Annotated in this window: 127 protein-coding genes, 5 pseudogenes and 1 other annotated feature (2 of these 133 cut by a window edge); of the genes and pseudogenes, 12 read left to right on the top strand and 120 right to left on the bottom strand. The window is 48.7% G+C overall.

Translation table 11 applies throughout. The features are described 5' to 3' along the window. From H8705_RS01775 to H8705_RS01755, 5 genes are all read right to left on the bottom strand, one after another. Positions 1-1,967: the 5' portion of a hydantoinase/oxoprolinase family protein gene (locus tag H8705_RS01775; protein WP_262394137.1), read on the bottom strand. It extends 160 nt beyond the left edge of the window; only the first 1,967 of its 2,127 coding nucleotides appear in the window; the start codon lies at positions 1,965-1,967; its stop codon lies off the left edge, out of view. A 35-nt stretch (positions 1,968-2,002) separates the two neighbouring features. Beyond that, positions 2,003-2,821 (bottom strand): BKACE family enzyme, encoded by an 819-nt coding sequence (locus H8705_RS01770; protein WP_262394136.1) that lies wholly within the window; start codon positions 2,819-2,821, stop codon positions 2,003-2,005. 83 nt (positions 2,822-2,904) lie between these two features. Then, positions 2,905-4,260, bottom strand: a complete 1,356-nt coding sequence (locus tag H8705_RS01765; RefSeq protein ID WP_262394135.1) for a citrate transporter — start codon at positions 4,258-4,260, stop codon at positions 2,905-2,907. Positions 4,261-4,327: 67 nt separating this feature from the next. Continuing rightward, positions 4,328-5,068, bottom strand: a complete 741-nt coding sequence (locus H8705_RS01760) for an N-acyl homoserine lactonase family protein (protein ID WP_262394134.1) — start codon at positions 5,066-5,068, stop codon at positions 4,328-4,330. 167 nt (positions 5,069-5,235) lie between these two features. Beyond that, a complete protein-coding gene (locus tag H8705_RS01755; RefSeq protein ID WP_262394133.1) occupies positions 5,236-5,895 on the bottom strand; it encodes a GntR family transcriptional regulator in 660 nt (219 codons plus the stop codon). 215 nt (positions 5,896-6,110) lie between these two features. Here H8705_RS01755 and H8705_RS01750 point away from each other — a divergent pair, with 215 nt between their 5' ends. Further along, on the top strand, positions 6,111-6,587 hold the full coding sequence (locus tag H8705_RS01750) for a YhcH/YjgK/YiaL family protein (protein ID WP_262394132.1): 477 nt from the start codon (positions 6,111-6,113) through the stop codon (positions 6,585-6,587). Between the two features lie 41 nt (positions 6,588-6,628). Here the strand turns inward: H8705_RS01750 and hisE are convergent, their stop codons facing one another. The 18 genes from hisE to pyrH form a co-directional block, all read right to left on the bottom strand. Next, positions 6,629-6,952 (bottom strand): phosphoribosyl-ATP diphosphatase, encoded by a 324-nt coding sequence (gene hisE / locus H8705_RS01745; RefSeq protein ID WP_262394131.1) that lies wholly within the window; start codon positions 6,950-6,952, stop codon positions 6,629-6,631. Continuing rightward, entirely contained in the window at positions 6,952-7,284 is a 333-nt protein-coding gene (hisI, locus tag H8705_RS01740; protein ID WP_392392056.1) for a phosphoribosyl-AMP cyclohydrolase, read from the bottom strand. Before hisI ends, hisE begins: the two co-directional genes overlap by 1 nt. Before the next feature lie 4 nt (positions 7,285-7,288). After that, complete coding sequence (hisF, locus tag H8705_RS01735) at positions 7,289-8,047, bottom strand: imidazole glycerol phosphate synthase subunit HisF (RefSeq protein WP_262394130.1); 759 nt, start codon at positions 8,045-8,047, stop codon at positions 7,289-7,291. Continuing rightward, on the bottom strand, positions 8,041-8,766 hold the full coding sequence (hisA, locus tag H8705_RS01730) for a 1-(5-phosphoribosyl)-5-[(5-phosphoribosylamino)methylideneamino]imidazole-4-carboxamide isomerase (protein WP_262394129.1): 726 nt from the start codon (positions 8,764-8,766) through the stop codon (positions 8,041-8,043). The genes hisF and hisA overlap by 7 nt, the downstream gene beginning before the upstream one ends. Beyond that, entirely contained in the window at positions 8,763-9,380 is a 618-nt protein-coding gene (gene hisH / locus H8705_RS01725; RefSeq protein WP_262394128.1) for an imidazole glycerol phosphate synthase subunit HisH, read from the bottom strand. The genes hisA and hisH overlap by 4 nt, the downstream gene beginning before the upstream one ends. 3 nt (positions 9,381-9,383) lie before the next feature. Beyond that, complete coding sequence (gene hisB, locus H8705_RS01720; RefSeq protein ID WP_262394127.1) at positions 9,384-9,962, bottom strand: imidazoleglycerol-phosphate dehydratase HisB; 579 nt, start codon at positions 9,960-9,962, stop codon at positions 9,384-9,386. 13 nt (positions 9,963-9,975) lie between these two features. Then, the gene (hisC, locus tag H8705_RS01715; RefSeq protein WP_262394126.1) at positions 9,976-11,034 is read right to left on the bottom strand and encodes a histidinol-phosphate transaminase; all 1,059 of its coding nucleotides are present in this window, start codon (positions 11,032-11,034) and stop codon (positions 9,976-9,978) included. 2 nt (positions 11,035-11,036) lie between these two features. Beyond that, positions 11,037-12,320: a histidinol dehydrogenase gene (gene hisD, locus H8705_RS01710; protein WP_262394125.1), complete on the bottom strand. Its 1,284-nt coding sequence runs from the start codon at positions 12,318-12,320 to the stop codon at positions 11,037-11,039. A gap of 2 nt (positions 12,321-12,322) precedes the next feature. Continuing rightward, complete coding sequence (gene hisG / locus H8705_RS01705; protein WP_262394124.1) at positions 12,323-12,961, bottom strand: ATP phosphoribosyltransferase; 639 nt, start codon at positions 12,959-12,961, stop codon at positions 12,323-12,325. Beyond that, a complete protein-coding gene (gene hisZ, locus H8705_RS01700) occupies positions 12,958-14,163 on the bottom strand; it encodes an ATP phosphoribosyltransferase regulatory subunit (protein ID WP_262394123.1) in 1,206 nt (401 codons plus the stop codon). The genes hisG and hisZ overlap by 4 nt, the downstream gene beginning before the upstream one ends. A 97-nt stretch (positions 14,164-14,260) precedes the next feature. Then, positions 14,261-18,592, bottom strand: a complete 4,332-nt coding sequence (locus H8705_RS01695; protein ID WP_262394122.1) for a PolC-type DNA polymerase III — start codon at positions 18,590-18,592, stop codon at positions 14,261-14,263. A gap of 18 nt (positions 18,593-18,610) precedes the next feature. After that, the gene (ispG, locus tag H8705_RS01690; RefSeq protein WP_262394121.1) at positions 18,611-19,648 is read right to left on the bottom strand and encodes a flavodoxin-dependent (E)-4-hydroxy-3-methylbut-2-enyl-diphosphate synthase; all 1,038 of its coding nucleotides are present in this window, start codon (positions 19,646-19,648) and stop codon (positions 18,611-18,613) included. A 15-nt stretch (positions 19,649-19,663) separates the two neighbouring features. After that, positions 19,664-20,689 (bottom strand): M50 family metallopeptidase, encoded by a 1,026-nt coding sequence (locus H8705_RS01685; RefSeq protein ID WP_262394120.1) that lies wholly within the window; start codon positions 20,687-20,689, stop codon positions 19,664-19,666. A 58-nt stretch (positions 20,690-20,747) separates the two neighbouring features. Beyond that, positions 20,748-21,914 carry a 1-deoxy-D-xylulose-5-phosphate reductoisomerase gene (locus tag H8705_RS01680; RefSeq protein WP_262394119.1) on the bottom strand — a complete coding sequence of 389 codons (1,167 nt, stop codon included), beginning with the start codon at positions 21,912-21,914 and terminating at the stop codon, positions 20,748-20,750. Positions 21,915-21,925: 11 nt separating this feature from the next. Further along, entirely contained in the window at positions 21,926-22,768 is an 843-nt protein-coding gene (locus tag H8705_RS01675) for a phosphatidate cytidylyltransferase (RefSeq protein ID WP_262394118.1), read from the bottom strand. Positions 22,769-22,848: 80 nt separating this feature from the next. Continuing rightward, complete coding sequence (locus H8705_RS01670) at positions 22,849-23,577, bottom strand: isoprenyl transferase (protein WP_262394117.1); 729 nt, start codon at positions 23,575-23,577, stop codon at positions 22,849-22,851. 25 nt (positions 23,578-23,602) lie between these two features. Further along, positions 23,603-24,157, bottom strand: a complete 555-nt coding sequence (frr, locus tag H8705_RS01665) for a ribosome recycling factor (protein ID WP_262394116.1) — start codon at positions 24,155-24,157, stop codon at positions 23,603-23,605. Between the two features lie 5 nt (positions 24,158-24,162). Continuing rightward, positions 24,163-24,873 carry a UMP kinase gene (pyrH, locus tag H8705_RS01660; RefSeq protein WP_262394115.1) on the bottom strand — a complete coding sequence of 237 codons (711 nt, stop codon included), beginning with the start codon at positions 24,871-24,873 and terminating at the stop codon, positions 24,163-24,165. A 242-nt stretch (positions 24,874-25,115) separates the two neighbouring features. Here pyrH and glpK point away from each other — a divergent pair, with 242 nt between their 5' ends. Next, a complete protein-coding gene (gene glpK, locus H8705_RS01655) occupies positions 25,116-26,606 on the top strand; it encodes a glycerol kinase GlpK (RefSeq protein ID WP_262394114.1) in 1,491 nt (496 codons plus the stop codon). Between the two features lie 110 nt (positions 26,607-26,716). Here glpK and tsf read toward each other — a convergent pair whose 3' ends face one another. From tsf to H8705_RS01640, 3 genes are all read right to left on the bottom strand, one after another. Next, positions 26,717-27,637, bottom strand: a complete 921-nt coding sequence (tsf, locus tag H8705_RS01650) for a translation elongation factor Ts (RefSeq protein WP_262394113.1) — start codon at positions 27,635-27,637, stop codon at positions 26,717-26,719. 104 nt (positions 27,638-27,741) lie between these two features. Beyond that, on the bottom strand, positions 27,742-28,503 hold the full coding sequence (gene rpsB, locus H8705_RS01645) for a 30S ribosomal protein S2 (protein WP_262394112.1): 762 nt from the start codon (positions 28,501-28,503) through the stop codon (positions 27,742-27,744). A gap of 207 nt (positions 28,504-28,710) precedes the next feature. Continuing rightward, positions 28,711-29,007 (bottom strand): YlmC/YmxH family sporulation protein, encoded by a 297-nt coding sequence (locus H8705_RS01640; RefSeq protein ID WP_262394111.1) that lies wholly within the window; start codon positions 29,005-29,007, stop codon positions 28,711-28,713. A 150-nt stretch (positions 29,008-29,157) separates the two neighbouring features. Here H8705_RS01640 and H8705_RS01635 point away from each other — a divergent pair, with 150 nt between their 5' ends. Beyond that, positions 29,158-30,537, top strand: a complete 1,380-nt coding sequence (locus H8705_RS01635; protein WP_262394110.1) for a sodium-dependent transporter — start codon at positions 29,158-29,160, stop codon at positions 30,535-30,537. A 36-nt stretch (positions 30,538-30,573) separates the two neighbouring features. Here H8705_RS01635 and H8705_RS01630 read toward each other — a convergent pair whose 3' ends face one another. The 6 genes from H8705_RS01630 to H8705_RS01605 form a co-directional block, all read right to left on the bottom strand. Then, positions 30,574-31,668: an ornithine cyclodeaminase family domain gene (locus H8705_RS01630; RefSeq protein WP_262394109.1), complete on the bottom strand. Its 1,095-nt coding sequence runs from the start codon at positions 31,666-31,668 to the stop codon at positions 30,574-30,576. A 402-nt stretch (positions 31,669-32,070) separates the two neighbouring features. Further along, positions 32,071-32,859 (bottom strand): protein-ADP-ribose hydrolase, encoded by a 789-nt coding sequence (locus tag H8705_RS01625; RefSeq protein WP_262394108.1) that lies wholly within the window; start codon positions 32,857-32,859, stop codon positions 32,071-32,073. 91 nt (positions 32,860-32,950) lie between these two features. Continuing rightward, positions 32,951-34,432: a recombinase family protein gene (locus H8705_RS01620; protein WP_262394107.1), complete on the bottom strand. Its 1,482-nt coding sequence runs from the start codon at positions 34,430-34,432 to the stop codon at positions 32,951-32,953. Between the two features lie 84 nt (positions 34,433-34,516). Then, a complete protein-coding gene (locus tag H8705_RS01615; protein WP_022200308.1) occupies positions 34,517-34,690 on the bottom strand; it encodes a hypothetical protein in 174 nt (57 codons plus the stop codon). A 109-nt stretch (positions 34,691-34,799) separates the two neighbouring features. After that, a complete protein-coding gene (locus H8705_RS01610; protein WP_449355182.1) occupies positions 34,800-35,063 on the bottom strand; it encodes a hypothetical protein in 264 nt (87 codons plus the stop codon). A 287-nt stretch (positions 35,064-35,350) separates the two neighbouring features. Continuing rightward, positions 35,351-35,761 carry a sigma-70 family RNA polymerase sigma factor gene (locus tag H8705_RS01605; protein WP_262394106.1) on the bottom strand — a complete coding sequence of 137 codons (411 nt, stop codon included), beginning with the start codon at positions 35,759-35,761 and terminating at the stop codon, positions 35,351-35,353. A gap of 253 nt (positions 35,762-36,014) precedes the next feature. On the opposite strand from H8705_RS01605, the gene H8705_RS01600 reads away from it, so the two are divergent. Then, positions 36,015-36,140: a hypothetical protein gene (locus H8705_RS01600; protein WP_262394105.1), complete on the top strand. Its 126-nt coding sequence runs from the start codon at positions 36,015-36,017 to the stop codon at positions 36,138-36,140. A 22-nt stretch (positions 36,141-36,162) separates the two neighbouring features. Here H8705_RS01600 and H8705_RS01595 read toward each other — a convergent pair whose 3' ends face one another. From H8705_RS01595 to H8705_RS13665, 41 genes and pseudogenes are all read right to left on the bottom strand, one after another. Next, entirely contained in the window at positions 36,163-36,360 is a 198-nt protein-coding gene (locus tag H8705_RS01595) for a cysteine-rich KTR domain-containing protein (RefSeq protein WP_015574137.1), read from the bottom strand. A gap of 1 nt (position 36,361) precedes the next feature. After that, positions 36,362-37,147, bottom strand: coding sequence for an ABC transporter permease subunit (locus H8705_RS01590; RefSeq protein WP_015574138.1), 786 nt, complete (start codon positions 37,145-37,147; stop codon positions 36,362-36,364). 12 nt (positions 37,148-37,159) lie between these two features. Further along, complete coding sequence (locus tag H8705_RS01585; RefSeq protein ID WP_015544018.1) at positions 37,160-37,951, bottom strand: ABC transporter permease subunit; 792 nt, start codon at positions 37,949-37,951, stop codon at positions 37,160-37,162. 9 nt (positions 37,952-37,960) lie between these two features. Beyond that, on the bottom strand, positions 37,961-38,848 hold the full coding sequence (locus H8705_RS01580) for an ABC transporter ATP-binding protein (RefSeq protein ID WP_015574139.1): 888 nt from the start codon (positions 38,846-38,848) through the stop codon (positions 37,961-37,963). Beyond that, entirely contained in the window at positions 38,845-39,450 is a 606-nt protein-coding gene (locus tag H8705_RS01575; protein ID WP_087384499.1) for a TetR/AcrR family transcriptional regulator, read from the bottom strand. Before H8705_RS01575 ends, H8705_RS01580 begins: the two co-directional genes overlap by 4 nt. A gap of 258 nt (positions 39,451-39,708) precedes the next feature. Next, complete coding sequence (locus H8705_RS01570) at positions 39,709-41,055, bottom strand: relaxase/mobilization nuclease domain-containing protein (protein ID WP_262394104.1); 1,347 nt, start codon at positions 41,053-41,055, stop codon at positions 39,709-39,711. A gap of 147 nt (positions 41,056-41,202) precedes the next feature. Next, positions 41,203-41,493 (bottom strand): CD1845 family protein, encoded by a 291-nt coding sequence (locus tag H8705_RS01565; RefSeq protein ID WP_195560228.1) that lies wholly within the window; start codon positions 41,491-41,493, stop codon positions 41,203-41,205. A 159-nt stretch (positions 41,494-41,652) separates the two neighbouring features. Next, complete coding sequence (locus H8705_RS01560) at positions 41,653-42,000, bottom strand: plasmid mobilization protein (RefSeq protein ID WP_262394103.1); 348 nt, start codon at positions 41,998-42,000, stop codon at positions 41,653-41,655. Then, positions 41,997-42,161 (bottom strand): hypothetical protein, encoded by a 165-nt coding sequence (locus H8705_RS01555; protein ID WP_262394102.1) that lies wholly within the window; start codon positions 42,159-42,161, stop codon positions 41,997-41,999. Before H8705_RS01555 ends, H8705_RS01560 begins: the two co-directional genes overlap by 4 nt. 10 nt (positions 42,162-42,171) lie before the next feature. Next, positions 42,172-42,984 (bottom strand): defense against restriction DarA-related protein, encoded by an 813-nt coding sequence (locus tag H8705_RS01550; protein ID WP_262394101.1) that lies wholly within the window; start codon positions 42,982-42,984, stop codon positions 42,172-42,174. 89 nt (positions 42,985-43,073) lie between these two features. Further along, positions 43,074-43,442 carry a cysteine-rich VLP domain-containing protein gene (locus H8705_RS01545; RefSeq protein ID WP_262394100.1) on the bottom strand — a complete coding sequence of 123 codons (369 nt, stop codon included), beginning with the start codon at positions 43,440-43,442 and terminating at the stop codon, positions 43,074-43,076. Between the two features lie 177 nt (positions 43,443-43,619). Further along, the gene (locus H8705_RS01540) at positions 43,620-44,405 is read right to left on the bottom strand and encodes a DUF4366 domain-containing protein (protein WP_262394241.1); all 786 of its coding nucleotides are present in this window, start codon (positions 44,403-44,405) and stop codon (positions 43,620-43,622) included. A 2-nt stretch (positions 44,406-44,407) separates the two neighbouring features. Further along, positions 44,408-44,659, bottom strand: coding sequence for a DUF4315 family protein (locus tag H8705_RS01535; protein WP_087232213.1), 252 nt, complete (start codon positions 44,657-44,659; stop codon positions 44,408-44,410). A gap of 13 nt (positions 44,660-44,672) precedes the next feature. Further along, positions 44,673-46,424: a C40 family peptidase gene (locus H8705_RS01530; RefSeq protein ID WP_262394099.1), complete on the bottom strand. Its 1,752-nt coding sequence runs from the start codon at positions 46,422-46,424 to the stop codon at positions 44,673-44,675. Further along, positions 46,405-48,774, bottom strand: a complete 2,370-nt coding sequence (locus H8705_RS01525) for a VirB4-like conjugal transfer ATPase, CD1110 family (RefSeq protein WP_392392055.1) — start codon at positions 48,772-48,774, stop codon at positions 46,405-46,407. The genes H8705_RS01530 and H8705_RS01525 overlap by 20 nt, the downstream gene beginning before the upstream one ends. Then, on the bottom strand, positions 48,722-49,117 hold the full coding sequence (locus H8705_RS01520; protein WP_262394098.1) for a PrgI family protein: 396 nt from the start codon (positions 49,115-49,117) through the stop codon (positions 48,722-48,724). Before H8705_RS01520 ends, H8705_RS01525 begins: the two co-directional genes overlap by 53 nt. A 3-nt stretch (positions 49,118-49,120) precedes the next feature. Next, positions 49,121-49,678 carry an MT-A70 family methyltransferase gene (locus H8705_RS01515; protein ID WP_262394097.1) on the bottom strand — a complete coding sequence of 186 codons (558 nt, stop codon included), beginning with the start codon at positions 49,676-49,678 and terminating at the stop codon, positions 49,121-49,123. Positions 49,679-49,695: 17 nt separating this feature from the next. After that, positions 49,696-50,490, bottom strand: coding sequence for a DNA-methyltransferase (locus H8705_RS01510; protein ID WP_262394096.1), 795 nt, complete (start codon positions 50,488-50,490; stop codon positions 49,696-49,698). Next, positions 50,480-50,731 carry a hypothetical protein gene (locus H8705_RS01505; RefSeq protein ID WP_021659237.1) on the bottom strand — a complete coding sequence of 84 codons (252 nt, stop codon included), beginning with the start codon at positions 50,729-50,731 and terminating at the stop codon, positions 50,480-50,482. Before H8705_RS01505 ends, H8705_RS01510 begins: the two co-directional genes overlap by 11 nt. 14 nt (positions 50,732-50,745) lie before the next feature. Then, positions 50,746-51,612 carry a VirB6/TrbL-like conjugal transfer protein, CD1112 family gene (locus tag H8705_RS01500; RefSeq protein ID WP_072852338.1) on the bottom strand — a complete coding sequence of 289 codons (867 nt, stop codon included), beginning with the start codon at positions 51,610-51,612 and terminating at the stop codon, positions 50,746-50,748. 11 nt (positions 51,613-51,623) lie between these two features. After that, positions 51,624-51,836: a Maff2 family protein gene (locus tag H8705_RS01495; RefSeq protein WP_002578752.1), complete on the bottom strand. Its 213-nt coding sequence runs from the start codon at positions 51,834-51,836 to the stop codon at positions 51,624-51,626. A gap of 96 nt (positions 51,837-51,932) precedes the next feature. Continuing rightward, positions 51,933-52,829: pseudogene (locus H8705_RS01490) on the bottom strand (VirD4-like conjugal transfer protein, CD1115 family); the annotation flags it as partial. 86 nt (positions 52,830-52,915) lie between these two features. Then, the gene (locus H8705_RS01485; RefSeq protein ID WP_006574342.1) at positions 52,916-53,281 is read right to left on the bottom strand and encodes a hypothetical protein; all 366 of its coding nucleotides are present in this window, start codon (positions 53,279-53,281) and stop codon (positions 52,916-52,918) included. A 78-nt stretch (positions 53,282-53,359) separates the two neighbouring features. Then, on the bottom strand, positions 53,360-53,530 hold the full coding sequence (locus tag H8705_RS01480; protein WP_430691907.1) for a transposon-encoded TnpW family protein: 171 nt from the start codon (positions 53,528-53,530) through the stop codon (positions 53,360-53,362). Between the two features lie 65 nt (positions 53,531-53,595). Further along, positions 53,596-54,459, bottom strand: a complete 864-nt coding sequence (locus H8705_RS01475; RefSeq protein ID WP_262394095.1) for an ATP-binding protein — start codon at positions 54,457-54,459, stop codon at positions 53,596-53,598. Continuing rightward, a complete protein-coding gene (locus tag H8705_RS01470) occupies positions 54,456-55,199 on the bottom strand; it encodes a phage replisome organizer N-terminal domain-containing protein (RefSeq protein WP_262394094.1) in 744 nt (247 codons plus the stop codon). The genes H8705_RS01475 and H8705_RS01470 overlap by 4 nt, the downstream gene beginning before the upstream one ends. Positions 55,200-55,314: 115 nt before the next feature. Next, entirely contained in the window at positions 55,315-55,713 is a 399-nt protein-coding gene (locus tag H8705_RS01465) for a cysteine-rich VLP domain-containing protein (protein WP_054324691.1), read from the bottom strand. Beyond that, entirely contained in the window at positions 55,694-55,870 is a 177-nt protein-coding gene (locus H8705_RS01460; protein ID WP_256186072.1) for a hypothetical protein, read from the bottom strand. Before H8705_RS01460 ends, H8705_RS01465 begins: the two co-directional genes overlap by 20 nt. 99 nt (positions 55,871-55,969) lie before the next feature. Further along, positions 55,970-57,562: a MobQ family relaxase gene (gene mobQ / locus H8705_RS01455; protein ID WP_262394239.1), complete on the bottom strand. Its 1,593-nt coding sequence runs from the start codon at positions 57,560-57,562 to the stop codon at positions 55,970-55,972. A gap of 39 nt (positions 57,563-57,601) precedes the next feature. Then, complete coding sequence (locus H8705_RS01450) at positions 57,602-57,898, bottom strand: DUF3847 domain-containing protein (RefSeq protein ID WP_262394093.1); 297 nt, start codon at positions 57,896-57,898, stop codon at positions 57,602-57,604. Then, on the bottom strand, positions 57,838-58,377 hold the full coding sequence (locus tag H8705_RS01445; protein WP_262394092.1) for an RNA polymerase sigma factor: 540 nt from the start codon (positions 58,375-58,377) through the stop codon (positions 57,838-57,840). The genes H8705_RS01450 and H8705_RS01445 overlap by 61 nt, the downstream gene beginning before the upstream one ends. Then, positions 58,374-58,835: an RNA polymerase sigma factor gene (locus H8705_RS01440; RefSeq protein ID WP_262394091.1), complete on the bottom strand. Its 462-nt coding sequence runs from the start codon at positions 58,833-58,835 to the stop codon at positions 58,374-58,376. The genes H8705_RS01445 and H8705_RS01440 overlap by 4 nt, the downstream gene beginning before the upstream one ends. Before the next feature lie 10 nt (positions 58,836-58,845). Continuing rightward, entirely contained in the window at positions 58,846-59,298 is a 453-nt protein-coding gene (locus H8705_RS01435; protein WP_262394090.1) for an RNA polymerase subunit sigma-24, read from the bottom strand. 103 nt (positions 59,299-59,401) lie between these two features. Next, the gene (locus H8705_RS01430) at positions 59,402-59,815 is read right to left on the bottom strand and encodes an RNA polymerase sigma factor (protein ID WP_262394089.1); all 414 of its coding nucleotides are present in this window, start codon (positions 59,813-59,815) and stop codon (positions 59,402-59,404) included. Positions 59,816-60,285: 470 nt separating this feature from the next. Continuing rightward, complete coding sequence (locus H8705_RS01425) at positions 60,286-62,316, bottom strand: FtsX-like permease family protein (RefSeq protein ID WP_262394088.1); 2,031 nt, start codon at positions 62,314-62,316, stop codon at positions 60,286-60,288. Next, the gene (locus H8705_RS01420) at positions 62,306-63,058 is read right to left on the bottom strand and encodes an ABC transporter ATP-binding protein (protein WP_262394087.1); all 753 of its coding nucleotides are present in this window, start codon (positions 63,056-63,058) and stop codon (positions 62,306-62,308) included. The genes H8705_RS01425 and H8705_RS01420 overlap by 11 nt, the downstream gene beginning before the upstream one ends. Positions 63,059-63,183: 125 nt before the next feature. After that, the gene (locus H8705_RS01415) at positions 63,184-64,353 is read right to left on the bottom strand and encodes a HAMP domain-containing sensor histidine kinase (protein ID WP_262394086.1); all 1,170 of its coding nucleotides are present in this window, start codon (positions 64,351-64,353) and stop codon (positions 63,184-63,186) included. Beyond that, positions 64,329-65,015: a response regulator transcription factor gene (locus H8705_RS01410; protein ID WP_262394085.1), complete on the bottom strand. Its 687-nt coding sequence runs from the start codon at positions 65,013-65,015 to the stop codon at positions 64,329-64,331. The genes H8705_RS01415 and H8705_RS01410 overlap by 25 nt, the downstream gene beginning before the upstream one ends. 22 nt (positions 65,016-65,037) lie before the next feature. Further along, positions 65,038-65,229, bottom strand: a complete 192-nt coding sequence (locus H8705_RS01405) for a DNA-binding protein (protein WP_087234091.1) — start codon at positions 65,227-65,229, stop codon at positions 65,038-65,040. A gap of 124 nt (positions 65,230-65,353) precedes the next feature. After that, positions 65,354-65,707, bottom strand: a complete 354-nt coding sequence (locus tag H8705_RS01400; protein WP_262394084.1) for a TnpV protein — start codon at positions 65,705-65,707, stop codon at positions 65,354-65,356. Between the two features lie 207 nt (positions 65,708-65,914). After that, positions 65,915-65,998, bottom strand: a pseudogene (locus tag H8705_RS13665) (helix-turn-helix domain-containing protein); the annotation flags it as partial. Between the two features lie 533 nt (positions 65,999-66,531). On the opposite strand from H8705_RS13665, the gene H8705_RS01390 reads away from it, so the two are divergent. From H8705_RS01390 to H8705_RS01365, 6 genes and pseudogenes are all read left to right on the top strand, one after another. Further along, complete coding sequence (locus tag H8705_RS01390) at positions 66,532-66,723, top strand: hypothetical protein (RefSeq protein WP_262394082.1); 192 nt, start codon at positions 66,532-66,534, stop codon at positions 66,721-66,723. Further along, positions 66,724-67,062 carry a DeoR family transcriptional regulator gene (locus H8705_RS01385; RefSeq protein ID WP_087418071.1) on the top strand — a complete coding sequence of 113 codons (339 nt, stop codon included), beginning with the start codon at positions 66,724-66,726 and terminating at the stop codon, positions 67,060-67,062. Next, the gene (locus H8705_RS01380; protein WP_087418070.1) at positions 67,059-67,358 is read left to right on the top strand and encodes a DUF3847 domain-containing protein; all 300 of its coding nucleotides are present in this window, start codon (positions 67,059-67,061) and stop codon (positions 67,356-67,358) included. The genes H8705_RS01385 and H8705_RS01380 overlap by 4 nt, the downstream gene beginning before the upstream one ends. After that, positions 67,355-67,675, top strand: coding sequence for a transposon-transfer assisting family protein (locus H8705_RS01375; protein ID WP_262394081.1), 321 nt, complete (start codon positions 67,355-67,357; stop codon positions 67,673-67,675). Before H8705_RS01380 ends, H8705_RS01375 begins: the two co-directional genes overlap by 4 nt. A gap of 334 nt (positions 67,676-68,009) precedes the next feature. Further along, on the top strand, positions 68,010-68,456 hold the full coding sequence (locus H8705_RS01370; RefSeq protein WP_262394080.1) for a GNAT family N-acetyltransferase: 447 nt from the start codon (positions 68,010-68,012) through the stop codon (positions 68,454-68,456). 140 nt (positions 68,457-68,596) lie between these two features. Beyond that, positions 68,597-68,764, top strand: a pseudogene (locus H8705_RS01365) (MobA/MobL family protein); the annotation flags it as partial. On the opposite strand, the pseudogene H8705_RS01360 reads toward H8705_RS01365, so the two are convergent. From H8705_RS01360 to acgA, 13 genes and pseudogenes are all read right to left on the bottom strand, one after another. Then, positions 68,755-68,904: pseudogene (locus tag H8705_RS01360) on the bottom strand (TnpV protein); the annotation flags it as partial. The pseudogenes H8705_RS01365 and H8705_RS01360 sit on opposite strands and share 10 nt — an antisense overlap. A 26-nt stretch (positions 68,905-68,930) precedes the next feature. Next, a complete protein-coding gene (locus H8705_RS01355; protein WP_204898913.1) occupies positions 68,931-70,811 on the bottom strand; it encodes a recombinase family protein in 1,881 nt (626 codons plus the stop codon). 92 nt (positions 70,812-70,903) lie between these two features. Next, positions 70,904-71,857 (bottom strand): annotated as a pseudogene (locus H8705_RS01350) (type IV secretory system conjugative DNA transfer family protein); the annotation flags it as partial. Further along, the gene (locus tag H8705_RS01345) at positions 71,844-72,350 is read right to left on the bottom strand and encodes a PcfB family protein (RefSeq protein WP_006573781.1); all 507 of its coding nucleotides are present in this window, start codon (positions 72,348-72,350) and stop codon (positions 71,844-71,846) included. The pseudogene H8705_RS01350 and the gene H8705_RS01345, both read right to left, overlap by 14 nt. A 27-nt stretch (positions 72,351-72,377) precedes the next feature. Next, on the bottom strand, positions 72,378-73,091 hold the full coding sequence (locus H8705_RS01340; RefSeq protein WP_215685450.1) for an antirestriction protein ArdA: 714 nt from the start codon (positions 73,089-73,091) through the stop codon (positions 72,378-72,380). A 1-nt stretch (position 73,092) separates the two neighbouring features. Further along, entirely contained in the window at positions 73,093-73,434 is a 342-nt protein-coding gene (locus tag H8705_RS01335) for a DUF7768 domain-containing protein (protein WP_262394079.1), read from the bottom strand. A gap of 295 nt (positions 73,435-73,729) precedes the next feature. Beyond that, the gene (locus H8705_RS01330; RefSeq protein ID WP_262394078.1) at positions 73,730-75,244 is read right to left on the bottom strand and encodes a ParB/RepB/Spo0J family partition protein; all 1,515 of its coding nucleotides are present in this window, start codon (positions 75,242-75,244) and stop codon (positions 73,730-73,732) included. A gap of 195 nt (positions 75,245-75,439) precedes the next feature. Then, positions 75,440-76,300 carry an SIR2 family NAD-dependent protein deacylase gene (locus H8705_RS01325; RefSeq protein WP_262394077.1) on the bottom strand — a complete coding sequence of 287 codons (861 nt, stop codon included), beginning with the start codon at positions 76,298-76,300 and terminating at the stop codon, positions 75,440-75,442. A gap of 13 nt (positions 76,301-76,313) precedes the next feature. Next, positions 76,314-76,754 (bottom strand): PPC domain-containing DNA-binding protein, encoded by a 441-nt coding sequence (locus tag H8705_RS01320; RefSeq protein WP_262394076.1) that lies wholly within the window; start codon positions 76,752-76,754, stop codon positions 76,314-76,316. Between the two features lie 7 nt (positions 76,755-76,761). Then, positions 76,762-77,376, bottom strand: a complete 615-nt coding sequence (locus H8705_RS01315) for a 4Fe-4S binding protein (RefSeq protein WP_262394075.1) — start codon at positions 77,374-77,376, stop codon at positions 76,762-76,764. Between the two features lie 10 nt (positions 77,377-77,386). After that, complete coding sequence (locus H8705_RS01310; protein WP_262394074.1) at positions 77,387-77,965, bottom strand: nitroreductase family protein; 579 nt, start codon at positions 77,963-77,965, stop codon at positions 77,387-77,389. A gap of 2 nt (positions 77,966-77,967) precedes the next feature. Further along, positions 77,968-78,999 (bottom strand): radical SAM/SPASM domain protein, ACGX system, encoded by a 1,032-nt coding sequence (acgM, locus tag H8705_RS01305; RefSeq protein WP_262394073.1) that lies wholly within the window; start codon positions 78,997-78,999, stop codon positions 77,968-77,970. A 120-nt stretch (positions 79,000-79,119) separates the two neighbouring features. Then, positions 79,120-79,296 carry an ACGX-repeat peptide gene (gene acgA, locus H8705_RS01300; RefSeq protein WP_262394072.1) on the bottom strand — a complete coding sequence of 59 codons (177 nt, stop codon included), beginning with the start codon at positions 79,294-79,296 and terminating at the stop codon, positions 79,120-79,122. A 196-nt stretch (positions 79,297-79,492) separates the two neighbouring features. On the opposite strand from acgA, the gene H8705_RS01295 reads away from it, so the two are divergent. After that, positions 79,493-79,825, top strand: a complete 333-nt coding sequence (locus H8705_RS01295) for a winged helix-turn-helix transcriptional regulator (RefSeq protein WP_262394071.1) — start codon at positions 79,493-79,495, stop codon at positions 79,823-79,825. 581 nt (positions 79,826-80,406) lie between these two features. Here H8705_RS01295 and sigG read toward each other — a convergent pair. The 29 genes from sigG to H8705_RS01150 all read right to left on the bottom strand — a co-directional run bounded on the left by sigG (position 80,407) and on the right by H8705_RS01150 (position 106,061). Further along, positions 80,407-81,177 (bottom strand): RNA polymerase sporulation sigma factor SigG, encoded by a 771-nt coding sequence (gene sigG, locus H8705_RS01290; protein WP_262394070.1) that lies wholly within the window; start codon positions 81,175-81,177, stop codon positions 80,407-80,409. Positions 81,178-81,326: 149 nt separating this feature from the next. Continuing rightward, positions 81,327-82,025: an RNA polymerase sporulation sigma factor SigE gene (sigE, locus tag H8705_RS01285; RefSeq protein WP_262394238.1), complete on the bottom strand. Its 699-nt coding sequence runs from the start codon at positions 82,023-82,025 to the stop codon at positions 81,327-81,329. A gap of 59 nt (positions 82,026-82,084) precedes the next feature. Continuing rightward, a complete protein-coding gene (locus H8705_RS01280; protein WP_262394069.1) occupies positions 82,085-82,906 on the bottom strand; it encodes a sigma-E processing peptidase SpoIIGA in 822 nt (273 codons plus the stop codon). A gap of 575 nt (positions 82,907-83,481) precedes the next feature. Then, entirely contained in the window at positions 83,482-83,970 is a 489-nt protein-coding gene (gene leuD / locus H8705_RS01275; protein ID WP_262394068.1) for a 3-isopropylmalate dehydratase small subunit, read from the bottom strand. A gap of 1 nt (position 83,971) precedes the next feature. After that, complete coding sequence (gene leuC, locus H8705_RS01270; protein ID WP_262394067.1) at positions 83,972-85,243, bottom strand: 3-isopropylmalate dehydratase large subunit; 1,272 nt, start codon at positions 85,241-85,243, stop codon at positions 83,972-83,974. Between the two features lie 82 nt (positions 85,244-85,325). After that, positions 85,326-86,834 carry a 2-isopropylmalate synthase gene (locus tag H8705_RS01265; protein ID WP_262394066.1) on the bottom strand — a complete coding sequence of 503 codons (1,509 nt, stop codon included), beginning with the start codon at positions 86,832-86,834 and terminating at the stop codon, positions 85,326-85,328. A 63-nt stretch (positions 86,835-86,897) separates the two neighbouring features. Next, positions 86,898-87,143: a binding site (T-box leader), on the bottom strand. Positions 87,144-87,210: 67 nt separating this feature from the next. Further along, on the bottom strand, positions 87,211-87,837 hold the full coding sequence (locus tag H8705_RS01260; RefSeq protein ID WP_262394065.1) for an ECF transporter S component: 627 nt from the start codon (positions 87,835-87,837) through the stop codon (positions 87,211-87,213). 34 nt (positions 87,838-87,871) lie between these two features. Continuing rightward, entirely contained in the window at positions 87,872-89,104 is a 1,233-nt protein-coding gene (gene tyrS, locus H8705_RS01255) for a tyrosine--tRNA ligase (RefSeq protein WP_262394237.1), read from the bottom strand. A gap of 104 nt (positions 89,105-89,208) precedes the next feature. Then, positions 89,209-90,876 (bottom strand): DNA repair protein RecN, encoded by a 1,668-nt coding sequence (recN, locus tag H8705_RS01250; protein WP_262394064.1) that lies wholly within the window; start codon positions 90,874-90,876, stop codon positions 89,209-89,211. 35 nt (positions 90,877-90,911) lie between these two features. Beyond that, positions 90,912-91,367 (bottom strand): arginine repressor, encoded by a 456-nt coding sequence (gene argR, locus H8705_RS01245; protein ID WP_262394063.1) that lies wholly within the window; start codon positions 91,365-91,367, stop codon positions 90,912-90,914. A gap of 5 nt (positions 91,368-91,372) precedes the next feature. After that, entirely contained in the window at positions 91,373-92,224 is an 852-nt protein-coding gene (locus H8705_RS01240; protein WP_262394062.1) for an NAD(+)/NADH kinase, read from the bottom strand. Between the two features lie 5 nt (positions 92,225-92,229). Further along, complete coding sequence (locus H8705_RS01235) at positions 92,230-93,036, bottom strand: TlyA family RNA methyltransferase (RefSeq protein WP_262394061.1); 807 nt, start codon at positions 93,034-93,036, stop codon at positions 92,230-92,232. Positions 93,037-93,051: 15 nt separating this feature from the next. Then, positions 93,052-94,908 carry a 1-deoxy-D-xylulose-5-phosphate synthase gene (dxs, locus tag H8705_RS01230; RefSeq protein WP_262394060.1) on the bottom strand — a complete coding sequence of 619 codons (1,857 nt, stop codon included), beginning with the start codon at positions 94,906-94,908 and terminating at the stop codon, positions 93,052-93,054. Positions 94,909-94,935: 27 nt separating this feature from the next. Beyond that, positions 94,936-95,457 carry a divergent PAP2 family protein gene (locus H8705_RS01225; RefSeq protein ID WP_262394059.1) on the bottom strand — a complete coding sequence of 174 codons (522 nt, stop codon included), beginning with the start codon at positions 95,455-95,457 and terminating at the stop codon, positions 94,936-94,938. 52 nt (positions 95,458-95,509) lie between these two features. Next, on the bottom strand, positions 95,510-96,397 hold the full coding sequence (locus tag H8705_RS01220; protein ID WP_262394058.1) for a polyprenyl synthetase family protein: 888 nt from the start codon (positions 96,395-96,397) through the stop codon (positions 95,510-95,512). Continuing rightward, a complete protein-coding gene (xseB, locus tag H8705_RS01215) occupies positions 96,387-96,587 on the bottom strand; it encodes an exodeoxyribonuclease VII small subunit (protein ID WP_262394057.1) in 201 nt (66 codons plus the stop codon). Before xseB ends, H8705_RS01220 begins: the two co-directional genes overlap by 11 nt. Beyond that, entirely contained in the window at positions 96,584-97,807 is a 1,224-nt protein-coding gene (xseA, locus tag H8705_RS01210) for an exodeoxyribonuclease VII large subunit (RefSeq protein ID WP_262394056.1), read from the bottom strand. Before xseA ends, xseB begins: the two co-directional genes overlap by 4 nt. Beyond that, positions 97,804-98,751, bottom strand: a complete 948-nt coding sequence (locus tag H8705_RS01205) for a Kae1-like domain-containing protein (protein ID WP_262394055.1) — start codon at positions 98,749-98,751, stop codon at positions 97,804-97,806. Before H8705_RS01205 ends, xseA begins: the two co-directional genes overlap by 4 nt. 3 nt (positions 98,752-98,754) lie before the next feature. After that, entirely contained in the window at positions 98,755-99,228 is a 474-nt protein-coding gene (nusB, locus tag H8705_RS01200; RefSeq protein ID WP_262394054.1) for a transcription antitermination factor NusB, read from the bottom strand. 63 nt (positions 99,229-99,291) lie between these two features. After that, positions 99,292-99,669 carry an Asp23/Gls24 family envelope stress response protein gene (locus H8705_RS01195; protein WP_262394053.1) on the bottom strand — a complete coding sequence of 126 codons (378 nt, stop codon included), beginning with the start codon at positions 99,667-99,669 and terminating at the stop codon, positions 99,292-99,294. Between the two features lie 190 nt (positions 99,670-99,859). After that, the gene (locus tag H8705_RS01190; protein ID WP_262394052.1) at positions 99,860-100,411 is read right to left on the bottom strand and encodes a SpoIIIAH-like family protein; all 552 of its coding nucleotides are present in this window, start codon (positions 100,409-100,411) and stop codon (positions 99,860-99,862) included. 40 nt (positions 100,412-100,451) lie between these two features. Next, the gene (locus H8705_RS01185; RefSeq protein WP_262394051.1) at positions 100,452-101,036 is read right to left on the bottom strand and encodes a hypothetical protein; all 585 of its coding nucleotides are present in this window, start codon (positions 101,034-101,036) and stop codon (positions 100,452-100,454) included. A gap of 4 nt (positions 101,037-101,040) precedes the next feature. Then, positions 101,041-101,526: a hypothetical protein gene (locus H8705_RS01180; protein WP_262394050.1), complete on the bottom strand. Its 486-nt coding sequence runs from the start codon at positions 101,524-101,526 to the stop codon at positions 101,041-101,043. 2 nt (positions 101,527-101,528) lie between these two features. Further along, positions 101,529-102,734, bottom strand: coding sequence for a stage III sporulation protein AE (locus H8705_RS01175; RefSeq protein ID WP_262394049.1), 1,206 nt, complete (start codon positions 102,732-102,734; stop codon positions 101,529-101,531). 26 nt (positions 102,735-102,760) lie between these two features. Further along, the gene (locus H8705_RS01170) at positions 102,761-103,147 is read right to left on the bottom strand and encodes a SpoIIIAC/SpoIIIAD family protein (protein ID WP_262394048.1); all 387 of its coding nucleotides are present in this window, start codon (positions 103,145-103,147) and stop codon (positions 102,761-102,763) included. Between the two features lies 1 nt (position 103,148). Beyond that, positions 103,149-103,346 (bottom strand): stage III sporulation protein AC, encoded by a 198-nt coding sequence (spoIIIAC, locus tag H8705_RS01165; protein ID WP_262394047.1) that lies wholly within the window; start codon positions 103,344-103,346, stop codon positions 103,149-103,151. Between the two features lie 14 nt (positions 103,347-103,360). Further along, positions 103,361-103,876, bottom strand: a complete 516-nt coding sequence (locus H8705_RS01160; protein ID WP_262394046.1) for a stage III sporulation protein AB — start codon at positions 103,874-103,876, stop codon at positions 103,361-103,363. Next, the gene (locus H8705_RS01155; RefSeq protein ID WP_262394045.1) at positions 103,873-104,817 is read right to left on the bottom strand and encodes an ATPase, T2SS/T4P/T4SS family; all 945 of its coding nucleotides are present in this window, start codon (positions 104,815-104,817) and stop codon (positions 103,873-103,875) included. Before H8705_RS01155 ends, H8705_RS01160 begins: the two co-directional genes overlap by 4 nt. A 119-nt stretch (positions 104,818-104,936) precedes the next feature. Next, positions 104,937-106,061 (bottom strand): THUMP domain-containing class I SAM-dependent RNA methyltransferase, encoded by a 1,125-nt coding sequence (locus H8705_RS01150; protein ID WP_262394044.1) that lies wholly within the window; start codon positions 106,059-106,061, stop codon positions 104,937-104,939. 120 nt (positions 106,062-106,181) lie between these two features. On the opposite strand from H8705_RS01150, the gene H8705_RS01145 reads away from it, so the two are divergent. Beyond that, positions 106,182-107,306, top strand: coding sequence for an aldo/keto reductase (locus H8705_RS01145; RefSeq protein ID WP_262394043.1), 1,125 nt, complete (start codon positions 106,182-106,184; stop codon positions 107,304-107,306). Positions 107,307-107,362: 56 nt separating this feature from the next. Here the strand turns inward: H8705_RS01145 and H8705_RS01140 are convergent, their stop codons facing one another. The 5 genes from H8705_RS01140 to H8705_RS01120 form a co-directional block, all read right to left on the bottom strand. Beyond that, a complete protein-coding gene (locus H8705_RS01140; protein WP_262394042.1) occupies positions 107,363-108,148 on the bottom strand; it encodes an HpcH/HpaI aldolase family protein in 786 nt (261 codons plus the stop codon). A 30-nt stretch (positions 108,149-108,178) separates the two neighbouring features. Next, the gene (locus H8705_RS01135; RefSeq protein ID WP_262394041.1) at positions 108,179-109,075 is read right to left on the bottom strand and encodes an NAD-dependent epimerase/dehydratase family protein; all 897 of its coding nucleotides are present in this window, start codon (positions 109,073-109,075) and stop codon (positions 108,179-108,181) included. 74 nt (positions 109,076-109,149) lie between these two features. Beyond that, positions 109,150-110,211 carry a BMP family ABC transporter substrate-binding protein gene (locus H8705_RS01130; protein ID WP_262394040.1) on the bottom strand — a complete coding sequence of 354 codons (1,062 nt, stop codon included), beginning with the start codon at positions 110,209-110,211 and terminating at the stop codon, positions 109,150-109,152. Positions 110,212-110,271: 60 nt separating this feature from the next. Then, a complete protein-coding gene (locus H8705_RS01125; protein WP_262394039.1) occupies positions 110,272-111,192 on the bottom strand; it encodes an ABC transporter permease in 921 nt (306 codons plus the stop codon). A 3-nt stretch (positions 111,193-111,195) separates the two neighbouring features. Next, positions 111,196-111,831, bottom strand: partial view of an ABC transporter permease gene (locus H8705_RS01120; protein WP_262394038.1) — the 3' portion only. Its footprint extends 474 nt past the window's final position; the window shows 636 of its 1,110 coding nt (coding positions 475-1,110); the start codon falls outside the window, past its right edge; it ends in the stop codon at positions 111,196-111,198.

The raw sequence follows: 111,831 nt of genomic DNA, 5'->3' as shown, positions 1-111,831 counted from the left end.
CTGTCCGCAAGATATACCGCCAGATCCTCATACAGCTTTTTTACTACCTGTTCATACTGTGCCACTTTACATTTCACAGCTACACCGTCATTGCGCTGGACCTTGATAAAACCTTTTCGGTCAAGAATACGAATTGCCTGCCTATCTTTCTTTTGACAGCCATACACGTAAAAATATTTGCTATCAGTAAGCAAGTTGACCTGAGAAGCATCCTCCATCAGGTCCTTGCTGGCGATTTCTAAGGCTTCTTGTTGCGTACATTCTTTCAGCAAGTCGGTTGTTTTTACTTCCGTGGATCCCAGAGCGATCGCAGTAACTTTCGAGCTTTGATTGTCAATTTCAATATGCACTTCGATGGTTTCCGGGGACGCGCCACTTTCTATGGCTTTATCAATGACTTCTTTTTTAATATTCTTAATATCCTGAGGCGTCGGATTGGGAATAACTCTTTCCACTACGTCTCTTACCATAGCAAGCGCTACGCCGATGGAAGAGATTACTTCCGCGTTTTCTGGAATATTATATTTAATATCCATTTTATCGGCGCAAAATCCGATTAACGCCGCAGCGCCGCCACCAACGCCCACTAAGGAAATTTGATCATGTTCCAGCCGGTATTTTTCCGCCAGTTCTGTAATCACCGGCTCGATCTTCCCGTAAGCTTTCGTCAGTATCTGCGTGGCCACTTCTTCTACGGTAGTGCCTATGTAGTCAGCGATAGGCTGCATGGCTTTCCTGGCGGAAGCTGCGTTGCCATAAGAGAAATACTGGGGATCAACCAGCCCCAGCACATTGGCGGCACAGGTATTGGTGATTGCTATACGCTTGCCGCTTGCCAGCTTTATACAGCAGTAGTCGGAGGGATCGTCCTTTTTCGGGGAGAACAATTCTATCTGTGGATCTATGATTTCTTCCTCCGGAGTAAAGACCGCATAATCCATCCCTGCAATATGCGCGCTTCTTGGCCCTACATCCACTACACCGCTTTTGCTTACGCGCACCATACTTCCCCCTGCAACGCCCAGCACCCGTACGTCCAGGGAATTGATATAGGTTTTATGCCCTCCTACAATTGTATAATCAATGGCAGGACGGCCATTTTTAATCACGCCAATATTAGTAGTGGTTCCCCCTACTTCAAAATATACTCCATTGGAGGCCCTCAGGTACATTAAAGACCCCATAACTGACGCAGCCGGACCGGAAAGCATCGTGAGCACCGGACGTTTTTTCATTTCCCCGATTTCCATAACACCGCCGTCGCCGCGCATAATCATCAGCGGAACGTTAACCCCTGCACTGCGCACGCTTTGCTCGGTACTGTTGGCGGTATCAAGCATTTTAGGAAGAATGCTGGCATTGATCGCTGCCGTTCTCGTACGGCGGGTCAGCCCATACAGTTTGGTGATATCGGAAGCTACTGTGGCCGGAAGATTTTTGGCTTCTGCCAAAGTTTGTATCTGTTTTTCTTCTGTGATGCTGTCCACACCAAACGCCATTGACGCCACAATTACCTGAGCTCCCTGGCTTTGCAGGCTATCCAGTTCCCGATTGATGGTCCCTTCATTTAACTCTTTTTTACGAAGATAACTGTTAAAAATATGAATGATTTTTCCTGAACCCAAATCGATATCAGTCAGCCGTACCTGTTTTTTGGCCAAAAAGCCTTCCAGTCCACCGCCGGAAACCCCTAAAATTCCTACCTGCGCTACATCTCCTTCCACCAAGGCGTTGGTAGCTTGCGTGGTGGAGTGAGCTACAAATATAACATCCTGCGGAGAAATATTATTTTCTCTCAAACAGTTTTCAAAAGCCTGTACTACGCCGGCAGCAACGCCCGAGGGATGGTCATGGGTAGTTTTTACTGAGGATTTTCCTATAATCTCATGGGTCGCGTTATCAATCGCTACCGCTTTTGTGTGGGTTCCACCTACGTCGATTCCCATACGCACCGCTCTGTCAGCCATATTATATCATCCTCTCAAAATAGTTTCTATGTTCATCAGCGGGTGACCGCCACACATTTTTCAATATTAAGTTTCTGCCTGATTTCTGCCGGAGACGCTGGTTGTGTTCCCATTGCCTGTAAAATTTTTGCTATTCGCTCTACAATAGGGGCATTGTTTTCCACCTGGGTAGTTGGATCCAGATAATTACTGTCCTCCAACCCTACTCGAATACCATCGGCGCCCATACCGATTGCGGCTGTTATCATTTTAAAGTCTCTTCTTCCAATCTCCGTATAATTCCATACCGCATCCTCTGGCATAAACTGCAAAAATGCGGCCAGTGCCTTTGGAGTTGCAGGAAGACGCCCTTCATGTCCCAATCCGATATTAAATAAGTGTTTAAAAGGGAATTTATAAATTTCATCGATCATTTTAAAGGTATAAAAATCCCCTAAATCGAATAGTTCCACTTCTGGAATGGTGTTGGTCTCTATAATTTCTTTGGAAAGATAATCAATATCTTCCGGATTTACAATACGCACTTGTCGGCCAAAATTCATTGACGTCATATTCATCGAGGTCATTTCCACATCAGGATATCGCAACGGTACACATTTCTGTTCCATCGTCAGTTGGGAAGAGGCCCCTGGAGATACCTGCACTACAATATCTACCTGGCTTTTTACCCTGTCTACAATTTCCCGAAAAGTTTCCAGGTTGTCTGTCAACCTTCCAAATCTGTCCCGAGGATGAAGATGTAGTTCCCCTGCTCCCGCCTTTGCGCACTGGATAATATCCTGTGCCACCTTTTTTGGATCCAGTTGAGTCACCTTTCCATAGACAGGAGCCACAGAAATTGCAACTTTCTTCATAGTAAAATACCTTTCTTTACTTAAATTTCCCAGGAAGGGGTAGATTTCCTACCCCTTCCCCAAAGAGTTTTCCGAGCTTTTAGTTACACATTTCCAAACATTACAAAGGTGAGGGCCGCCAAAATTGCACAGATAATCCAACCAGTGGGGATCGTACGTTTGAGGAAGTCACGGCCGTCCACGTTGGTATAGGTCAATCCCCAGACGATCCAGGACTGAGTAATACAACAAGAAATGTTCATGGTTACTGTAGGCGCGTACATCAGCGGGAACAGGAAGGTATTGCTAAATCCCAGGCTCTTAAGGATACCCAGGGTAGCGGCGCCTGCGCCTGCCAAAGTTAACGGTCCGCGGAACAATCCCAAAGGAGCGATTACCATAAATACAATGCAGATAATCAGAGTGGAGCTTGGCACTACATTACCAAGCAGCGCCTGGAAATATGGTACGCAAAGAGCGGATGCCGCGTTGAACATTGGAATTAACGCACTGATACCAACTAGCGGAGCAGTATCTACAACACCGTCAAAGAAGGTTTTGCTGAACATCCGCACGGTATCTTTATAAGTTTTCATCTCCCCACATACTGCCATTGCAAAAAATGCGGCCATCAAGAATCCCAGAATAATCGGCCAGTTAAAAGCAATCGTAAGAATAACCGGTACAAATGGGGTGATTAATGCAATCCCGGGCACATGCTTGGTTTCTTCTGGCATAGTTGCCTGGGCCGCCCAAGCGTGAACCGCTTTCTTGCCTCTGAGCTGAACACAGGTAAAAAGGACTGCCACAACCAATTGGATTCCCAGCGCGATAAATCCCCATTTCAAATAGGTCATATCATAAAATACCGTATTATTGCCCGCCGCATCCAGATAATAGACCTGGTACTGGGCAAATCCCACCGGATTGATATAAAATCCTGCGCCGATTGCCAACATGTAGGAAATTAGCGCCAGAATTTTTGGGATACCCAACGAAAGCAAAATGGGAAGTACGATAATACCAATGGCTACTACCGCTCCAGCGCCGAACATACTGGTAAAGATGGCGGCGGTAACTATATACAGAAGAGCTGCTGTAATTCCAGGCCGGTCTCCGCCCAGTTCCACTGTTTTACGAATGATGGCAGATGCAATTCCCGTATCCAGCATGACACGGCCAAACCAAGCGCCGAAAATAAAGGTTACCAATACTTTTCCCCAGTTTTCCGGAGACGATTGGAAAACTTTGGTGATGGTATCTTTAAAACCGACATTGATTACATCTGCGTTAGCCGCAATGAACGCAGGATCTGTTACCAATTGGTTTCCAATTAGTGGTATTGCGGTCCATAAAACCGCCATAATTAGGATACCGAACATCAGGTTTCCGCCTTTCAAGGCGTACACAATCAAACCAAAGAAACAGATTAACAAAAGTACTCCAACTACATATTGCATTCAATTTCCCTCCATTATTTTTTATTCGTTGTCTCCTTTGCCTCAAATTGTTTTCACGTAGATATTATCAGCCGTAGCAGGACTGGTCAAAAATTTTAATTTCATGGGAAGGAATTAATTTCGCACCAGTCGCTTTAATACGGGCATGGGTCTTATACCAATCTTCCAGGTTATGATGTATTCCCGGAGGAACCATCTGCTCGAAATTTTCAAAGCAGGGACAGGTATCTCCGGTAAAAATGTATTTGCCATCTGCCGTATCTACCAATACACACTGACTTCCCGGAGTATGGCCTGGGGTAAACAGCACTTCAACTCCTGGAGCAATCTGAGCGTCCCCATCCAGTACCTGAATATTAAACAGACCGTTGAGCCATCCCGGCATACCGCACTCCCGCAGTCTGCCATACAAGCGAAGGGCAAATTTCAGCGGTGCAATGGCAAATTCCATCTCTTTACGCTGGACGTATACCGGAACTTCCGGTCCAAACAGATCCAAATTCCAACTGTGATCCCAATGAAGATGAGTGATGATGATCTTGGTAACATCGGAAATTTTCACTCCTACTTTGGCCAGCCCTTCTTCAAAAGTCGGGGCGTTATCCATCTGCATAAAGGGTTTCTTCTCTTTGCGTATCGTTTCCTGGCTGGGAAGCCCTGCATCCACCAGGATAACCTCATCTCCCCCCTTAATTACATGGCAGGTATAGGGCAGCTCAAAGGTTTCTCCAGCGGGATAAAGATACATATCTTCCCCCGACGGCTTCATAGCCGATCCCAAAAATACCGGATAAATTTTGTAATTCATAGCCTTTCCTCCTTTTATTTGTTAATAAGGCGTGCGCCCTATTAAATCTACATGAATAATATTGGCAGTTCATCTTGCATCCAACATGTATACATGTTGGATGCAAGATGAAGCAGACATATAACCTTTTATACCCGCTGGTTATATGCGTTCTTTGCCTTGCTTATTTATCCCTGCTGATACCGAAGCAGATGGGCGATCATTGCATCCCTGTTATGAATGACATGATTCTTGATTACTTGGCTGGCTTGCTCATATTTTTCTTCCAAAATAAGATCGATAATTTGCAGATGTTCATCGAAGGCATTATAAATATTCAACTCCCGATGATGGCTGAAGATCATTAGCTGAGTATTGCGGTCAAAAATCTTGTGCATAAACTCTTTAAGAAATGTGTTATGGCAATTATCAATGATATATAAATGCAGCCGGGTATCTAACGGTGGATTTTTGTCCGCGGTCATCCACATAGTGGTATGCTCGTTATTTTCATAACGTTTTCGAAACTCCCTCATCTTCTCTTTATCCAAATAAGGGCCCGCCAAACGTACGACAATCGGTTCTACCTCTTCCCTTGCCTGAAACAGCTGTCCTACGTCTCCCACGGTAATCTCCTTCACCATCACACCTTTTTTCGGCATGATCCGAATGAATCCTTCCTGCTCAATACGATTAAGGGCCTCTCGTACAGGCGTGCGGCTCACTTTAAGTTCCGCTGTTAAGCTTTGTTCAAAAATCATACTACCTGGTTCATAAGTACAGTTAATAATCCGGTCTCTTATGATTTGATAGACATAATTTTTTAAATCGCCTTTTTTGTTGGGCATGATTTCCCTTCCTTCTATGAGTACATCATGTATACATCATGTATTTATTTTAAGATTACATTATTTTTCATTCTATTACAAGAGAAAATTTTACCAAACTTTTTTCTAATTTCTTAAACAGATTGCTCGGTTGTTTTTTTTCAAATTCTGTGCTAGGATGAAGCTGTTTTTTCATTAATTTATCTAAATTTGTAATTTGAAAGGAGCTGTTTTTTATGATCTATGGCAATATTAACGCAAAAGAAGACCTTTCCATTTATCCGAAGGCTATCCAGAATGCTATTCTATTTTTTAAAAATTCTACCGATCTTCTCACCCGGAAACCCGGTTATTTTGACCTGGATGGAAACCGGCTGAAACTTCAGGTCCTGGATGTAAAAACTCTTCCCCGCCAGCAAAAACGTCCGGAGGTACACCGGCAATATGTGGATGTTCAGCTCCTGGTAAAAGGAAAGGAGCATATGATTTATTACCCCGACCTTGGGAATAACCAAGTGGAAGAAGACCGGTTGGTGGAGGCGGATACCCTTTTTTACAAAACCAATCCCCTTATCCAAGAAAATTTTATCGAAATGCAGGAGGGGGATTATGCTATCCTTTTCCCCACCGATGTACACATTCCTGCCGTAGCCTCCGAAAATAGCATGGTAATACGTAAAATCGTACTTAAAGTTCACGTGGATACCCTGTAAAAAAAGGCGGGAAACCCATTGGGTTTCCCGCCTTTTTTCTTTTATGTGTTATGATCCGTCTGATGAAACTCTTTTAAATTGCCAATCTTTTGACGGCGTTTTTCCAAAATTTCTTCTATTTCCTCTACCGAAATCCCCTGCTGCGCCATCATCACCAAAAGATGATACAGCAGATCGCAGATTTCTTCTCGGGTATCTTCTTTGTTCCCGTTTTTAGCGGCAATAATTACTTCGCTGCATTCTTCCCCGCATTTTTTTAAAATCTTATCCAGCCCTTTTTCGAATAAATAACAGGTATAGGATCCTTCCTGGGGAGAATTTTTTCGCTTTAATACCACATCGTAAAGGCCCTTTATAGTCTCCATTATCCTTTTCTTCCCTTCCATATTTCTTTGAAAAAGCAGCTGTGCGCTCCAGTATGGCAGGCATTTCCCTTCTGTTCCACTGTTACCAGCAGCGTATCGTCATCACAGTCCGCCCTCAAATCTATCACCTTCTGCAGGTGTCCGGAGGTTGCCCCTTTGTTCCAAAGTTCCTGCCGGGAGCGGCTGTAAAACCAAGTATACCCTGTTTCAAACGTTTTTTGTAAACTTTCCCGATTCATATAGGCCAGCATCAAAACCTCTCCCGATCCTACTTCCTGTACAATGGCGGGAATTAGCTCGCTTTTCTGAAAATAAATATCCAAATCTATCATTCATTCATCTCCTTACAGGAATATGATTTTCCTTAAGATGCTCTTTAACCTGGTTTACAGTCAGTTCCTTATAGTGAAACAAAGAAGCCGCCAACGCCGCATCCGCTTTGCTTTCTTTAAAAAGTTGGGAGAAATGCTCCAGTTTGCCGCAGCCCCCGGAGGCGATTACCGGGATACCTACTACTTCAGTCACCGCGTTAAGCAGTTCAATATCAAATCCCGCCTTTGTACCATCCGCATCCATCGAGGTCAGCAGGATCTCTCCCGCCCCTAACTTATAAACCGTTCTAGCCCACTCGACTACGTCTAAATGCGTATCAATCCGTCCGCCATTAACTACTACGGTAAAACCGCCATCTTTTTTTCTCCGGGCATCAATAGCCACCACAACGCACTGGCTCCCGAATTTGTCCGCGGCCTGACGTACAAGTTCTGGGTTTCGCACAGCGGAAGAATTTACAGAAATTTTGTCTGCGCCCGCGCGTAAAATCTCCCTGTAATCGTCCACCGTACGGATTCCCCCTCCTACTGTCAGAGGAACAAACACATTTTTTGCGGTATTGCGCACCACATCAATCATCGTACTTCTGCCTTCATGGGTGGCTGTAATATCAAGAAAAGTGATCTCATCGGCACCTTGTCGATCATACTCGATAGCACATTCCACTGGATCCCCTACTTCTTTAATACCTATAAAGTTAATTCCCTTTACAACCTTCCCATCCCGCACATCCAAGCAGGGAATAATACGTTTTGCTAGCACCTTTGGTCACCTGCCGTTTCAACAGCTTCCTTTAAGGATAAGCTGCCGCTGTAAATAGATTTCCCACAAATCACTCCATATAGTCCCATCCTCCGACAGGCCTGGATATCCAGAATACTTTTAACACCGCCGCTAGCGATAATATTACAGGAAACCGCTTGGTTCATCGCAGCAAGCTGCTGTAAATTAACCCCTTCCAGGGTACCGTCTTTGGAGATATCTGTAAAGATAATATACTTTACTCCAATTTGCTCCATTTCCTTCGCAAGAGTGAGGTAATGAACGCTGCTTTCCGCCAGCCAGCCTTCGGTGGCAACCATCTCATTTTTGGCGTCAATTCCTACCGCAATCTTTTCCCCGAATTGTTTTACCGCTTCTTTCACAAGCTGTGGATTTTTTACCGCCACAGAACCTAATATAATCCGAGAAATCCCATTTTCAAGATAATACTCGATCGTTTTCATATCACGGATGCCGCCGCCTAGTTCTACTTTTAATCCAGAGGTTTTGGCTACTTCCAAAAATAGAGAACTATTTACCGCCCGGGCGTCTTTCGCTCCGTCCAAATCCACCATATGTATCCAGACGGCGCCATCCTTTTTGAACTGAGCCGCGGTAGAAAAAGGACTTTTTGCAACCTGATGTACAGTAGAAAAATCTCCTTTATAAAGACGGACACAGTTTCCGTCTTTAATATCAATTGCAGGTAAAACAATCATTGCTTTGCCTTCCCTTCTGTTAGACTGGCGAAGTTTCTAAGCATTTTCAGCCCTACATCACTGCTCTTTTCCGGATGGAACTGAGCTCCGTATACATTTCCCTTGTGGACCAGCGCCGGAATTTGTTCGTGATATACCGTATAACAGGAGATGTTTTCCGGCGGGGTATCTGCCCGGTAAGAGTGAACAAAGTACACAAAATCCCCTTTTTCTACATCCTTAGTCATTGCGCAGGGATTTAATAGAGTGAGGTCATTCCAACCCATATGCGGGATTTTTTGGCCGCCTGCGTCAATCAACTTAACACAGCCTTCAATCAGCCCCAAACCATCAGTTTCTTCAAATTCATACCCTTTTTCAAAGAGAAGCTGCATTCCAAGACAAATTCCTAACAAGGGTTTTTCTTCCGCCAACTCTTTAATAACCCGATCCAGCCCGGAAGAAACCAGCATCTTCATAGCATCCGGGAACGCCCCTACTCCCGGCAAAATTAATTCATCCGCCGCCTGCAGGTCGCTTATCTTTGAGGTGAGCTTATTTTCAATTCCAAGAAAGTCCAAGGCGTTTTTTACACTAAATAAATTCCCGGCGCCGTAATCAATTATTGCAATCATCCCTTATAAAACACCTTTCGAGGAAAGTATTCCTCCATCATTGGGGGCCACAGCGATCTTCAAAGCGTGAGCAACCGCCTTAAATATCCCCTCGATTTTATGATGATCATTGTCCCCAGCCAGCAGTTTAATGTGCAGAGTAATTCCCGCGTTATATGCAAACGCCTGGAAAAACTCTTTTGTCATACAGCAGTCAAACTCTCCGACCGAAGGGTTGGTAAAGGTACAGTCAAATGCGAGAAAAGAGCGCCCGCTAATATCCAGAGCGCAGAAGGCCAGGGATTCATCCATAGGAACATAAAAGCTGCCAAACCGGGCAATAGCAGATTTATCCTCCAATATCTTAGCAAACGCCTGCCCTAATACAATTCCTACATCCTCAACCGAATGGTGACAGTCTACCTGTAAATCTCCGGTCATTTTTAAATCTAAATCAAAACCGCTATGCACAGAGAATGCAGACAGCATATGATCAAAAAATCCGATCCCTGTACTTCCGTTAAATTTGCCTTTGCCGTCTAAGTTCAGCGCCAGATCAATATACGTTTCCTTTGTTACCCGGTTAATACTGCATTCTCTCATAATTTTCACTACCTCACTTTAATATTTTAAAAAGCGCCTCCAAAAGCAGTCCGTTCTCTTGGGAATCCCCTGTGGTAATACGCAGATAATCCCCCATGAAACGAATTGCTATCCCCTTTTCCTTTAACTGCTCAAATACATCCTGCGCTTTGTACACTTTTACATATACAAAATTAGCCGTAGTGTTTATCACTTCTTCTATCTGGGTTTTCTTTTCTTTTAAGAGCAGCAGCTTTTCATAAAGATCATCCCTGGATTTTTTTATAATATAAATACACTCTTTTAGATAATCCGGATGTCCCAACAATACACATCCCGCTACCTGGGTCATGGTGTTTACGTTATAGGGAGATTTCACCGCTTTTAGGGCGTTAACGACAGTAAGATTGGAAATGGCAAATCCCAAACGGATCGCCGCCATGCCAAAGGCTTTCGAAAAGGTCTTAAGCACCACCAAATTATCGTACTTCTCTACCAAATCCATCACAGACCCTTTAGAAAAATCCATATAAGCTTCATCGATTACTACTAAGCAGTCGTTAAGCCGCTGCACAATAGCAATAATCTCTTCCCGAGAGACTGTAAGTGATGTTGGATTGCATGGGTTGGAAAGGATCACAAGCTTTGCGTTACTCTCCTTTGCCGCTTCTACCAAAGCGTCCCCGTTTAATACAAGACCATTCATTCTCTTATCCAAAGAAACTACCTTTAGCCCGCACATCTGAGCGTAAAAGCCATACATGGAAAAATCCGGCTCAACTACCAGCATAGCATCCCCATACTCTGTAAATGAGGACACCAAAAGCCCAATCAACTCATCTGAGCCGTTTCCCGCTACTACCAGATTGGAAGGTACTTGAAAAAACTCTCCGAATTTTTCGCACAGCTTCGTACAATTGGGATCGGGATAGCGGCGAAAATAAATACGTGCCAGTTCATCTCCCAGTTCTGCACGGATAGCCGGCGGAAGGCTGATAAAGCTTTCGTTAGCGTCCAGCCGTACTTTATATTCCCCGGACAAAGGTTCATAAGGAACCAAGTTTCTTAATTTTTCAGGCAATTGATAAGACAATTTCAGAACCTCACTTTAATCGAATTGGCATGGGCGGTTAGCTGTTCTTTTTCGGCAATCAAAACAATATCGTCATGGGCCTCCCGCAGTGCATCCTGTGTATAATAAATAAAGCTTGATTTTTTAATAAAGCTATCCACTCCTAAGGGAGAGAAAAATCTTGCAGTTCCGCCAGTAGGAAGAACATGGTTTGGTCCTGCGTAATAATCCCCCAGTGGTTCAGGAGAATATTGCCCTAAGAATACAGATCCAGCGTTATCCAGCTTTCCTATATATTCCATAGGATTGGCCGTCATTACTTCCAAATGTTCCGGAGCAAGTTCGTTTGCCAGATCAATCATTTCCTGATCATCTCGACAGACAATTACCGCTCCGTAATTGGCAAGAGACTTTTCAATGATTTGCTTGCGGGACAATCCCTCAATTTGTCGCTCAATTTCCTTTACCGTTTCCCGAGCGATATTTTCGTCGGTAGTCAGCAGGATAGAGGAAGCCAGCGCATCATGTTCCGCCTGGCTCATCATATCTGCCGCCAGATATTTGGGATTTGCCGTACTGTCCGCCATTACTAAAATTTCACTGGGCCCGGCGATCATATCGATGTCCACCACGCCGTACAGGAGTTTCTTTGCTGTAGCTACAAAGATATTTCCCGGTCCGACAATCTTATCTACCTTAGGAACACTCTCAGTCCCAAACGCCATCGCCGCTGCCGCCTGGGCGCCGCCCATTAAAAAAATCCGATCTACTCCCGCCAAAGCAGCGGCTACTAAAATATCCGGGTTCGCCGCACCGTTTTTCATCGGCGGGGTTACCATAATTATTTCTTTTACCCCGGCAATCTTCGCCGGGATAGCATTCATCAGCACAGAAGAAGGATAAGCCGCCGTACCGCCGGGAACATAAATTCCAACCCGGGCAAGACCGCGGATGCGCTGTCCCATAATAACGCCGTTCTCTTGGGTATCGAGGAAACTCTGCTGTTTCTGCCTGTTATGAAAGGCTGAAATATTTTCAATCGCGCTTAACATCGCGTCTACAAATGCTTGGTCCGCATTGGTCAAAGCATCATTAATCTCTTCCCGATCAATTTCAAACTTTTCAGGACAGCTTCCATCAAACTTTTCCGTATATTTACGCACAGCGCAATCCCCAGCGTCTTTTACCTCTTCAATTATCTGGGAAACTGTTGCGCTTACCTGTTTATCCACCTCTCCGCTTCTTTGACGAAGGGCGGCCAGCAGCTCTATTTCCGCTTTTCCATTGGCTTTGGTAATCTGTATCATCTTTACACTTCCGTTCCCAAATAATGTTCTATCTTAGAAATGAACGTATCAATTTCCTCTTTGCGAAGCTTTAAACTGGCGATATTTACAATCAGCCTAGCGCTGATTTCGCCGAGAAACTCCTGAATAATAAGTCCGTTTTCCTTTAAGGTGGTCCCCGTTTCCACAATATCCACAATAGCGTCCGAAAGCCCTAAAATGGGGGCCAATTCTACCGATCCCTCAATTTTGACAATCTCCACATCCATCTCCTTCTTTTCAAAAAAGGAACGAGAGACGTTGACATATTTAGAAGCAATCCGCCGGGTATGATACCCTTTATAAAAATCTACCCCCATCGGCACAGCCAAAGCGAACCGGCATTTTCCAAAACCTAAATCCGCCACCTCATAAAAGGTACCGCCCATCTCCATAATCGTATCTTTTCCCACTACGCCGATATCGCACACTCCGTTTTCCACATAGGTAACCACATCCGCCGCTTTCGCTAATACAATTTCCATATTGGCGTTTCCCACTGGAAAAATTAATTTTCGTCCCTTTTCCCGGAGAGCGGTACAGTCGTATCCCAGCTGCTGGAACATTTGAACGCTGTCCTGCTCCAGCCGCCCTTTGGTAAGGGCAATTCTAATCGGTTTCATCTTCCCTGCCCCTCTCCTAACTGAATAATTTCAATTTCTTCATCCATTACATGGATTTGGGAAATGCCCCGTTTCTTTGCATATGCGACCGCCTGATCATAGTCGTCCAATACACAGTTTTCTACGGTAAGTCCGTTTTGCGTTAAGGTTTTTATATAATTAATCGCTTCCGGCAGTCTTTCTTCCACAGAAAACACCAAAATATCCGGCGCCTGGCCTTCCAACGCCATTCCCCGGCTTTTCTCTGTGGCCAGATCCACATTGAATGCAAAACCGATGGCTGGTATGGGCAAACCAAAATCGCTGATTAAATTATCATACCGTCCCCCGGAAAGCACCGGTTCCCCAAGTCCAGAAAAATAGCCCCGGAAAATAATCCCTGTATAATATTCCGCCTGATTGACCAGCCCCAGATCAATAATCACCCGATCGGCAAGTCCCAGTTCCCGAAGGCTTTCGTAAATTGATCTAAGATAGTCCAAGCTGTCCGCGGCGCCGTTGCTTGAAAAAAGTTCATACGCTTTAGCAAACACTTCTTCCCCCCCGAACAGCCGAGGGAGATATTTCAGCGCTGTCGCTGCAGGGCTTTCATTAAACTGTTCCAATAGATCGTTAAGGGCTGCATAGTTTTTCTGTTCCACATTACAGCGGATCTCCTCTTTGGTATCGTCATCCGTATCCAAGCTGTCAATAAGCGACTTAAAATAACCGATATGACACAGTTCTATCCGATATTTATCCCCGCTGATTTCCGAAAGCCCAGAAGCCGCCAATTCTACAATTTCCAAATCGCTGTGCAGGGAGCTGCTTCCAATCAGCTCCACACCGGTCTGATAAATTTCATTGCTCTTCCCCCGCATATCATGGGACACACGGTAAACATTATGGCAATAATACAACCGCACAGGCATGGGGATATTTTTAAGCCGGGTAGCCATCAGACGCACGATTGGTATCGTACAGTCCGGACGCAGTACCATCAGGCGCCCGCTATTGTCCATCAGCTTATACATATTTTCCGGCGGGAAATAGGCCGATTTTCCAAATACGTCATAAAACTCAATCACCGGCGTAATCACCTGGCGGTAACCCCGAGAGCGGAACATCTCCGTCAGCGTTTGCGTCACCTTGGAGCGCAGCACGCACTCGTCAAACAAAAGGTCTTTTGTGCCGTCAGGAGTAATCTTGTCATAGTATTTCATAGCGGCCTCCAACGAATGTACTTTACTGTGCTACTATAGTAGCACAGTAAACACTTCTTTGTCAATGCGTCCCTTAATCTTTGTAGTTTCGCTGTGTTTAAAAGAAACTTACTTGGGATGTTTCAGGTAAATCGCCCAAAGCACCGGAAGTACGCAGCATCTCAATTACAGATTTAGACACCCCTGCCCGGTTGATAATATCATCCGCGGAAATAAATTCTTCCTTTTTTGCCTGCTCATATAAACTTTTCGCCGCCGCTTCTCCTACTCCTTTAAGCGCCATAAACGGAAGCCGGATTTTCCCATCCTCCACAAGGTAGGTTTTATAATGGGATTTATACAGATCCACCGGCAAAAACTCAATCCCTCTTGCCTGGCATTCGTTGATGATCTGGAGCATGGTAAGCACGTCGTTATCCTTGGCGGAACGCTCATTTCCCATTTGGATCAGGTTCTGCATCCGCTGTTTTGTGACTCGCTGCCCGCCTACCGCCGCTTCCGCGTCCAGATCGCTTCCCCGCACCGTGAAAATTACTGCGTAAAACTCCAGCGGACGATAAACTTTGAACCATCCGAGCCGGATAGACGCGATTACATACGCCGCCGCATGAGCCTTGGGAAACATGTATTTGATCTTCAGGCAGCTATCAATATACCACTGAGGCACATCACAGTCCCGCATGGCCTTTATATGCTCTTCGGTAAGCAGTACCGGCGCTTTTCCCTTACGGGTGATCTCCATAATTTTGAAAGCCATTTTAGGCTCTAATCCTTTGTAAATCAAATAGGTCATAATGCTGTCACGAGTACCGATTACCTCAGAAATAGTACATGTTTTGTTTCTAATCAGCTCCTGGGCGTTGCCTAACCACACATCGGTGCCATGAGAAAGTCCGGAAATTTGCAGCAAATCGGAAAATTTCTTTGGCTGGGATTCCAATAACATTCCCCGCACAAAGCTGGTCCCCATTTCCGGCAGAGCTAAGGTCCCGGTTTTACAGTCGATGTCCTCCGAGCTAACCCCTAGCGCTTCTGGAGAGGTAAATAGGCTCATTACCTTTGGATCGCTCATAGGAATGTCGTTGACGTTCTCTCCAGTCATATCCTCCAAATACTTATACATGGTAGGAACATCGTGTCCCAGCTCATCCAATTTCAGAATGGTATCATGAAGGGAATGAAAGTCAAAATGGGTGGTGGTAATATCAGAAGTGGCGTCATCCGCCGGACGCTGTACCGCGGTAAAATCGTACACTTCCATATTGGAGGGTACAACAACCATGCCTCCCGGATGCTGACCGGTAGTTCGTTTTACACCAGTACAGCCCAGCGCCAGCCGTTCTTCCTCCGCCTTGGTCAGCACCAAGCCCCTCTCCTGAGCGTATTTAATCACAAAGCCATAAGCGGTCTTTTCTGCAACTGTAGAGATCGTTCCCGCTTTAAATACATGGGAGGAACCGAAAAGTTCCTCTGTATATTTATGTATCTGCCCTTGCGCATCCCCGGAAAAGTTCAGGTCAATATCCGGCGCCTTGTCCCCATCAAATCCTAAGAAGGTTTCAAAGGGAATATCATGGCCATCCTGTCTATATAAAGTTTTACATATCGGACAATTTTTCGGCGGCAGGTCAAATCCCGACCCCACCGAACCATCTGTAATAAACTCGCTGTGTTTGCACTTAGGGCAAACATAATGAGGCGGCAGCGGATTTACTTCGGAAATCCCCGCCATAGTGGCCACAAAGGAGGAACCTACCGAGCCACGGGATCCTACATGGTAACCCATTTCCTCACTTTTCGCCACTAGCTTTTGAGCGATCATATAAAGTACGGCAAATCCATGCTTGATAATAGAGGAAAGTTCCCGATCCAGGCGCTTGGCCACAATTTCCGGCACATCTTCCCCATAGATTTCCCGGGCTTTTCCCCAGGTGATCTCCTGCAAGCTTTCCTCAGATCCCTCAATAGTGGGGGTAAAGGTACCATCAGGAATAGGCTTGATATCCTCGATGAGATCTGCAATCTTATTAGGATTGTCAATCACGATCTCATGAGCCTTTTCTTCTCCAAGATAGTCAAATTCCCGAAGCATTTCATCGGTGGTACGCAAATATAAAGGAGCCTGTTGATCCGCATCAGAAAAGCCCATTCCGGCCATCAGTACCGCTCGATATTTTGCATCGCTTTCATTCAGAAAGTGAACGTCACAGGTAGCGACCACTGGTATCCCTAATTTTTCTCCCAAACGCACGATCGTCTGGTTATACTCTTTGATAGTTTCGATACTTTCTACCTGATTGGAACGTACCATAAACTCATTATTGCCTAAAGGCTGAATTTCTAGATAATCGTAGAACTTAGCAATATCGCATAGATCTCCCCAGCTTTTTCCTTCGATCACAGCCCTATAAAGTTGTCCAGCTTCACACGCGCTTCCCACTAACAATCCATCCCGATGGGCCATCAGCTGGCTTTTAGGAATACGCGGCTTTTTGGCATAGTAGTCCAAATGAGCCATAGAAACCAATTTGTATAGATTTTTTAATCCTGTTAGATTTTTCACCAGGAGTATTTGATGGTACATCGGCGCTTTTTTTACATCCACCGCCGCCAAAGAGGAATTTATTTTCTCAATGCAATTACACGTGCGCTCAGATCGAAGCATCTCGATCATATGTAAAAAAATCTTCGCCAGCACTTCAGCGTCGTCACAGGCTCGATGGTGGTTAAATTCTTGGATTCCGACCTCTTTTGCTACTATATCCAGTTTATATTTTTTAAGATGCGGGAATAAAGATCTGGCCATTACCAGCGTGTCAATAGCTGTAAAATTGCAGGACATTTTGCATCGTTTGGCGGTCTGCTTTAAAAAACTCATATCGAAATTGGCATTATGAGCCACCAGGACAGCCGCCTCTCCGCCGCAAAACTCATAAAACATTTCCAGGGCTTCCTGCTGGGAAGGAGCATCCCGCACATCGTCGTCTGTGATCCCCGTGAGCTTGGTAATCTCGTAAGGGATCGCCCTTTCCGGATTGACAAAAGTATTAAACCGCTGCACAATTTCTCCCCCGGAAATTTTCACCGCGCCAATTTCCGTAATTCGCTCGGTAGCGGCCGAAAGGCCGGTAGTTTCCAGGTCAAATACAATAATTTCCCGGCTGAAGTCCCCGGTAGCCCTGCCGCTGACCGCATGGACAATATCGTCCACAAAATAGGATTCCACCCCGTAAATTACTTTAAATTCACCGCCTTTGGACTTAATCTTATTTACCGCATTCATGCAATCCGGAAATGCCTGAACCACTCCATGATCAGTGATGGCAATCGCCTTATGTCCAAAACGGTAGGCTTGTTCCACCAACTTGGCCGCCGGGGTGATCCCGTCCATGGCCGACATGTTGGAATGGCAGTGCAGTTCTACCCTCTTTTGCTCACAGTGATCCATTCGCGGGATTTTTTTCACTTTAGCGATGCTGTCCGGACGAAGCACCGCCTCTTTATCAAACCGATCGTATTCCACCAGGCCGGAAATGACCACAGTATCCCCAGTTTTTATCTCTTCCAGCGCTTTTATTTTTTTATCCATCCGCCCAATAATCTTGGCGGTAAAAGAACTGGTATAATCGGTGACAAAAAAGGTAAGGATCAATGTTTTTTCATCCCGGCTGGTACGCCGATCAATCTTAAAAATATCCCCCCAAACGGTTACCTTCCCGCTTTCAATGTTTACCTCGTTCATCGGATGGGGATGTCCTTTGGGCGCCGGCCCCATGATTGTCACCATAGAGTTGGGTTCAAAAGGCAGATCCCCCATCTCAAAACTGATCCGGGTAGGGACGGGAGCAGCAGATTTTTCCTCCTTGGTATTAGCGGCGGACGGCGCCGGAGGGGTATATTTTATCGGCTGAGATTTGACCTTTTTCATCACATCCTGATATTCCTTACTATCTTGGGCAATATCCAATACCCCGTCAAAGCGAACTTTTAGCTGCAAGTCAAATTCCTCTTGGATGATCTGGGAAATCTTGCGGGAACATCCCATTGTTTCCAGATGTTCTTGTCCCCCATGGGTGAGATAAATAGTTAAGACCTCTTCCTGCAGGTCGCATTTGCAGCCCTCAAAAAAACCGTTCACCGGTTCGCCGCGAAAGGCCAATAGAGCGATAATCTCCAAAAGATAATCGCTGGTAAACTGCTCTTTTTCATAAACGGGTAAAAGCCGAAGTTCCTGAAGCTGCAATTTTTCTCCCAATGTCCGCTGCAATTTCAGCAGATCTTCTCGAGGGAGCAGTACAGGGGATTTCAGCTTAATGTCCATCGTTCGTTTTTCCCGATTGGCCAAAACCGAACAAACCTCGCAGCAGGATATCCCATCCTGCTGCGAGGTCTCTATGTAAGAATCGAAAATATCTTTAAACAGCGCCAATCTTCAACACCTCAAAAATTACATTTCCTCAATCCGTTTGATTAAAACGTCAATAATTTCTTCTTCCCGGTACTTTCCAACAATTTCTCCTTTTTCAAACAGCAAAGCGCATCCATCGCCTCCCGCGATTCCGATGTCCGCTTCTCTGGCTTCCCCCGGCCCGTTAACCGCGCATCCCATCACCGCTACTCTCAGCGGCTTGGAACAGTTTTCCAACCGGTCCTCCACCTGTTTTGCCAAAGAGATCAAATCAATTTTTGTTCGACCGCAGGTAGGACAGGAGATAATCTCTATCCCTTCCCGGCGAAGGCCAAGAGATTTTAAGATATCCTTTGCGGCTTTGATCTCCTCCAGCGGGCTATCCGTAAGGGATACACGAATAGTATCCCCTATTCCATCCGCCAAAAGCGAACCGATTCCAATAGCAGATTTAATCAGTCCCATACGAGCGGTTCCCGCTTCCGTAACCCCCAAATGGAGAGGATAAGGAAGTTCTTGATCCGCCAACCGGTAAGCCTTAATCATCGTGGGCACGTGAGAGGATTTGATGGAAAGTACAATCTTATCAAAATCAAATTCTTCTAACAGTCGGACATGATATATCCCGCTTTCCACTAAAGCCTCCGGGGTCGGCGCACCGTATTTTTGCAGAATATTCTTTTCTACCGAACCAGAATTTACTCCGATTCGAATAGGAATCCCTTTTCTTTGGCAAATACGCGCTACCTGCCTGATTTTATCCTTTTCTCCGATATTTCCTGGATTAATACGGATTTTATCCGCCCCGGCAGCGGCGCACTCCAAAGCAATTTTATAATCAAAATGGATATCCGCCACCAGAGGGATAGAAACTTCATTTTTAATGGCGGGAATCAACTTTACAGCATTCAAGTCGGGCACCGCTACCCGCAGAATTTCACATCCCGCCTGCTGCAGCGCCTTTGCCTGGGAAATATTTCCCTCCAAATCTTCGGCGGATATTCCCAGCATAGATTGGATTGCAACCGGATTTCCCCCACCGATGTTTACCTTTCCAATCGCTACTTCATTTGACATACCGCACCGTCCCTGTTAAAACAATTTTACAATATCATTAAAAGTTACTACCAGCATCAATCCCATCAGCAGAAGAAAGCCCGTCGCATGGATAATCCCTTCATATTTGGGGTTGACCGGACGGCGAATTACAAGCTCGATTAATAAGAAAATCAACCGACCTCCATCCAGTGCAGGCAGCGGAAGCAGGTTAAACACGCCGATATTTACTGTAATAAACCCGACCAGCGTCAGCAAGGTGGTAAAATGATCCGCCGCCGCCTGACCTATAGCGCTGGAAACCCCTACCGGTCCGGAAAGTTCGCTTAAAGCAAAGTTTCCAGTAATCAGATTAATCAGCGACATCCATACCTGCCGTACAATGGAAAACATCCACATCACCGTGTATTGAACGCTGCCCCAAAAAGTTTTTGGGGTGGAATACACATAAAAATCTAAATTGATAAATTTCTGCCCGTTTTCATCGGTAGTCATACCGAATTCTATTCCTTCCAAGGAAAGTTTGTTCCCATCCCGAACCACCGTCATATCTACCGCTCCGTCCCGGTCGCTGATCAGGGAAAAGACGATATCATTTGAAGTAAATACCCTGCTTCCATTAATGCTTAAAATTTTATCGTTTACCTGAAGCTGAGAACTGCTGGTGGCTTCTTCTTTAAACTGGGCCACCACTGTAGTCGGCAGATTGGTACGCAGTCCTACAAGGATAGAAAGAATTAAAAATCCCAGCACCACGTTCATAAAAGCACCGGCGCATACAAATATAATCCTTTTCCATAACGCCACATTTCCAAACGCCCGAGGGTCTGTACTGCCTTCATCCTCCCCTTCTACCGCTACATAGCCGCCAATAGGAAGTGCTCGAAGAGAATATTTTGTTTCCCCTTTTTGCTTCGACCAAAGCGTCGGTCCCATCCCAATAGCGAATTCATTGACTTTCATGCCGGAAAGTTTTCCTACCGTAAAATGCCCCAGCTCATGGATAAAAATCAAAAGACCAAAAACCAGTACCGCTATAATAATTTGTACCATTGTGCTCATAAGTCACTCACCATTCATATAATCAAATAGGGGCGGCTGCCCCTATGTTATAGTATTCTTAAGGCGTAAGACAATATTCCTTTATCATCTCGCGCACCTGCTGATCCGTAAAAAGTACGTCTTCCAATGTATACCGATCCCGGCTGCAGGAATAATGATCCAATGCATACCGGACGCATTTTCCAATATCCGTATAAGAGATCTTCTGCTGTAAAAACAAAGCCACCGCCTGTTCATTGGCGCTGTTCACCACACATGGATACAGTCCTCCCCGGATAACTGCGTCAATACAGCTGGACAAACAGACAAAAGTATCCAAATCCGGTTTTAAAAAGGTTAAATTTCCATACTCTGTCAAAGAAAGCCGCTTTACCGGGGTAGGTTTTCGCCTGGGATAAGTCAGCGCATACTGTATGGGAATTTTCATATCCGGAACTCCCATCTGGGCAATGATAGAACCATCCACATATTCCACCGCGGAATGAACCACACTTTGCGGATGAACTACCACCTCAATTTGATCCGGACGTAGATGAAACAGCCACATGGCCTCGATAAACTCCAACCCTTTATTCATTAAAGTGGAGCTGTCTATCGTAATTTTTGCACCCATCTCCCAGTTGGGATGCTTGAGCGCCTGCTGCAGAGTAACCTTTTCCAAATCCGCCGCCGTCTTTCCCAAAAATGGACCGCCGGAAGCGGTAAGAATGATACTATGTACTTCTTTTGAGCTGCTGCCCTGCATACTTTGAAAAATCGCCGAATGCTCACTGTCCACGGGAAGAATATCCACTCCATTGGCGCGTGCAGTGTCCATCACCAATTTTCCGGCGGCAACCAGGGTTTCTTTGTTCGCAAGGGCCAAGGTCTTTTTCGCCTGCAATGCGGCAAGCGTCGGACGAAGCCCCACCATTCCCACCACAGAATTGACCACCAGGTCATTTTCCGGCAGCGCCGCCGCTTCACACATTCCCTCAACCCCGGCCAAAAGCTTGATATCCGTATCATGCAAGGCCAATTTCAGCTGGGAATAGCTTTCTTTCTCAGAAACGACAACATAGCGAGGAGAAAATTCCCTCGCCTGTTTTTCCAAAAGCGCTACGCTTCTATTCGCGGCCAGCGCATTTATCTTATATCCCAAGTGGGAACAGCATTCCAACGTTTGGGTTCCAATGGAGCCTGTGCTTCCCAAAAGCGTTATCTTTTTACTGCCTTCAAACTCCATAATAACCTCACTCAATGCAATAGTTGTGCCAGCGGCAGGTGCATACAGATTAAAAATACCATCGGTCCTACCATCAAAGCACTATCAAAACGGTCCATCACTCCTCCATGTCCAGGCATGATCGAACCGAAATCTTTCACATGATACTGACGCTTAATAATTGACGCAGACAAATCTCCTAAGATGCTCACAAGGGATAACACAGGCACCACCAGCAGCAGCGCTTTATAATTTATTGCGATTGGGCTGCCTAGAGCGCCTACCGCCAAAGAATAAAGAAACGCTACCAAAGACACAGTAACTTCTGCAAACAACAGGCCGCCGACCGCACCCTCCACTGTTTTTTTCGGGCTTATGTAGGGGGCCAGCTTGTGTTTTCCAAATGTCCGGCCGGCAAAATAGGCTCCAGTATCTGAAAGCCAGGCGCTTCCCAAAATAATCAAAGCATAAAATGCCCCTAACACTGCGCCGTCCCGATCCCGCAAATATACAAAAATTGTTAAAGAAAACGGCACCAGCAAGCTGAACGTAAATCCCATAGCGACCTGGTCAATATGAAGCTTGTTATGAGTGGCCAAAAGAAGCGAAAACAGCGCAAGCACATAAAGATAACAAATCAGCATTAAATTCCTGGTAAAGAGCTGTACAGAAAAAAACGGCACTGCCGCGGCAAATGCCGAAACCAAAATAGAAAACAGTTTGTTTTTTGTACATCCAGTAGCGTGCAGCAGTTCATACAAAGCCATCACTGAAATAACGCTGAGCGCAACATTAAGCAGCATTGTATCAAAAAACATCAAAACCACAAACAGGATGCCCAATCCTATTATAGAGGAAATGATTCTCTGTTTCATAATAAAACTCCATTCCGCCGCACAGTAAAATAATAGCGTCTTTCTCATACCGTGCGGAAGGATGAGAACTGTTTTTCTTTTTAAATGCCGCCAAACCTGCGGTCTCGTTTTTCATATTCTAAAATCGCCATATCTAAATCCGCCGGCGTAAAATCCGGCCACAATACATTTAAAAATACCAACTCTGAATAGGCCGATTGCCACGTTAAAAAGTTGGATAAACGGTATTCTCCGCTGGGACGGATAATTAAGTCTGGGTCCGGCTGTCCCGCAGTATACAGGTGATTAGAAACCATCTCTTCATCAATCTGCCCCAAAGAAAGCTCCCCTTGCATACACTTATGCGCCAACGCCTTCACCGCATGAACAATTTCGTCCCGCCCACCATAGTTGAGAGCAATATTAATAGTAATGGCGGTATTTCTCCTGCTTGCTTCTTCCACTTTTTGGATTTTCTGTTTGATATCCTCGCTTAAAGGCTCCCGATCTCCCAAAAAGCAAATCCGCGCGTCTTCTTCCTGATGTTTGAAGGTATCTTCCAGATAATTTCGCAGAAGGCCCATCAATGCGTCTACCTCTTCTTTTGGGCGTTTCCAGTTTTCTGTAGAAAAGGCATATACCGTTACATATTTAATCCCGATTTCCCGGCAATGCTTCATCAGCTTACCAAAGGTATCCGTACCTTTTTTATGGCCGGCATTGCGGGGAAGTCCCCGCACCGCCGCCCATCTTCCATTTCCGTCCATAATCAGCCCAATATGGACAGGCAATTTTTCCTTTGGAATATCTTCTACTCTTTGATATACCAACCCGAAACCTCCTGCCTGCCGCTAATTAAATCTCGAGGATCTCCTTTTCCTTTTTCGCGGCAGTGTCATCTATATTTTTGCAGTATTTATCCGTCAAATCCTGCACTTCTTTTTCCAACTGTTTTTGATCATCTTCTGTAATTTCGCTGCTCTTTTTCATGGCCTTAAGTTTTTCGTTGGCATCCCGGCGAATAGAGCGGATCGCAACTTTTGATTCTTCCGCCTGTTTTCGCACACTTTTGCATATCTCTTTTCTACGTTCTTCTGTCAGCTGCGGGAATACAATACGAATAACCGTTCCATCGTTTTGGGGATTAATCCCTATATCCGAGGCCTGAATTGCTTTTTGAATCGGTCCTAAAGTGGATTTGTCCCACGGCTGAATCACAAGGATACGAGCTTCGGATACAGAAACTGCCGCCATCGATTGAATGGGGGTGGGGGTACCATAATAATCTACCATCACTTTATCCAATACAGCAGGATTCGCTCTGCCTGCACGGATACTGGCATACTCTTCGGAAAGTACAGAAACGGTTTTTTCCATTTTGGACTGATAAGTTTTTATAAGCTCATTCATTGAGATTAATCCTCCTTTACTATTGTACCAATTTTTTCACCTTTTATTGCCCGCAGAATATTGTCCGGATCGGCAAGACTAAACACCAGCACTGGAATTTTATTATCCCTGCACATCGCAGCAGCGGTGCTGTCCATTACGCCCAGCCCTTTTTCTAACACCTCCTGAAAGGATACCTTCTCATATTTTACCGCATTAGAATATTTGTTAGGGTCGCAGTCATACACACCGTCCACCATAGTAGCTTTTAAAATGATATCCGCGTCAATCTCCGCCGCTCTTAGAGAGGACGCCGTATCCGTAGAGAAATAAGGATTGCCGGTACCGCAGCCAAACACCACTACTCTTCCCTTTTCCAGATGCCGGATCGCCCGGTTGCGAATATAAGGTTCCGCGATCTGCTGCATAGTAATCGCTGTCTGCACCCTTACAGGAACCTGTTGAGCCTCTAATCCGTCGGCAATCGCCAGGGAGTTCATGACGGTTGCAAGCATTCCCATATGGTCCGCGCGGGCCCTGTCCATCTGCAGACTGGACCTGCCCCGAAAAAAGTTCCCTCCGCCTACTACAATACCAATCTGAGCGCCAAGCGCCACGCATTTCTTGAGGCTTTTACAGATATCGGTAACAATATCATAATCCAACCCAAATTTCTTATCGCCGGCGAGCGCTTCCCCGCTCAACTTTAAAAGCACCCGCTTATACTCCAGTGGCATAAAGCTACCTCCAACATATTTAATTTTAAACCGATCACGAAAAACACCTGTTTTTACCTGCCGGCTCTTGGTTACATACATATATATTTTACAATAACAGCCCTTTAAAGTAAAGGGTATTGCCTTAAGTTTAACTAAATTTACACAATTGAGAAAAGTATCAATTTTTGTCTTTTGGCTGTCCAAAACAGTAATCTTATGGTAGAATAAAGTACACCATACTTCAAAGGAGAGTTATGCGGATGGGTAAGTATCTATTGGCCCTGGATCAGGGAACGACCAGTTCCCGGGCGATTTTATTTGACCAGGAACAAAATATTATCGAAATGGCCCAAAAGGAGTTTACACAGCTTTATCCCCGGGAAGGCTGGGTAGAGCATGATCCAATGGAAATCTATTCTTCTCAATATGCGGTAATGATGGAAGTCATCGCCAAAAGTGGTGTAAATGTATCGGATATTGTGGGGATCGGTATCACCAACCAACGGGAAACTACCATCCTATGGGATAAAAATACCGGCCGGCCAATTTATAACGCTATTGTTTGGCAATGCCGGCGCACTGCAGAAATCACCGATCAATTAAAATCCGCTGGACTTGCGGATATGATCCGGGAAAAAACCGGACTTATTCCGGACGCCTACTTTTCCGGGACTAAAATCAAATGGATTTTAGATCACGTGGACGGCGCCAGAAAAAAAGCTGAAAAAGGCGAAATCCTTTTTGGAACAGTGGACAGCTGGCTGATCTGGAAACTGACCGGCGGTAAGGTCCACGTAACAGATTATACCAACGCCTCCCGCACCATGATCTATAACATTAAAACTCTTTGCTGGGACGAGGAGCTTTTACATATTCTGGACATTCCCAAGGCAATACTGCCGCAGGTGCGTAACTCCAGTGAAATTTATGGACATACCATTATTCAGGATGTAGAAATCCCTATTGCTGGGATCGCCGGAGATCAGCAGGCCGCCCTGTTCGGGCAGACCTGTTTCGAAAAAGGCGAGGGTAAAAACACCTATGGTACTGGCTGTTTCCTTTTAATGAATACCGGAGATACTCCTTATGAAAGTAAAAACGGACTGATTACCACCATTGCCATCGGCCTTGAGGGAAAGGTACAATATGCCTTGGAGGGCAGTGTGTTTGTAGGAGGAGCGGTCATCCAATGGCTTAGAGACGAGCTTCGTTTTATGACCGAAAGCCGGGACGCAGAATATTATGCCCAAAAGGTGGAGGATACAGGCGGCGTGTATATTGTTCCTGCCTTTACCGGGCTTGGGGCGCCGTATTGGGATATGTATGCCAGAGGCTGTATTGTAGGAATCACCAGAGGAACCAAAAGAGAACACCTCATCCGGGCCGCCCAGGAATCTATCGCTTATCAAAGCTTGGAATTGATGGAGGCTATGGAAAAAGATACCGGCATTGTCCTGCATGAGCTTAAAGTAGACGGCGGAGCCAGCCGGGATGCCTTTTTAATGCAGTTTCAGGCGGATATTCTCAATAAACTGGTACTCCGCCCTATCATTCGGGAGACTACCGCTCTGGGCGCCGCTTATTTAGCTGGACTCGCCACCGGCGTATGGAAAAATAAAGCGGAAATTAAAAATCTGTGGCGGTGTGATACCAGCTTTGCGCCGGACATGGAGGAGAATCGCCGTCAACGGCTGCTGCAAGGCTGGCGCAAAGCGGTGGGCCGCAGCCTTGACTGGGAAGATCACGAATAAAAAAGCAGCGCCAAAACCTTTAGGTTTCGGCGCTGTTTTCGTCGTATATATTAATCTATAACTTCTCTGTACACACAGTTTACTTCCAATCAAAGGGTTGTGAGAAATTCTTATTTCATCATGCTGGCAACTTCTTCAGCGAAGTTGTCTTCTTTTTTCTCCAGGCCTTCCCCTTTTTCATAGCGTACAAATCCGGTAACTTTAATGGAACCGCCCAGTTCTTTCGCAGTATTTTCAGTGTATTTCGCAACACTGATTTCACCGTCTTTAATAAAGGCTTGATCCATCAGGCAGTTTTCTTTATAAAATTTGCCAATTCTGCCGTCAACCATTTTTTCAATAATCTGTGCCGGTTTATTTTTCAGTTTTTCATCGTTGGCGATCTGTGCTTTCAGAATTTCTTTTTCTTTTTCAATCACTTCCGCCGGCACAGAAGCTTCATCCAGGTAGGAAGGCATTACAGCCGCAACCTGCATCGCAATGTCCTTTGCATAAGCTTCAAATTCCGCTTTGCCCGCCAAATCGGTATCAAACATTACCATAACGCCAATACGGCCGCCCCCATGAACATAAGTGCAAACCGTACCCTCCGCAAATGTAAAGCGGCGGATCTTCATGTTTTCACCGATGGTCAGAATTTTTTCTCTAAGGGCTTCCGCAACGGTCATCCCCAGACCAACCGCCTGCATATCCATCAAAGCTTCTACAGAAGCAGGCTTATTGGCCGCAACTGTTTTTGCACAAGCTTCTACGAATTTAACAAATTCATTGTTTTTCGCAACAAAATCGGTTTCCGAGTTTACTTCGATAACAACGCCAACTTTTGTTGCGTCGTCAACCATTGCCAATACAATACCTTCTGCAGCGATTCTGCCAGATTTTTTCGCAGCGGCAGCCAGTCCTTTTTCTCTGAGGACTTCAATAGCTTTATCCATATCGCCGTCGGTTTCTGTAAGCGCTTTTTTACACTCCATCATGCCGCAGCCGGTTCTTTCTCTGAGGGCCTGTACGTCTTTAGCGGTAAATGCCATAATTCGTATCCTCCTATTTTTTCATTTGATATTTTATTATTCCATAGCATAAGTACAGTATGCCGCACGAAAGGGCACGGCATACTGCAAAAATTCTCTCAAAATTACTGCGCAGCCACAGTCTCTTCCGCTTCAGCGGCAGCTTCTTCCTGCGCCTGAGCTTCCGCTTCCGCAGCGCCCATTTGACCCTGTCTGCCTTCGATAATAGCGTCAGCCATAGTAGCCGCCAGGAGTTTTACCGCACGGATCGCATCATCGTTGCCAGGGATAACATAATCAATTTCATCCGGATCGCAGTTGGTATCTACAATCGCAACAATGGGAATTCCTAATTTATGCGCTTCTGCAACGGCAATTTTCTCTTTTCTTGGGTCAACGATAAACAGAGCGGCCGGAAGTTTTTTCATATCTTTAATTCCGCCCAAAAACTTCTCCAATTTTTCGATTTCCAGGTTTAGTTTGCTTACTTCCTTCTTGGGAAGACGTTCAAAAGTTCCGTCCTCTTCCATCTTTCTCAGCTGAGCCAGACGATCGATTCTGCGGCGGATCGTCTTAAAGTTGGTGAGCATACCGCCCAGCCATCTTGCGTTTACATAGTAAGCATCCGCGCGAAGGGCTTCCTCTCTCACACTGTCGCCAGCCTGTTTCTTTGTCCCTACGAACAGGACGTTTCCGCCTTCAGCAGCAAGATCGCGTACGAACATATACGCTTCATCCAGTTTTTTCACGGTTTTCTGGAGGTCAATGATATAAATACCATTTCGCTCAGTGAAGATATAACGAGCCATTTTAGGGTTCCATCTTCTTGTCTGATGTCCGAAATGAACACCCGCCTCCAAAAGTTGTTTCATTGATACTACGCCCATAATAAAAATCCTCTCTTTCGGTTAATTTCCGCCATCTCGCTTTAAGCTCGCCCCGCTATCCTGCTGTTCAATACAGGACACCAGCAAGACAATTGCGAAATGTGTGTTCTGCCGATAATCATTACATACCAGCCGTAATATACTACCATAATTTAAAGAAAATTACAAGTGGTTTTTTCTATTTTTCTTCAAATAATAGTAAGAGAATTAATCCTCTGTAAAAACATCAAAAAATCCCTTGCTTTTTTTAGCGGAAGCGTAAGAGCTAAAGGGATGATTTACTAATATCGTATCCTCCCCGATAACCTCAATATCCTCCCATTTGATGGTAACATCTTCTTCTCTTCCAAATAATCCAAAAAATCGCAGCCTTCCGTAAACCACCAAACTGATAATTTTAGCAGAAGAAGTATCCACTTCCACATCTCCCACATAGCCTATTTTCGCGCCGTTACGTACGTTGATCACATATTTATTCTTTAAATCACTAATTCTACAATACACCAAAAGCCCCCCTTGACATAATTTCACATAATATTTTATTCTAAGGAAAGGCTAGATATATTTTGTCCGTAAAAGTTGACAAATATTGGACAAAAATTATATCATGATTATTATTGTTCGCTTGTGTGCTTTTGAAAGGGGTTTATTAGATTGCAAAGAGAAAAATTCTCTTCCCGGCTTGGATTTCTGTTAATTTCCGCCGGATGCGCCATTGGCTTAGGAAATGTCTATCGATTTCCTTTTATCACCGGCCAGTATGGCGGCGCGGCGTTTGTCCTAATTTATCTTATCTTTCTGCTCATTTTGGGTTTGCCGATTATGGTAATGGAGTTTGCCGTAGGCCGGGCCAGTCAAAAAAGCGCGGCTACTTCTTTCCGAATCTTGGAACCGAAAGGTTCCAAATGGCATTTTCACGGATATTTCTCTATTATCGGAAATTATCTGCTTATGATGTCTTATACGACGATTGCCGGCTGGATGCTGATTTACTTTTTTAAGATGGCTCTGGGTGAATTTTCAGAGAAAAGCCCCCAGCAGGTAGAAGAGGTTTTCCATTCTCTGATGCTTCAGCCTGGGCTGATGGCCCTATTTATGATCATTGTGGTAGTTCTTGGATTTGGGGTATGTTCCTTGGGGCTTCAAAACGGAGTGGAAAAGATCATAAAAGTTATGATGGTAAGCCTATTTTTAGTTATGGGAATTTTGGTGATACGTTCGGTTACACTTCCAGGCGCTTCCCAGGGCCTTCGTTTTTATCTTCTGCCTGATTTCCAGAAAATGTTAGATCAAGGGATTGGTACTGTGGTTTTTGCCGCTATGGGGCAGGCGTTTTTTACTTTAAGTATTGGTATCGGTTCTATGGCAATCTTCGGAAGCTATATTGATAAAAAACATTCCCTTACCGGGGAAGCGATCAGCATTACTTTTCTGGATACTATGGTGGCTCTTTTGTCCGGGCTTATTATCTTCCCTGCCTGCTTTTCCTTCGGCGTACGCCCGGACAGCGGCTTTAATCTGGTATTTGTCACCCTTCCTAACATCTTCAACTCTATGGCAGGCGGGCGGCTATGGGGCAGTTTATTTTTTGTTTTTATGACCTTTGCGGCAATGTCCACAGTAATCGCCGTATTCGAAAATATTATTTCTTTCAGCATGGATCTGTGGAGCTGGACAAGAAAAAAATCGGTAATAATCAATATTTTTCTGGTCATTCTTCTTTCCCTGCCCTGTGTGCTTGGGTTTAATCTATTAAGCAGCTTTCAGCCTCTGGGTTCTGGCTCCAATATTCTGGTACTGGAGGACTTTATTATCAGCAACAATCTGCTTCCTTTGGGTTCGCTTGTGTATTTGCTGTTTTGTACTTCCCGGTATGGCTGGGGATGGAAAAACTTCCTGCGGGAAGCGGATATGGGAAATGGTATTAAATTTCCAAAATGGACCAGAGTATATGTCTCTTATATTCTGCCGTTAATTGTATTGATGATCTTCTTTAAAGGATATTATGATCTGTTTTTTGCAAGTGCAGCTTAAATTAAACGGCCCGCCAAAAGGCGGGCCGTTTTTATTTTATTCTAATCCTAATCCTTTGCTGATGTTGACTACAAAGTCCTGCACATTGGTCACAATCGTTTTAACCCCCAGGCTACCCCGATCCTTTAGTTTATTGACAGAAAACTCGGAAATATCCACACAGTAATAATAGATTGGTCGCACCGTACCATCGGGAAGAACCCGAAAGGAGGGCGTCATATTGCCCGTGGCAATCGAATGCAGCGTTGTAGCCATACAAATCACAGTCGTAGACTTTTTCACACATTGCCTCATGGCGTCCTGTCCAGCGTAAACGTCGCTGTAGACCTCCGGCAGAGGGCCGTCGTCACGGATAGATCCCACCAGTACAAATGGAACTTGTTTTTTTACACAGCTATAGATAATGCCGTCTTTTACCTGCTCTTTTTCTATAAACGCCGGAATAGAACCGTGCAGCCGAACTCGGTTGATCGTATCAATATGATTATAATGTCCGTTGGGTTGGCTTTTTTGGGTATAAATATCCTGGCCCAAAGCAGTTTTTAAATAAGCGGCTTCCAGATCATGGGTCGCCAAGGCATTTCCTGCCAGCAAAGCGCTGACATATCCATTTTGTACTAGCTTAGAAAATGCCGTGCGGGAATCGTGGTCAAAAGCGCAGGCCGGACCAAGCACCCAGGTTATGTAACCGTGTTCTCTTTCGTGCCGAAGAAGCTCATAAAGAGAATCGTAATCTCTCGAATAAGCGGTCTCTCTGGATCTCCCCTGGCGAAAGGCAAAGGTTTCCAAGGGATTTGAATCTTCGGAGGCAAAACCGGCGGTATGGACATAAATCCCCTCGGAAGCGTCTTCTGTCCGGCCAATAACAACTAAATCGCCTTGTTTGAGGCGGCGGGACTCCCGAATGACAATTTCGCCGTTTTCATATACGGCGACACAATCCATGCGGCTTTCTTTCGCCAGCAGCCACTGACCTCCGATCTTAAAATATTCAGGGAAAATAGTCGTTGCATGATATTGTTCCGGAGCTACTTTATCTTTGGGCGAAGGTACCAGCTTTGCTTGGGGAGATTCAACAAACTGCGGTAAAGTAAAATCCGGATGATTGAAATTTGGAAGCTGAAAGCCCATAAAAATATTCCTCCATTGATAAAAAAATTCCGTAACAGCGTTTTTATTATGCCATAATTTAAGGCGGTCTGAACCTTTTACAGGTCTTATAGCATTGGGGGCATAAGCGGTCAAACCCTCACAAATACGAAAAAACAGACAATCTCTCGCCTTCATACTCTTATCACGGTTTGCCTGTACCGTATAATTGTTTTTCATTATAGCAAAGACGCCCAGAAAATACAATGAGGAGGTTGAGTGTAGATGCGGAACTTTTTATCACTTACCTCTTACTAAAATGAAAAAATCTCCGAAAATGGTGCGGTGAATTAAGAAAATATTAAAACAAGGAACGGTGCAGCCAAACGGCTATACCGTTCTTTGCTGTTTTTCCAAAGAAAAAGGACAACTTTAATACACCCTCTATAAATCCATTTTTGAAAAAAGTTGATTGTATATCTTAAAATCCTCGTCTTTGAATACATTAAAAACTACGGACATATCTTTGTGTAACACTAAGTAGGACCTTACCGTTTCAACAGCAATACAAGCTGCCATTTCATTTGGAAAATGAAACTCACCTGTGCTGATGCAACAAAATGCGATTGTTTTAATTTTATTTTTATCGGCAAGTTCCAAACAGGATTGATAACAATTTGCAAGCAATTCACAATCGTTCTCGGTAGGGCGATGAGCTACAATCGGGCCAACCGTATGCAGGATATAGTCACAAGGCAAGTTGTATGCTTTTGTGATTTTCGCTTGTCCTGTGGGTTCTGGATAACCCTGTTCTTTCATCATAGCGGCACATTCCAGCCGGAGTTGCACACCGGCAAAGGTATGAATTGCATTGTCAATGCACCCATGCAACGGACAGTAGCACCCTGTCATGCCACGGTTGGCAGCATTGACGATTGCACCGACTTGAAGTGTGGTAATATCACCTTGCCATAGATAAAGACGCTCTTTCATAGGAATAAGATCGCAAATATTGGTTATACCTTTCTCGGCAATTTTATGTTGTAAAAAAGCGTCTTGCAGCTTTATAAAATCATCCCTCACAGGACGCGGCTCGCGAACATTGACGAGAGAACGAAAAAGCTGCCATTGTGATTGTTCATCGGTTGCAAATTGCCTTGCTTGCCATTGATATTGCGGCATATCAGCAAGCAGCCAACTATTAAGCTGTAAAAGCTGTTGTAGCCTTTCCATTCTTTCTTCCTCCGAAATTTTAGGCAGCGCCAAGTATGCTCATTTTCTGCAAACTATTTTTTACAAGGGCATAATGCCAAGTGAAAAGGTTTTAGATTTTCCAGTGGATTGTAACACTCTCACTGGTAGCGTCAATTTGTGATATGAGTATGTCAACCACCTTGCGCTTATCGTCAAAGCTCACGGACTCCCAGTCATCGAGATAGCCCGTAATACTATCAATCTGTGAAGCGGAAACAGAATTAGCGGTGAGGTCTGCGACCAGCCGGAGCTGTTTCTGCCGTTCCGCATCCAGTTCCTCAATGCGGGTGTTTGCGTATTGCAGGAGAAGCGGATTAGCGCCGGACAAAGTGTCCAGAAGTTTCTCAATCTCGCTTTCCGTCTTTGCCAGGGCAACACGGGCGGCGGTCAGCTTCGGATTATAGCTTTGTTCCTTACCGCCTTTCAGCGTGTGGAATTTCCGCATCTTCTTAACCATCTCACCGTAGACAAACGCCTCCATGTTTTGCGCGGTCAGCGTACCGGCACCCTCGCAACTCTTATTGTCTGCCCGTTGCTTGCACCGCAAATAGGTAACACCGTTTCTGGCGTTCAAACTTGCCAGGGCGTAACCACAGCGCCCGCACTTGATTTTCCCGGCCAGCCATGTGTTATGGCATTTCCGGCCATTCTGGAATGTGGTGTTTTGTGAGAGCTTGCGCTGAACGGTCAGCCAGAGCTGGGAGGGGATGCGCCCCTGGTGGGGAGCAATCACGAGGATCGGCTCCTCGCCCTCGCGCCCTTGATAGAGATAACAGCTATTGTCCCCTGTGAACATTTCCGGGGGACTTTCGATTTTTACGCCCTGGGCTTTGAAGTATTCGTAGATGTCCATATCAGCCTGGACGTAGACGGGGTTCCTCAGCAGTTTCGAGATAAAAGCCCGCTGGAGAGCCTTGTCATAGACCTTGATGGAGTGTTTGACAAAGTACCGGGTTATATCGCCGTAGGAGTTGCCTGGTTCCGCATACATTTGAAACATCAGCTCGGCAAAATCCATTTCCGCATTTTCCACCAGCTTCTTTGTCTTGATCCCGTCCATGACGATGGGCTCAGTATCAAAACCGTAGGGCGTCCGGCCCCGCATATAGTAGCCTTTGGTACACCGGGAATAGAAAGCGTCCTGCACACGCATCTGGATGCTTTCGCGTTCAAGCTGGGCAAAGACAATGCAGATATTGAGCATCGCCCGGCCCATCGGCGTGGAAGTGTCAAACTTTTCTGTGCAGGACACAAACTCCACATCGTACTGCTTGAACAGCTCCATGAGCTTTGCGAAGTCCACGATGGAACGGCTAATCCGATCCAGTTTGTAGACGATCACCCGCTTAATCAAGCCCAGCTTGATGTCCTGCAGAAGCCGCTGGAAGTCGGGGCGCTCAATGTTCTTGCCAGAGTAGCCTTTGTCTTTGTATTCCTTACCCTCACCGCCTTTAAGCTCATAGCGGCAAAATTCAAACTGACTTTCAATGCTGATACTGTCTTTTTTGTCAATCGACTGCCGCCCATAAATTGCATCTATTCTACTATCCATAATTAGCTCCCTTCCGTTAAACGGGAGCCAACCTACAATTATATTGTACCTCTGCCGCCCCCTTACTACAAGGATGACTCTGGCCTACCCCCGCCCGGCATATTTGCGGAACACGTCAAACAGCCGCCGCTCGATCTCGCGGTTGCGCTTGTCCTGTTCCTGCGGGGAAAAAACGGGGGTGAGATTTTTGACGGTGATCGTGCGATCTCCGAGAACAGCAGTTTTGATTTCACTTTCATATTTGACCTGTGCCTGCATAAAATCCCTCCCATACAATCAAAGAATGTCTTGAAACATGGCAAAGGCCAGCACCGGGAAAGTGCTGGCCTTTGGCCGGATATGTACCTCTGGACAAAGTGTCCAGAACTTAGTAAGGGCTCCGCTCGTAGTAAGCCTCGGCCTCCTGCAAAGTGGTATAGTCGAATACCTCGTAAAGCTCGACCATCACCTGTTTAATGTCGGACGGCTTAAAGCCGCACCGCTCCATCGCGGCGATGACGTACCCCCGGCAGGCATCGTTGCTCCACGGCTGGGAGAGCAAGGCCGCCAGTTCTGGATCATAGTTCATAGAGCGTTCCCCTCTTTCTTGATAAATTAGGGAGTGCCGCGCCCGTTTCCTTGACCTGTCCAAAGACAACCATACTCGGCGCGGCATCCCCACGCAACGGGGAACGGCGGCCCGGAGGGACAGGCGGCCAGCCTGTCCACTGGCGGATCGTGGCCGTGGGTTGGCCCGGCCCACCTGCGGCGCTGGTGTTTGTCGCTCGTTCTCCGTGGAGAGAAGTCACCGCGCACCCGCCGCCCGGCTTCCCGCGCTATGCTCAGGGCCGCCGCCGTTCCGTTGCGGAGAGGTTTATATTTCCCTCTCTAATAACCAAGACATTTTTACATCAATTCCAAGTGGGGAAACAGCAAAAATCAAAAAGTTTTTTTCATGCGTTCCAGGCCCCGCTTGATAGACTGGCGGACGGACTCCTCATGCACACCATCAGCCTCAGCAATCGCTTTGATGCTTATGCCAAGAATGATGTGAGCGTCGATCCGGCGGCCCTGGATCTCCGGCAGGGAATTGAGCGCGTTCCACAGCCGGATAAACCGCTCCTTGAGTTCCAGGACTTCCTGGGGCGTGGGCTCATGCAGGCAGGCCGAGTATTCGATCCCGTCCTCACAGTCCAGAGAATACTGCGCCTTGTGCCGGGTGAGCCGCCGCTGGTAGGCAGCCTCATACAGCTTGTCGGCCCGCAGCTCGGCGGCCACTTCATCGGAAACTTCGATATATTCATCATGGGTGTGCCAAGAGTAAAAGTCCTTCAGATTGATAGTAGTCATTATATTTTCCTCCGTTCAGATTTTTGTTGTGGGTGGACGATCTGAACGGGGGATGGCGGGGATCGGCAGCCGGGGCCGCCCCTGCCTACCTCGGGACAACTTGTCCCAAGGTGGGTATAGAAAAACGCGCTCGCATGGCGTGATGCCACACAAGCGCGTGAAATGACATTATTCTTAATGTACTGGCAAATTTCGCGTCCAATGCCGGACTTGCCCGGAGGGGGAGCTACGCTTTTTTTAGCTGGTGAAGATCATGCGTACTATGAAAAAGCAAAATGAACACGACGATCCCTCCTCGGAAACCGCCGTGTTCCTCATAAAGTCGTCGTATAACGCGGCGGCTTTAATTGACAGCCGCCGAAAACAAAAGAGCCGATAATCCGCGCCTGAGGGCTAACGGGTTATCGGCTCTGCGTCTGTGCGTCTGGCTCTGTGATAACTAAAATCTTAAATTTTTCTACGCTGATTAAAGTTTCTTGTTTGCATTTAGGACAAAACAAAGGAAAGTTTTTCAGCTCAGTATCTAACCGCAGCTTGATACGAGTTTTACTGTTACAGACAGGACATAGCAGCCACTCGAAGCTATCCATATCGTTCATTTCAAATTTCCCTGAGCGTCCAAACTTTTTGAGCTGTGATAACAGAACCAATCGCAATTATCATAGCCAATAGGAAGAACGAAAACTGTATTCCACTTATTGCCACTGTGTAAACATCGAAGAATTTTAATGGCGTTAAGCAGTACAGCATTGGAGCTTCAAGATATTCGGCGGTGATGCTGATGCCATAAAAGAGCAATAATATTCCCGCGCCTATCCGAACAGCCCCTTTATAGGTTCTCGTCAGGCTGGAGGCCAGAAGCGTGATTGCAAACAAAGTCAACCCTGTCAAAAACAGGCCCAATGTGGTGGTAAAAGCAGCGTTTCTTTGCTCTAAACCGCCTAGCGGTAAAATGGCGGTAAAATAATTACATAACCCGCTGAATACCGCAAGTGCAAGCAAATTACATACACAGGCAACTGCTTTGGCACAGACAACCTTGTTGCGACCCACTGGTTTTGTAAATAGATATTCTGCCGTTCCCTGCGCCTGTTCTTTCGCTACACACGAAACACCGAGATAGACCGCATAGCTGTTGGTTAGCATCGTGACCCAATAATACATACAGCCATACCAGCCCAAAGCAGAAGTCAGATCACCGCTCACACCAAACATAGCTTTCAGAATTTTCGGAAAATTCGATATTAGCCCTGTCAGCTCATTGAGGCTTTCCTTTAGTGACAAATACTCAAAGTAAGCGAAGCCACACAAAATCAAGACAATTCCCATCCAGATCAGCAGTAGTTTTCTTGTTAAGCGCAGCTCGTTTTTCACTAACGCCTTCATTCGTTTCCTCCTTTACACAGCCAACGCAATATCCCGCTTCAAGATTTTCCAGTATGCCAGCAGCGCAAACCCAAACAGCAGGAGCAGATACCAGAGCATATAGTCCCATGAATAAGTTCCAGCATTGTGGATTTCCGCTGGACTGAAAAAAGAAAACGGCGATAAAAAGCCGATTGCCCGGATATTGACAGTCCTCGAAAAAGAAGTGATACAATATTCCACAAACACAACCAATCCGGCTGTCAGAAGTGGGGAACGATTATTGGGGTGAAATATTCCAACCATCAGTCCCAATAGTGCAAAAAAGAGGGAGATGAGAATAAACGAACCTGCCACCAAGAAAAATTCCCCGATGGGAAATCCGAAACGGAACAGAGTCATCGTTAGAAATGAAGTCGCCAGATAAAAAATCCCTGTTACACATATTCCGGCAAGCGCACATAGCAGCTTTCCCATATAAATCTGTTTCCGTCCACAAGGCTTTGTGTATAAGTATTCAGCCGTATTTCCCGTACACTCTTCTGTATGTAACGACAGCCCCAAGTGCATCCCGAAAATCCCCCCTGCAACCATAAAAAAGCCTGTGAGGAACGAGTACATACCAAGTGGCTCCATCAATAGCTCCAGAGAAATACCAACCGTTTCAAAAAAGCCTCCCTGTGTAAATTCCACAGGCAAAGTTTCCACCGTTTCAATCATGCCATAATACACTGGCGTCATGGAGAAGATACAGACCGCAAGAGTTGCGGCCCAAATCAGAATATATTTTCGTTTTCGTTTCCATTCAAATCGAAAAATCAACATAACGACCTCCTATTCGTAGTAGTGGAGGAATACTTCTTCCAATGACGGTTCCTCAATTAAAATATCCTCCAGCTCCAGCCGATGAAGCTGGTTCATAATCATCATAACTGGTCCGCTGAACATAAAGGATACAGAAGTCTTGCTCTTGTCCCACTCTAAATTAGCCGTACCGGGAACAGAAAAGAAATCCTCTGGAATGGCGCTTTTTGCTGTCAGCGAGATTTTCTTGTATCCGTTTTCCCGCAGTTCCTTCATGGATTGAACACTGATCAGCTTCCCCTCCCGCAGAATGGCTACACGGTCACAAAGTCTTTGCACCTCACTCAAAACGTGGGAGGACAGAAAAATGGTCACACCTCGTTTGTTTTCTTCTTTCAGAATATCATAGAAAGCCTGCTGGATGAGCGGGTCAAGGCCACTGGTAGGCTCGTCCATAATCAGCAACTTCGGAGAGGGTAACAGAGCCGACACAATGCCAACTTTTTTCTTGTTCCCTAAAGACAAATCGCCAATTCGCCTGGATAAGTCTAAATTCAACCGCTCCGCTAATTCTTCCATCCGGCTGTGGGCATTCACACCATAGAGTTCTGCTGTGTAGAAAAGCATTTCTTTTACTTTCATATTGTTGTAGTAACAGTTTTCGCTGGGAAGATACCCCACATCCTTTGCGATACGGGCGGGCTCCCGACTACAATCTAACCCAAAGATAGAGGCTCCTCCGTTGGAGGGTTTCAGCAGGCCCATTAGAGTACGGATTGTGGTAGATTTTCCTGCTCCATTGGGGCCAATAAAGCCGAAAACCTCGCCTTGTTCAACAGTAAAGCTAATGTTTTCAATTCCTCGATGTTTTCCATAGCTTTTTGTAAGTTCGTTTAGGACAATTACCGGCTTGCTCATGGCAAATATTCCTCCTTGTAAAAGTTGTGTTTCAACATATCTAGGATGTTTCGAAACTCTTTCATCATGCTGTCATAATCCACTCCACTTTCCAACTGAACGGACATACCCTTTGCAAGCATCATAAGCATCTGAAACACTAATTCTGCATCCTCCGGGTGTCTGAATTTTTTATAATCCCGCTCATGCAGAACAAGCGATGCGATATATTTTTCATTTGCTTCTGAAAATATGGCACTTTTCAATTCAGGCGTTGGTTCCACTGCCACACTTGCAATAAACGACGCAATATGCGGGTGCTTTTTTAAGATTTCCACTTTCATAACGCTGGCTTCCCATACACGGTCAAAGAAATCCGTAGTTTCCTCCAATGCACTCGTGTTATAGGCTTGCTTCATTTGGGCAGCGCAGTAATCAAATAAATACTGGTAAAGTGTCTGCTTATTTCCAAAATACTGGAATATAGACGCCTTTGAGATACCTGCCGCTACCGCAATATCATTGATTGACGTTTTTTCATATCCATGTCTTGCGAAACAGGCAAGCGCCGCATTACGGATTGTTGCCTGTTTCTCCTGTGAAAGCGCTAATAATTTTTCCATTACTATTCTGCTCCTTCAAATAACCGAATCGGTTATTTGTATACAGTGTAACATAAATAACCGAATCGGTCAAGACGTTTTGCGCTATTTTGAGAGGAGCGCACAAATGGCAAGCAATTCGGGTGTGGCCACACTCCGAATTTTTCACAGGCCGCAGGCCCGTGAAAATGCTTGTTGGGGAGCTCCCCAAACCCGCTGAACTTCTGGACAAAGTGTCCAGAAGTCCCGGCGCAAGCGCCTGTTGTCGGCGGCCCGGAGCTAACGCTCCTGGGCCTTATTTTTTTGCTCGTCCGTGTGGCCGAGCAGATGATCGATATTCGCCTTGACCGCCACAGCCTGCCGCATATCCGACTGCGCTTTGCGGTATTCCGCATAGAGGGCCTTTTTCTTTTCGGAGAGCTCCCGGCGCTGCTTTTTCAGCGTGTCCATTTTGGGGAGCTTTGCCCCGCCCAAAAGCTCACTCATGGCCGTCTTTGCCGCCCGGTAGTCTGCCAGCTCCACCTCGTGCTGGGCCAGATATTTTCTGCTATACCGGGCCGCCTTGTAGCCGTCAAACACAGGCCGCGTCTTTGCATACTGCACCACCGCGCCCATGAGCTCGGAGGTTTTGGAAAGGGCGGCCTCCGTGTCCCGCAGCTCCTCGGCCAGCTTGTGAGCCCGATCCACCGCCGCCTCGGTGCTTGCCGCAAGAGCCTCGTAATCGGCAAGCCCATGCTCCCGGAGATACAGGAGCGCGGCGGCCATCTGCTTTATGTTATAGACTTTGGCCCACCGCTCATAGGCCGGGCCCTTGCCCTGGGCCATGCGTTCTTGAATGTCGATGATCAGATTGACGCGCCGGGCCGGGGCCGGGCTGTCCTGGGGAAGCTCCGGGATGGGCCGCTCCCCGGCAATCGCCGCCCGGATGTCATCGGGATCAAAACCGGGGCCCAGGGTAGAAGCCCGCAGGCGGGTGTACTTATCCTGCCCAGGGGCCAGGAATGAGATCGCGCCGCCCCGCCCATGCTTCACTTGAAAGCCGGACTCCTCCATATGCCGTAGGAACGCTAGAAAGTCGGCGGGCTTTTGCTCCAGGGCCGCCACGATCCCCAGCCGCACCCGCTGCTGGGCCGAGGGCGGCTTTTCCCCGATCCATTGTCCATAGTGGAGAAAGCGACCTTTGCTGTGCTGTTTCGGATTTTGGATAACAGACAGCTCGTGCTCAATGCACACCCGGTCAGAGAGCCGCCGCACCGCAAAGCTGGAGCCGATGAAGTTATGAAACTTCCGGGAACAGTCCTGGGCGGTGGAGTTGTAATAAATGTGATTATGAATGTGGCCCTTGTCGATGTGGGTACAAACGAAAAACTGGTACTTGCCCTTTGTCCAGCGCATGGCTGTTTCATAGCCGATTTTGTTGGCCTCCTCCGGCGTGACCTCACCAGGCGGGAACGCCTGCCGGATCTGAAAGAACAGGGCCCCGCGCTCCACGGCCCGGCCCGTTTCCGCCTGGTACTGGCTCTTTGTCAGAAGAAACTCAGCCGGGGCCGACGCCGGATCGCAGAGGTAGGCAGACACAGCCCCCAACTTTTTCGGATTGAGCCCATAGGCAAACCGCTCCTCCATCGTCTGGATGGCCGTTTTCCCAGCCGCTACCTTGTAGGGCCGGATGTAGGTTGTAGCGATAGCCGCACCTCCTTTCCCAGCAGAAAAAACGGGCGGCGGTCTGTTCCACCCGCCGCCCGGAACTTCTGGACAAAGTGTCCAGAAGTATCAGCTTGCCATAAAATCCATCGCCGCATACTTCACACCATAAAGGCGCTCCACCAGCCAGCCGCCCAGGGCCGGGAGCCCAAAGGGAGAAACCAGGAACGCCAGCACGAACATGGCGATGCAGCCTGTGGTCTGCCCGGCCAGCAGGCAAAGGATCGCCAGCAGGGACAGGCCCACACACGCCACAACGCACACAGCGCCCGCCACGCAGGACAGGAACGAGAGCACCGCCACGGCGAGGATCAAGGCCAGAATAAAAGGAGCCACGATAATTTTTAAGATCGTCCGCATGGTTCATACCTCCTACAAAAGTTTGATATTTGCCTCTATATGTATATTATAACTCCGTAAGAGGGGGCCAACAAGGATGCCTCGGCTATCCCCACCTCTGGACAAAGTGTCCAGAAGTCGAGATAGCCGGGGAACGGCGCAGGGCCGCTCCCCGGCAGGTCAGAGCCGCACAATGGCGGAGAGCTTTTCCAGAAGATCGGACAGGGGCCGCCACAGCTTTTCATAGTCCCGCTGCAACGCTTTGATCTCCTCCGGGTAAATGCCGCCATAGGTATTCGCCCGGATCGCCACCTGGTTTAAGTTGTTGGAGCACCGACGCTGGAGCGACACCAGCTCCTGGACAGGTGACAGGTCAACATGGAGCACATAGCCATTGAGGGCCATTTTCCGCATATAGGCCCCCATATTTCGGATGCCCGCCTCGGCCATGCGCTCCTGGATCAGCGCCAGCTCCTCCTCGGACACCATCACATGAAGATGGATAGGGCGGCGGCGTTTCTTTGTCACCGCTCCTCCCGTTCCAGGCTCCGGCAGACGCGGGGCGGCTCCTTTACCTTGTCCAGCGCCTTTTCCCGTTCCGGGGGCTGGGCGGGGATCGGCGTATTGAATACCCCGGAGAGCCGCAGGGCCTCCTGGTTGACAAAATCCTGCTCACGCTTCTTTTCCATAACAGTCCTCCTATCTGTCGCCCCGGTCAGGGGCTTTCTTTTTAGGGCCGTCCGGGGCCCGGTGTTCCTGGGCCTCCTTTTGGGCCGCTTTCAGTTGCTCTGCAATCGGGGGCTGGCGTTTGGCCTCCTTATGAGCCCGCGCCGCCTCCTGGCGTTCCACGCCACGGGCAAAGCTGGCCAGTTGCTCCGGGGTGATGTATTCTTTCACCACATAACTGCCGAAGTCAGGATAAAACCACGTCAGCCGCTTTTGATCCGGGACGCGGTGAGCGTCCTCCCATTTTCCCACCACCTGGGCCTGGGCATCCATCTGCCGCCGAATATCCAGGTTATTGCGGGAGGGCCGGAGCTCATAGTCCTGCATTTCCCGTTCCGTCAGGGGATGGGCATAGGTGATGGCACCCCACGCCTGGAACGCCTCACCCGTCACTTGCTGGCGGGTAAAGTATAAATCCATGTGGACAGGGCGGTTAAAGTAGCTGTTCGGGTATGTGCCGATGTCGATAGGCCGCTGGGTGGAGTAGTACAGATAGGTTTCCTTGTCCGGGGCCTGTTCCACTGCCTGCACATGGTAGCGCCGCTGGTAGTCCTCGGCCCGATTGAGTAAGTCCCGTTCCGCCATATCCGGCTCATTCATGTAGTGGCCCCAAAAGTAATTTCGCTGGCCGTCCTGCTCGTTAAACCGCCACGTCACATAGGGATTAGGGGCCCTGCTATTTTCCCCCAGGGCAAAACCGCACTGATTGTCAAACAGGATCGTGCGGCGGATCACATAACCTTGATTTTCTTCCAGAATAACACCTCCTCTTGATGTTGACAGCATCCGGGCCAAACGGGGGCAAGCCGTAGTTGGATACGGCCTGCCCCGAAAACGGCCTCGGAACGCCTTGTAAACCGGGGATTTTCCGGGGCCTAATTGTCAACGCCCCAGCCCCGCTTTTTCCGCATATAGTCCCGCTGTTGTCGGCGGTGGGCTTTCTTCGCACAGGCCGCCGAGCAGTAAGCCTGCCGCCGATCCGGGGGAACGGCCTCGCCGCAGATGGGGCAGGGCTTAAAATCCGGCCTGGGGCCCTCACTTAGCAGGGACACCTCCAGGGCCGGATCAAGGGGCAGGACGGCCTCCCGGAAGTAGCGGCAGTAAGCACCCGTCCAGCATTTCCCCAGCATATAGCACTCACAGTCCAGGGGCAGACACCCGCACTCCCGGTCATAGTTGGCGCACCACTTTGTTACCAGGGCGCGGATCGCCCGTTTTTCCTCGCGTGTCAGTTCACGGGCCAAGCCGTCACCTCCCGCCAGCCGGGGCCCGCATGAGTTCCCGGTAGCAGGACACACAGCCGATGCCCCGCCAGTAGGGGCACCCGGAGCACCGGGAGCCCCTGGGCGGTTTCGCCGGGGCCGGAGCCTGGGGCCGGGGTTTTTGCTTCATCATTTTTTCAAAGGGGCTGTCAGTAAACCTCATTTGTCAGCCTCCTCTCCGTCATCATCCTCCTCGTCCCAGGGCGGGCCGTCCTCGTCCTCGTCCCCGTAGCCGTCCGGCCCGTCATAGTCATCCAGCTCCCCGCCGTAGTCCTCCTGGGGCTCGGCGGCTTTCTGATGCTTCGGGCGCAGCACCTTGAAATAGAACGCCGCGCCGCCGCCCACTAAGGCCACGGCCAGCACCGCCAGGAGCATCCCCATGTTGCCGCCCGTTTCCGGCTCGGCCTCCTCCGGGGCGGGTTTCTCGGTTTCCGTGGGCTCCGGCTCCGGCTCAACGCCCACGCACTTGTTCATATTGACCGAGCAGACGGCGCACTCTGTATTCACGGCCCCCGCCTCGCATTTTTCAGAGCAGGAGCACACCGCCTGTTCCACGCCAGCGGCCTCCGCCGCAGCCAGCAGATCGGCCTCATCCACAACGCTGAAAAAGTAGGTTTCGTACTGTTCGCCCTCTTCGTCCACGGGCTTGTCATAGTCAATGACGATATAGAACGTGTTGCCGCCGCTGGTCTGCACCGTAATAAACTGCTTGTTGGTGTGCTCGTCATAGAGCAGATCGCGGGTTACAAGGTTTCCCTCCTCCGAGAAGCCCTCGCCCGGTTCAATGGTGGGCTCCGGCTCCGGGGCCTGGGTTTCCTCGGTCATGGTGGGATCGCCATAGTCCGCGCCCTCGCCGCCGTCCGCATAGGCATAGGCCGGGACGCTAAATCCGCATAAAAGAACGGCGGCACACAGCGCCGCCGCCATCACCCGAAAGCGTTTCATCTTCAATTTTCCTCCTTTCCGCCGTCCTCGGACTTCTGGACACTTTGTCCAGAAGTGCCGTCCCGGAGCCGCTGGAGCACCAGGGGGAGTTCCTCCAGGGAAATGCTCATGCCCCGCACGATGTCCACGATCTCGCTGTTTTCGGCCTCCTGCTTGTTCTTCTCCAGCTCCTTGAGCCGGGCCTGCTGTTCGCTGATTTTGGCCTTGACCTTATCAATCTCGGCCTGGATTTTCTGGCTTTTGCTTACCGCCATAGATACCTCCTTGTCAGGGTAAACGCCCGTAGGCGTAAAAATGAGATTGCCAGTAACTTGTATTCAAATTTGCATATTGTATGGGATCGCCACAGTGGATCATCATCCCGTCCCCCACATAGATACCACAGTGGGACACGCCCGCCGTGTCATAGGTGCCGACAAAGAACACCAGATCGCCGGGCTTTGGATTGCTGGTAGGGGTACAGATGTTATAGAGCCCCTGGGCCCCCAGGCGGCCCACATTCCAGCCGCTGTGATTGATCACCCAGGACACGAAGCCGGAACAGTCAAAGGACGTGGCCGGACTGGAGCCTCCCCACACATAGGGATAGCCCAGGTATTTCTCCGCCTCGGTGAGCATGGCCGCAAAGGTTTCATCGTCCAGATATTCCCCCGGCACGTCATATCCGGCGGGCGGGTTGGTAACGTATTTTCCTACATAGGCCGACTCCGGGAACAGGTCAGGCCGGTTCCCCAGGGTGGACATATAGAGGGAGTACCGGGACATCTGCTCCTCGTTCATCATTTCCAGGGGCAGATGGGACAGGTTGCGGTTTTCCAGCGTGACATAACAGATATAGTAATTGTAGGGCACCTCTACCGTGTAGGAATTGCCCTCGCTGTCCGTCCGGCTTTCCGTCCGATAGCGCACCTCAACCACCACATCCTCGGTGAGAATGTACTGGCGGTCAAAGAGGGTTTCCAGCGTCCCCTGCACCTGATCCAGCGTCCATGCCCCCTCATGGAGCACAGACAGGATAGAGATCAGCACATAGGGATCGTGCTCAATGCTGTCCAAGTCGAAGTGGTACTCGTCATAGTCGTGGGTGCTTTCGTAGCTGTCCAGGTAATCCTGGAGCTCCGCCTCCATTCCCACATAAGCCGCCTCCGCCGCCAGCATTTCCTCGTCCTGGGATGGGTAGGTAGTCGCACCCACCGCGCCCGCCCCGGCGTTGCCAAGCGTCACCAGGGAGGACGAACAGGACTGCATCATAAAGAGCAGGAGCACGCAGGCCAGGGCCAGCACTACCCCCACGGGATGCCGCTTCACAAAGCCTACCATCTTTGCCCCGGCCTTTTCTGTGGCGGCGGCTGTCTTTTTCGCCGCGCCTGCCGCCCCGGTCTTGACCGCCTCCCGCGCCCGCTTCTGGTACTGCTTTTTCAAGCGGTGCCTGCGCCACATCCGGGAAACCGGGTTGCCGGACATTTCCGGGTGCTCCTGGGCGGCCATGCGGAAGTGATAGTCCGCCGTGGCCTTGACATATTTGGACTCGGCCCGCTGGACCGCCTTTGCCGGATGTTCCCGGACTTTCCGCTTCACGAACCGGGAGCCATGCCGCAGGGCGGCCTCGCCCACCAGCTCGGAGCGGTGGGCCCCCTCGATGCCCACGTTTTCCTGCTCGTTTTCGTAAATCTTCCCATGCACAAAGCCGTGGGCGGCCCCGCCAGCGGCGCGGCCCACCCGCCGGATGGGGCCCGGTTTTTTCGGGGGCTTCTGTTTTGCCAGCTTGCCTTTGGCCGCCTCCAGCTTTTCCCCGCGCTTTTCCATGCGGAGCTTAGAAGCGGCGGCCTGTTCCTGTTTGCTTTTCTGCCGGAATTTTGACTTGTGGACACTTTGTCCAGAAGTACCCTCTGTCCCGGCACCGCCAGGGGAGCCGCCCCCAGCACCCCCGGAAGAAGCGCCGCCGGGATCGGCGGGCTCCTCCCAGGAGCCGGGGCGCTCCCTGGGCTCCTGTTGGGGTTTATTCGGTTTTCGCTTCATTCTTCAAGTCCTCCGGGCGCGTGGTCAGCAGGTTATAGATCTCCCCACGGGGGAACCGATCCACAAAGGGGATCGTCACATCCCCATAGAACAGCAGGCCCTCGCCGGAATTGGAGTGGGTGATGTAGGAGAGCTGATGCTCGGAAATGCCGAGCTGTTTCGCCAAAATCGCCCGGTCACTTTGGGCCTGGGACAGCAGGATCATAAAGTCGGTGTTGTCCAGAATGGCCTCGATCTCCCGGCTGGCCAAAAGGTCTTTGACGTTCTGCGTTAAAGCTGAGGGGACGCAGCCCTTTTTGCGGAGCATCTTCCACACGGCCACAAAGTAGCTGGCGGTAAGCGCGTCCCGGAGCAGGATGTGGAACTCGTCAAAGTAGCACCAGGTAGAAACGCCGTTGTGGAAATTCACATTGACTGCCGAAGTTACAAAGTCGTTGGTAACGTGCATGGCGATCTTGCGGAGGTTTTCTCCCAGCCCTTTGAGGACGATGCAGACAATATGCGCCGTCAATTTTACGTTGGTCTGGTGGTTGAACAGGTTAAGGGAGCCCGTACAGTAGAGCTCCAGGGCAGTTGCCACCCTCCGGGCCTCCGGCTCCGGCTGTTTCAGAAGCTCCTCGTACAAGTCCTGGAGCAAGGGCGGCTTGCCGTCCCCCAGGCCCAGGGCCATGTCCCGGTAAATAAGCCGCACACAGCGGTCAATCACCGTCTTTTCGATGGGTTGCAGGCCGTCCTTGCCGCCCACCACCAGCTCGCACAGGGACAATAAAAAATCCGCTTTCATGGAAAGCGGGCTTTCGTCATCGTCCAGATCAAGCTGGATGTCCATTGGATTGATATGGTTGGGGGAGCCGGGCGCAATCTCCACCACCTGGCCGCCCAGCCTACGCACCAGCGGGGCATATTCCCCCATCGGATCGACAATGATAATCCGGTCTTTAGGGATGGCCAGAAACACGTTGATGATCTCGCGCTTTGCGGCGAAGCTCTTGCCGGAGCCCGTGGAGCCGAGATACAAGCCGTTGGCCGATTTCAGCTTTTTCCGATCCGCCATAATGACGTTATGCGAAAGAGCGTTCATGCCGTAGTAGAGGGACGGCCCAGCCATGCGGAGCTCCCTGGTCATAAAGGGAATGAAAATCGCCGTGGAGCTGGTTGTCATGCCCCGCTGGATTTCCACCTCGTTATAGCCCAGGGCCAGAGAGGACACAAACGCTTGTTCCTGCTGCCAGTCCAGCCGCTTCAAGGCGCAGTTATATTTCTGCGCGATGCCGCCCACGGTAAACACATCATTTTCCAACCGCTGCCGGGTGGGGGCGATATTGATGACCGTGAACGTCTGGAGGAACATTCGCTCGTTGCGGGACTGGAGATCGGCCAGGAGCTCCGCCGCGTCCTTGCTGAACGTGATCAGGTCAGGGGGCAGGATGTCGGGATCGTACCCGGCCCGCACCGCCTTGCGCTGTTCCTCCACTTTCATTTTGCCAATGTCGGAGAGCTTTCCCTTGATGGTCTTAATGGCTTTGAGCTGATCCACCGTCTGAATGTGCATGGTAACGGTCATTTCCGCATCCAGCTCCAGAATTTCCGCCAGGAGCTTGTCAGAGAGCTCGGACGCCAAAATCTGCAAGTAGGATGCAGCGCCCCAATACTGGCCGATGCGGAATGTCCGGGATTGCCGGAAGTCGAAGCTGTCCGGGGCGATAAAGTCCTTTGTCCCCATGCCCGTCCGGGGAATGTCCTGCCAGGAGAAGCGGAACGGCTTCCGGCTGCCGGGGTGCATCTGACTGTGAAGCAGCGCCAGCCGTTCCTGCCCGTCCATCGGAGCAGAGGGAACGCCCAGCCGTTTCAGATTGCCTGTCACATCGGCCTCTACCCGTTCCAGGCGGGGCCGGGCCTCCGCGATCCCCTCGGCAGGCAGGCCAAACGTAATGTATTTAGACCTCTCGATGCCGTTGTTACTTTTGGCGATCTGATTTTTCAGCATACTTGTGAACTCGGCCCGGATGCTGTCAAAGTCATCCTGTGCCGGGGGAATATTGACCTTGTACTTGCTCCGGGAACGGGAGCGGCGGTTGATAAAGGAGAGCTGGAACGGCAGGGAGCTGTCAAAGTAATTGAGAAACGAGCTCCACCCGCTGAAAATCGCCGTCTGATCCTCGGTAGATGCCACGGAATAATTGATGTCCTCATATTCCACGGTTTTCGTGTAGAGCCCACCGGGGAGCTGGCACACCCCGTCCGGGTGCATCACCAGATAGGGGATCGTCTGCTGGGCAGACAACGCAGCTTTCCGGTTAGCGGCCTTTCCGGGGCCGCGCTTTGGGCTGTTTGCTTTTTGCAATCGCATCCTCCTTTCTCACAGCGCCCCGCTGGGTAAACGGGGCATAGATATTTTCCGTCTGGTAGGGCCTCACCCCAGGCCGCAGGAAACGGGCCCGCAGGACGTTCCGCACCACCTTTTCAAAGGGGAGCCCGTCTTTTTCGTACATCGCCAGCAGGAACGCCGGGAGCGCCACCGCCATCATCAGGAACATGGCTCCCGTGTTGCCGATGGAGCTCCGGGCCAGCAGATAGGACGGGATGCCCACCGCCGCCGCGATCCCGAAACACACAAGCTGGCGTTTCGTCAGGTTAAAGGCCAGTTTGGTCTTGATTTTGGATAAGTCGTTAGGAACATTCACATAGGGCATGGATCAACCTCCTTTCGCGCCCACCTCTGGACACTTTGTCCAGAAGTCCGGGACGGTGCTTTCCACCTCGTTCCCCCACACATCCCAGCCGGGCGGGGACTGCCGGGCGAACAGCTCCACCCTGGGCACATCGCCCATGAGGGTCACGATCTTATCACGGGCCTCATCCGGCTTTCGGCTGTGCTCCTGGATCGGGGCAATAATGAATTGATGGACGTTTGCCGCCTGCCGTTTCGGGTGTCCCCGTGTCGCCAGCAGGCAAACCTCCGCGTTGCCCCTCGTCCAAAAGCCCAAGCCATAAAACCAGCTCTCGGACTTTCGGTTTTTCTTCAGCCAGACGAAAGCCACGGACTTATATTGAAAGCCCCACGCATTGATCAGCCGCAGGGCCTCCGGGAGCTGTGGGAACGTGGCCCACAAAAAAAGCACGCTGTCCGGGGCCGCCAGATCAGCCACCGGGAGCGTGCATAACTCGTCAATTCCCATTGTGGGGTAATGCTTCTCCGCCGCACCCTGCAAGCCCTTTTGCGTGTAGCGCCAGGGGGGATCGGCATAGATCACAGAATACTGTCCGATAGTTACACTCCTTTCTCCCCGGCCTCCAACGCTGCCCGCGCCAGACGGATGCGCTCTGTGGCGGCGGCGTAGTAGGCGGGGACGGTTTCAAAACAGAGGAAGCGGCGGCCCGTATTGAGGGCGGCAACCGCTGTTGTGGCAGAGCCCGCGCAGATGTCCGCAACCACCTCGCCGGGCCGGGTGTAGGTTTTGATGAAATACTCGCACAGGGCCACCGGCTTCTGCGTGGGGTGGACGGTGCGCTGGACGGCTGGAAAGGTCAGCACGTTTCCGGGAAAGCGCAGGCCGTCCTCCGATCCGCTGCCGGAACGGGTAAATTTTCCGTAGTTGGTGCTGTTCCCATTATTGCCCGCAATTTTCTTGTAGGGCTTGCCCTGCTCAAACTGCGGATTGTAAAGCGGGAGCTTCTGATAGAACACCAAAATATTCTCCGTCTTTTTCAGCGGAGCGCGGCGGGCGTTGAGAAACCCTGTGCAGCGGCTTTTGTACCATACCCACTCATAGCGGAGCATGGACAGGTTGGATGCCCCCAGCACCTTGTCATAGGGGCATTGTGCAAAGAACAGTACAGCGCCGTCCGGCTTGACTGCCCACTTGACCGCCTCCCACAGCTCCGGGAGCGGCAGGGGCACATCCCAAAAGTTCCGGGTGGTGCCGTAAGGCGGATCGGTCAAGAGCATATCCACAGAATGACGGGGCAGGGAGCGCAGGCCCTCAATGCCATCCATAAGGAACAGGCCCTCCGGGAGCTCCGGGGACTTCTGGACACTTTGTCCAGAGGTGCCCTTATCGGTCATCCCTGGCCTCCTTGCCCTTTGCCGGGGCGGGCCGGGCGGCGTTTTCACGGGCGGCCTGCGCCCGCCCCTCGGCTAACTGCTGGGCAATTTTCTTCGCGTCATCCCTGCCGCCCAGCAATTCCTGCTTTTGCAAAACGGCCTCCGTTTCCGCCATAAAACGGTAAACATCGGCCTGGTTGAAGTCCTCCGGCGCTTTCCCGTTCCACAGGCGCGACCCGTCGGGCCCATATCTTCTCGGCATATAACACCCCTTTCTCAATGTGCGCTAAAGATACTTCGCGCAATCGTCCCGGTTTTGAACAGCATGAAGCAGAGCAAAACCGTATAGCCCACGGTGCCCCAAATCGCCCCAATGGGATCTCCGCCTGTGGCAATTCCCTGGATCAGCACCGCATAAATCGCAACACACACCAGAATGAGCAACCCCTGGAAGCCCACGGCAAACAGGGAGCGCAGATAGTTCTGCCCGATCTGTCCCACCTCCCGATGGGAGATCGTTGCCATAGGGATGGGGGCCAAACTGGTGAGCAAATAGATTTCCAACATTCTGCCATACACCAACACAAAAATGACGATGCCCAGCGCCCACATGGTAACGCCAATAATGGAGGACTGGAGCCACAGGCCCAAAAGCGGCCCTAAATCCATCCCCTCCAGGGTGGTTTCCAGCTCCGCCATCATATCCGGCGTGATGTCCGTGGAGCCCTGGATCAGACCGCCCGCCTGGGCGATCACCGTTTGCGACACGTCAAAGACGGCCATCACAATATTAAAGGTGTTTGAGAGAATGAAGATGGCACAAGCCGTTTTGAATATCCATTTGTAGATATTCGCCACGTCAAACTCGTGCATATTGTTTTTTTCCAAAAGCATCTGAATGAGCTCATAGGTGGCAACAAAGGTCAGCACCAGCCCGGCAATCGGCAAGATCACCGTTTCGGAAAGCTGGCGGATGAGGGAAAATACCCCGGCGTTCCACGCCGCCGGGGTAGTCCCCACCTGTACCGCAATCTCTCCGACTTGGGTATTGACGTAATCAAAAAGCCCCTCCAGGTTCCCCATGATCCCGCCAATCAGCAGCTCTTTGAGCCAGTCCGTGAGCCAGTCGGTGAGAAAATCCATAAGCCGCTACCTTAAAACAGGCCGGACAGCAGAGGGATCAGGGTGGTGCCCAGCAGGATGATGCCGCCGCCCGCCATGAGCTGCTTCATGCCCTGGCTTTTGGAACCAGGATTGTCCGAGCCGTAGCCCTCCAGCAAATTGACAACGCCCCACACGCCCAGGCCAGCGCCCAGGGCCACAACAAGGGTCTGCAAAGTATCAATAGCGGAAGAAAAGAACTGCATATAGCCTCCATTTCTCCGGGTTTTTCCCCGGCTATGAAAAAAGCCGCCCATTTGGGCGGCAGGTTACGACCTCTGGACACTTTGTCCAGAAGTGCTTTATACATAGGCATCCGGATCGTCCACATCGTCGTAGTTGAGGATGTCCTCGTCCTCGCTTACGGGCCCTGTGTCCGATACGTCTACCTCGTACACCTCACAAGCCTCGTTCAGCCCAGGCCGCCTGCGGCGGTTAATGAGCTTATCAAGGTCAAAGGCGTTTTTCTTTTTATCGGCCTCAGCCGTGTACTTGTAGTTCGGGTGCTGTTTCAAATCGTATTTGGGCGAAAAGAACGGGGGCAGGCCCCGCAGCTGCAAAATGCACTTATCGCCCGGCATGGTAGCCAGCTCGCTGGGGGTCATCAGCTCCCGGCCCAGCCGCTGGGTGTTTTGGTTGTAGCTTTCCGACTGCCCACGGGAGCGGCCCTCGGTCTGCATGGAGATCGTGGCCTTGCCCAGCCAGTTTTCGGATATTTCCTTGATGGTGGAGCTTTCCCGCCCGCCCAGGAAAACCACGCTGTCCATGTTTCCCAGGATCGTTTCGGCGTTGTCCTTGTATATGGCCTTGCATTGGGCGTACTGCTGGTAGAACAGGCACAGGCTTACCTCACGGGAACGGATGACGGCCACCAGCTTCTCCAGCGAGGGCACCTGGCCCGTGTTCGCCGCCTCGTCCCACAGCACCCGCACATGATGGGGCAGGCGGCCCCCGTGAACACTGTCGGCCCGTTCACACAGGAGATTGAACATCTGCGAAAAGGCCAGGGCAACAATGAAGTTATAAGTGGGGGTTGTGTCGGAAATCGTGAAGAAAACCGCCGTTTTCCGATCCCCGATGCGGTCAAGCTCCAGCTCGTCATAGCTCATAATCTCCCGGAGCTGGGGGATGTCAAAGGGGGCCAGCCGGGAGCCGCAGGAAATCAAAATGCTTTTTGCGGTCTTGCCCGAAACGAGTTGTCAAGGACTTTTTAATCAAATTCACGAAAAAGCCACAAAAAAAGTGCCAGAAGCAGATTTTAGCTCCTGACACTTTTGCGGATGGGTTATTTTCTCCTGCTTAACAGTTCGTCGCAAAGGTACGCATATTCCGGCAGTTGGTCGATATAGGGTTTCCAGCGCCGCTTAATCTCGGCCAGTTCCAGCGGATCGGCGTCCTCGAAGTCATGGTCGTTTCCGGTCATTCCAAAAACATCCAGTGCTATATCATTCAAGCACTCATAACAAAGGCCAGTAGCGGACTCTATCCAGTTGCCGGTATCAATATAGACCGGGTCGATAGATATTGCCAGCCACACATAGCCGACCTTGTCCGACCAAACCAAATCATAAGCGGTCATCTGCTGGATATGTTTCTCAAACACTTTGCGGACGCGCTCAATCTCATTTTTCTCTTTTTCTGTGTATAGCATTTTTGTGTCCTCCTTGACTAAAAGTTTTGGCGTGTACCATCATCAGTTTAACACAAGGCGGCTGGCTTTATCAGCCGGTCACATCTGCTGTATCTCGTTTTTAAGCATACGCTTGATTTTGTCGCTCATGGTTTCAGTGCTGGTCTGGCTGAAATGGACGCGCACCTTGTAGGTGGTCTTGCCGATTTTCTTTACCAGCGCGGGGGCGTCCTCCGGCGCTCTGGTAGGGATGGTGTCTGCGGTCTGCATGGTACGGGTTTCTTCGCTCATGGCGCTCCTTTCTCCGGGCGGGGCTGCGCCGTCCGGCAAAACAATCAGTCGCTCTTACGGTTCACAATGTCTTTCGCCGCCTGCTTGGTGGCCCCGGCGTTTTCCTCTCGGAAGTTTTTCCCGGCAAAGAGGATCGGGGCGCACCGTTCCAGGATACGGTCATAGATACGGGCGTGGGCCAGGTCGGGCGGGTTCTTGAGTTCGGCCAGTTTCAGGTTGGTGGTGATTATCATGGGCCTGCGGCTGCGGTAGCGGCTGTCAATGACGAAAAACATCTGCTCCATCGCATACTCGGTACTGCGCTCCACACCCAAATCGTCAATGATGAGCAGGTCGTACTCGTCAAAGCTGGCGATAAAGTCGGCCCTGTCCTGGTCGAACATCCCTGTCAGGCGGTTCAGGATGGTAGGAAAGTTCGTCATCAGCACCGGCACATCCCGGTCAAGCAGGGCGTTGGCGATACAACCTGCGAAAAAGGACTTGCCGGTTCCCACATCCCCGAACAGCAGCAGGCCGGTGTTGTTTTTGTATGCCTCCTTCCAGTTTTCTACATAGGCGCGGGCCTTGTCCATCAGGGGATTTTGGCCGTTGTCGTTGGCAAAGGTGTAGTCGTACAGATAGCGGTCTTGCAGGCCCTGGGCCTTTCGGCGCTTGATGCGCTCCATGCGGCGCTGCCGTTCCTCGGCGGCCTTGCGCTGTTCCTCGGCCTCCCGCTGGCACTGGCAGATACAGCGAGGCATGAAGTAGCCCGGTTTCCCAAAGCATGGCACAACGGTCTGCCTCTGGCCGCCGCACTTTTTACAGTGAATGAGGCCGTCTGCCGGGTCTATGTACTCGTCCCCGGCCAGCTCCACACCGGCGGCTGCCTTGTCGATCAGCGCCCGGATTTCTGCGGTAATCTCCATCATACGGTTTCATCCTCCTTTACGCTGTAATCCCGGTTGCGGGTGGGCGGGGCTGCTTTCTTCGCGTCCTCACCGGCCCAGCGCCGGATGGTGGCGGCGTGGCTCTGATACCGCTTGCCGGTAGAGGCCATGTACTCGGACAGCTTTTCGATGTATTGGCCCCATACGGTGGGAAAGCTGGCCTGCAAGTCCGCCAGTTCCTCGTCCGTCAGGAAAACATTCTGGTAACGGCCATAGGCGCGGGCGGTGCGCCCCGATTCGGAACGTCCCTTCTCTATCTCTCTCTTTATCTCTATCTCTTTCTCTAACTCTATCTCTGGTGGACGAATGTCGGACAAATGTCCGCCGTTTGTCCGGGGCGCGAAAAGAGCCTTGTTTTGGAGCCTTGCCGCCCGCTTTCGCTCGGCCTCGGTGGAGGACTGGCCGATCAGCAGTTCGATATTGCTCATGTAGAAGGTGCCGCTGTCCAGCACTTCCACAAGGCCCAGCTTCAGGAAGATTTGCAAGGCCCTCTCCACAGTGCCGATCTGCTGGCGGGTGATGGTGGCGATCATCTGCGCCGTATAGGGGATATTATCGTCAAGTTGAAGCCGCCCGCCATGTTTCAGGGATTTCAGATACAGCTTGAGCAGGATGTTGGAGTACAGAACACCGTCCTGCATACTTTCCAGCAGCACGATGGAGTCATCGTCAAAATAGTTCTCTTTGAGTTTCAGGTAGTAATATTTTCGGTTGTCTGACATAGGATTTCCTCCTTGGGGTTTGTTTCAGGGGTCTGTACGCCTTTAGAGGGCCGTTTTGAGGGCCAGAGGATAAATCTATCAGGCCCCCAGCGACACCCTCGAAAAAAGCCTTGATTTACAAGGGGTTTTCGGCCCCTAAAGCGTGACATTTCGCCCTCTGTTTGCGCTTGCGCTGGGCGGCCTTGATACGCTTCATGCGTCCGGCACATTCCGGGCAGTATTTGGCCCGGTTGGAGCCGGGGGTGAACAGCGCCCCGCAGACGGCGCACCGCTTGGCGTCCAGGCGGTGGAACAGGGCCGTTTCCAGTTCCCTGTCCAGCGGCAGCACCGCCGCCCGGAACCACCGGCACAACAGGGAGTAGGAAATGGACTGGACGCAGACACATTCCTCCCCATCGTCCAGCGCGATACAGTTGCCGCCGTCATAGTTGCAGCACTCATGTACCAGCCGCCGCGTTCTGCGGTACTGGCGGTAGTCCATGACGGGGATGGGTTCAGGCTTGCTTTTCTTCATGCTGGCACTTCCCGCACCCGCCGCAGTTGCCGCATCCCTGGCAGGCATGGGCCTCCGGCTCCGGGCCGGTGGGCGCGCCTGCCGGTTCCGACTGCAAGAGGGCAAGGGGCAGGCGGATATTCAGGTGGACAGTGACGGGTAAAATAATCTGCTTCATAGGGCAATCTCCTTCCATGAGTGAATGTTGACAGTTCTGTGCAAAGGGGTGTCGTGAAACGCGACGCACCTAAAAGGGGTCGCCCAAACGCCGTACCCTTTACCGTTCCGGCCCCCGGGCATGGGACTTGTCCTGTCCCTGGCGGGCCAGTTGGTCGGCAGCCTTGCGGAGCCGTTCAACGGCTTTCAGTTCCTCCCGCATGGCCTTCATGTCGATGGTGTCCACCTGCTTCTGGGCGGTCAACAGGTCGATCTCGCGCTGCCATGCCTTGGGGGTGATTTCCTCGCCGCTGTCCTTCAGTTCTTTCAGATACCGGGCCGCCGCGTCATAGAGGATCAGTTCCCGGCTGTAGCGCTGCTCGAACAGTTCCCGTTTCTCCGGCTTTACCTTGGCAAGCTGCTTGCGGATGGGCTTGTACTTGTTGTACTGCGCCCACATCTCCCCACGCTCGGTGAGGGTGGCAATCCGGCGCTCGGCCTGGACGATTTTCCCCCGCAGGTCATAGTAGCTGCTGTTCATATCGGAGATTTTATCGTGGAGCTGCTGCATGGTCTTAATTTCGTTTGCCTGCATAAAGCTGAACAGGGCGGCGCTCTCCTGCAAAGCCCGGATTTTGCCGGTGCGGGTGTCAGGCCGCTTGAGCTGCTGCTGGGCCTCCCACAAGTCCATCATGCTGGGCTGCTGGCCTTCCGGCTTCTCGGCCTCGGCCTTAGACCAGTTGTAGAGGCGGGTAATGCGGGCCTTGATTTCCTTGAGCAGCTTGTTGTCGGCGGCGATCTGCCGGTTGACTTCTCCCTTGTCGGTGCGGATACCGCGCTTCTCCATCTGGCTGGCCGCTGGCCCCAGGTGGACAGAGGGGATTTTATCAATGCCCTGTCGCTCGTAGCTGCGGTGGTCTACCAGGGCGGGCTGACCGGCGGCCTCCAATGCCCGGTTGGTACAGGCCGCCCATGCCGCCCGCCAAATCTCCACATTCCCTTTGTCGTTCCAGTCGGTGGTGTCCTCCCGGTGGTTCTTCCAGCCGCCTTTCCCATCCGGGATACGCTGGCCGTTCTCGTCCAGGTCGTATGCCTTGCGGCACTTCGCGCCCCATGCGCCATTTTCTTTCAGGGGCCGGACGGTCAGCATGATATGAACATGGGGATTGCCGGTTCCCTTATCGTGGATGGCGAAGTCGGCGCACATCCCCTTGTCCACAAAGTTGTCCTTCACATAGGCCCGGACAAGGGCAAGCTGCTGTTCCCTGGACAGTTCGCGGGGCAGGGCCGCTTCAATCTCGCGGGCAAGCTGGCTGTCCCTGGCTTTCTCAATCTGCTCCACACTGTTCCAGAGGGTGGAACGGTCTGCAAACTCTGGCGGGGCGTGGGCGGGCAGCATGATTTCCGCATGGACAACGCCGCCCTTCCGGGTGTAATCATGGGTCAGGCCGTCCCATTCATTCGTCAGCTTGGTTCCGCTGCGGTAGGCGGCTGCGGCAACAGCGGAACGGCCCTCGCTGCGCTTGATGATACTGACGGGGATATGGCAAAAATCTATGGGGATCGCCTCCTTTCGGTGAGGGATATTCAGGCCGCAGGGGACGGGACAGCCGCTTGCGGATGTTCCGTGGCCTGTGGCGCACAAGGGGTTTGGGGAGTGTAGCTCCCCATCGCGGACGAAGTACGCAACAGCCCCCGGCAGGGCGCACGACACCGGCAACGGTGTATAAGTGCGCCCTTGTAAACAAGGGACTTACGGCTTGTCCCCGGATTTCGGCAGTTTTGCGGCCAGTTCCGCCGCCCCCGGAAGATGGGACAGGGCAATCAGGAACGCTTTGACCTCTACGCCGGGAAGATCGGCGGCCAGAGGGAAAATGCCCTCCAAAATGGCCCCGCGCTCAATCAGGCGGCGGGTGCGGGCCTTGCGTTCCTCATTGCGCTGCTTGTTCTCCAAAATCTTCTGGCGGTTCTCAAGCTGCCGGATTTCCTTCAGGACTTCTTCGCGCTCGTCTTTTTTCTGTTTCGCTTGGATGGTGCTGTCTTTGTGCATATCGCTTTCTCCTTTGGCGGCTTCATCCAGCCGCGCTTGATATAATATTTCTGTAACTTGATAATGGCGTTGCGAACCGTGACAATGGCCGCTGATGTCGTAAAGCCTTCGGCCTCGGCAATCTCCTTAAACTGCTTGCCCTCCCAAAACCGGGCATGAAGGCAGCTTGCCTGCCGGGGCGTCAGGGTGGCATGGGCCTCCCGGAGCCGTTCCATCATCAGGGCGCGGGCGGCCTCCTGTTCCCGTTCCGTTTCCTTCTCCATCAGAATATCCTCCGGGGAAACGGCCTGCTCCGGGAAATGGTTTTCCATGCCGGGGGATGCGTCCAGAGAGTAACAGTGATAGTGCTGTTTGGCGTCATTCGCGTCCTCTGCGCGGCTTTCCTCCACAATGGCGTCTGCCACCTCGTCCGGCACTTCCACAAAGGTGTCTTTCTTACAAATCGGGTAGTAGTATTTTTTCAGATTGATGGTTTTCATAGGCCGCTTGTCCATTTCCGGCGTATGAAGTTCCGGCGCAGCCGCCGGAGCGCCGCATGGATGGACTTCCCAGCCTGGGATGGGGTAATGCCCTCCATCGCGGCAATGTCCTTCACTTTCATTCCCAGCATATACCGGGCATGGACACGGCGGGCCTGCGTTGGGGGCAAAGAGGAAATGGCCTCATAGAGCCGCCGGAGCAGTTCGGCATATTCGGCCTGCGCTTCCTTTTCCATCAGGCAATCCTCCGGCGATGGCTGCGCCCAGCCAATAGCGGCGTTCTCAATCCCATCATTGCAGTCAAGGGAGTAAAACGCCTTGTAGCGGTACATCTTGCGCTCCCTGGCGGCCTCGGCCCGCTTGTCCAGCAGGAACGCTTCAACGATTTCATCCGACACCTCCACAAAGGTGTCCTCGGTGCAGAACGGGTAATATTGCTTGAGGTTAATGGTCTGCATAGGCCCGCCCTCACTCTGACGGGAAAAGGCCGTCATAGCAGCGGCGCATATTCCGCAGACCCCGCCGGATGGCAATGCTGACTTTGCTGCTGTGTACGCCCTCCATCCGGGCAATTTTCGGCTGGTTGATACCGGCGATGTAGTAGGCCCGGATGCGGCGAGCCTGGGTGGGGGTGGCATGGGCCAGGGCCTCCGGCAAGGCGGTAACCAGCCGCAGGCGGGCGGCCCGTTCCTCGCGCTCCAAAAGGATTTCCTCCGGCGATCTGCCGTGTTCCTGCGCGTAGTTCTCCGTCCAGCTATATGCGTCCAGAGAGTACCAGGCGCGGTGGTAGACCTTCCGGCGCTCATAGTTGTTCATCTCACGCTGGGCCTGCCGCATGGCCTCCCAAACCTCGTCGCTGACCTCCACAAACTCGTCATGCCGGTAGTGGGGATAAATCCACCGCAGATTGATTGTTTTCATAGGCTTACCTCCTGAAAATGGGAGAGGCGGGCAGCTTGTCCGCTGTCCGCCTCCCGCTGGGATAAGGGAAACAATCCCTTTCACTTGGTAGCCCGAAAAGGGGTCATTCGTATGGGTGGTTTCTCAAATTTTTTTGAAAAATTTTTCTGACTGCTTCAATGGAACCTTGCACCGAACTCTTGGAGCAGCCGCACAGGGCAGCGATCTCCGAAAAACTCAGCCCGTCCAGGGCATAGAGCAGGAACCGGCGGCGCTGGGCCTCGGTGCAGGTGTCCAGGACGGCCATCAGCTCGCCCAGTGTTTCCTTGCGGCAAAGGTAATCCTCCGGCGTTTCACCGTAGATACCCACGCCCTCAGTGGCAACTATGTATTCGTCAAACTCCCGGCCATCCCAATGCCGCCGCTGCTCATGGGACAGGTTCTCGGCTTTGTGGTCGGCCCGGTCAAGAAATTCATAGACTTCCAGCGTGACCTCCACGGCCACAGCTTGTCCGTTGTAATTGATGGTGACTTCCATCTGCCTTTCCTCCGTTCAGATTTTTGCGGGAAAATCTGAACGGGGCGGCGGGGAACGGCACCGGGGGCAAGGCTCGGGCCATGTTGACCCGATGTTCCGTCCCCACAGGTATGAAAAAGCGCCCGGACAGCAGAAAGCTATTCGAGCGCAAAAAATACGGTATTCAGTTACATTGTGACAATTTTCGCACCGGCTGCCAGACGGGGCCGGTTCGGTGGCTGGGCTTTTTTTGACGGTAGTGCAAATATCGTCTGAATTTGTCGGCGGTCAGTGTGCTTCATGGCGGCTCCCTCCTAAAGCCGCCGTGTCAGTGTATAGGCGTCACTCCTTTGTCGAGGACATAAGGAACGGCGGCCTTGATTTTGTCAAAGCCGCCGTAAGTGTGATTAGGGCATGATGATTGCCTGCTGAACGACGGCTTTTTTTCTTTTGCCGTCGTCCGGCAGATTTGTGTATCTGTTATGAAAGTATCATGCGTAGTTGCGCATAACTCTTGATCGAAGTACAAAGAAAATAGCAATCTGAATTATCAGCACCAAACCGCACACACAACCAACTAACTGCATTGTTTCACCAATGTAAATAACACCGGACACAAGCATAATGCGGTATGTCGTAAAGGCTCCAATGATACAGCCAAGTACGGTGGGAATAAAATAGACGAATAGCATTTGTTTTGTAATAAGTCCTTTAATCTTTTTGCGCTTCATTCCCAATCGCCGTAGATCATTATAGACTTCCGCGTCGTCCCATATCGTGCTAATAAGTTTTAGTCCAATAACCATGACTGCGGACACAAAGGCAACAATGGCGATAAATAACATAAGCATAAGGTAGGTGGCAAAGGCTTCAAACTGCGTTGTCGTGCTGCTTAACTTTGAAAGCGGATATAGCGACCACAACCGGGCAATTTTAGTTTCGTTGCCATCAAAGGGAAGATACTCCGCTTGACTTCCTGTTTTCTCGAATGTCGCGCTGTTGTGCCAATTTGTAAAGATTACCCCGTTGTTGTCAGAGATAACGGCTTTCAGAATATTGTTCTGAAAATCCATCGTGTCTTGCCAATTTTCCACATTTACCATATAGGAAACGGCTCTATATTCGTCGGCAAGTGTAGCCGCAAGCGTGCGGTAATCGTCATTGTTCAAAATCAGAAAAGAAGAAAATACAGACCGTGTATTAAAAAGCCCATCGTAGCATATCGGCTCGTTTTGTATGAAGTAAAACTCTTGTTCAGTAGTTGGGTTGTAAAAAAGGCTGCTTTCTGCCGAAAAAGCGTTTAGTTTATATTCCATGCTGCTGTCATAGTAAACCGTGTAGCTTCCCTTTGGTACGGATATTGCCGCGCCGGATAAGACATTAAAGTTATCTTCGCTTACGACGATACGCGAACCCCAATCACGCTCACCGTTTTTATAATTGTTCTGCACACCGAGCAATAGGCAGTCTATATGCTTTATGCTGGTAATGACCGCATTGCTTTCCTCGGCTATTTCTTCAATACGGCTTTCGGTCATGGGGTGTTCATAGGTCGCATTGATCGTGTAATCGTATGGCTCGTTCAGAGCGACGTTATAACCGTCAATAAATCCTGCCGCTATGAAGCCGATACCAAATGTCGTAAAGGTAATAAGAAGCGTCGCCACAAATATAGACCGGGTATATTGCCGGATTTTCTGTTTTAGAAGATTGTAAAAGACAAGGTTCTTATAATATGCTTTGTCATTGTACTTTTTCAGAATATCCCCAATAGACGCGCATTGAATAATCAACAGATAAACGCCTAAAACTGCTCCTGCCAAGCCTACAAAGGCCAACAAAGTATTGAGAAAACCGCCGATATTCTGCAAGGTGAAAAAGGCAACAATCCCGGCAGGGACAAGTAATGCGCCTAAAATCAACAAGAATAAATTTCCGCTTTTCGCCGTTTCGTTTTCATCAGAGGTCTTAATGATTTTCAAAATATCAACATTTTTGATGTACCTGCGGTTAATCGTCCGCAAAATAAACCAATTAAGCAAGGAAAACAGTACCGCAATGATTAACCCCACCCAGCCGATACTGAATGCTGTTTCCTGTGTTTCCAAAAACAAATTGAGAAGCGACCAGCATAGGTAAGCAAGCGGAACCGACAAAAGCAGGCCAACGAATACAGCAAATTGAAAAAGAAGCGTGTATTCTTTCACAACAATTTTTTGAACGCTGCGCCGGTCTATGCCGAGGGACAGAAAAATTCCGATCTCCCGCGACTTATATTTTAGGAAAATACTGTCTGCATACACAAGAAAGACAATGATACCCAACATGGAGCCGAAAAACATAGCTTGTGAAATAGTTTGTGTTGAACCGCCATCAACCAGGACGTTTGTGACAGTAGGGCTGTACTGCAAAACGCCGTATGCCCCTGTCATTGCTATGGAAAAAACAACAGAGAAGAAGAAAAGCCCGTATTGCTTTCGGCTATTCTTAAAAAGTTTTCTGCTAATATCGTTAAGCGTCATACCCATCACCGTTTACCTTTCTTGTGAAGTCCAGTAATTCGTCAAGAAAATCTCGGGGCTGTCCGTGACGCACTAATTCACCAAAAACGATACCGTCTTTTAAGGCAATCACTTTGTCGGCATAAGAAGCCGCAAACGCATCATGTGTAACCATAAAAATTGTTGCGCCGATTTTTTCTTTCGCATTCAAAAATGCTTCTATGACAGCAGTACTCGATTTTGAATCGAGATTTCCCGTAGGTTCATCTGCCAAGATAATGGACGGATTATTAGACAATGCTCTCGCTATGGACGCTCGTTGTTTTTGTCCCCCGGATACTTCAGCAGGATATTTTTCCGCAATTTCTTCAATGCCGAAAACCTCTAACAGAGTATGGGTGTTCTGCTCCATTTGGCTTTTCGGTTTTCCGGCTATGATCTGCGGTAAAAAAATGTTTTCCCGGATAGTCAGCCCGTTCAGCAGCATAAAATCTTGAAAAACAAAACCAAGTTTATGCTGCCTTATTTCTGCAAGTTCATTTTCTTCGCCGGTTAGAATATCCTGCCCGTCAAGAATGACCTTCCCGCCGTCCGCACTTATAAAGCCAGAAATCACATTGAGCAGCGTCGTTTTCCCGCTGCCGGACGGCCCCATAATGGCGACAAATTCCCCGTCGTGAATAGTTGCGGTAATCTCTTTCAAAACAGGATAGTCTATGCCTTTTGAATGATACGTTTTAGAAACCTTTTCAATCTGTAACATAACCTTCCCCTTTCTTTTCTGTTAGATTTCTGTTTACAAGTTCATTCTAAAAGGCAATTTTCAAATATCTATCAAACGAAAAAATCCCCCTGTACAAATACAGGGAGATTGCAGAAAGTAATTTATTATTCTATCATTCCAAAGCGGACGGTTACAGACGCGCCCGCTTCTATACCATTCGACAAAATGATATTTCCATTATGCCGCTCACATAGGATTTTGCAGATATTGAGGCCGAGGCCTAAATGCTGCCCGGTGTCAGACTTTTTCTCTGTTGTATAAAACGGGTTTGCTGCAAATTTCAAAGTGGTATCATCAAAGCCCGCCCCGTCGTCTGTTACAGTGATTGAAAAGGTATCATTTGTGGCGGTGTACTGTATGGATATGGCAGATTTCGCATAACGGGCGGCGTTGGATAATAAGTTTTCAAAAACCTGCAAGACAATTTCCGGGTCAACACAAAGGCTTGTGGCAACGGTTTTATCCGATATGGATAGGTTCTTGCTCTCGCAAATCATTTCCGCAGTATCATTGAGCCTTGCGGTGAAATCGCTGGCTGCAAGCTGTTTTCTCACAATCGGTACATCTTCAAGCCGCTGTAATGTATTCATGGAAGAAGCATAGTTTTTCAGCCGTTCAATCTGCCCTGCCATTGCCGCGTAGGTCTGCATAACATCGTCAGCACTTAATTTCCCCTGCGGCGTGTATTTTTGCAAAATGCCTAAATGCCCCTCCATGACCGTAAGGGGTGTTCGCAGATCGTGAGAAAAAGCGGCATTTAGCTTTTTGCGCTCATTCATCTGACGCCACATTTCCCGATTATTTTTTTCCAGCGCAGAGCGCATTTTTTCAAATGCTTTGCATAGTAATCCCATTTCATCGTTTCTGTCATACGCAATCGAAAAATCCAAATCATTTTCGGCTATTCTGTTTGCAGATGTAGTTAAGAACATTAGAGGCCTTCTAATTTTACTCCTGTAAAAAACAAATCCCGCCAAAATGAAACAGGCAAGATAAGTAAAGGGGGGCAACGTCCACATCCCCATTTCGTACAGCCACATCATTCTCCCATCATGTTCTGAAAGCAAATATACCGATTGATTTCCCCATACCTTTTCAGAATTAAATCCTTCGACCACATCTGAATACTGAAAGGCAATATCTCTCTGTGCATTTGTGAGCAAAGTCCTTTCCACTTCTACCAGCAGTATTGCAAGAAGAAGAAAAACAACTGCAAGTAAAACAAATGTAGAAAGAATTGACAGATCATTCAATTTACGCTTGCTTTTTCCCATTTATATCCCACCCCCCAAACGGTTTCAATGTATTGTTTGGCTCCAACGGCAGCAAACTTTGCGCGGATTTTTCTGATATGCTCCGCTACAACAGAGTTATTTCCCAACCCGTCCAATCCCCATGCAGCTTCGTAAAGCCGTTCTTTATCAAAAACCTGTCCGGGGTTTTGTGAAAGCACTTCGAGTATGTCAAACTCCTTTTTCAAAAGTGGGATTTCTTTTCCGTCCCAATATACTGTTCGCTCTAAATAATCAACCGCTAATTGTCCATCGAACAAAACGCGAGGCTTTGTTTTACTGCGATTTTCGCGGCGTAAATGTGCAGACACTCGCGCTCCCAGTTCGTCAACAGAAAAAGGTTTTATAATATAATCGTCCCCACCAGCACCAAAGCCTTTGATTTTGTCGCTATCCTCAGTATTCGCAGTCAGAAAGAGGATTGGACAAGAAACAAAGTCCCGTATGCTTTTGCAGAGCGAAAGCCCGTCTATATCCGGCATATTGATGTCAAGCAGGATAAGATCGGGTTGCTTTGATAACTTCTGTAAAGCCTCTTTACCTCCGGCAGCCGTAATTACATGGTAGCCCTCAAGGGAAAAATAGCGTTTCAACATATCTAAGATCTCTATTTCATCATCTATTATCATAATCGTCTGCGTCATTTCAACACCTCCAAGAATGATTTTAGCAATCATTTTTCAAATCTCTATCAACTTTACGCCGCTCGTCAATCGCCTTCTCCGCGTCTTTGGGTATCAGCCAAACACCGGCTATCTTCACAGCGCCAGGGATACGATCCTCAACGCAGTAATAGTTGACTTGACGGGACAAAATGCCCCATTTTTCGCTTGCTTCTTTAAGTGTCATGTAGTCCATATTTGTACCTCTGACAACATTTTTTATTATATTTCATTTGCTTAAAGGACACAAGGCAGAAGATATGTCGAAAGCGTAAAAACAAACAGAGGCCGCAAAATAGCAGCCTCCGCTTGTAAAAGAGCTATTGATAAATCAGCTCTGTAAGAACAATTTCCTCCGCCTGCGCTTTCAGCGTATTCATCAGCCCCACCCAGCGCATGGGGTCACGGGCTTTCAGTTCCTCGGTGACGCCCGCCGCCTCCATCATGCGGGGCAGCATGGCATCCATCCGTTCACGCGCCGCCCGGTCAATCTCCAACAGGTGCGGGTACAGCTTTTCGCTCAAAATCATGCTGCTGTAAAGGCCGGGCCGGTGTTCCTTCAGGTAGCGTTGCCGCATACGGCCATACTTGCCGATGGGAGCTTCCGGCTGCTCGGAAAGTTTCAGGTCGGGGATGTAGTAATCTCCGCAGCGGGTGTAAGTCAATTCGTTCATGTTCGTCCTCCTTTGCACTGTGATGATTAAACTGCGGCGCTGGCCGGTAAGGTGGCCTTATGCGGCTCCTGTCTGGGTAACTGGCTGACGGTGGTAAAAATGCCCTTCTCCATATCCTCGGCCCGGATCGCGGCCTTTGCCGCCTCCACCTGGGCCTTGCGTTTGGCGTTGTAGCGTTCTTCCCATTCCTTCTGCTTGCCGTTTGCCTTCCTGCGCCAGTTCTTCCAGATTTAAGCCCCGTTCCACCCGTAAATCTTTGAGGCGTTCCTGTACGGAAATGCGGGTTTTCATAGATACATCGCTCCTTCCTGCGGCTGGCTGCCGCCGTCAATCCCATTATACCATACCCGTTCCGCAATCGTGGAAATTTTCGATTTTGGGGCGGTTTTCCTACTTTGTGGATATACGGGAGAAGGCTCAAAAATGTGCCATAATGGGCTTAGTTCATCGATGGATTATTCCAACCGAATGACCGGCCTGTATGGGATATGCTCCCCGGCGATGTAGCGCAACGACTTGCGGCAGGGAAATGGAGGAACCCTGACCGCAACGAGCGTACCAAAGGGAGCGAAACGCCGTTGTGAGAGCCAGGGGCAGGAACGACATCAGGGAGAACCGGCGAAAATGAACACCGAATTGATACCAAAACACAACAATCTGATAGGGCATAGTCTACCCTATCCGTAATACTACGGGGGATTTCCGGACGGTTCTATGGCCGCTTTTTCCTTGAAAATCGCCCCGAAACACGACACTAAAATCTGCTATCCGTCTATTGCGGCTGTTACGGCTGAAATGGGCGGATTTTCGTTTAAGGAGGCACCATGCCGAGAATGCCGAAAAAGAGGAAGCTGGAACTATCCTTCTTCCTCAATGAACGGGGGCGGGTAACGTACAACGACCTTTGCCGGAAATGCCAGCGCACTTATAAGCAGAGTTTCCGAGCGGTCATTGTGGACTGCCCCCATTATCTTTCCAAACGCTCAAAACGAAAAGTAAAGGAGGACACTGATTGAATGGAAGTTGAATTTATGACCACAGATACCACCCTGCCGCCCTGTATGCCGCTGCCAAGAGCCATGCTGCGGCTCCCGATCAGCAGCACCGCCAAGGTCATGTACGCCCGGATGTTGGATATTATTTTCCTGTCCGGCATAGAGGACGCCAACGGGATTTTATTTATCCATTTCCCCATCGTGGAACTGGCGGCGGCACTTGCCCGCAGCACCATGACCGTGAAGCGTTCCCTGAATGAATTGGAGGACGCCGGACTGATACTGCGGGTGCGTCAGGGCTTCGGGGAACCCAACAAGATATATGTACTCATTCCCAAGAAGGAGGACAGCCGCTTATGAATGAAAAGCTGGAAGCACTCAATCAGGAGATAGAGAAAACGGAAAAGAAGCTGCGCTGGGCGCAACAGGAGGAAAAGCGTCTGACCCATCAGGCCAAGGCGCTGACCCGGAAGGAACGGACGCACCGGCTTTGCACCAGAGCCGCCATGCTGGAAAGCTACCTTCCCCACCCGGAAGCCATCACGGATGAACAGGTCAGTCTATTCTTGAAGCTGCTGTTCCACAAAGACAGCACCCGTCAGCTTATGGAAAAAGTGTTTGCCGGAAACGGCACAGAGAAGGAGGGCGCAGAATGAAGATGAATTTTTCTAAAGACGAGTTGGCTATGGTCTATCAGTACGCCGCCGGTACAAAAGAGGACACCCTTGCGGGGCTGAAAGAAATCGTGCCGGTTATCCGTGACCGGCAGACAAGGGATATTGTGGAGAATACCATCCGAAAGCTGAACGCCATCCCGGAGCCGGAGTGCCGCCGCTTTATCGCTGATACGAAGCAGCGGTTTATCCAGAAGCGGGACAATTCCATCCGGCGCAGGCTTGCCGAAGCCAAGGCACAGGCGAGGACGAAAAAGCCACATCCCAAGAGAAAAGAGCCAGACCGGGAACGGTCATAATCGCTTCCAGAGCCGCAGCCCGTGGACTGCCCCTCTGAAAGAGGGCGCAACTATACACTACCTGAAGGTAGTGTGTTGCGCCCTGCCGGGGGCTTCCTGCGGAAAGCGGATGATTGCCCGCAGCGCTCCGGCTCCTGCCAATCATCACAGGGGAAGCTACACTTCCCCTGCGCTGGCTGCCGCCAGCTACCCCTTTGTGGACTTGCCGCCCGGAAACACCTTGCGCTGCAAGCTGCTTCCAGTCAACAAGTTTTCAGAAAAGCCATTCCTTTTTGTGGGCTGATACAGTATAATGAAGGCAACGACAAATCGGAAGTTGTAAAGGAGATATAAGATGTATATCAGAAAAGCAATAATAGATGATTTATCAAGAGTAGCTGAAATATATGTATTTAATAACAGGATGAATTTTTTCCCTATATTCAAAGATGAAAGTTTTTCTTTTGGGGAGTTGCAAGTTGTTTCATTAGTAAATAATTACTTCAAAAAAGATGAAATTATCAAAAATATATATGTATTTGATAATGGTCTTATAAAGGGTTTTATTCAAATGAACGGAACAGAAATTTGTAAATTATATGTAGATACATTTTTTCAAAGTCAGGGAATTGGCAATGAGCTAATTGAATTTGCAATTAAAGAACTCCATGCAAATAATTTATGGGCATTAGAAAAAAATATTAGAGCAATCTCCTTTTACCAAAGGCATGGTTTTCGTTTGACAGGTCAGAAAAAGTTTGAAGAAGATACCACAGAATATCTTGTTAAGTTAGAAAGATAGCTTTCCATTTGCCAATCTGCCCCTACCATAAAAACTGAATACCAGCCGCCCACCGGCGGCACCACCGAGCAGGAAATCATGGAACGGTTTCCTGCTTTTTCTTTGCCCGGACGCCGGGAGAAAGGAGGTCACAATCCGTCATGCCACCATGCCCGCACTTTGACCTGAAAATCGTCCAGCGCAGCAAGCGCCAGTCTGCTGTCGCTGCCGCCGCCTACCAGAGCGGGGAACGGCTGTTTTCCGAATACGACCAGAAACAGAAATACTATTCCCATAAAAGCGAAATCGTCCACACCGAAATCATGCTGCTGTAAAGGCCGGGCCGGTGTTCCTTCAGGTAGCGTTGCCGCATACGGCCATACTTGCCGATGGGAGCTTCCGGCTGCTCGGAAAGTTTCAGGTCGGGGATGTAGTAATCTCCGCAGCGGGTGTAAGTCAATTCGTTCATGTTCGTCCTCCTTTGCACTGTGATGATTAAACTGCGGCGCTGGCCGGTAAGGTGGCCTTATGCGGCTCCTGTCTGGGTAACTGGCTGACGGTGGTAAAAATGCCCTTCTCCATATCCTCGGCCCGGATCGCGGCCTTTGCCGCCTCCACCTGGGCCTTGCGTTTGGCGTTGTAGCGTTCTTCCCATTCCTTCTGCTTGCCGTTTGCCTTGCGGCGCAAGTAGTTCTGGTGAAGCCTGTCCTTGCGTTCCTCCTTCTTCCGCAGTTCTTCCTGTTCCTCCGGGGTCAGGGGAACCGGCTGCAAGGCGGGCGGGATATACCGGCCCACAAAGTTGAAGTAGATTTCAACCTCCTGCGTGGTGTCCTGGCTGCCTTTCCGGGCGCGTTCATGGACAAGGATTTTCTCTACAAACTCGTTGAGCATGGTGTTTGTCAGCGTGTCGAAGTTCTCGTACTTATCAATCAGGGCAATAAACTTTTCCGCAGATTTCCGGCTCTGCTCATAGCCGGTAACGGTCTTTTCCAGTTCCGCGATTTCCGCATTGAGGGTGTCCTGCTCTTTGGCGTACTGTGCGTCCAGGGCCTCATACCGGGCGTCCGGCAGCTTACCCAGGGCGTTGTCCTCATAGATTTTGCAGATCAGCTTTTCCAGTTCCCCGGCCCGCTTTTGGGCGGCGGCCAGCCGTTTCCGCTTCTTGGATATATCGGCGGTCTGCTGGGCAGCCTGCGTTTCCTGGACGGTGCGGATAAACTCAGCCCTGTCATTCTTGGAATACTCCGCGATGGCCCGGAGCATATCGGTTATCAGGGTCAGGACGGCCTCGGCCCGGATGCGGTGCTGTGTGCCGCAGAGCGTCCCGCATGGGACTTTGGTGTATTGGCTGCAAGTAAACTGCGGGTCGCGTTTTCCGTTGTAAGTGCGGTGAACATACATCTTGCCGCCGCAGTCGGCGCAGTACATCAGGCCGGTCAGGGGGTGGGCCTCGCCCCAGCCGTCCGGGTAACGCCTGACATTCGCCCGGATGCGCTGCACATTGTCAAAGGTTTCCTGGTCGATGATGGCCTCATGGGTATTCTCGAAAATCGTCCATTCGCTTTCGTCAACATAGTGGCTTTTCTTGTCCTTGAAGTGCTTGCGGGTCTTGAAATTGATGGTGTGGCCCAGGTATTCCCGCTTTTTCAGGATGTTCACAATGGTGGATGATCCCCAGCCGTAGGGGTCTTTGACCGGCTTCGTCCTGTTTACGCCCTCGTGGAAGCGGGCCAGATGGACAGCGGGGATTTCAACCTTTGCTTCGGACAGCAGCTTGGAGATTTGATAGGGGCCGTAGCCCTCCATCGTCAGGGAAAAGATGCGGCGTACCACTTCGGCGGCTTCTTCGTCCACAAGCCAGTGTTCCCGTTTTTCGTCCCACAGATAGCCGTAAATGACAGTGCCGGTCAGGTGCTTGCCGCTCATACCCTTGGACTTGAACACGGAGCGGATTTTCCGGCTGGTGTCGCGGGCGTAAAACTCGTTCATGATGTTGCGGAACGGGGTAAAATCATCATCGCCTTTCAGACTGTCTACACCGTCATTGATGGCGATCAGCCGGACGCCGCGCTGCCGCAAAATCTCCATGACCTGGCCGACTTTCAGATAGTCACGCCCCAGGCGGCTCATGTCTTTGATAACAATGGCCTCCACCCGCCCGGCCTCGACTTCCTCCATCATCGCCAGAAAGCCGGGGCGGTCAAAACGGGTTCCCGATACACCGTCATCGGTGAAGTGGGTAGGGTTCGGCAGCCCGTTCCGGCGGGCAAACTCCTCTAACATCTGCTTTTGATGGCTTATGGAGTTGCTCTCGCCCTGTAATTCATCATCGCGGCTCAAACGCTCATACAGTGGGGTGATTTTCTCGTTTCTCATGGCTGTACCTCCTGAAATGAAAATGCTCTAAGTGGCTGCTTCACTAACCATGACAAAAAACCATGATTAAGAAGTCACTTAGAGCATACATCTCCGCTGGCTAATTTGTACTTTTTGTACTGCTTCACGGCAAAACAATCCGGCTTGCGCTTTTCCAGGCCCTTAAACATATAATCCACCGCGTTCATATAGGACTCGTCATCCTCTTTCACGTCCATGCCGGAAATCATATCCACCAGGGTATTGATGTTCCGATCCTCGGCGGGTGCCTCGAAAATGATATAGGCAATTAGGGCGCAGTACAAAAGCGTTTCCGCCTTCGTCCAAAACGGATCGCCCTCCTTGCCCTCGCCTTTGGTGTTGGCTATGAGGGTGTCCACGAATTTGAGGATGTCCGCCTCGTTGTGGATGTAGGACAGCGGATTGTAGTGCATGGATTTTGAAAAATCTATGCTGTTGAACACTTTGACCTGATACCCCCGGCGTTGCAGGAAAGCCCCCACCTGGGAGAGCACCCCGCCTTTCGGATCGACGCACACATAGGAGCTGTGCGCCTGGAGCAGTTGGGGCGTGAGCCAGAAACGGGTTTTGCCGGAGCCGGACGAGCCGATGATACAGGCGTTGAGGTTGCGGGCGTTGGCGGGATTTTTGGGCCGGGTGTTCATGGTAAGAAACTCCGTCTTTGTCAAAATGACGTTGTTCTCAAACTTTGGATCGACAAAGGGCTTGATGTCTTTTTCGGTGCCCCAGCGGGCCGACCCGTATTCCTCATCCCGCCGAAATTTCTTTGCGTTCTTGCTTTTGAAGTAGATCAGCAGGCGAAAGCCCACCGCGCCCACAATACCGATGAGCCAGTCAAAGGGGGCCAGCCCCGGCGCAAAGTCGGCAAAGGCCGGGCCGATGCTCTGCCCCAGGCCCATGAGCTTGTGAGCAAAGTCTGCTCCAGGGGCCAGACGGTAGGCCGTCCCCAGCTTTAGGCAGGCCCACAGAATAAACAGATACGGGATATTGGGTATCACATACTTTTTGACGCTATCTGTCCTCATGCACCGCCTCCCTTGCACGTTCTTTCTTGTGGGACGGCTGGCGGGCCAGTTCAGCGGCAGCCCGTTTGAGCTGTTCCCGGATGGGAACACGCTGGGACTTGGAACGCTTCAACACGCGCCGGGAATATTCCGAAAAGCAAGCGGTGATGGCGTCGGCCTGCCCGCTCTTAAAGAACAACAGGTATTTGTCCGGCCCGGTCTTATAAAAGGCATAGTCCACATTCCAGCGCCGGGCCACCCGGTCAAAGTCCTTTGGGGACTCCACCTCGATGCTGTTCGTGGCGGCCCCGTGGCCCATAAGCTGGCGCACCGTCTGTTTTCCGTGGGGTGTCTGGCGGGCCCGGTACGTTTTCTTGATCTTCCGGCCCACCGCCAGACACGCCTGGGCCAGTACCCGGCCCGTGAGCTTTGTCGCCTTGATCGAAACTGCTATGGTACGTCTGGAAACGTCCTCGTCAATCAGCCGTATCCCTCCTTTCCATGAAAAAAGCACCTCTGGACAAAACGTCCAGAAGTGCCGTTATCGTTCCTCGTGTTCCTTTGCGGCAATCTTCCGATAGCCCTCCAGGGAGGAACCGTCAATAATTTCTTTGTAGGCTGCCATTTGTTCCCGCACCGTGAGCTGCGGAAAGGCAAAAACTTTGTGCTCGTCGGGAATGTCCTCGATCCCGTGATAGTGCTCGATGAATTGACCGCCATTGTTCAGCACATAGCCGCCAGGGGCAAAGTGGCCGTCCTCTTCAAGCCGAATATCCCGCCCGTATGCCTCATAGTCAAAATAATTCAGCAGGTGCTCCGGCACGTCAATGGCCTCCATGTCCTCCACATAGATGCGCCCCAGGGTTTCATCGTCCTCGACACCAGGATAAAACTCGTAGCAATCCAGGTTTTGCGCCAGATTGATGAGATCGGCCACGCTGGACGTATGTTCACCGCTATCAATCACGGCCTCAAATTTCTCCAGTTCGCCCTGATCCAGCTCGGAGAGCAGGCAGGCCAGATGATTGAGCTCGTCCAGGTTTTCATATTCCGTGAGATAGTCGTAGAGCCCCAGCACATCACCGTCAAAGCTGGTAATGAAAAATTCCTCATAACGTACCCCGTCCACGCCAATGCGTTTCAGAAGCCCCTGTACTTCTTCGGTAGTCGTGGGGAATTTCAGCGTTTCGCCAACCAGCTCGCCCTCATTGTACTTTCCCAGGTTGGTGATGTAGGCTTCAAACAGGGACGCCATATCAGCGGCGGCCCTGTCCCTTGACGGTCAGGATGCCCTCAAGGGTGGTGGCGGTGATCCCCAGCCGCTGGGCCACGGCAATATCATTTTTCATAGACTCGGTGATCGTATGGCCGCACACCACCAGCACACGGGAGCGCCGGAGCAGGTCACGGCCCATGTCGATGCCGTTCTTGTGCTCCTCCGGCACCGCGTCATTGAGAAACAGCGGCAGATAGAGCATGGGGCAGATGGGGGAATAGCCCGCATCGTAGACCACACGGCAGAAATGCGCCGCCTGTTCCATGTCCGCCGCAGGATCGCCGCGCCATGCGGCAGTAATATAAGCAAGGGATCGTTTCATCTTCAACACCTCCGATATTTATAATAGGTAGTTCGACCCTATCCCCCCGCCCTTTCCCTATCCAGGGAAAGGGGGCGGCTCTGGAGGATATATGCCCCCGCCGCCCAGCCGGGAATAGCACAGCCGGGGCAGGCCGTCAAGGGCAAGCCGCCGCAAGCGGCGGGCGTTCCGCCCCTTGACCGCCCACCTCCGGCTGTACTAAAAGATACCCGGCGACGGGGGATATATCACCACAGAGCCCATCCCAAGCGCGGGGTGCTTACCTCTGGACAAAGTGTCCAGAAGCGGGGCCCGGTTACTTCTCCAAGTCCTTTTTCTTGTCCGGCTTTGCCAGTTCGGGCGGCTGTTTCTCTTTCCACTCGTCCAACAGGGCCATGATCTGCTCCTTCATTTTGGCAGGAGTGACCTCCTTACCGAAATACTTAGACAGTTCAGCAGTCGAAATAATCACACCGCGATCCTCCTTTTTTTCTTCACTTAAAATACCGTCAATCACATCGCCGTTGAGCTTGCCCTCCTTGTCCAGCTCGTGGAGCCGCTTCGCCTGGGCCACCGAGGGGGAGGACTGCTCCCCGTCAATGGAAACGGCAATCAGCCGCTGGTTTTCCGGCCTGATATACGAGATCTCCACCGCAGGCATAAAGCCCATCTGCTTTGCGTCCACCTTGTCCAGAAGCTCCGGCACCAGGGAGTTCAGGCGGATATACCGCATGACCTTTTTATAGTTCATGTCGTGATCCTTACCCACAATCTCCACCGAGAGCTTACCCAGGGCCTCGGCCTCTTTCTCATTTTTCGGGCGGGCCCCCTGGCGCTTGATGGCCTCCACCTCCAAATCCAGGAGCTTTGCCAGCTCGCTGGGGAGGGGATCACCGCGCTGTTTGTTACTGTTCCGCATTTCCCGGACAGCTTCAAGGTCAGTCATCTCGCGGACAATACAGGGCATTTCCTCCAGCCCGGCCCGTTCACCACCATGATGGCGGCGGTGGCCCGCGATAATCTCATAGCCCTTGCCGTCCTTTTCCGGGCGGACGGTGGCGGGGGTCATAATGCCGTGTTCCTTGATCGTCCCCACCAGATCGTCCATCGCCTTATCGTCCTGCACCTTGTAGGGGTGTTCCCGGAACGTGTGGAACGGATGGAGCTCCGACATTTTCAGATAGACGATTTTTCCCTCTTCCACCGGGCGGGGCGGCACCTCCGGCGTGGGCGGCAGCTTGATTTCCGGCGGCGGGACTGCCGCCTCCTTGACGGGAGCGGCCTTGCCCGGTTTTACCGTCTGAGCGGATTTAGAAGCAGGCGCACCGCCGGAGCCCGTTTCCTTACCCTTGTCGGCTTTCTTACCTCTGGACACTTTGTCCCGAACAGAGGGCGGAGCCTCCTCACGGGCCGCCTTATCAACCTTAGACGGGCGGCCTGTGCGGGGCTCCGCCGCTTTTGCCTTTTTTTCCGCAGTCGGCCCGGCCTGCTCTTTCGGCGGGCGGCCCCGGCGCTTCGGCGGCTTATCCGCCTCCGGCGCTTTCTTGTCCGGGGCGGGAGCAGAAGCCTCCTTGCCGCCCTTATCAGCGGCCTGGATGTCCGAAAGGTTGATTACCTTGCCGGACGGCGCGGGAACGTCCTCACCCATACCAGGGATAACAGACTGCTCCGGCGTGGAGGGCTCCGCATGAGCGGGGGCCGCCTGAGCCCCACCAGGAACAGCGGGCCCCTCGGTGTGTTCCGGCGCGGGCGGATCGCCCGGCCCGGACGGAGCCGGAGCTTCCGGGGTTTTACTTTCCTCCGCGCTCACGTTTACTTTTTCATCTGCCATTGGCTAACCTCCTTTTTCTTGAGATGAAAAAGGCCAGACCTCCCGGCCCGGCCAGCTAAAAAAATTCCCCCTTTCGTTTTAGTATAAAGTCAGCACCACTCCTTTCCCAAACCGGGCCATGAAAAAACGCCGCCTTTTTCTTGAAAAAGCGACGTTTTAGTGTAGGTTGGCTCGGTTTTTTGTTGTGATTTATGATTATGCCTTTGTAAAGAAACCTAAAATATCGCTGATATCTCCATTGATACAGATCGCCTTTTTTTCGATTTCTTTCGGGCAAACAGCTTCGCCATCATTTAGACAAGCATAGGTCGCATGGGGATTTTTAGCGGTCATTTGCCAAAACGGATATTTAATAATGCCCGGTGTGTTATAGCCAACGCCTAATTCCAAAAAGAGAATATGCGTGTTTTCATGGCGGCGTAAAAATAGATTGTAACGTTCTGCGGCTTGGTACCACCCCGCGTCCTGCACAAAATTGTCGTCAGCCCGCAAGTTCATCGCCATAGGCTTGCCGCAAACAGGACATTTGGGAATTAACTCGGCAGAAATACGCATATCCGATTGCTCCGCTACCATGCGCTCGATCTGGTCCTGATTATCATAAGTCTTTTGACAACAGGGCTCGGAACATTGAAACAGGCCATAGTCGCCCTGCGTGTAAAAGAGCCGTTTTTTATCAAATCCTGCTTTTTGAAAACAGTGGTCTACATTTGTTGTGATAACAAAGTAGTCTTTGTTTTTTACAAATTGAAAGAACTGCTCATAAACAGGTTTTGGTGTGCTTTCATAGCGGTTGATTTGAATATAGCGGCTCCAATACGCCCAATACTCCTCCAAAGTTGGATAAGGATAAAAGCCACCAGAATACATATCGTGGAAACCATACTTTTCCGAAAAATCACTGAAATATTTGTTGAAGCGTTCCCCGGAATAGGTAAATCCAGCAGCGCTCGAAAGGCCAGCACCCGCCCCGATGATCACCGCGTCCGCCATATCTAATGTTGCTTTTAGCCTTTCAAAATCAAGTGGTGTAAGAGTTGGCTTTTTGAAAAACATTTTTATCACGCTCCTATTGGGGTAGTTTCCAAACTTCAATTCCGGTTTTCGGGTCAATCATTCTACCAATTTTCATATCTGCTATATGCAAGACGATTTCACCTGTATAGCTAATACGGGCGTCTTTCAAATGTCCGGCTGTTACAGCGATATTTCCGTCTGGGTTTAAGAAAGAAAAAGAACCGTGACAATGAAGAACAGGATTGTTATTGTCGTCAGCAGAAATATTTCCCATAAGAGAAATCATTTCGATCATGCCGGAAATTGTGTGGTCTATAAACTCATTTCTGTCTGGAAGATAGGTTGAAAGGATAGCAAGATCACAAGCCCCAATCCCCCAAAAATATCCTGTATATACCTTTTCGCGTCTGCACACTTCTTGAATGGTATCTATGACACTTTCGTCTTGATCAATCCGCAAATAAATGACATCTTTCATTTTTTTATATTCCATAAATTCTTTACCTCTTTTCTATAATTGCCTTTACAGGGCAGCGCTCAAAGCAATTCCCACAATGCAAACAGTTTTCCTGTGCTATTCGATAGGTTTTCCCTGGTTTAATACACCGCTGGGGACATCCTTTTACACAAGTCCCGCATCCGATACAACCGCTGGTTATCTCATAGCCTTTTTGTTTATTCTCACCATTCCCCACAAGATACTGTTCCCGAAATATCGGATTAACACCTAAATTGAAATATTCAATCTGCATATCTCGGATAGCAAAAACTATCCCGATTTCCCGTGTTTTGCCCGGGTATACATTTTCAAGATAGGGCTGCTCCTGAAAGATACGGTTAATATAATATTTTTGTTCTGCTTCTGCCACCGGAATAGCTTTTGCAGAAACACGAATCATTTCTTTGTAACGGGTATAAGCTAAGATTTGCACCTGTCCGTCATGTAAAAGCTCTTTGCAAAAATCCTTTCCTCTTGCGGTAAAGAAATAGAGTGCGTTCTGGTCATAGTGAATGGCGCTGATACACCGCACCTGCGGCGTTCCGTCTAGTCCCACAGTAGCAAAATTTAATACACCTACATATTGCAGTTTTTTCAAACAAGTTTGTGCATCCATACATCCCACCTCATTCGACAATTAAACTGCGATTTTCTTTTCGCGGTTTGCCCTGTGGATATTCTCCCTCACAATAACCCAACAGAACGAAACAGCGGGCAACATAGTTTTCGTGGATTTCCCATTCTTTTAAGTAGGCTGCACCAATTTCATTGTCAAAGGTTTCCTCGCCTCGTGCCACGATACAGGACGAAAGCCCAAGCTGTGCTGCCGCCAACACCATATTTTCAGCGCAGCAAAAAGCGTCCGGCGTGCTATATAAAAAGTGCTTTGGGCCGAAAATCACACAAACGGTCGGCGCACCGTAAAATCCGCTTTGAATGGTCGGGTCGTCAATAATGCTGGGCTGCTCGCTAGATACATAAGATCCAGATAGATTTTTTCGGTCAAATCTTGCAACATTAAGTTTCCCAATCTTTTCACAAAGTTCTTTATTATATATGGCACGGACTACCGCTCGTTGACCGCCGCCTGCGTTTGGAGCATAAAGCCCTGCTTCCACGATTTTCTCAAGATCGCCGCGCTCAATTTGTCTATCCTCATATTTTCGGATAGAACGGCGATATTTCATCAGTTCAAACAAATCCATGTTTACACCTCTTTCCAACATTGGGGATCAGCAGCATAAAAGTTACCGTCTTTGCCGCTTGCAACGGCAGGACAGCCCCGGCACCATGCCAAGAGTTCGCATTTAGCGCACTTTTCAAACTTTGTATAGTCCCGGTAGGTTTCCATTTGGCAAACCCAAATGTCGGCAATCCGATCTTCAAATACATTACCAACTTTGCTGTTTTGTACGCGGCGGCAGGCATAAATATCGCCAGTGGGAAGTATGGTCATGTGGCAATTCCCGCAGTTACAGCCACCGTAAATAAATCCGTCTTGTGCGTCCTCCGGGATTTTGAAAATCCCTTTTTCATATTCGTAAAGCGTCCACAAGTGGTCTTTTTTATTGAAATAGGTGGAGCAGCCTGCTGCTTCGTATGCTTGAAACTTTTTATAGCAGGTATCCAAAAGTTCCCGGTATTCCTGCGGGGTCATACCGGTATCCTTTTCTTCGCTGGTGGGGCAATAACGAGCAAAAGCAAATACATCGACGCCCGCTTCCACAACCGTATCAATGATTGCGGGGATTTCTTTGATATTTGTCCCCGATACCGTTGTCATAATGACAGATCGGATTCCTGCCCTTTTGATACAAGCAATTTTTTCAAGAGTGCAATCAAAGGACCCCGGCTTGCGGAACCAATCATGGGTTTCCCGCATCCCATCAAGGGAAAGCTGGTATTTTTGACAGCCGTATTCTTTCAGCTGTTTGCATACCTCATCATTCAAATGAAACGGATTTCCAAGAATGGTAAAAGGAATGTTGTGTTCTTTCATCAGCCCAAGCAGCCGCCAAAAATCCGGGTGCAAGATGGGATCTCCACCTGTAATATAGAAGTATGGCAGGCGGCCATATATCTCGCAAAAGTCCAGGCAGTTATAAAAGGTGTCTTGTATCTGCTGCCATGTCATAGCGTCCAGCTTTTTGCAGTTGTCCTCCGAAAAGATATAACAATGCTTGCACCGCTGATCGCATTCGTCGGTAATATGCCATTGAAAGGCAAAGTATTCTTTCATTATCAATTCCTCGCTTTAGCAATTTTTCTATGTATATAAAAATCGGTTTACCCGAATGGTTTATTATGATTGTTCCCGGCGGTTTTCCGCCGGGAACGGTCAAGGGGTTGGCAGACAATCTTACTTATCGCCAGCACCGCAAGCAGCGGGCTTTTCTTCCGGCTTATCGCCAGCACCGCAGGCAGAACCGCAAGCAGCGGGCTTTTCTTCCGGCTTATCGCCAGCACCGCAGGCAGAGCCGCAAGCAGCGGAAACAGTTTCTTTTTTGCCCCAACCAAACAGATTTGAAAGTGCCATATTCGTTTACCTCCATTTTTGAATTGCGGGTTTTCTTCCTCGCAATTCTATTGTAGATAACTTTGCGATAGAAAAAAAGTACGCACAAATCTATTACTTAGTTACTTTTTTGTAACTCATCTTGATTTTTTTGCGCTCTTACACTATAATTTAGATGTTACATTCTATTTTGAACTATTGAAAGGAGCCTGCCGAGATGTTGACAAAAGAAGAATTGCCAGAATGTCCAGTCGCAACGACAGTGCAGTTGATAGGCAGCAAATGGAAACTGTTAATCTTACGAAACCTGTTACACCGTTCCTGGCGGTTTAATGAGTTAAAAAAAGATTTAGAAGGTATTAGCCAAAAAGTATTAACTGATAGTCTGCGCTCCATGGAAGCAGACGGGCTTGTTACTCGTACCGTGTACCCAGAAGTCCCGCCGCGTGTGGAATATGCGCTTTCTGAATTAGGAGAAAATATGCGGCCGATTATTGCGTCAATGGAAGCATGGGGAAAAAGCTACAAAGAAAATCACCCCCGTTTTTAGTATGGAACACGTTAGAGGGCGATCGGCAAAAGCTGGTCGCTCTTTCATCTGTGCCAAAATCCCAAAACAAGCTTTGTCTTTCCGGCGGCTTTGTGAGCAGGTAGCAAGCACAGCAAATGAGTACCCATTTGCGAAAAACGCTTGCTGGGAGTTTCCCATGCCCTTATAGAGCTTTCCTTAATGATTTCTCGGTAAATTTCTACTGTGTTTTCGCTTCTGTTCCTTTTCATTCCGGCGGCATAGCCGCTGCGCCCTCGTCAAAAGGAAAGGGGTTAGGGGAAAGGATAGGAAGGAATTTTCCAACTGCGGGCAATCGACTTTTTCTTGCGGCTTTTCAAACGCTTGTTTTCCCCTCCCATGAAATACATTCCGGCTGCGCCTCCTTTTTCTGTGGGCATAAAAAACACCACAGACCTTTCAGTCTGTGGTGTAGCTATATGTAGAAAGGGGCGTTATCTTGCGATAGCGTCCCTTTTGTTCGGTTATTCAGTTGTAGCCTGTTTGCCCGTTGCCCTTAAATACGATGATTAAAGGGTTTTTGCTTGTTTTCCTATCTCACCGCGCTTAAATCGGAGATTTTTTTATATATGCTTTTTAATCCAATCCAAGGCCCCTTTTTCCAGGCGGGATACCTGTGCTTGAGAAATTCCGATCTCTTTGGCAACCTCCATCTGAGTTTTACCGACAAAAAAACGAAGGGTCAATATCTTCTTTTCCCGTTCGTTTAAACTTTTCATTGCTTCCTTAATCGCAATTTCATCCATCCAGTCGCTTTCGCTGTTTTTGTCCCCTACCTGATCCATCACATAAATTGTGTCTCCCCCATCGGAATATACCGGCTCATATAAAGACATTGGCTCCACGATTGCTTCCAGCGCCAGCACCACGTCTTCTTTTTTCATTCCGATTTCCTTGGCGATTTCATCCACCGTAGGCTCTTTTGCGTTTTGATTGATCAGCCGCTCTTTGGCCTGCATCGCTTTATAAGCTAAATCACGCAGGGAACGGCTTACCCGTACAGAGTTATTGTCCCTGAGATGTCTGCGTATTTCACCAATGATCATAGGAACTCCATAAGTGGAGAAGCGGACGTTTTGATTCGGATCAAAATTATCAATCGCTTTGATCAATCCTATACAGCCCACCTGAAACAGATCATCCAAATTTTCCCCTCGGTTCGTAAATTTTTGTACAACTGACAATACTAACCGAAGGTTTCCATTAATCATCTCTTCTCTTGCTTTTTCATCCCCTTCACGAATACGTTTTAAGAGCTCTATTTTGTCTTTTTCCTTTAAAACTTTCAGTTTTGATGTGTTTACTCCGCAAATTTCTACTTTATTAATATACACCCGACACATCCCCTTTTCGCTTGTACGCTAAAAGTATGGACGGGACCCCTGAAAATCATACAGCAAACAAAAATTACCAATTTGTAAAAAGAAAAATCAGCGGTAATTTCCCGACAAAATATCCGGAAATTACCGCTGATTTTTGTTTTTCAGAGAGTTTTTTCTAGCTCTTTTTTAAGTTTTTTGATGATTCTTTTTTCTAACCGGGAAATATAGGATTGAGAAATCCCAATAATATCCGCTACCTCCTTTTGGGTCTTTTCTTCCCCATCCAAAAGCCCAAAACGCAGCTGCATAATCAACTTTTCCCGATCCGCTAAATGGTCGATTGCACCCAAAAGCAGGTTTTTTTCCGCTTCATCTTCAATGGGGCGATTGATACTGTCCGGATCAGTCCCAAGAATATCTGAAAGCAGCAGTTCATTGCCGTCCCAGTCAATATTCAGCGGCTCGTCAATAGAAATCTCATTTTTATGATTTTGACTTTTGCGCAAATGCATTAAAATTTCATTTTCAATACAGCGGGAAGCGTAAGTAGCAAGCTTAATATTTTTTTGTGGGCAGAAAGTATTTACCGCTTTTATCAGTCCAATCGTCCCAATGGAGATTAAATCCTCTACACAAATCCCGGTAGATTCAAATTTTTTCGCGATATATACTACTAAACGAAGATTATGTACCGTCAATTTTTCCCTGGCCGCCGGATCATCCGCCTCCAGTTTCATGAAAACAACTTTTTCTTCCTCCTTAGATAAGGGAGCGGGCAATGTTTCCGGCCCATTAATATAATAGGCCCGGCGGCGGATTCCCAGCCGGTGTAAAATCCATTCGTACCACCAGGTAATAATTACAACTTTGTTTATAATTGCTTGTTTCAACCTAATACACCTCTACCTAATCAAATATTTTATCCTGTCGCCCCCAGCTTTAAAATTTGTGGGTTCAGCAGCGCCTGATATTCTCCAACGATCTTTTCACGGCTGATTGCTATGTATACATCCGAAGTTTTTATATTGATGTTTTCCCCGGCAATTTCTATGTAATCCGGCCGAAATCCTTCCAGCAGTCCTTCCCCGGTTACTGTTAAGCAGGGAATAACCCGAAATTTTTCCTTTTCCTGGGGCGTTATTTTTTGCGCCAACATCCGATCGCATATCACCACCGGAGCTCCGGAAAAAGGTTCCTTTAAGTTGCTTCCTGTATCCGCCAGAGCCTTGGTTGAAAGGGCCTTTCCATTGACAACAATGGTGATGTCGTACAGCTGTTTTTCATTGATCCGGGAAAAAAACAGCCTCTCGATCAAGGTAACAATCAGATATGCCGCCGTTGTTGTCAGGATTAAAGTAAGAGCGGAAATATGGAAATAAACTATTCCGTTGTAAAACAACATTCCTGCGGGAGAAAATAAAAACCAAACCGCCAGCATCAATCCCGCAAAAATAAAACTTACCGCAAAAGTGACAAATAATCTTCCCGCAAATTTTTTATAGGGCTTACAACCAAACGCCGCTGCTGTCATCGCCGCCGCAACTAAGATTTTATATAGAAATTGCAAAAAAAATCCTGGAAGCGGAATAAAAATGATTAAAGAGCTGATCGCCCCGATAAATGCTCCTATCCATAAACGTTTACGGGTGGTTATCGCACCTGCAATTTTTCCAACCGCCATCAAAATGAAAAGATTTACCACAAAATTCACCACTACAAGAACATCTGCATATACAGGCAATAGATCCCTCCCCTTTCTTGTGGGGGTAAGTCCTTCTAGACAAGTATAGCCATGGGACAGGTTCTGTTTTTGTCGAAAACAGGGTGAAATATTTATTTCATACTCCTTTGCCAATATCAACTTGAACGCCATTTGCATACAATAAAAAAGAACAGCTTATGCGCTAAGCTGTACTTTGTAAATACACAATTTTATAAGCAAAAGGTGTGATTATCTATGGCTTGTTGTTGTAACAACACAGGAAGATATAGGAACAGCTGCAACTGCTGTGGCTGTGGAAGAAAAAATAATACATGCAACGACTGTGTTACCCGCGCAGTAAGTGGTTGTCCTGCCAACAGCGACTGTGAATGGTACCCTATCGAAGAAACATGCGAACGCACTATGAGAATGTGCTGTGATCAGAACGGCTGCTGCGGTATGTATCCACAGGATTGTAGAAATACCTTCTGGCCCGATTTTGCCCATCCCCGGTGGTTGTGCTGCAGAGATCTGTACTGCGCCAGACGGCAAAGGAAATGCTGCTAGATTAAAACAAAAAAGACGATGGCTTAACCATCGTCTTTTTTACCGTTTTATTTTTTTTCTTTTATGGAGTTTAACAGGCCCCCGGCTTGTATGATCTCTTTGATAAACTCTGGAAAAGGAATCGCTTTATAGGTTTCATTTTTCGTGATATTATAAATTTTCCCCCTGTCAAAATCAATCTTCACCTGATCACCGCTGGCAATCGCGTCGCTGGCCGCTTCACACTCTAAGATGGGCATGCCAATATTGATCGCGTTGCGGTAAAAGATACGGGCAAAAGATTTGGCGATGACACAGGATACGCCACATTCTTTGATCACCATAGGAGCGTGTTCCCTGGAAGAACCGCAGCCAAAATTATATCCGCCTACAATAATATCCCCTGGCTTCACTTTTTTTATGAAATCTTTATCAATATCCTCCATACAATGGGACACAAGTTCCTTGCGGTCGCTGATATTCAGATAGCGGGCGGGAATGATCACGTCCGTATCAATATTATCGCCATATTTAAATACATAACCGGTCGCTTCCATTTCACTCGCCTCCTTTTATCTTATCCGGAGAAGCAATTTTCCCCGCTATGGCACTCGCTGCCGCTACAGCCGGAGACGCAAGGTATACTTCCGACTTTACATGACCCATACGACCGACAAAATTGCGATTGGTGGTAGCGACACATCGTTCCCCGGGGGCCAAAATCCCCATATATCCGCCAAGGCAGGGCCCGCAGGTAGGGGTTGATACTACACAGCCCGCTTGGATAAACGTTTCCACATAACCGGCTCTCATCGCTTCCAGATAAATGTTCTGGGTACCAGGTATGATGATGCACCGTATTCCCCTCGCAATCTTCCTGCCTTTTAAAATTTCCGCCGCGATACGAAGATCGCTGATTCTCCCATTAGTACAGGAACCAATAACTACCTGGTCAATGGGAACGTCACCCCATTCTTCTTCGGTACGGGTATTTTCCGGAAGATGAGGGAACGCCACGGTGGGTCGAATGGAACCAAGGTCCAGATCGATCACCTTTTCATAAGGAGCGTCCGCATCCGGCGTTACCTCCGTATACTCTCGGCTGACCCTGCCGTTTAAATATTCCCGGGTAATATCATCCACCTCAAAAATTCCATTTTTCCCGCCGGCTTCAATAGCCATATTCGCCATAGTAAGGCGGTCGTCAATGGAAAGGCACCCAAGCCCGTCCCCGCCGAACTCCATGGATTGATATAGGGCGCCGTCTACGCCGATCATTCCGATAATATGAAGGATAACGTCTTTGCCGCTGACCCATTTTTTCAATTTTCCCGTAAGGTTAAACCGGATGGCGGAAGGCACCTTAAACCAGCACTTTCCGGTAGCCATTACCGCCGCCATATCGGTAGACCCAAAACCGGTGGAAAAAGCTCCCAGCGCTCCGTAAGTACAAGTATGGCTGTCCGCCCCGACAATCAGTTCCCCTGGGGCCGCCAATCCTTTTTCCGGGAGCAGGGCGTGTTCTATTCCCATCTCCCCCACGTCGTAAAAATTTTCAATATCATATTTTCCTGCAAACTGCCGGCAGCGTTTAGAGAGCTCCGCCGCTTTGATATCCTTGTTGGGAGTAAAATGATCCAGCACGATAGAAATCCTGCTTCTGTTAAAAACCCCATCAAACCGCGCTTTTTCAAACTCATCGATCGCCACAGGGGTGGTGATGTCGTTTCCCAGCACCATATCCACATCCGCATTAATCAGTTGTCCGGCACTTACACTGGAAAGTCCCGCCTTTTTCGCAAGGATCTTCTGTGTCATTGTCATGCCCATACTTTAGCGCCTCCTTGTATTGGTAAGACCAGCAGCCATATGGACGCTGGTCTGCCTCATTTTTTTATTTTATCATGAAATCTTATTGTCCGGCAATAGCTTTGTTCAAAGCGTTGATATAAGATTTTATACTCGCTTCCAAAATATCCGTACTCAGCCCTCTGCCGGTAATTTCCCGTTCATCCACAGAAATTTTAGTAATGACCTCGCCCAAAGCGTCCTCACCTTCCGTAACCGACTGAATCGTGTAATTTTCCAGTTTGCAGTCTTTTTTCACAATACGGTCAATTGCCTTGAATGCCGCGTCAATTGGGCCAGCGCCCCTGGCGACATGTTCTTTCTCTTCTCCCTGATCGTTGACCAATTTTACCACCGCAGTGGCAGAAATAACCGTACCGCTGTTGACAACAAAGCTCTTAAGAGTATAAGTTTCTTTGATTTCAAGAGCGGAAGAGCCTATTAAAGCTTCAATATCTTTATCCGTGATATTTTTTTTCTGATCAGCCACTACTTTGAACCGTTCAAAGGCGTTAGCAATGTCCTCCTCGCTGAGGATATATCCCAATTCGTTCAGGCGTTCGGCAAAAGCATGTTTTCCTGAATGTTTTCCAAGAACCATTTTATTTTGATAAATACCGATGTCCTCCGGAGCCATAATCTCATAAGTGGAGCGCTGCGCCAGCACACCGTGCTGATGTATCCCCGCTTCATGGGCAAAGGCGTTGGCTCCTACAATGGGCTTTGTGGGAGCGATTCCTACGCCGGTAATCGTTGAAAGCAGTTTGCTGGTACGATAGATCTGTTTGGTCACGATCGAGGTTGTGCAGTCGTAAATATCTTTGCGGGTATGCAGGTTCATCACAACCTCTTCCAAAGAGGCGTTTCCCGCCCTCTCCCCAATGCCGTTGACAGTACATTCCACCTGAGTAGCTCCCGCTTGGATACATGCCAGCGTATTGGCAACCCCAAGTCCCAAGTCGTTATGATTGTGGACAGAGATATCCACTTGCGGATTTTTTAAATGGCTTTTTAAGTACCGAATAATTTCAAACATTTCATTTGGGGTGCTGTATCCTACCGTATCCGGGATATTAATCGTGGTTGCCCCCGCCGCGATAGCGGCGTCAAACGCCTTCACCAGAAAGTTCATATCGCTTCGGGAGGCGTCCTCCGCAGAAAATTCCACATCCGGACAATAGCTTTTTGCAAGAGCGACCATAGAGCTTATTCTTTCAAGCACTTCATCCGGGCTCATTTTCAATTTGTATTTCATGTGGATATCGCTGGTGGCCAAAAAGGTATGTATTCTGGGTGATTGCGCATATTGGATCGCTTCCCACGCCCGATCAATATCTCCCTTTACTGCCCGGGCAAGACCGGCGACAGTAGCGTTCTTGACTGTTTTGGCAATGGCTTTTACCGCCTCAAAATCATCCGGGGAGGAAATGGGAAATCCCGCTTCAATAATATCTACTCCTAGACGTTCCAGTTGGCGAGCCATCTCAATTTTCTCATTAAAGTTCATACTGCATCCTGGGGACTGTTCCCCATCTCTCAATGTGGTGTCAAAAATTTTAATTTTTCTTGACATATCCTTTTCTCACCTTTCTAAATAAATTTTCCTGTAACGTCAAAAAAGCCTTCGTCTCTTTCAATAAGAGACGAAGGCTTAAAAAAACTTCCGTGGTACCACTCTCGTTGGCTGTATAAAACAGCCCGCTCAGCCGCATCCAGCAATGCGCTCTCCAGGTAACGGTGGGATACCGGTCACATCTACTCACCAAAGGTTTTCAACTGACTGCTCAGGGGCGAGTTATTCACATAAGCGGCACTGTCTCACACCAACCGACAGCTCTCTGAAAACTCACTTGATGCGTTTTTTCCCCATCAAAGCATTTGACGTTATTTCTTGAAGCACATAATAGCGCAAAAAAATTGGTTTGTCAATAGGCGTTTTTTAAATTTTTTCAAGAACGCTTTACAATCTGGAACAGCACTTTTCCTATTGCAAGGGTCAAAATCGCCGCCACAATCGCTTCTAGCACACCATTTACTCCTACTACCGTCATAATCGCCTGAAACAGCGCAGAAAAATCCATCCCCTTAGCCGCGGCATACTGCCGGCCAAAAAAGAGGTAAATTCCGCCCATCACCAAAATTGTATTGGTCATAGATCCTACCAGCCCCGCGCCGGCAAAGCTGACAATTTCGCTGGTAAACATCCGGTGCAAAAACCGAAAAATATATGCGGCAATGATCCCGATGCAGATGCGCGGCACAATGGCAACAACCAAACTCCAGCCATTGCCGTGGAAATCCGGGCTTAAATTATAAAACGGCGTAAATACAAAGGAGGTTATCGTGGGCTGAAAAGTATTGATAATAACGCTTAAAATACCAAATAAGCCGCCTAAAATCCCACCTGCCAACGGTCCTAGCAAAATAGCTCCTAAAATTACAGGAATATGGATTGTGGTCGCTTTCGTAACTCCCAGCGGAATAAACCCTAAAGGAGTAAAGGCCAGGACAATTTCGACCGCGGCCAGCAGGCCCAACATGGTTAAATACTTTGTAGAAGAAAGCTTGTTTTGCATAGACGCCACACCTCTCTATCTGTTATTTACACACCTACTTGTCAAGCAAAACTTTATGATATACCTTCTTGCCCTTTCTGATAATTACATATCCTTTTTCGAAATTATTCAAGCTTAATTTTTCTGTAATGTCCAAAACCTTTACATCATCTACAGAAATACCGCCCTGCTGGATCAGCCGCCGTCCCTCGCCTTTTGACGGAGCAATCCCCGCTTTTACCAGCAAATCAATCACCGAAATTTCCCCGTCAGCAAGATCGCCGCCAGCAAGATGAGTAGACGGCATGTCGTCGCTTTGGGCGCCCGCTCCAAACAGAGCTTTTGCGGTCTCAAGAGCCTTATCAGCGTTTTCCTTCCCATGGACCATTTTTGTAATTTCATACGCAAGGATTTCTTTGGCTTTATTCAGCTGGCTTCCTTCCCATTTTTCCATCCCTTCGATCTCTTCAATAGGAAGATAGGTCAGCAGTTTTAAACAGTTGATCACATCGTCATCCGCTACATTTCTCCAATACTGGAAAAATTCATAAGGCGATGTTTTTTCCGGATCCAGCCATACAGCGCCGCTTTCGGTTTTCCCCATTTTCTTACCCTCTTTGGTAGTCAGCAGGGTAAAAGTCATACCATACACTTCCTGCCCGGTAACACGACGGGTAAGATCTGCGCCGTTAATAATATTCGACCACTGGTCGTCGCCGCCCAACTCAATTTTACAGCCATAATTCTGATAAAGGTATAAGAAATCGTAACTCTGCATCAACATATAGTTAAATTCCATAAAGGATAATCCCCGTTCCAAACGGGTTTTAAAACATTCTGCTGTCAGCATGCGATTCACAGAAAAATGTACGCCCACCTCGCGCAGAAAATCAATATAATTAAACTTCAGCAGCCAATCGCCATTTTTCAGCATCAAGGCTTTTCCATCGGAAAAGTCAATAAAATGGGACATCTGGCGCATGAAGCATTCCGCATTATAATTAATTTGTTCCGGGGTCAGCATCTTTCTCATATCCGATTTTCCCGTGGGGTCGCCAATCATAGTCGTCCCGGTGCCTAACAACGCAATCGGACGATGGCCCGCGCGCTGGAGATGCCCCATAACGACCAACTGAAGAAAATGGCCCACATGCAGGCTGTCGGCAGTAGCGTCGAACCCGATATAGAAAGTAACTTTCTCATTATTAAAAAGTTCTTCAATTTTTTCGGGATGCGTCATCTGCGCGATCAATCCGCGCCGGGTTAATTCTTCAAATACTGTCATCAGTCTTTCTCCTTCTAAAGTTCATTTTAACAAAATCCCTTTCACACATTAACGTAAAAGAGTTGATTAATTTGTTTATTATAGCACCATTGATTAGAAAAAACAACCTAATTTCCCGCTTCTTTTAGCATTTCCTCCCCGTGGGATAACGCAATCGGCGTAATATTTTCTCCCGCGCTGATGCGCGCAAGCTCTCTTATCCGCTGCTCCCGGGTAAGGGGAACTATTGTTGTATAGGTGCGGTTATTGCGGGATTCCTTGGAAATGTACAGATGATTATTTCCAAAAGAAGCTACCTGTGCCAAGTGGGTTACACAAATGACCTGTCGGTTCTGCGCTACTTGGGCAAGCTTTTTCCCTATTTTTTGAGCCGCTCTGCCGCTGACGCCAGTATCCACCTCATCAAAAATCATCGTCTGAATTTCGTCTTTATCCGCCAGCACATTTTTAATGGAGAGCATAATGCGGGAGAGTTCCCCGCCGGAAGCAATTTTTGCAAGGGACTTTGCCTGTTCTCCCACATTGGTGACAATCATCAGTTCCAGATCATCCATCCCATCAGCAGAAAGCGGCTTCTCTTTGGCCATTACGGATAATTGGACGGAAGGCATATCTAGAAACGCAAGTTCTTCTCCCACGGCAAAAACGAACTGCTGAGACGCCTGTTTTCGGCGCTCTGACAGATGTAAAGCTTTTTCTCTTGCCAGCGAAAAAAGCTTTTGTTCCTGCTTTTCCAGTTCCTTTATCTGCTGATCAGAGTTTTCGATGGAGCGCAGTTCTTCCCATGCGTTGTCGCGATAGTTCAAAATTTCCTGAATATCGCTGCCATATTTCTTTTTCAGCGTATAAATGGTATCCAGCCGACGCTCAATCGCATCCAGCTCTGAAGGGTCGCAGTCAAAATCTTCCAAAAGCCCGCGGATATCCCTTTCAAAGCCCTCCATCTCATAAGATATCTCTTCTATGCGCTGGGCAATAGGCTGGGCCTCTTCCATATAACTGGCTGCTTGGGAAATATTTTCTACCAAAGAGCCGAACATCTCCTGCAGTCCGCCGCCTTCCATCTCCCCTTCAAATAAGGCCATACAAGTTCCTAACGCCTGGGTGATATTCAGACTATTTTTTACCATTTTCCGCCGGGCCTTGAGCTGCTCTTCTTCCCCCTGCACAAGCTGGGCCGCCTCAATTTCATTGATCTGGTATTCCAACAAGTCAATCCTATGGGCCTTTTGCGCTTCATCAGTAGTGATATTCTCCAATTTTTCTTTTACGCTCACATACTTCTGATAAACTTCTTTATATTGGGCGACTTCTTGCTCCAGCCCGCCAAAACTGTCGATAAAGCTCAGATGTTTTTGCGCAGATAGCAGCTGTTGATTGTCATGCTGCCCATGGACATTAATCAGATGACCGGAAATATTCTTTAAAATTCCTGTGGTCGCCGGACGGCCGTCAATCTTGCAAGTGGATTTTCCGCTGATATCCAATTCCCGGGTGATCAGTACCGAGCCGTCTTCCGCCGGATAGCCTGCCTGCTCCAGCGCGGCTGCGGCCTCTGAACTGATATCCTCAAATAAGGCGGAAATTACCGCCTTGCTTTCTCCGGTACGGATACTGTCTTTGGACGCCCGTTCACCCAGCACCGCATTGATTGCGTTGATCAGAATCGTTTTCCCTGCGCCGGTTTCACCAGTAAATACATTTAACCCTGGTTTTAGATCGATCGTGGCTTCGCTGATCACCGCAATATTATTTATGTAAAGCTGTGAAAGCATCTTCTCACCTCTTGACCCCGCAATTGGTCCATAATTTAAACAGCCATAATTTTTCTAAGCTGCATCACAAGTTCACGAGCATTATGGTCATCCCGCATCACCATAAAAATAGTATCGTCCCCCGCTAAAGTACCCACTACACCGCCCCAATGCATGGTATCCAGCGCCGCACACACAGCATTTGCCATTCCGGTATAGCATTTGATTACCAGTATATTCCCTGCGGAATCAATCTCTTTTACAGATTCCGCGAAAATCAACAAAAATTTATTGGAAATCTCTCCTTTCGGGGAGCCCGTATTCGTCGTATAATGATATTTACCATCGGAGGTCAATGTTTTTACCAGTCGTAATTCTTTAATATCGCGGGAAATGGTGGCCTGCGTCACAGAAAAACCATTTTCATTGAGCAGGTTTAACAGTTCATCTTGTGTGTCAATCGGACGGGAATTAATCAATTCAAGAATTTTGGCATGGCGTCGAGCTTTCATCGCAGCTACCCCCTCATAGTTAATTTTTGACTTAAAATGCTGTTAAAAGTTTTATGCGCAAATGTGATAAATTTCACATATTTTTTTGATTTGCGGACAAGCAGGCGCTTATTTTCATCCAAAGAAACGACCCCTTCACCATCCACGCTAACTGTTACTTTATCGGAATTATTAATAAAATGACTTTTTATGGAAAGTTCCATATCCGGGGACAACAAAATGGAACGGTCATACAGCGAGTGGGGACAGATCGGCGTTAAAATAATCGTTTCAATGGAAGGATCCACAATGGGCCCGCCGGCAGAAAGGGAATAAGCGGTAGAGCCGGTGGGCGTCGCAAAAATAATCCCGTCCGCCCGGTAACTGCCTATATTATGTCCGTTCCCGGTAATGCTTATGTCCGCCAGGCGCGCCATATCCGCTTTGGAAATCACCACATCGTTTAACGCATACCAGATGTCCTCTCGTCCTTCTACAGTCATTTCCAACAGCATCCGTCGCTGAAGAAAAAAATCTCCTTTTATAAGGCAGGATAGACAGCTAATCTCATTGGCCTCCACCTGCGCTAGATATCCAAGTCGGCCGGCGTTCACCCCTAAAATAGGCTTATCATGCATCAATGCATGCTTCGCACTATGTAAAATCGTACCGTCTCCGCCTACCGTCACAACCGCGTCGCATTGACCCACAAGCTGTTCAAACTCACCGTACACACACCCGCCGAACTCTTCTTTATAACGCAGGTCCAAACATACCTCGCATCCAGAAGCTTTGAGGGTGTCAATAATCTTTTCCATCAACAGATGAATATTCTCTTTGGTCAGGTTAGGCATAAGAAGTACAGATTTTATGTTCATAGCCTCTACTCCAAATCTATATGAGATTTATCCACTAGTTCAACAACCGCCTGATTTTGTATTTGTGTATATTCCTCCCCAGGGCCTTTTTTAAGAAACATTAAATATTCAATGTTTCCCTCCGGCCCCTTTACCGGGGAAAACGTCAGGCCCTGCACAGAAAATCCGTTATCCCTCGCATAGCCCATCGCATTTTTTAAAACCTCTATATGAGTATTTTTGTCTCGAACCACCCCTTTTTTCCCGACCTTTTCCCGGCCGGCTTCAAACTGGGGTTTTACCAGACAAACCGCTTCCCCTTCTTCTTTTAACAGCAAAGCCGCTACCGGAAGTACCAGCTTTAATGAGATAAATGATACGTCCACGCTGATAAAATCAATCGGCAGAGGAACCTGTTCTTTGGTTACGTAACGGATATTGGTTCTTTCCAAGTTGACCACCCGCGCATCGTTGCGAAGGTTCCATGCCAACTGTCCGTAGCCTACATCCACAGCATACACCTTAACCGCACCGTTTTGCAGCATACAATCGGTAAATCCGCCGGTGGAGGCGCCGATGTCCATGCAGATTTTATCCCGCAAGGAGATGGGAAACACCTGCATCGCTTTTTCCAGCTTCAGCCCTCCCCGGCTGACATACTTCAGCGTGTCCCCCCGGACCTGAATATCCGCATTGGAATCCACAGCCATTCCCGGCTTATCCGCTTTTTGGTTGTCTACATACACCTGCCCTGCCATAATAACCGCTTTGGCTTTTTCCCGGCTGGGAAAAAAGCCTTTTTCCACCAGCAGGATATCCAATCTATTTTTCATCCCATCACCTGTCAGTTAAAGTTCCAATATCCGATCTGCTATGGACTGAGCGTCCAATCCACACCGCTTTAAAGCGGCAGTAATTGTCATAGGAGGGATAAACGGCTGTTCAATCCCGCAAATTTCAAAGTTTCCCCGGTAGTGGAGCTGCGCCAGGCCGGAAAGAAAATATTCCCCAATGCCTCCGCGCTTCACTCCTTCTTCCAAAAAGAAAATATTACGATACTTTTTCGCCAGAGCAATACACTCCGCAGGCAAAGGAGAAATTTTAATCAATTTAAGAATATCCACTTTTTTTCCCTGCTGCTGCAATATCCATTGGGCCTGCACCGCCTGATCGTATTCCCGCCCATAGGTAATCAGCAAAGTCTGGCCGCCGTCTTTACGATGGATATAATCCAAATCAAACTCCGCAGGATCGCCGGTCTCTCCCTGGGATCCCCTGGGATAACGAACCGCACATACCCCCTGGTCCTCATAAATCGCCCGGCTAAGGCAGCTTCGCAGCTCCCCGTAGTTGGAGGGGGAATAAACTGTAGTATTCGGAATCGAGGATAGAAACGCCGCGTCAAACATCCCCTGATGGGTTTCCCCATCGTCCCCTACAATCCCCGCCCGATCTACCGCCAGCACAATATGCTGCCGCTCGATTGAAGCGTCATGAATCAGCTGGTCATACCCTCTTTGCAAAAAAGTAGAGTATACGGCGAAAACCGGTAATATTCCATTGGCCGCCAGCCCGCTTGCAAAGGTGACCGCATGTTCTTCCGCGATGCCTACATCAAAAAATCGTCCTTTTCCAGAAAACTCTTTGACAAAAGGAACCAAGCCGGTGCCTTGCTGCATCGCAGCGGTAATAGCACAGATTTTTTTATCTTTTCTCGCCAGTTTTGTAAGGGTCTCCCCAAAAACAGAAGAGAAGCTATCCTGGGAAGGAAGGCATTCCCCCGTCTTTTTATCAAAAGCGCCTATTCCATGATATTTAGAAGGGTTTTGCTCCGCATAAATATATCCTTTTCCCTTTACCGTATATACATGGACAACCACAGGCTTTTTTAATTCTTTCGCCCGGTGCAGTACCGGGATCAAATCTTTCAGACTGTGCCCGTCTACCGGTCCCAAATAATCAAAACCAAAATCCTCAAAGAAGTTGCTGTGATAAATAGCCTGACGGAACATCGCCTTAGAATCGGAAATAATATTGCGCAGGCTTCCGCCGACCACCGGTACCTTTTTTACCGTTTCTTCCACTTTATCTTTCAAGTGAATATATCCCGTGGACGCTCTTTTTTTAGCCAAATACCGCGCCAGCGATCCTACGCTTTTAGAAATGGACATATCGTTATCATTAATAATAACAATCAGATTTTCATCGCTCCGCCCAGCATTATTAAAAGCTTCGTATATCATTCCGCCAGTACAGGCGCCGTCCCCCACTACCGCGATCACATGATGCTCATCCCCTGTCAGGGATTTTGCTTTTGCAAGTCCATAAGCCGCAGAAACCGATGTGCTGGCATGACCTGCAATAAACGAATCGCAAGGGCTTTCCTGCTGGCGGGGATAACCGGAAATTCCATTTTCCTGCCGTAGGGTAGAAAATTGTTCTCTGCGCGCGGTGAGCAGCTTATGGGTATAACACTGGTGCCCCACGTCCCATACAATCTGGTCTTTGGGCAGATCAAATACTGTATGCAGCGCAACCGTCAATTCCACTACCCCTAAATTGGACGCCAAATGGCCCCCATTTTTGGATACTGTATGTATTAACTTTTGTCTGATCTCCCAACAAAGGATTTCCTGCTGCTGCAGGGAAAGCTTTTTTACATCCTTCGAAGAATTTATCTTATTTAACAGATTATACTTTGCCAATCTTACACCTCTTTTGAGTAGGGAAAATTAATTTACCGGAACAATAACCGCGATAGCAATGCCTAAAATCGCTCCGCACAGCACTTCCAAGGGGGTATGTCCAAGATACTCCTTTAATTCTTTGCTTTCTGCTTCATGGGCCTGAATTTCTTCCTGGGTGAACTTTTCCTTGCTTGTGGCAATCTCAAATTCCCGTTTTAACACAAGAAAAGTAGATTTAAAATCGATTACCATCTTATTAAGCACCTTCGCCTGTTCCCCCGCTGCCCGGCGCACTCCCATAGCATCGTACATGACAATTCCCGCAAGGGCCAGGGAAAGAGCAAATTCCGGAGAGGAATACCCCATTGTTTTTGCCATCCCAACTGCTATAGAACATACCAGCGAAGAATGGGAGCTGGGCATTCCACCCGCACCCACAAGACGCTCCCAATCAAACCGTTTATTTTTCATATAAGAAAATAACGTTTTTAACAGCTGGGCCAAAAACCAGGATAAAAAACCGATATTTATGATGTAATTACTTGTAATTATCTCCCACACATTCATAAACTGCCCCCCCAATTTCCTTTTCCTTTCATTCTCCCTAACATGACGGCAGTTAATGATCTCTAGTTAAGATCATATCCGCTACCCATAAAAGAAAGCCATTCTCCTCAAACTCCTTCACACTCTCTTTTGCCTGTTCTATCTGCTGCCGGGCGCTCTGCTTCGCACCCTCTAATCCCAGCAGGGTTACATAAGTGGTCTTTTTGTTTTCCCGGTCACTTCCAATTGGTTTTCCCAGCTTTTCCTCTTCTCCCATCACATCCAGGATATCATCGGTAATCTGAAATGCCAATCCGCATTTTCTCGCGTATATCTGAGAAGCTTCCAAAAATTCCGGCTCCGGCGCGCCGGCTATGCACCCGAGCAGGGCCGCGCATCTTAAAAGCGCCCCTGTTTTCAAGGCATACAAGGTATTCAAAGCGTCCATATCAATTTTTTGACCTTCACTTTCCAAATCGATTACCTGACCGCCGATCATACCAAATATCCCCGACGCCTGCGCCAAAATTCCCGCAGCGTCATTTTTTTGCTGGCTGGTAAGCACCCGGGAACTGAAAATCGTCTCAAACGCTAAGGTTAAAAGCCCATCCCCTGCGAGAAGGGCCGTACTTTCTCCAAATTTTTTATGGCAAGAGGGTTTTCCTCTGCGGTAATCATCATTGTCCATGCAAGGAAGATCGTCGTGAATTAACGAATAGGCATGAACCATCTCCACCGCGCATGCCAAATCCAGGGCCGCCGGAACAGGCGCGCCGCAAAGCCGGCCAAATTCCAGCACCATCGCCGCACGCAGCCGTTTTCCTCCTCCCAGCAGACTGTAACGAATGGCATCCAGAACCTGGCGCTGCCTGCAGGCGCCCCAAGTGGTTTTTTCCTCCAAGGCTTTTTCCGTCAGCCTCGCATATTCTTCTAATTTCGTCTGATAGCTGTCATTCCTCATTTTGTACTCCCACCGAAAGTTTTTCCACTTTCAGTTTGGCATCCGCCAATTTTTTCTCCGAAAATTCAATTAATTTTACCGCTTCCGTATATAAGGTGATCGATTGATCCACGGTTAATTCGCTGTCGTTCATTTGAGCTGTAATCTCTTCTAGCCGCTGAATAGCGGTTTCTAACGTCTGCTGTTTCATATCGTCTGCTCCTCGTTCTTTCTGCACTCTAGGACCTGTGAGATAATTTGTCCATCTTTTACCTGCGTTATCATTAAGTCCCTTGGTTTTATCTGGGAGATAGAGGTTACCGTTTTATTTTCTATGCTGGCTACCGAGTAGCCCCGTTCCAGCAAGCGCACAGGGCTTACGCTTTCCGTCATACGTGTCAGGTAACGCAGCGTCGTCTGAGTATGCTCCAGCTTTCGTTCCATCTGCTCCCGGATATTCTGGGACAGATATTCCACTTGCCGGGAATATTCCTGCACTCGGCGCATAGGACTAGTAAGGCGGGACTGGGCTTTCACCAAATCCAGGCGCTGCTGCCATCTGTCCACTACGCTTAAAAGGCCAGAGGCGCATTTGCGGTGCAGCTCGTCCAAATAATAGCGCACGTCTGAAAGATTGGGGGCCACTAATTCCGCCGCCGCAGAAGGAGTAGGCGCTCTTACATCCGCCGCCAGATCGGCAATAGTAACATCCGTTTCGTGTCCCACGGCAGAAATCACCGGGATTTCACTGGCGGCGATGGCCCGGGCCAGATTTTCATCATTAAAGGCCCATAAATCTTCCAGCGAACCGCCGCCCCGGCCAAGGATAATAACATCGCAGAGTTTTTGCTTATTAAAACAGTAAAGACCGTCAATCAATGTTTGCGCCGCTTTGGCGCCCTGCACCAAAGCAGGATACAAGAGCACTTTTGCCGCCGGATATCTGCGGCTTAAAATATTTAGTATATCCTGAAGGGCCGCCGCCCCTTCGGAAGTAATAATGCCAATGGTCTCCGGATAATGCGGCAATGGGCGTTTGCGCTCCTGGGAAAAGAGCCCTTCCTTGGAAAGCTTTTCTTTGAGCTGTTCCAATGCCAATTGAAGCGAGCCCAGCCCTTCCGGCTGCATATCGGTAACGTAAAACTGATAGGAACCATCCCGTTCGTAAAGAGATACCGAACCGGTGACAATCACCGACATACCATTTTCTGGCGTAAACTTTATATATTCTGCATAACCGCGGAACATTACCGCCTTAATGGCGGCAAAATCATCTTTTAAGGTAAAATACATATGCCCGGATTTATAGTGGCGCACAAAATTGGATATTTCTGCTTTTACCATCAACCCGGAAAGAATTTGATCCCCTTCCAACAGGGATTTCGCATATCGGTTGAGCTGGCTGACAGTTACAATACCCAAACCTTTCATTCTTCTGTCCCGCCCTTTCTCTGCACCGAAGCCAACACCGCGACACCGGCGGCGTTATCCGAAGAAAACTGCGGCTGGGCAAAATAGCCTCCATATTTTTCCGTGATCTTTTGACGGATCATGCTGTTTGACATAACCCCGCCGGAATAAACAATCGGCAGATCCCCCAGCTCTTCTTTTATATTTTTTGTCATCCTCTCCACTACTGCCAAAAGATACTGGATACAGTAAGCGGCAATCTCTTCTTTCGCTTCTCCCTGGGCCAGCAATTTTTGACACTGGTTCTCCAAGCCGGAAAGACAGCAGTCCTTCCCTTTAAAGGTAGGATGAATTTTATAAATTTTTTCACTTTTTAAGGCAAGCGTTTCCAGCTCTTTTCCCGCTGGAAAAGGCAGACCCAGCAATTTTCCCGTCCGGTCCACCACTTGGCCGGCTTTTAAATCCATCGACTTGGCAAGAAGCTGTACAGAAAATACGCCCTCTTTATTTGGCGTAACCAGCAGGCACTCCGTGGTACCGCCGGAAAGATGAAACGCCACAAAGGTTTCGTTTATCAGGTCCAGCCGCTGCGCGCTGTACAAAGCCGCCATAATGTGTCCCGCCTGATGGGAGAAAAAATAAACCGGTATTTCTTTGGCCGCAGCCACACTGCGGGCAACCAGTTCTCCTACCAAAAAGCAGGGCATATAGGAACCTTGCACATCCCTGGGGCGAATGGAAACTCCCACCCCGTCCAATTGGGAACCCTGCCTTTCCAGCAATTCGCACAGCAGATCCCCCAGCTGTTTAACATGGGAAAACACAGCGTCGCTTTGGCGAAGGCCAAGGGAGCTTTCTTTGACTTGCAGCAGCTGCTTTTGCTGGAATACGCAATGGGTCCGGGTATCATAAATCGCTGTGGAAGTAGTATAATTACTGGTATCAATGCCAAGAAAACGAGCCATCTTTTATTCTTCCTCGGAAAAAATTTTTTTATCCTCCGTCTGTTCCATCTCAGGTAAGTTTTCTTCCTGTAGCGGCGCTTTCGCCCGCACATAAGCGCCTAGGACTCCATTGACAAAGGAAAAGTCGTCTTCATTTCCGTACTTTTTAGCCAGTTCCACCGCTTCATTGATCGAGGCGCCTACCGGAACCGTATCCACATGGTCAATTTCCCAAAGACTCATACGCAGAATGGACAACGCCACGCGGGACATACGATTGAGCTTCCATTTTTTTGAATAAGTACTGATTGTTTCGTCCAGCCAAGGCATATGATCAGACACCCCAGACGCCAGCTGCCTGGCGTAAGGATCCACCTCCAAATTGCGGCCGATCTGCGCTTCTTCAATGATTTCATCAATGGTTTCATCCTTGAACGACCTCTCAAACACAAGGATAAACGCCTGTTCCCTGGCTTCACTTCTTTTCATATGTTTCATTTTCCCACACCTTAACTCGTATTAAAACAATACCCTCCCGAATACGGGGAGGGTATGAATTAATTATTCTTCCTGCACCACAGTTTCCGGTTCATCAAAAACAATCCCCGCAATATCAACATTTACTCTGGAAACCGCAATACCGGTCATATTCTGAACCGCTTCTTTTACCGCAATCTGAATTTTCTGGGCAACGCAGGGGATATTGATCCCAGATTTGATATTCACATGAATATCGATAACCGCAATATCGTCAGAAAGTTCAATTACAATGGGTTTGGCAGTTTGTTTTTTCAGCAGCCATCCCTTAATATTGGTGGCAAACGACGCTAAAGACGCTACCCCTTCAATCTCCAGCGTAGCAAATTTTGCGATAGTTGCAATAACATCCCGTGAAATTTTCAGGTTGCCGATTGGCTGGGAGCTTTCTACATTCTGCATAGCCTATTCTCCTTTATTATCACTAGTGGGCATAAACGCCCTTTCTTCCCGCTTATAAATCCAAACAAACAAAATAATACACTGTATATTATAACATAATTTTCCGAATATACAACCTTATATACACACGAATTAATATAAACTTAACAGAAAAAAGCCTGCCCTTCGGCAGGCTTTTTCATTTTAAAATTTAATTGATCTCTACGATAGAAATGTTTTCTACCGGAATACTTGTTTCTTTAATGATAATATCTTTCATCTGCGCAACCTGGTCGGTACCCAGCCCTTCTCCTTCAGTTTTTACTACCACATCTACATTTTCTGTATCGTAGTATACCATACATTCGTCAAAGCCTTTGGCTTTAATAAGATTTTCAATTTTCCCTTCGGTTTCTATGGATTTTGCCAGTTCTACCGCTTTCAAAGACATCTCCGCTTTAATATCCGGATCCACATCCGCTTCTTGCATCATCTGAGCTAAGGTTTCTACCGCCTCGTCGCGGGAACGTTCCCGGGTTAATTTTGCTTCTGCAAAATAGGCTTCCCCATCGGAAGCGTCAATCGTATTGCCTTGCGCGTCTACCAACTGGGCGTCTCCATAACTTTTTTCTTCTCCCAAAGCGTTAGTGGCGGTCAGATCCCCATCCGCCTGCGCAAACTGATAATTTACATATACGGCAATACCGAGACCGACAATCAGCGACGCTAAAATAATTTGTTTTTTACCGATAATCATATTCATACAGGTTTCCTCCTCAAATTGTATAATAGCTGGCTTAATATTAACTTATTTTTGTAACGCATACTTTGCCGTAGGAAATTCCCAGGGCGGTAGTGATCGCTTGGGTAACCCTTTCCTGTACGACGGCGCTTCCCGCCCCCTCGCATACCACCACAACCCCTTGGATCGCTGGAGGTTTTTCCGTTTTTAACAGAGCCTCTTTTTTTCCACTCCCTGCATCTACTACTATGTATTTTTGCTGGATATTATTCTGCTGGGATTGTTTTTTTACTTCTTCCCCTTCAAAATTATTCGTCTCATTGATATTCATTGTCTCTTCCACCGCGTAAATATATTCTACGCCGCTTTCTAATGTGACCATAACCTCACATTTTCCTACGCCCTCAATTTTCCCTATGATTCCTGTCAGTTTGTCTTCCATCTGGGAAGCGTATTCTTCTGAGGTGACCGACACGCCTACATCGGGATTTTTCTTTGTCGTGGCAAATCCAGACGGCAGCAGCACAGAAAGCATAATCAAAATAATCCCGCCTATCCCGAGGCAAAGAATAATATTCGTCCGCCTGGTTTTAAACAAGGCAAGTAATGATCGTTTGCTTTCTGTGAGTCTTTTTTTCGCATCCATGTGGTCACTCCTTTACATATCCGATCAGCACGTTCACTCCCAGCGTATCCATTAATTTTTGCCGGATCTGGTCATGCTGCGGGAAGTATTTTTCATTAAGTTCAATTTCACACTCACTAATAGATATGCCATTTTGTCCTTGAGTATTAATGTTTATGTAAATTTTGTTATAATCTATTCCCATTTCTTCCAGAATTTGCGCTGCCGCTTTGCGAATACTTTCCGTAGCGGTTTGATGATAATCTTCTTCTACTGCAAAGTGAAGTCTTTGCGTCCTTTCCTGAATTTCCATCTGAATCTGATAATCGTCTTGGATGTCCAAGGTAATCGGTCCTAACATCACCGGCGCCGCCAGACAAGAAAGAAAAAATACGCTGCAGGTAATAGTAAACATTCTTTGCATGGAAGATTTGGGTAAAATCAACTGGGTAATCCCACAAGCAATCGCCGCGGCGCATACCCCAAAGGCCCATTGCCGGATACTATCCATAATCACACCCCTGTCCCGGTCATTAATACAATAGAAGTGGCAATAATCACCAGCATGGCAAAACTTAAGATGACCGCCATTAAAATTCCCAGAGTTGTTCCGGCGCTTTTTAAAATGTCCCCTACCTGCCGTATGCCCAGCATATCGCTGACCGCGCCGGTGATATTAACGGTAAAATACCATATTACCGTTTGTAAAAATACCGGTAAAAACGTCATCAGGGCCACAATAATTCCAAAGGCGCCCACAGTTGTACGAAGCAGCCTTAAATATCCCTGAGTGGCCGCAAAAGCGTCAGAAAGCGCGCCTCCTACCACCGGAACAAAGCTTCCAATCAAGAACTTAGCGGCTTTTGCCGCTACCGTATCGCTTCCGGAAGCTACCATGGTCTGCAAAGACATCAATCCCACAAACAATGTAAGCAGAAGCCCCAGGGTCCAGCTTACAATGGACTTGATCGCTTTGGCTACGGCAGTCACCTGAATGCCGCTGGATAGGCTCCCAGCAATACAAAAGGCAAGATAAATCCCCATAAGGGGCACTAGAGTATTGCCTACTATCTGTGACACAACCTGACAGGCGGCAAAAAGAAAAGCCGTGTAAGTGGTTGCGGTTACCGGCTGTCCGCTTACGGTAACCACAGAAGAAAAAACCGGAATAAACGTCAGGATAAAATTGGAGCAGTCATGGATGGAGCGTACAGTATAGGTAATACAATCCACGATAGGAGCCGTAATTGATCCGGCCACACACACCACTGCCACCGCAGAGAATACCGAAGATATCGTTCCTTCCCATAAGGCGGTTTTCAGGCTGTCCAGCAGAGCGCACAGCAGTATGGTTCCCAATACCGAACAAAACACTGTCAAAGGCAGTTTGATCCTTTGCATCGCCATTTGCCATACCTGCTTGAAAAATTCTCCGGGGGAAAGGCTTAAAAGCTGCTGATAATCGATATCGGTAATTCCCGCCCCGTTCATTAGCTCCTGGGCATCGTTTGGCAGGTTGTCCAATAGCTCCCTCGCGCCGGAAGCCGCCAACTGATTTTCAAAGAGATCGCTTTCTGGATCATATTCCACTGCTTCGTACACCGCAGGCAGCGGCTCCTGCGGCATATCCGGCGGCTCTATTTCCTGGGCATATACCGGTGCTGCCAGCAAGCAGAGCAGGAACAAATTTCCCAAAATCAAAAAAACTCGTTTCACCATATCACCTGTTATCTACTTCCTTTGGCTCAGCCAATCAGGCTGCCCGCAATATCCAATATTCGTTCAAACAAAGGTAAACTCACCATCAGCACCGCAATCTTCCCCGCCGTTTCCACCTTGGAAGCAATGGCGCTTTCCCCCAAATCCCTGCATCCGTCGCAGGCGATCTGAGTAAGAAAACAGATCCCAAGACATTTAAACAAGATACTTACATATTCCGCCTGGGTTCCGGTTGCATTGAGCATCTGCTGTATTTTTTCAAACAGCGGCACCGCACAGACAATAATCATGGAAATAATAATGATCCCCGTGATTAAGGAAAGCATCAGGGAATATTCCGGATTTGTTTTTTTGAAAATGATGGAAAAGGCTACCGCAATTACGGCGAGCCCGGTCACTGTAAGCATATCCATTTCAATAAAGCCCAAAAACGGATTTTACCGTTTCAAACAACGTGTTTATCTGGGAGATGACCAGCATAAGAGCTACAATTAATCCCGCTAAGGTGGTCATCATCGCCTGATCATCCCTTCCCGAACGAATTAAAACTTGATTAAGCACCGCCACAATAATCCCAATACCGGCTATTTTAAAGATCAGATCTACTTCCATTTAAAACGTCCTCCTCATATGAATATAATGATAAAAAACGCTCCCGCCAAAATACCAAGCGTCCGGTATAGTTTTGAGTGGGTGGTACATTTTTCCCTGGCTTCATTCAGCCGAAGCTGTAATAAGGATTTTGTATGTTCTATCCTGGTCAGCTGTCCGCCTACGTCATATTGTCCCAGTGTGTCCGCCAGCCCAGCCAGCACCCCTTTATCCTCCTCTTCCAGCTGATCCCTGTTTTCTTCCACAGCCTTACGCCAGGCAGTAGGAAACGGCAGTCCGCTAATACAAAATTCCTGACAGGACTGTAAAAAAAACAGCTGGGAGAAAGAACCTCTTTTTACTAGGTCTCCTACAATTTCATCCAGGGGAGCCAGACTGTAAGAGAGTTGATCTGCTATGGTACAAAGAGCGGCGATCACCGTTTCCAGCTTATGCACTTTTTCCGAAAGTTCCTGGGCCATCGAAATTCCTATTCCTGTGGTACAGGCGGCAATTAATATCATACCTGTAATTTTCATCATTCCCGTCATAGCTCTCTCACCTGTTTTATCTCCTGAATACAGCAGGGAGACTGCGCCCCCTGCAGCTGCACAACATACTCAAACGCTCCGCTTGCCAACAGAGGTTTTGTCTGAGGCCGCAACAGAAGCTCTTCTATACTTCCCGCATGAACCGAGGTCACTACCGCCACTCCGCAGTTGGCGGCGGCGGCAACCGCTTCAATTTCGCTTTGGTTAGCGATCTCGTCACAGATAATAATCTGCGGTGAAAGATACCGCACCGCGATTTGAAGTCCCCGGTCTTTAGGATAGCCGGAAAGAAGGTCGCTGGTAATTCCCAGGTCGTTTTGAATAACCCCGGCGCAAGCTCCGCCAATCTCCGAGCTTTCATCTACAACGCACACTTTAAAATAATTTCCATTGGCCCCTCCGGCCAACTGACGGGAAAGATCTCTTAAAATAGTGGTTTTTCCACTGGAGGGGGCTCCTGCCAAAAGCACCCCTGCAGGTTTGTCCGAAAAACATCCGGCTACTAGGCCGTCCGCCGCTCCACGGATCTCCCGGGCAATACGCAGATTAATCGAGGTGATATCCCTTACAGTGGAAAGTCTGTCGTTTTCCACTACCGCTGTAGCGCATATTCCCGCCCGATGTCCGCCTTTGATGGAGATGTATCCACTGGTCAGTTCCTTTTGGTGGCTATGTACTGCAAACCCGCACAGTCCGATAAAACAATCCTGCATATCCCGTCTGTCAATCATAACGCTGCCGCTTGTGGGATGGCCGCTCACGCCTCCCCTCTCTTCCACAAAAAGAGACCTTGTCCCGCATACCACCGACAGAGGTCCGCCGATACGCAGACGAACTTCGCTGATCTTCTCCTGCGTATCCAAAGGAATACGGGAAAGAATATATGTTATCCGGTCGCTAAGCGCGCCCGCCGCCTGCAAAAATCGATTGTCTTTTATCATTTTCTCACGTCCTAAAGTAAACTTTTCTATAGCCTATTTTATGAAGGCCCGTCCCCTTTTAGAACAGAAAAAAGCGCTCGGAATTTTTCATTCCGAGCGCTCTTTATTTTTTCTGATTTTTAATAATACATAAATAACTGGCATTTAATCATACCGTTATACAGTTTTCTGCGTTTATTGGCCGTCTTTCCATAAAGTTTTTCAAATTCTTCATGGGGGCTGATAATATAACAGTTGAGATTGTCGCAGGTCCCTATATTTTCTCCCATCATCCGGTAAATTTCTTCCGCCTGCCGTATCTCCAACAAGCGTTCCCCGTAAGGAGGATTGGTAAGGACAATGGCTCTTTCTTGGGAATCCCTAGGGGCAAAGTGCGCCACATCCTTTTCATCTACCCGAATACGGGAAGCTACCCCCGCTTTAGCGGCGTTTTCGATGGTAAGTTTTACCGACTGGGGATCGATGTCGCTGGCATATCCTCTAAAAGGCGCGTCTTTGCGCACCATGCTTACCGCCTCCCTGCGTACCCGTTCAAAAGTTCCGTCAGAAAATACTTTCCATTGCTGAGCAGCAAACCTCCGGCGAATCCCCGGCGCGATATTCAGCGCCTTGAGCGCCGCTTCGATTACCAGCGTACCAGAGCCGCACAAAGGATCATATACAATGCTGTCACTGTGCACCCGGGCCAGGTCCGCCATGCCGGCGGCCAGAGTTTCCTTGATGGGCGCTTCATTGGAGTTAGCCCGATATCCTCGTTTGTGCAGGGGCGCTCCGGACGTATCCAGCATCAAAACCGCCTGGTCCTTATGAATAGAAAATTGAATCTGGTATACGCACCCCGTTTCTGCAAAAAAGGTTTGTCCGTAAACTTTCTCAAAGCGGCGCACTACCGCCCTTTTAATAATCCGCTGGCAGTCGGGAACGCTGTGCAGCTGCGAGTTCAGCGACCATCCCTTTACTGGGAAGGCGTCTTCCCTCCCGATATATTCTTCCCAAGGCAGCTGGGCTGTTTGATCAAACAGTTCCGTAAAGCTCCGGGCGGGAAAACTCCCCAGCACAAGGCATACCCTCTCTGCGGTGCGAAGCCAAATGTTCGCTTTTGCCACCATTTCCAGCGGCCCGTCAAAGGTCACTTTTCCATCGGTGACAACAACATTTTCTCCTCCCAGTTTTTTTACTTCAAAAGATAACACACTCTCCAGCCCGAACAGGCAGGGACAAGCGATTGTAACTATTTTCTCCATGAAATATGACATCCTCTCCAAGGATAGCCGTCCTCGTATATTTTAAGAAATCTATTGTTATTATAGCACATTTCAAATATAATAAAAACAGAGGATTTCAAGCGGAAGGACGGCGAGAAAATGATTTATAAGGAATTTGGACATACCGGTGAAAAAACTTCCCTCATTGGATGTGGAGGAATGCGGTTTCGCAAAGAAGAATATGAAAACGATCTGGATAAATGCGCGGATGTAGTACTGCATGCGTACCGTCGTGGAATTAATTATTTTGACAGCGCTCCCCTTTACTGCGGGGATCATAGCCTGGATATTTTCAAACGGGCAATTTCTCAGATGGACCGAAGCAAAATTTATATTACTTCTAAAGCGTCCCCGGAGAATACAGGAGAAAAAACGCAGGACGATATGCTGCGTTCTATTGAAAATAGCATCAAACGCCTGGGGGTAGATTACATCGATTTTTTCCACCTGTGGTGCGTTTTGGATTTTGATATGTTTGTCCGGTATGAAAAAATGGGAATGCTCAAGGCTATGATGAAAGCCAAAGAGAGGGGCCTGATTAAACATATCAATATCTCTACCCACGCCAGCGGAAAGGATATTGAAAAGATGCTGGAAACTGGTTATTTTGAAGGGGTCCTGCTCAATTATAACGCCACTAACTTTATCTACCGGCAAGAGGGCTTGGCGGCGGCTAAGCGGCTAGGGATCGGCGTAATCACTATGAATCCCCTGGGGGGAGGGCTGATCCCGCGCAACCCGGAATTTTTCTCATTTTTAAAAGAAGCTGCTGACGACACGGTGGCGAAGGCCGCCATCCGCTTTAATGCTTCCCATCCGGAAATAAATGTGGTGCTCGCGGGAGTCAGCTGCAAAGAAGAAGTGGATCAGGCAGTAAACGCCATCGAAAATCTTCGGCCGGTAACGGCGGATCAGTTGGATAACATTAAAAAGCATCTGACTTCCCATTTTAACAGTATGTGCACCCTGTGCGATTACTGTAAAGGCTGTCCGGCAGGGATCCCCGTTTCTAAGTTCATGGATACCTACAACCAATATATGATCAACGGAAATGATGTTTCGGCCATGGATAACCAACTGGTAAACCTTTGGGACATTCCCCATACGTTAGCGGGCTCCTGCTTAAAATGCGGCGCCTGTGAACGAAAGTGTACCCAGCATCTTCCGATTATCAAACGCCTACAAGAAATTTATGAAAAGATGGAAGCATACCATAATAAATAAAAGAAGCGCCCCGCATTATGGGGCGCTTCTTTTTCTATGAAAATATGAAAAAGGTATTAAAAAGACTTTGAAACTTCATTGAATTGACGCACCAGCCAGGCGCAGGCCTCGTAAAATATTCCTACATCCACAGAATAGGAAATATATTGTACCCCCGCTTCTACCCACATACGCATAGATTCATACGAATCCGTAAATGTTCCTACGACAATTCCTTTTTCCCTGGATTTTTTCACAATAGCCTCCATCTGGCCGATCACCGCCGGATGGGTCGTTTGTCCCGGCAGTCCCAGGCTTTGAGACAAGTCGTATGGCCCGATAAATACAATATCAATTCCAGGGACAGCCAATATCTCTTCTAAATTGTCAATTGCTTCCTGGCCTTCCAGCTGGATGATAATCATACTTTTATTGGCCGCGCCAAAGTATTCTTCCTTCGGTTGCGCGGAATAATGGGCCGCCCGTACAAACCGGCACACGCCTCGTTGCCCCTGGGGATAAAATTTGGCCAGTTGTACTGCCTGCATGGCCTGTTTGGCCGAGGAAATCTGGGGAATTTCTACTGCGGCAGCTCCGATATCCAGCGCTTTTCCGATGGCTTCTTCCGTGACTGCAGGCACCCGTACTACCGGCAAAATACCGGCGATCTGAGCAGCTCGGATATTGTTCTGCATTTCCTGAACGCTTATCGGTCCATGTTCCATATCTAAAATCGCAAAGTCCATCCCCGCATAGCCAGCGGCTTCCGCAAATGCAGGATCACAGGTTTTCATAAATGGGCCGAAAACCGCCTGTCCTTTTAAAAGCTTTTGTTTAAATGATATGATCAGCTGTTCATTCATGGGTGGTATCTCCTTTGTTTGAAAACAGGGCTATTCTTGTGTTTTCAGCCACTGGGCATACCCTTCTATTCCCTGTTCCAAGGAAACTTTAGGGGCATAGCCAAAGTCCTCCAGCGCACGGCTGTTGTCCATGCGTCCGATATCGTCATACCCTAACCCGCCAGGTCCTACAGAAATTTGCGCCTGCGGATAGAGCTTATTTACAATTTTAATTACATCCTGGTATGGGGTGAGCCGTCCTCCTCCTAAATTATAAATTTTATAATTGAGTTTCGGAGCTGCAATCGCCCCTATAAATCCATCTACTGTATCGTCAATATGAATAAAATCCAAATACTGATCCCGTCCGGATGGCCAATTGGCCTTTCCAGTCGCCTGTACTTCCCGTACCAACATAGCAATCGGACATTCATGCACCCGTCCCGGTCCATATACAAAACCGATTCGAAGGACAGCGCATTCCAGGCCGTAGTTTTTTACCACTTCTTCCGCCGCAATTTTTGCAGAGTCGTACGCGCACTCTGATTGAAGCGGCGCCGTCTCATAAATCGGATCAGAAATATTGTTTCCGTAAACCCCTGCCGCGCTGGAGAAAAGATATCGTTTAACTTTGGAAATACTCGCTGCTTCTATGGAGTTAATTACCCCTACCAGGTTAATCTGGAACATCTTATATGGATTATCCTGTGCCATTTTGGGGTGAGACAGCGCCGCGTTATGTATTACAGTATCCACCTGGTACCGCTGCATAATACGTACCATGGTGCTTAATTCTGATAATTCGCCCCGGCATGAAATAAAATTCGGGTGTTCTATTTTCACATCGCCCCTGGAATATCCGATTACCCGATACCCCGCTTCCAGCATCCGCCGGGTAAGCGCAGAGCCGATCAGCCCTGTACAGCCAATTAACATTACCGTACTCATATCCATTTCCTCCTGTGCAGGTAGTGTGAGAGGCGCTTTCTATGTATGAGAGCGCCTCTCCTCTATTCGTAATATTACGCCTTTTTAATCGTATCGGAAGGCTCTACTTCTCCGTTGAGAACCTTCTGGGTCGCTTCGTCCACCGCATCGATTACTTCCTGAGGAACATCGATATAATCGGTGGCCATTTTCAGGGTGGTACCTTCCGCAACACTGCGATAGATTACTCTGCCTTCAAATTTGCCTTCGGCATATTCTTTCATAGCTTCATATACCCACTGATCATACGGGGTAACGAAGGAACCGATTACCTGTCCAGGGATGTTGCCGTTCTGGTCTACATCGATACCGATGATATTGTGTCCTTCGCCCAGTTCTTTTGCGATTTCAAACACGCCCAGTCCGGATTGAGCGCAGGCCTGGAAGATAATATCGCAGCCCTCATTATAAAGCAGAGAAGCCATTTCCTTGCCTTTGGTAGGATCGGTAAAGGAGCCTACAAACAGAACTTCTACTTCACAATCCGGGTTGGAAGCTTTTACGCCATCAATAAAGCCGCCGCCTACGCGTCCTAACTGGTCATTGTCAACGCCGCCCAGGAAGGCTACTTTATTTGTTTTGGTCATAAGACCAGCGTATACGCCGGTAATATAAGTGCCGTATTGTTCAATATTCCAAGTGCTGATTACGTTATCGCCAGCGGCCTCACCTAAAGCAATCATAAATTTGGTATCTGGGTAATCAGGCGCAACACGCCCTACCGCTTCCTGCAGTTCCGGCATATTGGCAATGATCAGGCCGTATCCTTCCTCACACAAAGCGCGGAAGTTTTCCTCATATTCTCCGGCTTTTGCTTCTACTACTGTGGTTTTTTCAAATCCGAATTCTTCTACCGCCTTAGTAAATCCCGCGTAACAAAGATCAATCGTCGGATCTCCTAACGGCTGTACAGTGACAAACGCTGCGGACATATTCATGTCGCTTGCGGCCGCATCATCTGCGGGAGCCGCAGATTCATCCGCCGGAGCGTCGGAAGCCGGAGCGTCGGCACTGGATGGGGCCGGTGTTTCCCCGCCACAGGCCGCCAGGGTGCAAACCAATACTGCAGCCAGTAAGATTGATAAGAACTTTTTCATTTTCTTTCCTCCTGTAAGTTATATATTTTTTAATTTGAGGTTGCTCCTCAAATAAAAACCTTACGCTGTTTTTTCCCGGGCACTTATCATTCTCTTCTTTTTTCCCTGCTGTTCCAGGATCAACTGAAGCAGAGTGAGAAGGATTACACAGAGATATGGAATCATCAAAATCAGATAGGACGAATACTGGAATAACTGAAGATAGTTTGACATCATCTCCGCCGCCCCAAAAAGCAAGGTTACCAACAGTACTCTCATGGAACTTCCTCTTGCGAACATCACTGCTACCAAGGCGATAAATCCTCGTCCGGCGGTCATTCCTTCTGTAAACATGGATAAATATCCCAAAGAAAGCTGCGCGCCGGCAAGTCCGCATAGAACGCCTGTTATTACCAGCGCCAGAAGCCGAATTCCATATACATTGATCCCTACTGTAGCGGCTGCCTGAGGATTTTCTCCGCTGGAAAGTACCTTCAATCCTAAATGGGTGCGTTTAAAAATAAAATGCGCTAAGAATACGCTGATAAACGCCAGTACTACTAAAATATTTAAATCGGTTACAAAACCTCCGATAACCGGAATTTTGGTAAGTCCGGGAATTGTAAAAGACGGTACGCCGATTACCTTTTCCGATACGAGGGAGCCGGATACTTTAAAGATCGACCGGAGCATAAATACTGTCAGCCCATCCAACAGAACATTCATTGTAAAGCCGACGACTAACTCCGCGCCCCCAAATTTTAAGGTAATCAAGGCAAAGAACAAGGAAGCCAATACTCCCGCCGCTACTGCGCATAAAATTCCAATAATCCAACTTCCGCTGTAATAACTGCCGAACACGCCCATAAACGCTGCTAAGAGCATCGTACCTTCCAGGGAGATGTTGGTTACCCCCGCCCGGTCGCAAAACAGCGACCCTACTGCGCACAAAAGGATGGGGGCGGATAAACGCAAAATCGCTATAATCCACGTATTTACCATGACCTAACCCTCCTTTACTTGGTTGGCGCCTGCCGGGGCGGTTCTTTTCAGTTTCCCCTTCAGCCATTTTTCCAATCGATCCATTCCCAGATATTCCGAAAGCAGTCTTGCGGATACAAAGCAAATAATCAGAGCCTTGATAACTTCCGCCAGCGCTCTTGGGATACCGGCGCTTCGTTCTACCACCAGGGAACCGGCTTTTACCGCTCCCATAAACAGCGCGCCGATCAGCAGTCCGAAGGGTTCGTTGCCGCCTAAAAGGGAAGCTAGGATTCCCTCAATACCGAAATCGGGAGAAAATCCGGATTCATACCGCCAAGTAACGCCCATTACTTCGACGGCGCCGCAAAGTCCAGCTACCGCTCCGCTGAGAAGCATAACTTTCACCCGCACGCCATTTACATCTACACCGCCGTACTGGGCAAACTCCGAGTTCATCCCCGTCATGGAGATGCGGTATCCAGCTTTGGTATATTTGAGCATAAAATGGGCCACTACAATGAGTACAAAAGCAATTACAAATCCGTAGGTCACCGTATAAGGCGGAATAATCTTCGCCAATTTTACCTGCTCCGCCACATTTGCAGTTGCCATTGTCTGGCCAAAAGTGTTTTCCGGAAGAAAAAAACGCTGTACTAA

The sequence above is a fragment of the Youxingia wuxianensis genome, from assembly GCF_014385085.1.
Classification (GTDB): Bacteria; Bacillota; Clostridia; order Oscillospirales; family Ruminococcaceae; genus Youxingia; species Youxingia wuxianensis.
This window is presented reverse-complemented; position numbering and strand designations above follow the sequence as displayed.

Excerpts from the sequence above, each read along its gene's own strand:
- H8705_RS01770 (WP_262394136.1), bottom strand. The coding sequence starts at position 2,821 with ATGAAGAAAGTTGCAATTTCTGTGGCTCCTGTCTATGGAAAGGTGACT.
- H8705_RS01765 (WP_262394135.1), bottom strand. The coding sequence starts at position 4,260 with ATGCAATATGTAGTTGGAGTACTTTTGTTAATCTGTTTCTTTGGTTTG.
- H8705_RS01760 (WP_262394134.1), bottom strand. The coding sequence starts at position 5,068 with ATGAATTACAAAATTTATCCGGTATTTTTGGGATCGGCTATGAAGCCG.
- H8705_RS01755 (WP_262394133.1), bottom strand. The coding sequence starts at position 5,895 with ATGCCCAACAAAAAAGGCGATTTAAAAAATTATGTCTATCAAATCATA.
- H8705_RS01750 (WP_262394132.1), top strand. The coding sequence starts at position 6,111 with ATGATCTATGGCAATATTAACGCAAAAGAAGACCTTTCCATTTATCCG.
- hisE (WP_262394131.1), bottom strand. The coding sequence starts at position 6,952 with ATGGAGACTATAAAGGGCCTTTACGATGTGGTATTAAAGCGAAAAAAT.
- hisI (WP_392392056.1), bottom strand. The coding sequence starts at position 7,284 with ATGATAGATTTGGATATTTATTTTCAGAAAAGCGAGCTAATTCCCGCC.
- hisA (WP_262394129.1), bottom strand. The coding sequence starts at position 8,766 with ATGATTGTTTTACCTGCAATTGATATTAAAGACGGAAACTGTGTCCGT.
- hisH (WP_262394128.1), bottom strand. The coding sequence starts at position 9,380 with ATGATTGCAATAATTGATTACGGCGCCGGGAATTTATTTAGTGTAAAA.
- hisB (WP_262394127.1), bottom strand. The coding sequence starts at position 9,962 with ATGAGAGAATGCAGTATTAACCGGGTAACAAAGGAAACGTATATTGAT.
- hisD (WP_262394125.1), bottom strand. The coding sequence starts at position 12,320 with ATGATACAGATTACCAAAGCCAATGGAAAAGCGGAAATAGAGCTGCTG.
- hisG (WP_262394124.1), bottom strand. The coding sequence starts at position 12,961 with ATGAAACCGATTAGAATTGCCCTTACCAAAGGGCGGCTGGAGCAGGAC.
- hisZ (WP_262394123.1), bottom strand. The coding sequence starts at position 14,163 with ATGAAATACTATGACAAGATTACTCCTGACGGCACAAAAGACCTTTTG.
- ispG (WP_262394121.1), bottom strand. The coding sequence starts at position 19,648 with ATGTCAAATGAAGTAGCGATTGGAAAGGTAAACATCGGTGGGGGAAAT.
- H8705_RS01685 (WP_262394120.1), bottom strand. The coding sequence starts at position 20,689 with ATGAGCACAATGGTACAAATTATTATAGCGGTACTGGTTTTTGGTCTT.
- H8705_RS01680 (WP_262394119.1), bottom strand. The coding sequence starts at position 21,914 with ATGGAGTTTGAAGGCAGTAAAAAGATAACGCTTTTGGGAAGCACAGGC.
- H8705_RS01675 (WP_262394118.1), bottom strand. The coding sequence starts at position 22,768 with ATGAAACAGAGAATCATTTCCTCTATAATAGGATTGGGCATCCTGTTT.
- frr (WP_262394116.1), bottom strand. The coding sequence starts at position 24,157 with ATGAATGAGCTTATAAAAACTTATCAGTCCAAAATGGAAAAAACCGTT.
- pyrH (WP_262394115.1), bottom strand. The coding sequence starts at position 24,873 with ATGCCACTGGAGTATAAGCGGGTGCTTTTAAAGTTGAGCGGGGAAGCG.
- glpK (WP_262394114.1), top strand. The coding sequence starts at position 25,116 with ATGGGTAAGTATCTATTGGCCCTGGATCAGGGAACGACCAGTTCCCGG.
- tsf (WP_262394113.1), bottom strand. The coding sequence starts at position 27,637 with ATGGCATTTACCGCTAAAGACGTACAGGCCCTCAGAGAAAGAACCGGC.
- rpsB (WP_262394112.1), bottom strand. The coding sequence starts at position 28,503 with ATGGGCGTAGTATCAATGAAACAACTTTTGGAGGCGGGTGTTCATTTC.
- H8705_RS01630 (WP_262394109.1), bottom strand. The coding sequence starts at position 31,668 with ATGGGCTTTCAGCTTCCAAATTTCAATCATCCGGATTTTACTTTACCG.
- H8705_RS01625 (WP_262394108.1), bottom strand. The coding sequence starts at position 32,859 with ATGGAAAGGCTACAACAGCTTTTACAGCTTAATAGTTGGCTGCTTGCT.
- H8705_RS01620 (WP_262394107.1), bottom strand. The coding sequence starts at position 34,432 with ATGGATAGTAGAATAGATGCAATTTATGGGCGGCAGTCGATTGACAAA.
- H8705_RS01615 (WP_022200308.1), bottom strand. The coding sequence starts at position 34,690 with ATGCAGGCACAGGTCAAATATGAAAGTGAAATCAAAACTGCTGTTCTC.
- H8705_RS01605 (WP_262394106.1), bottom strand. The coding sequence starts at position 35,761 with ATGACTACTATCAATCTGAAGGACTTTTACTCTTGGCACACCCATGAT.
- H8705_RS01600 (WP_262394105.1), top strand. The coding sequence starts at position 36,015 with ATGCGTACTATGAAAAAGCAAAATGAACACGACGATCCCTCCTCGGAA.
- H8705_RS01595 (WP_015574137.1), bottom strand. The coding sequence starts at position 36,360 with ATGAACGATATGGATAGCTTCGAGTGGCTGCTATGTCCTGTCTGTAAC.
- H8705_RS01590 (WP_015574138.1), bottom strand. The coding sequence starts at position 37,147 with ATGAAGGCGTTAGTGAAAAACGAGCTGCGCTTAACAAGAAAACTACTG.
- H8705_RS01585 (WP_015544018.1), bottom strand. The coding sequence starts at position 37,951 with ATGTTGATTTTTCGATTTGAATGGAAACGAAAACGAAAATATATTCTG.
- H8705_RS01580 (WP_015574139.1), bottom strand. The coding sequence starts at position 38,848 with ATGAGCAAGCCGGTAATTGTCCTAAACGAACTTACAAAAAGCTATGGA.
- H8705_RS01575 (WP_087384499.1), bottom strand. The coding sequence starts at position 39,450 with ATGGAAAAATTATTAGCGCTTTCACAGGAGAAACAGGCAACAATCCGT.
- H8705_RS01570 (WP_262394104.1), bottom strand. The coding sequence starts at position 41,055 with ATGGAGGAGCGGTTTGCCTATGGGCTCAATCCGAAAAAGTTGGGGGCT.
- H8705_RS01565 (WP_195560228.1), bottom strand. The coding sequence starts at position 41,493 with ATGCGGACGATCTTAAAAATTATCGTGGCTCCTTTTATTCTGGCCTTG.
- H8705_RS01555 (WP_262394102.1), bottom strand. The coding sequence starts at position 42,161 with ATGGAAAAGAAGCGTGAGCAGGATTTTGTCAACCAGGAGGCCCTGCGG.
- H8705_RS01550 (WP_262394101.1), bottom strand. The coding sequence starts at position 42,984 with ATGCTGTCAACATCAAGAGGAGGTGTTATTCTGGAAGAAAATCAAGGT.
- H8705_RS01540 (WP_262394241.1), bottom strand. The coding sequence starts at position 44,405 with ATGAAACGCTTTCGGGTGATGGCGGCGGCGCTGTGTGCCGCCGTTCTT.
- H8705_RS01535 (WP_087232213.1), bottom strand. The coding sequence starts at position 44,659 with ATGGCGGTAAGCAAAAGCCAGAAAATCCAGGCCGAGATTGATAAGGTC.
- H8705_RS01530 (WP_262394099.1), bottom strand. The coding sequence starts at position 46,424 with ATGAAGCGAAAACCGAATAAACCCCAACAGGAGCCCAGGGAGCGCCCC.
- H8705_RS01525 (WP_392392055.1), bottom strand. The coding sequence starts at position 48,774 with ATGCGATTGCAAAAAGCAAACAGCCCAAAGCGCGGCCCCGGAAAGGCC.
- H8705_RS01520 (WP_262394098.1), bottom strand. The coding sequence starts at position 49,117 with ATGCCCTATGTGAATGTTCCTAACGACTTATCCAAAATCAAGACCAAA.
- H8705_RS01510 (WP_262394096.1), bottom strand. The coding sequence starts at position 50,490 with ATGACCGATAAGGGCACCTCTGGACAAAGTGTCCAGAAGTCCCCGGAG.
- H8705_RS01505 (WP_021659237.1), bottom strand. The coding sequence starts at position 50,731 with ATGCCGAGAAGATATGGGCCCGACGGGTCGCGCCTGTGGAACGGGAAA.
- H8705_RS01500 (WP_072852338.1), bottom strand. The coding sequence starts at position 51,612 with ATGGATTTTCTCACCGACTGGCTCACGGACTGGCTCAAAGAGCTGCTG.
- H8705_RS01495 (WP_002578752.1), bottom strand. The coding sequence starts at position 51,836 with ATGCAGTTCTTTTCTTCCGCTATTGATACTTTGCAGACCCTTGTTGTG.
- H8705_RS01485 (WP_006574342.1), bottom strand. The coding sequence starts at position 53,281 with ATGCTATACACAGAAAAAGAGAAAAATGAGATTGAGCGCGTCCGCAAA.
- H8705_RS01480 (WP_430691907.1), bottom strand. The coding sequence starts at position 53,530 with ATGCAGACCGCAGACACCATCCCTACCAGAGCGCCGGAGGACGCCCCC.
- H8705_RS01475 (WP_262394095.1), bottom strand. The coding sequence starts at position 54,459 with ATGATGGAGATTACCGCAGAAATCCGGGCGCTGATCGACAAGGCAGCC.
- H8705_RS01470 (WP_262394094.1), bottom strand. The coding sequence starts at position 55,199 with ATGTCAGACAACCGAAAATATTACTACCTGAAACTCAAAGAGAACTAT.
- H8705_RS01465 (WP_054324691.1), bottom strand. The coding sequence starts at position 55,713 with ATGAAGAAAAGCAAGCCTGAACCCATCCCCGTCATGGACTACCGCCAG.
- H8705_RS01460 (WP_256186072.1), bottom strand. The coding sequence starts at position 55,870 with ATGAAGCAGATTATTTTACCCGTCACTGTCCACCTGAATATCCGCCTG.
- H8705_RS01450 (WP_262394093.1), bottom strand. The coding sequence starts at position 57,898 with ATGCACAAAGACAGCACCATCCAAGCGAAACAGAAAAAAGACGAGCGC.
- H8705_RS01445 (WP_262394092.1), bottom strand. The coding sequence starts at position 58,377 with ATGAAAACCATCAATCTGAAAAAATACTACTACCCGATTTGTAAGAAA.
- H8705_RS01440 (WP_262394091.1), bottom strand. The coding sequence starts at position 58,835 with ATGCAGACCATTAACCTCAAGCAATATTACCCGTTCTGCACCGAGGAC.
- H8705_RS01435 (WP_262394090.1), bottom strand. The coding sequence starts at position 59,298 with ATGAAAACAATCAATCTGCGGTGGATTTATCCCCACTACCGGCATGAC.
- H8705_RS01430 (WP_262394089.1), bottom strand. The coding sequence starts at position 59,815 with ATGGAAGTCACCATCAATTACAACGGACAAGCTGTGGCCGTGGAGGTC.
- H8705_RS01425 (WP_262394088.1), bottom strand. The coding sequence starts at position 62,316 with ATGACGCTTAACGATATTAGCAGAAAACTTTTTAAGAATAGCCGAAAG.
- H8705_RS01420 (WP_262394087.1), bottom strand. The coding sequence starts at position 63,058 with ATGTTACAGATTGAAAAGGTTTCTAAAACGTATCATTCAAAAGGCATA.
- H8705_RS01415 (WP_262394086.1), bottom strand. The coding sequence starts at position 64,353 with ATGGGAAAAAGCAAGCGTAAATTGAATGATCTGTCAATTCTTTCTACA.
- H8705_RS01410 (WP_262394085.1), bottom strand. The coding sequence starts at position 65,015 with ATGACGCAGACGATTATGATAATAGATGATGAAATAGAGATCTTAGAT.
- H8705_RS01405 (WP_087234091.1), bottom strand. The coding sequence starts at position 65,229 with ATGGACTACATGACACTTAAAGAAGCAAGCGAAAAATGGGGCATTTTG.
- H8705_RS01400 (WP_262394084.1), bottom strand. The coding sequence starts at position 65,707 with ATGAACGAATTGACTTACACCCGCTGCGGAGATTACTACATCCCCGAC.
- H8705_RS01390 (WP_262394082.1), top strand. The coding sequence starts at position 66,532 with ATGCCGAGAATGCCGAAAAAGAGGAAGCTGGAACTATCCTTCTTCCTC.
- H8705_RS01385 (WP_087418071.1), top strand. The coding sequence starts at position 66,724 with ATGGAAGTTGAATTTATGACCACAGATACCACCCTGCCGCCCTGTATG.
- H8705_RS01380 (WP_087418070.1), top strand. The coding sequence starts at position 67,059 with ATGAATGAAAAGCTGGAAGCACTCAATCAGGAGATAGAGAAAACGGAA.
- H8705_RS01375 (WP_262394081.1), top strand. The coding sequence starts at position 67,355 with ATGAAGATGAATTTTTCTAAAGACGAGTTGGCTATGGTCTATCAGTAC.
- H8705_RS01370 (WP_262394080.1), top strand. The coding sequence starts at position 68,010 with ATGTATATCAGAAAAGCAATAATAGATGATTTATCAAGAGTAGCTGAA.
- H8705_RS01355 (WP_204898913.1), bottom strand. The coding sequence starts at position 70,811 with ATGAGAAACGAGAAAATCACCCCACTGTATGAGCGTTTGAGCCGCGAT.
- H8705_RS01340 (WP_215685450.1), bottom strand. The coding sequence starts at position 73,091 with ATGGCGTCCCTGTTTGAAGCCTACATCACCAACCTGGGAAAGTACAAT.
- H8705_RS01335 (WP_262394079.1), bottom strand. The coding sequence starts at position 73,434 with ATGAAACGATCCCTTGCTTATATTACTGCCGCATGGCGCGGCGATCCT.
- H8705_RS01330 (WP_262394078.1), bottom strand. The coding sequence starts at position 75,244 with ATGGCAGATGAAAAAGTAAACGTGAGCGCGGAGGAAAGTAAAACCCCG.
- H8705_RS01325 (WP_262394077.1), bottom strand. The coding sequence starts at position 76,300 with ATGTTTTTCAAAAAGCCAACTCTTACACCACTTGATTTTGAAAGGCTA.
- H8705_RS01320 (WP_262394076.1), bottom strand. The coding sequence starts at position 76,754 with ATGGAATATAAAAAAATGAAAGATGTCATTTATTTGCGGATTGATCAA.
- H8705_RS01315 (WP_262394075.1), bottom strand. The coding sequence starts at position 77,376 with ATGGATGCACAAACTTGTTTGAAAAAACTGCAATATGTAGGTGTATTA.
- H8705_RS01310 (WP_262394074.1), bottom strand. The coding sequence starts at position 77,965 with ATGGATTTGTTTGAACTGATGAAATATCGCCGTTCTATCCGAAAATAT.
- acgM (WP_262394073.1), bottom strand. The coding sequence starts at position 78,999 with ATGAAAGAATACTTTGCCTTTCAATGGCATATTACCGACGAATGCGAT.
- acgA (WP_262394072.1), bottom strand. The coding sequence starts at position 79,296 with ATGGCACTTTCAAATCTGTTTGGTTGGGGCAAAAAAGAAACTGTTTCC.
- H8705_RS01295 (WP_262394071.1), top strand. The coding sequence starts at position 79,493 with ATGTTGACAAAAGAAGAATTGCCAGAATGTCCAGTCGCAACGACAGTG.
- leuD (WP_262394068.1), bottom strand. The coding sequence starts at position 83,970 with ATGGAAGCGACCGGTTATGTATTTAAATATGGCGATAATATTGATACG.
- leuC (WP_262394067.1), bottom strand. The coding sequence starts at position 85,243 with ATGGGCATGACAATGACACAGAAGATCCTTGCGAAAAAGGCGGGACTT.
- H8705_RS01265 (WP_262394066.1), bottom strand. The coding sequence starts at position 86,834 with ATGTCAAGAAAAATTAAAATTTTTGACACCACATTGAGAGATGGGGAA.
- H8705_RS01260 (WP_262394065.1), bottom strand. The coding sequence starts at position 87,837 with ATGCAAAACAAGCTTTCTTCTACAAAGTATTTAACCATGTTGGGCCTG.
- recN (WP_262394064.1), bottom strand. The coding sequence starts at position 90,876 with ATGCTTTCACAGCTTTACATAAATAATATTGCGGTGATCAGCGAAGCC.
- argR (WP_262394063.1), bottom strand. The coding sequence starts at position 91,367 with ATGAAAGCTCGACGCCATGCCAAAATTCTTGAATTGATTAATTCCCGT.
- H8705_RS01240 (WP_262394062.1), bottom strand. The coding sequence starts at position 92,224 with ATGAACATAAAATCTGTACTTCTTATGCCTAACCTGACCAAAGAGAAT.
- H8705_RS01235 (WP_262394061.1), bottom strand. The coding sequence starts at position 93,036 with ATGAAAAATAGATTGGATATCCTGCTGGTGGAAAAAGGCTTTTTTCCC.
- H8705_RS01225 (WP_262394059.1), bottom strand. The coding sequence starts at position 95,457 with ATGAATGTGTGGGAGATAATTACAAGTAATTACATCATAAATATCGGT.
- H8705_RS01220 (WP_262394058.1), bottom strand. The coding sequence starts at position 96,397 with ATGAGGAATGACAGCTATCAGACGAAATTAGAAGAATATGCGAGGCTG.
- xseB (WP_262394057.1), bottom strand. The coding sequence starts at position 96,587 with ATGAAACAGCAGACGTTAGAAACCGCTATTCAGCGGCTAGAAGAGATT.
- xseA (WP_262394056.1), bottom strand. The coding sequence starts at position 97,807 with ATGAAAGGTTTGGGTATTGTAACTGTCAGCCAGCTCAACCGATATGCG.
- H8705_RS01205 (WP_262394055.1), bottom strand. The coding sequence starts at position 98,751 with ATGGCTCGTTTTCTTGGCATTGATACCAGTAATTATACTACTTCCACA.
- nusB (WP_262394054.1), bottom strand. The coding sequence starts at position 99,228 with ATGAAACATATGAAAAGAAGTGAAGCCAGGGAACAGGCGTTTATCCTT.
- H8705_RS01195 (WP_262394053.1), bottom strand. The coding sequence starts at position 99,669 with ATGCAGAATGTAGAAAGCTCCCAGCCAATCGGCAACCTGAAAATTTCA.
- H8705_RS01190 (WP_262394052.1), bottom strand. The coding sequence starts at position 100,411 with ATGAATATGATTATCGGTAAAAAACAAATTATTTTAGCGTCGCTGATT.
- H8705_RS01185 (WP_262394051.1), bottom strand. The coding sequence starts at position 101,036 with ATGGATGCGAAAAAAAGACTCACAGAAAGCAAACGATCATTACTTGCC.
- H8705_RS01180 (WP_262394050.1), bottom strand. The coding sequence starts at position 101,526 with ATGGATAGTATCCGGCAATGGGCCTTTGGGGTATGCGCCGCGGCGATT.
- H8705_RS01175 (WP_262394049.1), bottom strand. The coding sequence starts at position 102,734 with ATGGTGAAACGAGTTTTTTTGATTTTGGGAAATTTGTTCCTGCTCTGC.
- H8705_RS01170 (WP_262394048.1), bottom strand. The coding sequence starts at position 103,147 with ATGGATATGCTTACAGTGACCGGGCTCGCCGTAATTGCGGTAGCCTTT.
- spoIIIAC (WP_262394047.1), bottom strand. The coding sequence starts at position 103,346 with ATGGAAGTAGATCTGATCTTTAAAATAGCCGGTATTGGGATTATTGTG.
- H8705_RS01160 (WP_262394046.1), bottom strand. The coding sequence starts at position 103,876 with ATGACGGGAATGATGAAAATTACAGGTATGATATTAATTGCCGCCTGT.
- H8705_RS01155 (WP_262394045.1), bottom strand. The coding sequence starts at position 104,817 with ATGATAAAAGACAATCGATTTTTGCAGGCGGCGGGCGCGCTTAGCGAC.
- H8705_RS01150 (WP_262394044.1), bottom strand. The coding sequence starts at position 106,061 with ATGGAGAAAATAGTTACAATCGCTTGTCCCTGCCTGTTCGGGCTGGAG.
- H8705_RS01145 (WP_262394043.1), top strand. The coding sequence starts at position 106,182 with ATGATTTATAAGGAATTTGGACATACCGGTGAAAAAACTTCCCTCATT.
- H8705_RS01140 (WP_262394042.1), bottom strand. The coding sequence starts at position 108,148 with ATGAATGAACAGCTGATCATATCATTTAAACAAAAGCTTTTAAAAGGA.
- H8705_RS01135 (WP_262394041.1), bottom strand. The coding sequence starts at position 109,075 with ATGAGTACGGTAATGTTAATTGGCTGTACAGGGCTGATCGGCTCTGCG.
- H8705_RS01130 (WP_262394040.1), bottom strand. The coding sequence starts at position 110,211 with ATGAAAAAGTTCTTATCAATCTTACTGGCTGCAGTATTGGTTTGCACC.
- H8705_RS01125 (WP_262394039.1), bottom strand. The coding sequence starts at position 111,192 with ATGGTAAATACGTGGATTATAGCGATTTTGCGTTTATCCGCCCCCATC.